At 36.5% G+C, this 115,343-nt stretch carries 104 protein-coding genes, 14 tRNA genes and 1 pseudogene (1 of these 119 running past the window's edge); 26 read left to right on the top strand and 93 right to left on the bottom strand.

What is annotated here, in order from left to right; translation table 11 throughout:
- The 3 genes from parC to AC4G3L_RS00585 form a co-directional block, all read right to left on the bottom strand.
- On the bottom strand, positions 1-1,941 hold the 5' portion of the coding sequence (parC, locus tag AC4G3L_RS00595; RefSeq protein WP_491075039.1) for a DNA topoisomerase IV subunit A. The gene continues 495 nt to the left of window position 1, outside the view; 1,941 of the gene's 2,436 nt are visible here — the first part of the coding sequence; the start codon lies at positions 1,939-1,941; its stop codon lies off the left edge, out of view.
- Positions 1,938-3,896, bottom strand: coding sequence for a DNA topoisomerase IV subunit B (gene parE / locus AC4G3L_RS00590; RefSeq protein ID WP_491076212.1), 1,959 nt, complete (start codon positions 3,894-3,896; stop codon positions 1,938-1,940). Before parE ends, parC begins: the two co-directional genes overlap by 4 nt.
- 347 nt (positions 3,897-4,243) lie before the next feature.
- On the bottom strand, positions 4,244-4,672 hold the full coding sequence (locus tag AC4G3L_RS00585; RefSeq protein ID WP_491075038.1) for a CoA-binding protein: 429 nt from the start codon (positions 4,670-4,672) through the stop codon (positions 4,244-4,246).
- Positions 4,673-4,833: 161 nt separating this feature from the next.
- Between AC4G3L_RS00585 and plsY the strand changes: the two genes are divergently transcribed.
- The 3 genes from plsY (at position 4,834) to AC4G3L_RS00570 (ending at position 7,660) form a co-directional block, all read left to right on the top strand.
- Positions 4,834-5,442, top strand: a complete 609-nt coding sequence (gene plsY / locus AC4G3L_RS00580; protein ID WP_491075037.1) for a glycerol-3-phosphate 1-O-acyltransferase PlsY — start codon at positions 4,834-4,836, stop codon at positions 5,440-5,442.
- 442 nt (positions 5,443-5,884) lie between these two features.
- Positions 5,885-7,024 (top strand): CapA family protein, encoded by a 1,140-nt coding sequence (locus AC4G3L_RS00575; protein ID WP_491075036.1) that lies wholly within the window; start codon positions 5,885-5,887, stop codon positions 7,022-7,024.
- A gap of 345 nt (positions 7,025-7,369) precedes the next feature.
- Positions 7,370-7,660, top strand: coding sequence for a HesB/YadR/YfhF family protein (locus AC4G3L_RS00570; RefSeq protein WP_491075035.1), 291 nt, complete (start codon positions 7,370-7,372; stop codon positions 7,658-7,660).
- 283 nt (positions 7,661-7,943) lie between these two features.
- On the opposite strand, the gene AC4G3L_RS00565 is transcribed toward AC4G3L_RS00570, so the two are convergent.
- The 7 genes from AC4G3L_RS00565 to AC4G3L_RS00535 form a co-directional block, all read right to left on the bottom strand.
- On the bottom strand, positions 7,944-8,363 hold the full coding sequence (locus AC4G3L_RS00565; protein WP_491075034.1) for an acyl-CoA thioesterase: 420 nt from the start codon (positions 8,361-8,363) through the stop codon (positions 7,944-7,946).
- A gap of 36 nt (positions 8,364-8,399) precedes the next feature.
- Complete coding sequence (locus AC4G3L_RS00560) at positions 8,400-10,697, bottom strand: AAA family ATPase (RefSeq protein WP_491075033.1); 2,298 nt, start codon at positions 10,695-10,697, stop codon at positions 8,400-8,402.
- 444 nt (positions 10,698-11,141) lie between these two features.
- Positions 11,142-11,285: an acid-soluble spore protein N gene (locus AC4G3L_RS00555; RefSeq protein WP_491075032.1), complete on the bottom strand. Its 144-nt coding sequence runs from the start codon at positions 11,283-11,285 to the stop codon at positions 11,142-11,144.
- A gap of 66 nt (positions 11,286-11,351) precedes the next feature.
- Positions 11,352-11,483: an FbpB family small basic protein gene (locus AC4G3L_RS00550; RefSeq protein ID WP_491075031.1), complete on the bottom strand. Its 132-nt coding sequence runs from the start codon at positions 11,481-11,483 to the stop codon at positions 11,352-11,354.
- Between the two features lie 137 nt (positions 11,484-11,620).
- Positions 11,621-12,115 (bottom strand): TlpA family protein disulfide reductase, encoded by a 495-nt coding sequence (locus AC4G3L_RS00545; protein WP_491075030.1) that lies wholly within the window; start codon positions 12,113-12,115, stop codon positions 11,621-11,623.
- Between the two features lie 192 nt (positions 12,116-12,307).
- Positions 12,308-15,037, bottom strand: coding sequence for an aconitate hydratase AcnA (gene acnA, locus AC4G3L_RS00540; RefSeq protein ID WP_491075029.1), 2,730 nt, complete (start codon positions 15,035-15,037; stop codon positions 12,308-12,310).
- A gap of 235 nt (positions 15,038-15,272) precedes the next feature.
- Positions 15,273-15,548: a hypothetical protein gene (locus AC4G3L_RS00535; protein WP_491075028.1), complete on the bottom strand. Its 276-nt coding sequence runs from the start codon at positions 15,546-15,548 to the stop codon at positions 15,273-15,275.
- Between the two features lie 148 nt (positions 15,549-15,696).
- Between AC4G3L_RS00535 and AC4G3L_RS00530 the strand changes: the two genes are divergently transcribed.
- On the top strand, positions 15,697-15,837 hold the full coding sequence (locus AC4G3L_RS00530; protein ID WP_491075027.1) for a small acid-soluble spore protein P: 141 nt from the start codon (positions 15,697-15,699) through the stop codon (positions 15,835-15,837).
- 290 nt (positions 15,838-16,127) lie between these two features.
- On the top strand, positions 16,128-16,739 hold the full coding sequence (locus tag AC4G3L_RS00525) for a hypothetical protein (protein WP_491075026.1): 612 nt from the start codon (positions 16,128-16,130) through the stop codon (positions 16,737-16,739).
- Between the two features lie 85 nt (positions 16,740-16,824).
- Here the strand turns inward: AC4G3L_RS00525 and AC4G3L_RS00520 are convergent, their stop codons facing one another.
- Together AC4G3L_RS00520 and AC4G3L_RS00515 are read right to left on the bottom strand one after the other, a co-directional pair.
- Positions 16,825-17,325 (bottom strand): NUDIX domain-containing protein, encoded by a 501-nt coding sequence (locus AC4G3L_RS00520; protein WP_491075025.1) that lies wholly within the window; start codon positions 17,323-17,325, stop codon positions 16,825-16,827.
- Between the two features lie 349 nt (positions 17,326-17,674).
- Positions 17,675-18,106 (bottom strand): DUF2621 domain-containing protein, encoded by a 432-nt coding sequence (locus AC4G3L_RS00515; protein WP_491075024.1) that lies wholly within the window; start codon positions 18,104-18,106, stop codon positions 17,675-17,677.
- An 801-nt stretch (positions 18,107-18,907) separates the two neighbouring features.
- On the opposite strand from AC4G3L_RS00515, the gene AC4G3L_RS00510 reads away from it, so the two are divergent.
- Together AC4G3L_RS00510 and AC4G3L_RS00505 are read left to right on the top strand one after the other, a co-directional pair.
- Positions 18,908-19,750, top strand: coding sequence for a manganese catalase (locus AC4G3L_RS00510; protein ID WP_491075023.1), 843 nt, complete (start codon positions 18,908-18,910; stop codon positions 19,748-19,750).
- 422 nt (positions 19,751-20,172) lie between these two features.
- The gene (locus AC4G3L_RS00505) at positions 20,173-22,785 is read left to right on the top strand and encodes a calcium-translocating P-type ATPase, PMCA-type (protein ID WP_491075022.1); all 2,613 of its coding nucleotides are present in this window, start codon (positions 20,173-20,175) and stop codon (positions 22,783-22,785) included.
- A 296-nt stretch (positions 22,786-23,081) separates the two neighbouring features.
- Here AC4G3L_RS00505 and AC4G3L_RS00500 read toward each other — a convergent pair whose 3' ends face one another.
- The 3 genes from AC4G3L_RS00500 to AC4G3L_RS00490 all read right to left on the bottom strand — a co-directional run bounded on the left by AC4G3L_RS00500 (position 23,082) and on the right by AC4G3L_RS00490 (position 24,779).
- Positions 23,082-23,579, bottom strand: a complete 498-nt coding sequence (locus tag AC4G3L_RS00500; protein WP_491075021.1) for a CcdC family protein — start codon at positions 23,577-23,579, stop codon at positions 23,082-23,084.
- A gap of 48 nt (positions 23,580-23,627) precedes the next feature.
- A complete protein-coding gene (locus tag AC4G3L_RS00495; protein WP_491075020.1) occupies positions 23,628-23,987 on the bottom strand; it encodes a response regulator in 360 nt (119 codons plus the stop codon).
- Between the two features lie 84 nt (positions 23,988-24,071).
- Positions 24,072-24,779 (bottom strand): cytochrome c biogenesis CcdA family protein, encoded by a 708-nt coding sequence (locus AC4G3L_RS00490; RefSeq protein WP_491075019.1) that lies wholly within the window; start codon positions 24,777-24,779, stop codon positions 24,072-24,074.
- Positions 24,780-25,010: 231 nt separating this feature from the next.
- Here AC4G3L_RS00490 and AC4G3L_RS00485 point away from each other — a divergent pair, with 231 nt between their 5' ends.
- A complete protein-coding gene (locus tag AC4G3L_RS00485; protein ID WP_491075018.1) occupies positions 25,011-25,187 on the top strand; it encodes a Spo0E family sporulation regulatory protein-aspartic acid phosphatase in 177 nt (58 codons plus the stop codon).
- Between the two features lie 172 nt (positions 25,188-25,359).
- On the opposite strand, the gene AC4G3L_RS00480 is transcribed toward AC4G3L_RS00485, so the two are convergent.
- Positions 25,360-27,153 carry an ABC transporter ATP-binding protein gene (locus AC4G3L_RS00480; protein ID WP_491075017.1) on the bottom strand — a complete coding sequence of 598 codons (1,794 nt, stop codon included), beginning with the start codon at positions 27,151-27,153 and terminating at the stop codon, positions 25,360-25,362.
- A gap of 3 nt (positions 27,154-27,156) precedes the next feature.
- Positions 27,157-28,902, bottom strand: a complete 1,746-nt coding sequence (locus tag AC4G3L_RS00475; protein ID WP_491075016.1) for an ABC transporter transmembrane domain-containing protein — start codon at positions 28,900-28,902, stop codon at positions 27,157-27,159.
- A 114-nt stretch (positions 28,903-29,016) separates the two neighbouring features.
- Here AC4G3L_RS00475 and AC4G3L_RS00470 point away from each other — a divergent pair, with 114 nt between their 5' ends.
- Together AC4G3L_RS00470 and AC4G3L_RS00465 are read left to right on the top strand one after the other, a co-directional pair.
- Positions 29,017-29,397, top strand: coding sequence for a hypothetical protein (locus tag AC4G3L_RS00470; RefSeq protein WP_491075015.1), 381 nt, complete (start codon positions 29,017-29,019; stop codon positions 29,395-29,397).
- A 2-nt stretch (positions 29,398-29,399) separates the two neighbouring features.
- A complete protein-coding gene (locus tag AC4G3L_RS00465) occupies positions 29,400-29,531 on the top strand; it encodes a hypothetical protein (protein ID WP_491075014.1) in 132 nt (43 codons plus the stop codon).
- 443 nt (positions 29,532-29,974) lie between these two features.
- On the opposite strand, the gene AC4G3L_RS00460 is transcribed toward AC4G3L_RS00465, so the two are convergent.
- The 6 genes from AC4G3L_RS00460 to yneA all read right to left on the bottom strand — a co-directional run bounded on the left by AC4G3L_RS00460 (position 29,975) and on the right by yneA (position 35,249).
- Positions 29,975-30,190 carry a YneF family protein gene (locus AC4G3L_RS00460; RefSeq protein WP_066103996.1) on the bottom strand — a complete coding sequence of 72 codons (216 nt, stop codon included), beginning with the start codon at positions 30,188-30,190 and terminating at the stop codon, positions 29,975-29,977.
- Between the two features lie 171 nt (positions 30,191-30,361).
- Positions 30,362-30,805 (bottom strand): sporulation inhibitor of replication protein SirA, encoded by a 444-nt coding sequence (sirA, locus tag AC4G3L_RS00455; RefSeq protein WP_491075013.1) that lies wholly within the window; start codon positions 30,803-30,805, stop codon positions 30,362-30,364.
- 950 nt (positions 30,806-31,755) lie between these two features.
- Entirely contained in the window at positions 31,756-33,762 is a 2,007-nt protein-coding gene (tkt, locus tag AC4G3L_RS00450; RefSeq protein WP_491075012.1) for a transketolase, read from the bottom strand.
- Positions 33,763-33,896: 134 nt separating this feature from the next.
- Positions 33,897-34,127: a DUF896 domain-containing protein gene (locus AC4G3L_RS00445; protein WP_491075011.1), complete on the bottom strand. Its 231-nt coding sequence runs from the start codon at positions 34,125-34,127 to the stop codon at positions 33,897-33,899.
- Between the two features lie 79 nt (positions 34,128-34,206).
- A complete protein-coding gene (locus tag AC4G3L_RS00440) occupies positions 34,207-34,854 on the bottom strand; it encodes a YneB family resolvase-like protein (protein WP_491075010.1) in 648 nt (215 codons plus the stop codon).
- A gap of 71 nt (positions 34,855-34,925) precedes the next feature.
- Positions 34,926-35,249 (bottom strand): cell division suppressor protein YneA, encoded by a 324-nt coding sequence (yneA, locus tag AC4G3L_RS00435; RefSeq protein WP_491075009.1) that lies wholly within the window; start codon positions 35,247-35,249, stop codon positions 34,926-34,928.
- 154 nt (positions 35,250-35,403) lie between these two features.
- Here yneA and lexA point away from each other — a divergent pair, with 154 nt between their 5' ends.
- Positions 35,404-36,030 (top strand): transcriptional repressor LexA, encoded by a 627-nt coding sequence (lexA, locus tag AC4G3L_RS00430; RefSeq protein ID WP_491075008.1) that lies wholly within the window; start codon positions 35,404-35,406, stop codon positions 36,028-36,030.
- Positions 36,031-36,212: 182 nt separating this feature from the next.
- Here the strand turns inward: lexA and AC4G3L_RS00425 are convergent, their stop codons facing one another.
- The 6 genes from AC4G3L_RS00425 to AC4G3L_RS00400 form a co-directional block, all read right to left on the bottom strand.
- On the bottom strand, positions 36,213-38,684 hold the full coding sequence (locus AC4G3L_RS00425) for a helicase-related protein (RefSeq protein ID WP_491075007.1): 2,472 nt from the start codon (positions 38,682-38,684) through the stop codon (positions 36,213-36,215).
- 415 nt (positions 38,685-39,099) lie between these two features.
- A complete protein-coding gene (locus AC4G3L_RS00420; RefSeq protein ID WP_491075006.1) occupies positions 39,100-39,783 on the bottom strand; it encodes an alpha/beta hydrolase fold domain-containing protein in 684 nt (227 codons plus the stop codon).
- On the bottom strand, positions 39,770-40,069 hold the full coding sequence (locus AC4G3L_RS00415) for a hypothetical protein (RefSeq protein ID WP_491075005.1): 300 nt from the start codon (positions 40,067-40,069) through the stop codon (positions 39,770-39,772). Before AC4G3L_RS00415 ends, AC4G3L_RS00420 begins: the two co-directional genes overlap by 14 nt.
- Positions 40,070-40,348: 279 nt before the next feature.
- On the bottom strand, positions 40,349-42,157 hold the full coding sequence (locus AC4G3L_RS00410) for an ABC transporter substrate-binding protein (RefSeq protein WP_491075004.1): 1,809 nt from the start codon (positions 42,155-42,157) through the stop codon (positions 40,349-40,351).
- A gap of 52 nt (positions 42,158-42,209) precedes the next feature.
- Entirely contained in the window at positions 42,210-43,685 is a 1,476-nt protein-coding gene (locus AC4G3L_RS00405) for an ABC transporter permease (protein WP_491075003.1), read from the bottom strand.
- A 14-nt stretch (positions 43,686-43,699) separates the two neighbouring features.
- Positions 43,700-45,079 carry an ABC transporter permease gene (locus tag AC4G3L_RS00400; protein WP_491076211.1) on the bottom strand — a complete coding sequence of 460 codons (1,380 nt, stop codon included), beginning with the start codon at positions 45,077-45,079 and terminating at the stop codon, positions 43,700-43,702.
- A gap of 269 nt (positions 45,080-45,348) precedes the next feature.
- Between AC4G3L_RS00400 and AC4G3L_RS00395 the strand changes: the two genes are divergently transcribed.
- Together AC4G3L_RS00395 and AC4G3L_RS00390 are read left to right on the top strand one after the other, a co-directional pair.
- A complete protein-coding gene (locus AC4G3L_RS00395) occupies positions 45,349-47,076 on the top strand; it encodes an ABC transporter ATP-binding protein (protein ID WP_491075002.1) in 1,728 nt (575 codons plus the stop codon).
- Between the two features lie 267 nt (positions 47,077-47,343).
- A complete protein-coding gene (locus AC4G3L_RS00390; RefSeq protein ID WP_491075001.1) occupies positions 47,344-47,796 on the top strand; it encodes a hypothetical protein in 453 nt (150 codons plus the stop codon).
- Between the two features lie 766 nt (positions 47,797-48,562).
- Here AC4G3L_RS00390 and AC4G3L_RS00385 read toward each other — a convergent pair.
- Entirely contained in the window at positions 48,563-48,913 is a 351-nt protein-coding gene (locus tag AC4G3L_RS00385) for a hypothetical protein (protein WP_491075000.1), read from the bottom strand.
- Positions 48,914-49,225: 312 nt separating this feature from the next.
- On the opposite strand from AC4G3L_RS00385, the gene AC4G3L_RS00380 reads away from it, so the two are divergent.
- Entirely contained in the window at positions 49,226-49,405 is a 180-nt protein-coding gene (locus AC4G3L_RS00380) for a hypothetical protein (RefSeq protein ID WP_491074999.1), read from the top strand.
- Positions 49,406-49,861: 456 nt separating this feature from the next.
- The gene (locus AC4G3L_RS00375; RefSeq protein WP_491074998.1) at positions 49,862-50,416 is read left to right on the top strand and encodes a CPBP family intramembrane glutamic endopeptidase; all 555 of its coding nucleotides are present in this window, start codon (positions 49,862-49,864) and stop codon (positions 50,414-50,416) included.
- Between the two features lie 390 nt (positions 50,417-50,806).
- Here the strand turns inward: AC4G3L_RS00375 and AC4G3L_RS00370 are convergent, their stop codons facing one another.
- The 7 genes from AC4G3L_RS00370 to AC4G3L_RS00340 all read right to left on the bottom strand — a co-directional run bounded on the left by AC4G3L_RS00370 (position 50,807) and on the right by AC4G3L_RS00340 (position 56,262).
- Positions 50,807-51,688 carry an NAD-dependent epimerase/dehydratase family protein gene (locus AC4G3L_RS00370; RefSeq protein ID WP_491074997.1) on the bottom strand — a complete coding sequence of 294 codons (882 nt, stop codon included), beginning with the start codon at positions 51,686-51,688 and terminating at the stop codon, positions 50,807-50,809.
- Between the two features lie 187 nt (positions 51,689-51,875).
- Entirely contained in the window at positions 51,876-52,730 is an 855-nt protein-coding gene (locus AC4G3L_RS00365) for a DUF2785 domain-containing protein (protein WP_491074996.1), read from the bottom strand.
- A gap of 182 nt (positions 52,731-52,912) precedes the next feature.
- Positions 52,913-53,464 (bottom strand): ribonuclease FAU-1 family protein, encoded by a 552-nt coding sequence (locus AC4G3L_RS00360; protein WP_491074995.1) that lies wholly within the window; start codon positions 53,462-53,464, stop codon positions 52,913-52,915.
- A gap of 175 nt (positions 53,465-53,639) precedes the next feature.
- The gene (locus AC4G3L_RS00355) at positions 53,640-54,035 is read right to left on the bottom strand and encodes a DUF3021 family protein (RefSeq protein WP_491074994.1); all 396 of its coding nucleotides are present in this window, start codon (positions 54,033-54,035) and stop codon (positions 53,640-53,642) included.
- 110 nt (positions 54,036-54,145) lie between these two features.
- Positions 54,146-54,568, bottom strand: coding sequence for a hypothetical protein (locus AC4G3L_RS00350; RefSeq protein ID WP_491074993.1), 423 nt, complete (start codon positions 54,566-54,568; stop codon positions 54,146-54,148).
- Between the two features lie 18 nt (positions 54,569-54,586).
- Positions 54,587-55,591: a serine hydrolase domain-containing protein gene (locus AC4G3L_RS00345; RefSeq protein ID WP_491074992.1), complete on the bottom strand. Its 1,005-nt coding sequence runs from the start codon at positions 55,589-55,591 to the stop codon at positions 54,587-54,589.
- 170 nt (positions 55,592-55,761) lie between these two features.
- On the bottom strand, positions 55,762-56,262 hold the full coding sequence (locus tag AC4G3L_RS00340; RefSeq protein ID WP_491074991.1) for a GNAT family N-acetyltransferase: 501 nt from the start codon (positions 56,260-56,262) through the stop codon (positions 55,762-55,764).
- A 629-nt stretch (positions 56,263-56,891) separates the two neighbouring features.
- Between AC4G3L_RS00340 and AC4G3L_RS00335 the strand changes: the two genes are divergently transcribed.
- Positions 56,892-57,056: a hypothetical protein gene (locus AC4G3L_RS00335; protein ID WP_491074990.1), complete on the top strand. Its 165-nt coding sequence runs from the start codon at positions 56,892-56,894 to the stop codon at positions 57,054-57,056.
- Between the two features lie 214 nt (positions 57,057-57,270).
- On the opposite strand, the gene AC4G3L_RS00330 is transcribed toward AC4G3L_RS00335, so the two are convergent.
- From AC4G3L_RS00330 to AC4G3L_RS00305, 6 genes and pseudogenes are all read right to left on the bottom strand, one after another.
- Positions 57,271-57,480 carry a hypothetical protein gene (locus tag AC4G3L_RS00330; RefSeq protein WP_491074989.1) on the bottom strand — a complete coding sequence of 70 codons (210 nt, stop codon included), beginning with the start codon at positions 57,478-57,480 and terminating at the stop codon, positions 57,271-57,273.
- 94 nt (positions 57,481-57,574) lie between these two features.
- Entirely contained in the window at positions 57,575-58,351 is a 777-nt protein-coding gene (locus tag AC4G3L_RS00325) for a tyrosine-type recombinase/integrase (RefSeq protein ID WP_491076210.1), read from the bottom strand.
- A gap of 83 nt (positions 58,352-58,434) precedes the next feature.
- Positions 58,435-58,605 carry a hypothetical protein gene (locus AC4G3L_RS00320; RefSeq protein WP_491074988.1) on the bottom strand — a complete coding sequence of 57 codons (171 nt, stop codon included), beginning with the start codon at positions 58,603-58,605 and terminating at the stop codon, positions 58,435-58,437.
- Positions 58,606-58,766: 161 nt separating this feature from the next.
- Complete coding sequence (locus AC4G3L_RS00315; protein ID WP_491074987.1) at positions 58,767-59,312, bottom strand: GNAT family N-acetyltransferase; 546 nt, start codon at positions 59,310-59,312, stop codon at positions 58,767-58,769.
- A gap of 728 nt (positions 59,313-60,040) precedes the next feature.
- Positions 60,041-61,242, bottom strand: a pseudogene (locus tag AC4G3L_RS00310) (IS110 family RNA-guided transposase).
- A 258-nt stretch (positions 61,243-61,500) separates the two neighbouring features.
- Entirely contained in the window at positions 61,501-61,842 is a 342-nt protein-coding gene (locus AC4G3L_RS00305) for a winged helix-turn-helix transcriptional regulator (protein ID WP_491074986.1), read from the bottom strand.
- Between the two features lie 187 nt (positions 61,843-62,029).
- Here AC4G3L_RS00305 and AC4G3L_RS00300 point away from each other — a divergent pair, with 187 nt between their 5' ends.
- On the top strand, positions 62,030-62,812 hold the full coding sequence (locus tag AC4G3L_RS00300) for an SDR family NAD(P)-dependent oxidoreductase (protein ID WP_491074985.1): 783 nt from the start codon (positions 62,030-62,032) through the stop codon (positions 62,810-62,812).
- Between the two features lie 210 nt (positions 62,813-63,022).
- Here AC4G3L_RS00300 and AC4G3L_RS00295 read toward each other — a convergent pair whose 3' ends face one another.
- Together AC4G3L_RS00295 and AC4G3L_RS00290 are read right to left on the bottom strand one after the other, a co-directional pair.
- On the bottom strand, positions 63,023-63,565 hold the full coding sequence (locus AC4G3L_RS00295) for a ribonuclease FAU-1 family protein (protein ID WP_491074984.1): 543 nt from the start codon (positions 63,563-63,565) through the stop codon (positions 63,023-63,025).
- 253 nt (positions 63,566-63,818) lie between these two features.
- Complete coding sequence (locus AC4G3L_RS00290) at positions 63,819-64,268, bottom strand: hypothetical protein (RefSeq protein WP_491074983.1); 450 nt, start codon at positions 64,266-64,268, stop codon at positions 63,819-63,821.
- Between the two features lie 248 nt (positions 64,269-64,516).
- On the opposite strand from AC4G3L_RS00290, the gene AC4G3L_RS00285 reads away from it, so the two are divergent.
- Positions 64,517-65,167: a 2OG-Fe(II) oxygenase gene (locus tag AC4G3L_RS00285; protein ID WP_491074982.1), complete on the top strand. Its 651-nt coding sequence runs from the start codon at positions 64,517-64,519 to the stop codon at positions 65,165-65,167.
- A 231-nt stretch (positions 65,168-65,398) separates the two neighbouring features.
- Here the strand turns inward: AC4G3L_RS00285 and AC4G3L_RS00280 are convergent, their stop codons facing one another.
- The 13 genes from AC4G3L_RS00280 to AC4G3L_RS00220 form a co-directional block, all read right to left on the bottom strand.
- A complete protein-coding gene (locus AC4G3L_RS00280) occupies positions 65,399-67,309 on the bottom strand; it encodes an AMP-binding protein (RefSeq protein WP_491074981.1) in 1,911 nt (636 codons plus the stop codon).
- 19 nt (positions 67,310-67,328) lie between these two features.
- Positions 67,329-68,861 (bottom strand): acyl-CoA carboxylase subunit beta, encoded by a 1,533-nt coding sequence (locus AC4G3L_RS00275; protein WP_491074980.1) that lies wholly within the window; start codon positions 68,859-68,861, stop codon positions 67,329-67,331.
- 24 nt (positions 68,862-68,885) lie between these two features.
- Entirely contained in the window at positions 68,886-69,659 is a 774-nt protein-coding gene (locus AC4G3L_RS00270) for an enoyl-CoA hydratase (protein WP_491074979.1), read from the bottom strand.
- Entirely contained in the window at positions 69,659-70,576 is a 918-nt protein-coding gene (locus tag AC4G3L_RS00265; RefSeq protein WP_491074978.1) for a hydroxymethylglutaryl-CoA lyase, read from the bottom strand. The genes AC4G3L_RS00270 and AC4G3L_RS00265 overlap by 1 nt, the downstream gene beginning before the upstream one ends.
- A 15-nt stretch (positions 70,577-70,591) precedes the next feature.
- Positions 70,592-70,807, bottom strand: coding sequence for an acetyl-CoA carboxylase biotin carboxyl carrier protein subunit (locus AC4G3L_RS00260; RefSeq protein ID WP_491074977.1), 216 nt, complete (start codon positions 70,805-70,807; stop codon positions 70,592-70,594).
- Between the two features lie 11 nt (positions 70,808-70,818).
- Positions 70,819-72,171 (bottom strand): acetyl-CoA carboxylase biotin carboxylase subunit, encoded by a 1,353-nt coding sequence (locus tag AC4G3L_RS00255; protein ID WP_491074976.1) that lies wholly within the window; start codon positions 72,169-72,171, stop codon positions 70,819-70,821.
- Positions 72,172-72,183: 12 nt separating this feature from the next.
- Entirely contained in the window at positions 72,184-73,821 is a 1,638-nt protein-coding gene (locus AC4G3L_RS00250; RefSeq protein ID WP_491074975.1) for an AMP-binding protein, read from the bottom strand.
- Positions 73,822-73,854: 33 nt separating this feature from the next.
- Positions 73,855-74,997 carry an acyl-CoA dehydrogenase family protein gene (locus AC4G3L_RS00245; RefSeq protein ID WP_491074974.1) on the bottom strand — a complete coding sequence of 381 codons (1,143 nt, stop codon included), beginning with the start codon at positions 74,995-74,997 and terminating at the stop codon, positions 73,855-73,857.
- Positions 74,998-75,067: 70 nt separating this feature from the next.
- A complete protein-coding gene (locus tag AC4G3L_RS00240) occupies positions 75,068-75,682 on the bottom strand; it encodes a TetR/AcrR family transcriptional regulator (RefSeq protein ID WP_491074973.1) in 615 nt (204 codons plus the stop codon).
- Positions 75,683-76,190: 508 nt separating this feature from the next.
- Positions 76,191-77,783: a long-chain-fatty-acid--CoA ligase gene (locus tag AC4G3L_RS00235; RefSeq protein WP_491074972.1), complete on the bottom strand. Its 1,593-nt coding sequence runs from the start codon at positions 77,781-77,783 to the stop codon at positions 76,191-76,193.
- A 581-nt stretch (positions 77,784-78,364) separates the two neighbouring features.
- Positions 78,365-78,634, bottom strand: a complete 270-nt coding sequence (locus AC4G3L_RS00230) for a tyrosine-type recombinase/integrase (RefSeq protein ID WP_491074971.1) — start codon at positions 78,632-78,634, stop codon at positions 78,365-78,367.
- A gap of 392 nt (positions 78,635-79,026) precedes the next feature.
- Positions 79,027-79,434, bottom strand: a complete 408-nt coding sequence (locus AC4G3L_RS00225) for a hypothetical protein (protein WP_491074970.1) — start codon at positions 79,432-79,434, stop codon at positions 79,027-79,029.
- Between the two features lie 2 nt (positions 79,435-79,436).
- Positions 79,437-80,609, bottom strand: coding sequence for a lipase family protein (locus AC4G3L_RS00220; RefSeq protein WP_491074969.1), 1,173 nt, complete (start codon positions 80,607-80,609; stop codon positions 79,437-79,439).
- A gap of 160 nt (positions 80,610-80,769) precedes the next feature.
- Between AC4G3L_RS00220 and AC4G3L_RS00215 the strand changes: the two genes are divergently transcribed.
- A complete protein-coding gene (locus AC4G3L_RS00215; protein ID WP_491074968.1) occupies positions 80,770-81,108 on the top strand; it encodes a DUF1433 domain-containing protein in 339 nt (112 codons plus the stop codon).
- Between the two features lie 1,243 nt (positions 81,109-82,351).
- On the opposite strand, the gene AC4G3L_RS00210 is transcribed toward AC4G3L_RS00215, so the two are convergent.
- The 20 genes from AC4G3L_RS00210 to AC4G3L_RS00115 form a co-directional block, all read right to left on the bottom strand.
- Positions 82,352-82,423: transfer RNA gene (locus tag AC4G3L_RS00210), tRNA-Glu, on the bottom strand.
- A 3-nt stretch (positions 82,424-82,426) separates the two neighbouring features.
- A tRNA-Asn gene (locus AC4G3L_RS00205) sits at positions 82,427-82,501 on the bottom strand.
- A 14-nt stretch (positions 82,502-82,515) separates the two neighbouring features.
- A tRNA-Gly gene (locus AC4G3L_RS00200) sits at positions 82,516-82,589 on the bottom strand.
- 83 nt (positions 82,590-82,672) lie between these two features.
- Positions 82,673-82,756: transfer RNA gene (locus AC4G3L_RS00195), tRNA-Tyr, on the bottom strand.
- Positions 82,757-82,767: 11 nt separating this feature from the next.
- Positions 82,768-82,840 (bottom strand) — tRNA-Thr (locus tag AC4G3L_RS00190).
- Between the two features lie 42 nt (positions 82,841-82,882).
- Positions 82,883-82,958 (bottom strand) — tRNA-Phe (locus AC4G3L_RS00185).
- Between the two features lie 16 nt (positions 82,959-82,974).
- A tRNA-Asp gene (locus tag AC4G3L_RS00180) sits at positions 82,975-83,051 on the bottom strand.
- Between the two features lie 102 nt (positions 83,052-83,153).
- Positions 83,154-83,246 (bottom strand) — tRNA-Ser (locus tag AC4G3L_RS00175).
- A gap of 117 nt (positions 83,247-83,363) precedes the next feature.
- A tRNA-Ala gene (locus tag AC4G3L_RS00170) sits at positions 83,364-83,439 on the bottom strand.
- 12 nt (positions 83,440-83,451) lie between these two features.
- Positions 83,452-83,528, bottom strand: a tRNA-Pro gene (locus tag AC4G3L_RS00165).
- Positions 83,529-83,536: 8 nt separating this feature from the next.
- Positions 83,537-83,613, bottom strand: a tRNA-Arg gene (locus AC4G3L_RS00160).
- 15 nt (positions 83,614-83,628) lie between these two features.
- Positions 83,629-83,717 (bottom strand) — tRNA-Leu (locus tag AC4G3L_RS00155).
- A gap of 14 nt (positions 83,718-83,731) precedes the next feature.
- Positions 83,732-83,806, bottom strand: a tRNA-Gly gene (locus AC4G3L_RS00150).
- A 7-nt stretch (positions 83,807-83,813) separates the two neighbouring features.
- Positions 83,814-83,895, bottom strand: a tRNA-Leu gene (locus AC4G3L_RS00145).
- A gap of 355 nt (positions 83,896-84,250) precedes the next feature.
- A complete protein-coding gene (locus AC4G3L_RS00140) occupies positions 84,251-84,739 on the bottom strand; it encodes a hypothetical protein (protein WP_491074967.1) in 489 nt (162 codons plus the stop codon).
- Positions 84,740-85,309: 570 nt separating this feature from the next.
- Positions 85,310-86,185 carry a pirin family protein gene (locus AC4G3L_RS00135; RefSeq protein WP_491074966.1) on the bottom strand — a complete coding sequence of 292 codons (876 nt, stop codon included), beginning with the start codon at positions 86,183-86,185 and terminating at the stop codon, positions 85,310-85,312.
- Between the two features lie 584 nt (positions 86,186-86,769).
- On the bottom strand, positions 86,770-86,970 hold the full coding sequence (locus AC4G3L_RS00130) for a cold-shock protein (RefSeq protein WP_491074947.1): 201 nt from the start codon (positions 86,968-86,970) through the stop codon (positions 86,770-86,772).
- A 536-nt stretch (positions 86,971-87,506) separates the two neighbouring features.
- Complete coding sequence (locus tag AC4G3L_RS00125; RefSeq protein WP_491074965.1) at positions 87,507-88,841, bottom strand: MFS transporter; 1,335 nt, start codon at positions 88,839-88,841, stop codon at positions 87,507-87,509.
- 150 nt (positions 88,842-88,991) lie between these two features.
- Positions 88,992-90,749: a sulfoacetaldehyde acetyltransferase gene (gene xsc, locus AC4G3L_RS00120; protein ID WP_491074964.1), complete on the bottom strand. Its 1,758-nt coding sequence runs from the start codon at positions 90,747-90,749 to the stop codon at positions 88,992-88,994.
- 21 nt (positions 90,750-90,770) lie between these two features.
- Positions 90,771-91,955 (bottom strand): iron-containing alcohol dehydrogenase, encoded by a 1,185-nt coding sequence (locus AC4G3L_RS00115; RefSeq protein ID WP_491074963.1) that lies wholly within the window; start codon positions 91,953-91,955, stop codon positions 90,771-90,773.
- A gap of 174 nt (positions 91,956-92,129) precedes the next feature.
- Between AC4G3L_RS00115 and AC4G3L_RS00110 the strand changes: the two genes are divergently transcribed.
- Positions 92,130-93,581, top strand: a complete 1,452-nt coding sequence (locus AC4G3L_RS00110) for a sigma-54 interaction domain-containing protein (protein WP_491074962.1) — start codon at positions 92,130-92,132, stop codon at positions 93,579-93,581.
- On the opposite strand, the gene AC4G3L_RS00105 is transcribed toward AC4G3L_RS00110, so the two are convergent.
- Complete coding sequence (locus AC4G3L_RS00105) at positions 93,578-94,495, bottom strand: selenium metabolism-associated LysR family transcriptional regulator (RefSeq protein WP_491074961.1); 918 nt, start codon at positions 94,493-94,495, stop codon at positions 93,578-93,580. The genes AC4G3L_RS00110 and AC4G3L_RS00105 overlap by 4 nt on opposite strands.
- Before the next feature lie 140 nt (positions 94,496-94,635).
- Here AC4G3L_RS00105 and AC4G3L_RS00100 point away from each other — a divergent pair, with 140 nt between their 5' ends.
- On the top strand, positions 94,636-95,664 hold the full coding sequence (locus AC4G3L_RS00100; RefSeq protein WP_491074960.1) for a YeiH family protein: 1,029 nt from the start codon (positions 94,636-94,638) through the stop codon (positions 95,662-95,664).
- Between the two features lie 261 nt (positions 95,665-95,925).
- On the opposite strand, the gene AC4G3L_RS00095 is transcribed toward AC4G3L_RS00100, so the two are convergent.
- The 4 genes from AC4G3L_RS00095 to AC4G3L_RS00080 form a co-directional block, all read right to left on the bottom strand.
- The gene (locus AC4G3L_RS00095) at positions 95,926-96,732 is read right to left on the bottom strand and encodes a MurR/RpiR family transcriptional regulator (protein WP_491074959.1); all 807 of its coding nucleotides are present in this window, start codon (positions 96,730-96,732) and stop codon (positions 95,926-95,928) included.
- Between the two features lie 28 nt (positions 96,733-96,760).
- Positions 96,761-97,447 carry an N-acetylmannosamine-6-phosphate 2-epimerase gene (locus tag AC4G3L_RS00090; protein ID WP_491074958.1) on the bottom strand — a complete coding sequence of 229 codons (687 nt, stop codon included), beginning with the start codon at positions 97,445-97,447 and terminating at the stop codon, positions 96,761-96,763.
- Between the two features lie 189 nt (positions 97,448-97,636).
- Positions 97,637-99,235 carry a PTS transporter subunit EIIC gene (locus AC4G3L_RS00085; RefSeq protein ID WP_491074957.1) on the bottom strand — a complete coding sequence of 533 codons (1,599 nt, stop codon included), beginning with the start codon at positions 99,233-99,235 and terminating at the stop codon, positions 97,637-97,639.
- Between the two features lie 946 nt (positions 99,236-100,181).
- Positions 100,182-101,729: a DEAD/DEAH box helicase family protein gene (locus tag AC4G3L_RS00080; RefSeq protein ID WP_491074956.1), complete on the bottom strand. Its 1,548-nt coding sequence runs from the start codon at positions 101,727-101,729 to the stop codon at positions 100,182-100,184.
- 1,100 nt (positions 101,730-102,829) lie between these two features.
- Here AC4G3L_RS00080 and AC4G3L_RS00075 point away from each other — a divergent pair.
- Together AC4G3L_RS00075 and AC4G3L_RS00070 are read left to right on the top strand one after the other, a co-directional pair.
- Positions 102,830-103,708 (top strand): hypothetical protein, encoded by an 879-nt coding sequence (locus tag AC4G3L_RS00075; RefSeq protein WP_491074955.1) that lies wholly within the window; start codon positions 102,830-102,832, stop codon positions 103,706-103,708.
- Positions 103,708-104,214: a Pycsar system effector family protein gene (locus AC4G3L_RS00070; protein ID WP_491074954.1), complete on the top strand. Its 507-nt coding sequence runs from the start codon at positions 103,708-103,710 to the stop codon at positions 104,212-104,214. Before AC4G3L_RS00075 ends, AC4G3L_RS00070 begins: the two co-directional genes overlap by 1 nt.
- Before the next feature lie 28 nt (positions 104,215-104,242).
- On the opposite strand, the gene AC4G3L_RS00065 is transcribed toward AC4G3L_RS00070, so the two are convergent.
- The 4 genes from AC4G3L_RS00065 to AC4G3L_RS00050 all read right to left on the bottom strand — a co-directional run bounded on the left by AC4G3L_RS00065 (position 104,243) and on the right by AC4G3L_RS00050 (position 108,012).
- The gene (locus AC4G3L_RS00065; protein WP_491074953.1) at positions 104,243-105,550 is read right to left on the bottom strand and encodes a nucleotide-binding domain-containing protein; all 1,308 of its coding nucleotides are present in this window, start codon (positions 105,548-105,550) and stop codon (positions 104,243-104,245) included.
- A gap of 572 nt (positions 105,551-106,122) precedes the next feature.
- A complete protein-coding gene (locus tag AC4G3L_RS00060; RefSeq protein WP_491074947.1) occupies positions 106,123-106,323 on the bottom strand; it encodes a cold-shock protein in 201 nt (66 codons plus the stop codon).
- Between the two features lie 358 nt (positions 106,324-106,681).
- Positions 106,682-107,302: a hypothetical protein gene (locus AC4G3L_RS00055; RefSeq protein WP_491074952.1), complete on the bottom strand. Its 621-nt coding sequence runs from the start codon at positions 107,300-107,302 to the stop codon at positions 106,682-106,684.
- Between the two features lie 509 nt (positions 107,303-107,811).
- Positions 107,812-108,012, bottom strand: a complete 201-nt coding sequence (locus tag AC4G3L_RS00050; protein ID WP_491074947.1) for a cold-shock protein — start codon at positions 108,010-108,012, stop codon at positions 107,812-107,814.
- Positions 108,013-108,275: 263 nt separating this feature from the next.
- Here AC4G3L_RS00050 and AC4G3L_RS00045 point away from each other — a divergent pair, with 263 nt between their 5' ends.
- On the top strand, positions 108,276-108,461 hold the full coding sequence (locus AC4G3L_RS00045; RefSeq protein ID WP_491074951.1) for a transposase: 186 nt from the start codon (positions 108,276-108,278) through the stop codon (positions 108,459-108,461).
- 781 nt (positions 108,462-109,242) lie between these two features.
- Here AC4G3L_RS00045 and AC4G3L_RS00040 read toward each other — a convergent pair.
- Positions 109,243-109,695, bottom strand: a complete 453-nt coding sequence (locus AC4G3L_RS00040; RefSeq protein WP_491074950.1) for a hypothetical protein — start codon at positions 109,693-109,695, stop codon at positions 109,243-109,245.
- A 795-nt stretch (positions 109,696-110,490) separates the two neighbouring features.
- On the opposite strand from AC4G3L_RS00040, the gene AC4G3L_RS00035 reads away from it, so the two are divergent.
- A complete protein-coding gene (locus AC4G3L_RS00035) occupies positions 110,491-111,198 on the top strand; it encodes a toxin regulator (RefSeq protein ID WP_491074949.1) in 708 nt (235 codons plus the stop codon).
- A 335-nt stretch (positions 111,199-111,533) separates the two neighbouring features.
- Here AC4G3L_RS00035 and AC4G3L_RS00030 read toward each other — a convergent pair whose 3' ends face one another.
- Both AC4G3L_RS00030 and AC4G3L_RS00025 read right to left on the bottom strand, forming a co-directional pair.
- Positions 111,534-111,707 carry a hypothetical protein gene (locus tag AC4G3L_RS00030; protein ID WP_491074948.1) on the bottom strand — a complete coding sequence of 58 codons (174 nt, stop codon included), beginning with the start codon at positions 111,705-111,707 and terminating at the stop codon, positions 111,534-111,536.
- Between the two features lie 103 nt (positions 111,708-111,810).
- Positions 111,811-112,011 carry a cold-shock protein gene (locus AC4G3L_RS00025; protein ID WP_491074947.1) on the bottom strand — a complete coding sequence of 67 codons (201 nt, stop codon included), beginning with the start codon at positions 112,009-112,011 and terminating at the stop codon, positions 111,811-111,813.
- A gap of 550 nt (positions 112,012-112,561) precedes the next feature.
- On the opposite strand from AC4G3L_RS00025, the gene AC4G3L_RS00020 reads away from it, so the two are divergent.
- Positions 112,562-112,975 (top strand): site-specific integrase, encoded by a 414-nt coding sequence (locus AC4G3L_RS00020; RefSeq protein ID WP_491074946.1) that lies wholly within the window; start codon positions 112,562-112,564, stop codon positions 112,973-112,975.
- A gap of 277 nt (positions 112,976-113,252) precedes the next feature.
- Here the strand turns inward: AC4G3L_RS00020 and AC4G3L_RS00015 are convergent, their stop codons facing one another.
- The 3 genes from AC4G3L_RS00015 to AC4G3L_RS00005 all read right to left on the bottom strand — a co-directional run bounded on the left by AC4G3L_RS00015 (position 113,253) and on the right by AC4G3L_RS00005 (position 115,333).
- On the bottom strand, positions 113,253-114,029 hold the full coding sequence (locus AC4G3L_RS00015; protein WP_491074945.1) for an SDR family NAD(P)-dependent oxidoreductase: 777 nt from the start codon (positions 114,027-114,029) through the stop codon (positions 113,253-113,255).
- 121 nt (positions 114,030-114,150) lie between these two features.
- A complete protein-coding gene (locus AC4G3L_RS00010) occupies positions 114,151-114,519 on the bottom strand; it encodes an ArsR/SmtB family transcription factor (RefSeq protein WP_491074944.1) in 369 nt (122 codons plus the stop codon).
- A gap of 613 nt (positions 114,520-115,132) precedes the next feature.
- Positions 115,133-115,333: a cold-shock protein gene (locus AC4G3L_RS00005; protein WP_491074947.1), complete on the bottom strand. Its 201-nt coding sequence runs from the start codon at positions 115,331-115,333 to the stop codon at positions 115,133-115,135.
- Positions 115,334-115,343 lie beyond the last annotated feature (10 nt).

Genomic DNA, 115,343 nt, shown 5'->3' with positions numbered 1-115,343 from the left:
GATATCCACAACCTGATCATCTCCCTTAAGATTAATAGCTGTTAAAGGTTTAGAGTATCTGGTTGCCTTGTATAATGACAGTTCGGACTTCTTAACCATTCCGTTTTTCGTAACAAATAATAAGTACGCTTCTTTTTCAAAATCAGAAATCGGAATAGCTTTCAATAAATTTTGATTCTTTTCAAGCGGTACGATATTACTGATATGTTGCCCCGTATCCTTCCATCTGACGTCAGGAAGTAAATGAACCGGACAGTAAATATAACTGCCTTTATCCGTAAATAATAATAAAGTATCCGTTGTATTTATATCCAGCTTATGAAGGAGTCTGTCTCCTTCCTTCATTCCATAATCCTGTCCACCTGATGCAGCATATGACCGTAAGCTTGTCCGTTTGATATAGCCTTCTTTCGTGACCGTAACAACGACATCTTCGCTTGGAATGAGAACATCAAGATTTATCTTAATCTCTTCAATTTTATCTTCTATGATAGAACGACGTGAATCTGCAAACTCCTTTTTAACTTCTTTCAGTTCTTTTTTAATAACTGACATTAATTTCTTTTCACTACCTAGGATGGCTGTCAGTTCTTCAATTTTTTTACGAAGTTCTTCAGCTTCATTTTCTAATGCCGTAATATCCGTATTCGTTAGTCGGTAGAGCTGAAGAGAAACAATTGCTTCAGCTTGTTCCTCTGTGAATGCGTATTCCTTCACCAGGTTTTCCTTAGCATCTTTTTTATCAAGAGATGCTCGGATCGTTGCGATTACCTGATCAAGAATGGAAATCATTTTGATAAGTCCTTCAACGATATGCTGACGATCACGGGCTTTTGCCAATTCAAATTCCGAACGCCTTGTAATCACTTCACGCCGGTGATCAATATAAGCATCCAGCATAGCTTTAATGCCCATGAGTTGCGGGCGTTTTTTATGAATGGCAACCATATTGAAATTATATGTAATTTGCAAGTCAGTATTTTTAAATAAATATTGAAGAATGACGTCGGAATCTACTTCTTTTTTTAGTTCAATAACAACTCGTAACCCTGTACGATCTGTTTCATCCCTTACCTCAGAAATACCCTCTAGTTTACGATCAAGCCGTAATTCATCAATTTTTTTTACAAGATTCGCTTTGTTTACATCAAATGGCAGCTCTGTAATCGTAATTTGCTGTCTGCCGCCTCGTAAGGTTTCAATAGTAGTTTTACTGCGGATTACAATTTTGCCTTTTCCTGTCTCGTAGGCTTTTTTAATTCCATCCGCCCCCTGGATAATGCCGCCAGTTGGAAAATCAGGTCCTTTTACTGCAGTCATTAAATCATCCACCGTACAATCAGGATTATCGATTCGCATGATGGTAGCATCAACAATCTCGCTAAGATTATGCGGCGGAATCTCAGTAGCGTAACCAGCTGAGATTCCAGTTGAACCATTCACAAGCAAATTCGGAAATTTAGCCGGAAGTACAATTGGCTCTTCAGCTGTATCATCAAAGTTTGGTACAAAATCGACTGTTTTCTTATCTATATCCCGTAAAAGCTGGCCGGCAATTGAGGATAATCGCGCCTCCGTATAACGCATCGCGGCTGGCGGATCTCCATCTATACTACCGTTATTCCCGTGCATTTGAATCAATTCACGACGGAGTTTCCAATCCTGGCTCATTCTGACCATCGCTTCATATACAGATGAGTCACCATGCGGATGGAAGTTACCGATTACCAGACCGACTGTCTTTGCTGACTTTCTGTAGGGTTTATCATTGGTATTACCATCCGAATGCATAGCATAAAGGATTCTTCGTTGGACCGGTTTTAATCCATCTCGCGCGTCCGGTAATGCCCTGTCTTGAATAATATATTTACTGTATCGGCCGAAGCGGTCGCCAATCACATCTTCAAGAGGTAGATCGCGAAATTTTTCTGCTGGTGTCATAATACTTCCTCCTCATCAGCAACCGTTAAGTTCTCATTCTCTAAGATATTACCATCTTCTTCTAATCCAAAAGCAACATTGGCCTCAATCCACTTACGTCTTGGTTCTACTTTATCTCCCATTAACGTCGTAATCCTGCGCTCTGCCCGTGCTGCATCATCAATGCGAACACGAATTAACGTACGTTGTTCCGGATCCATAGTCGTTTCCCACAGCTGGTCCGCGTTCATCTCTCCAAGACCTTTGTATCTTTGGAGCATGTATCCTTTTCCAACTTTTTTAATTGTACCTTCTAATTCATCGTCATCCCAGGCATACTCAATTACCTCACGTTTACCTGCTCCTCTACTAACTTTATATAAAGGAGGGAGGGCGATGAAAATTTTACCATGTTCAATTAATGGTTTCATATATCGATAAAAGAAGGTAAGCAATAACACTTGAATATGAGCGCCATCTGTATCAGCATCTGTCATAATAACAACTTTATCGTAATTGATATCCTCAACAGAAAAATCTGCTCCTACCCCACCGCCAATGGCATGGATAATCGTGTTTATTTCTTCATTCTTAAAGATATCCTCAAGTTTTGCTTTTTCTGTATTAATAACTTTACCGCGCAAAGGCAAAACAGCCTGAAACCTTCTGTCACGTCCCTGTTTAGCTGAGCCTCCGGCAGAATCCCCTTCGACTAGGTACAATTCATTCTTCATGGGATTTCTCGATTGCGCTGGTGTCAGCTTACCAGAAAGAAGTGCATCTGATTTTTTACGCTTTTTCCCACCGCGTGCATCTTCCCTTGCTTTCCGGGCCGCTTCTCTTGCCTGAGCTGCTTTAACTGATTTACGGACCAACAAAGTGGCTATATCAGCATTTTCCATCAAATAATAGGATAATTTATCTGATATTACGGAATCAACCGCAGAACGCGCCTCACTGCTGCCTAATTTACTCTTTGTCTGTCCCTCGAATTGTAATAATTCTTCAGGTATTCTTACAGAAATAATAGCAGCCAGTCCTTCACGAATATCTGAACCATCTAAGTTTTTATCCTTTTCTTTCAGCAATCCGGATTTTCGGGCATATTCATTAAAGGCACGGGTAACGGCTGTTTTCATTCCTACTTCATGGGTACCGCCATCTTTGGTTCTTACATTATTGACAAATGACAATATATTTTCGGAATATCCGTCATTGAATTGAAAAGCAAATTCGACTTCAATATCGGACTGAGTCCCTTCAAAGCTAACAACCGGATGCAAGGTATCCTTTTCTTCGTTTAAATAGGCAACAAATGCTTCGATACCATTCTCATAATGGAAAACTTCTTTTTCATCTGAACGTAAGTCAAGTAATTCAATTTTTAACCCTTTAAGTAAAAAAGCGGATTCACGTAAACGCTCACTTAAGGTTTCACGGTTATAAACAATTGTAGAGAAAATGCTTTGATCAGGTTTAAAATGAATCGTTGTACCTGTTTGATTGGTTTTACCAATCTTCTCTAATGTCGTTACAGGTTTTCCGCCATTTTCAAATCGCTGTTCATAAATAAAGCCATCACGCTTAATAGTGACAACAAGCCATTCAGAAAGGGCATTTACGACAGAGGCTCCAACACCATGCAAACCCCCGCTAGTCTTATATCCACCCTGACCAAATTTACCGCCTGCATGAAGGATTGTTAAAATGACCTCAGGAGTCGGCTTACCCATTTTGTGCATACCGGTAGGCATTCCTCTTCCTTTATCCATTACACTAATACTGTTATCTTTATGAATCTTTACAATAATTTCGTCACCGTGGCCAGCTAACACTTCATCCACGGAATTATCTACAATTTCAAAAACGAGATGATGCAAGCCTCGAGTATCTGTGCTGCCGATATACATACCCGGCCGTTTTCGGACAGCTTCCAATCCTTCAAGTACTTGGATGGCATCTTCGTTATAATCTATAGTTTTTACTTTCTTTGCCACTTATGTACCCCTCTCTATACGTTACAACTTCTATTATATACATATTTCAAAACAAGAACAAATGTTCTTTGTTATATAAACATTCACCTATACGCTCTATTGCTCTATTTTTACAGATTATTTTTCGTTTCGCAAATAAAGTTTTCATAAATAGTATGTATACGTTGCCGTCCCCGTGCTATTTAGTACAAATAATTATATAATTTCCGACCTATATCTTAATTATGGTCTCATGTACACTCTTTTTACAACTATTAGTTTTTGGTACTCGCTACATAATAAAACCACCAATTATGTATTTATGAGTAATTGGTGGTCATTTTATATCATTTAGTTAGGGCATGCTCGACTTTTATACAGCGATCCATAATCACCGTGTACCCTTTATCCTTTAGCATATGGAAAGCCTCTTCATCTACAACTCCCAATTGAGTCCAAAATATATCCGCATTAATTTCCATAAATTCTTTTGCAAGGTCCATAACGTATTCAGAACGTCGAAAAATATTAACGATATCTACATGACCCTCGATATCTTTCAATGTTTTTACCGCCTTAACCCCCAAAACACTGTCCACTGCAGGATTGACAGGGATAATTTCATATCCATTATCCTGCATAGCTTTTGACACCATATAGGATGTCCGCTCAGGATTATCAGAAAGGCCAACGACAGCTATTCGTTTCGCTTTTTTTAACAGTACACCAATTTCTTCTCTTACAGGATTTTCTATCATGAGCTCAAACCCCTTCATTTTGAATGTATTCTTATGTATACCCTTAGGCTATTATAGAATAAACGGTACTCACCTAATAGGAAAGTGTTTAAGTTTACCAATTAAAATAAATTTGTATGTCTTTTTATATGTACATGGTAAAATATATTGAATAATTGTGTTAGAAAGGAAATGTTTGTATGTTATATTTATTATTTGTTCTGTCCTATCTGCTTGGATCCATACCATCAGGCTTAATTATAGGGAAAGTCTTTTATAACATAGATATACGGGAACATGGCAGCGGAAATCTTGGTGGAACCAATACATTCCGCACACTTGGTAAAAAAGCCGGACTTATTGTGACATCAGTTGATATTTTAAAAGGTACTCTTGCAACCTTATTGCCATACATAATTCATATACAAGCAGATAATTGGCCTAGCTGGATTGCCATTCCGTTAGTTTGCGGTTTATTAGCGGTTATTGGTCATATGTATCCGATTTTTGCAGGATTCCGAGGCGGTAAAGCAGTAGCAACTTCAGGCGGTATTTTACTTGGGTATGATCCAAAGTTGTTTTTAATTCTAGTCGCATGCTTTTTTATATTCTTATTATTAACTAAAATTGTTTCCTTATCTTCCATGTTGATTGCGATTGTTGCTCTTGTATATATCATCTTTACAGATGATTTGTCCTTTCAAATTTTAATTTTCTTCCTGGTAGGTTTTATCTTTTATCGACACCGTGCCAATATTAAAAGGATTATTAATAAAACAGAGCCAAAAGTTAATTTGTTTAAGCGTTGATATAAGACTGTTTTTGTTACCCTCCTACGGGGTGCAAAAACAGTCTTTTCCTTTTACTCTTGTAGTTCTTTTCAACAGGTAAATTAATACATTACCCAATATAGGTACCCCTATTTCCTTTCAATAAAATAGAAATAATCTACAAATTTTAATTCACTGTTTTTATCATTCTCCCTCCTATTTATTGAATTTTACAGTACCTCATTTATCTTGATTAAACCAACTTCTAAACGCTTATAGCTAACCACCTTCGAATCCAAACAATTTTAGACATTTTTATAAAGAATTAGTTGTAAATAGTAAAACTTTGTCAAAATTCCAAGTCCAACTGCCCACAAAAATCCTTATTTTGCATTTTAATAGAAAAAGTGGCAATATACAAATAGGAATGGTTGTATGATAAATTCCTGATTCTACAAGAATTTTGCTGGGTAGGTGAACCATGAAGAATAAAATAATCCTCTTTTCATTCATTAGTATACTTACAGGATCTATAGCTATATTTATGTCTATAAATAAGGATGAGGTTTTTAAGCAATCTAATGAAAAAGCGGTAACATTGTCGTATAAAAAAGAGGTCGTATTATCAGAACGAATATACCAAACAACAGCTGAAATTGGAGCGATTGGTGATATATTACTGCATGATGAGGTCTATAAAGATGCTGATACTGGTTCCGGTTATGACTTTTCAGATATGTTCGCACCTGTAAAAGACATGTTAAGTAATCCTGATTTTACAATAGCTAATCAGGAATCTATTGCAGCTGGAAGCGATCTGGGATTATCCAGTTATCCATCATTTAACTCTCCATATGAAATCTCGGATACTTTACAGGACGTTGGAATAGATCTGGTAACCCTGGCAAATAACCACTCACTCGATAAGGGTGAAAAAGGAATTCTTCGCGCAATTGATTATTATAATAAAATTGGAATGCCATACGTCGGTATTAACAAAAATAATGAAGATGCCAGGCGTGATCGAATCATAGAAGTAAATGGAATACACATTGGTTTCCTTTCCTACACCTATGGAACGAATGGGATCCCTATTCCAGATGGGAAAGATTATTTAGTCAATTACTTAGACGATCGGAGAATCACACAAGATATTAAGGATTTACGGGGTAAAGTCGATCTCATCCTTATCAATGCCCATTGGGGATTAGAATATAAACGGACTCCATCAGATGAACAAAGAAGAGTGGCAAAATTAATGGCCGAAGCGGGTGCTGACATCATTATCGGACATCACCCTCATGTCCTGCAGCCGATTGAATGGGTTGAGACCGATAAACATAAAACATTAGTCGTTTATTCATTAGGTAATTTTATTTCCGGTCAACAAAATGACTATAGAGATATCGGCGGAATGGTTACAATCAATATTAACAAAAAGTCGTCTGCTACAGGTGCTATTACAACTGTATCTGATGTTACCTTTACCCCAACTTATGTAACCAATCAAAATGATCATGATTTTAGAATAAAACCTTTTGCTAATGAAGAAGTATTTGGCCAGAATAAGACCACTAAAGAAGAACTGACTGAATTCATGTCAGGTAATACAACAAAATAAGAATTTCATACAAGGCTCTCCCACATGATATACTCTGCAGATGGGTAGCCTTTTTTATTTCAAAGGATCGTCACTAAATAGATTAACCCTGATATTTAAAGGATATATAACTAACTAGAGTTCTATTTTGATAAATCAAACTCTTACCAGAAACGCTTCCATTGGATTGGTGATATGAAGAGGCTATATGTGTACAGTACTGGCTTCATCAAGGAAGAGTCTTAATTGGTTATTTATATTGATCCCATACCGATAAGTCGTTATTTTATATCCATTATGTCATAATGGTAGTATCCGAAAATCAGATATACTATAAAAATCAATAAATATCAGGAGGATACATCTATGAAAATTACAATAGACGACAAATCAGCAGCATGGTATAAAGAAGAATTAGAACTTGAAAAAGGCGATAGTCTACGATTCTTCCCTCGTTATGGAGGATATAGCCCTATCCAGTCAGGTTTCTCTCTTGGAATTAATAAAGAGGATCCTAACCAAACGGCAGTAACCCTTGAAATGAATGAAATCACCTATTTTGTTACGGATGATGATGTATGGTATTTTGACGGACATGATCTTCATGTAACGTTCGATGATCGAAAAGCAGAGCCTACGTTCAACTACAGTAAATAATGGTGACATGAGCTGATCGTATAAAGCCCCAGTCTAATAGCAGGCCGAGAAAACGCATTCGTTTCCCAGCCTGCTTTTGCTTTTTCTCGATTTATATAACCTCCCTTGATATCAGGAATATATAGATTTCTTATCTACTTTTTCAACTTCTTTTCATTACCTATAACATGATAATGATGAAATCTGGGGAAGACTGCGACCATCCATCTAGTAAGTACAAAAAAAGGTTGACGGCTAAGCCATAATAATGACTTAGCCGTCGACCTTTTAATTACACCTATATCTATTTACGTTTAATTTCTTCGTATTTTGCATTCCATTCCGGAAATGCTTTTTTGAACTGAATCGGTCTGAAATTGTCTTTTCTAACAACGATATGTGTGGTAGTCCCTGTTGCACATACCTGATCATGCTGATTCCGGATTTCATAGCCATATAGCGTTTTTAACCCGTTATTTTCTTCTATCCATGTATGTACATATGCTTTATCACCATATCGTAATGGTGTTTTATAGGTTACTTGAACATCATAAACAGGAGCATAATATCCAGCTTCTTCCATGTCGTTATATTTATAGCCTAACTCTTCAATAAGAGCAGTTCTTCCCAGTTCAAACCACTTTAGATAGTTGGCATGATACATAACGCCCATCATATCTGTATCTGCGTAAAACAACTGGATTTCTTTCTTTGAAACAAACATTCCTTACACTCCTATTCTACTATAATGGTTCCTTCTCTATTCTAACACATTTTGAAAATCTGCCTTCACCAAGGTAGAATTGTCAACATCCCTATGTGTTTCGTCAATCAAGCGAACAGCCTGCGCCTGAATAGCATTATCCACCAGATTGATGGCAAAGCGTCCATTCCCATCAATTTTAATGAGATTTAATTTTTCAACTAAATAATCTTTTGCTGGCTGATCTAATACATATTGATACTTTTGAGCATAGTTCTCAATAATCTGCATTAATTCTTCGATTGTGTAGTCCGGGAAATGCATGAACTTTTTAAATCTTGATGAAAAACCTGGATTACTGGACAGCAAAGTCTTCATTTCATCCGGATACCCTGCCAAGATAATGACGAGGTTTTCATTATGTTTCGTCATCTCATCAACCAATGTATTGACCACTTCTTTCCCATAGTCTGAATTAGAAGAGCTCAATAAGGAGTAAGCCTCATCAATAAATAGCACACCACCCAATGCATCTTGAACTTTCTTTTTCGTTTTAATGGCAGTCTGCCCAACGTAGCCTGCCACGAAATCAGCACGGCTTGCTACAACGAGATGTCCCCTCTTCAACAATCCACAATCTCGGAGAATTTCAGAATATAGCTTTGCAACTGTCGTTTTTCCAGTCCCTGGATTTCCGGTAAAGACTGCATGAAGCTGAATAGGTACTGTACTCTTACCTGCCTGCCTTCTCGATTGTTGAATCTTTACAAATGCGGATAGTTTATGTATCTCCTCTTTAATTGTATCCAGACCAACCAGATTCATTAATTCTAACTGTGGATCTCCTGTAGCTATAGGGAACTGTGAAGAAAAATCTACTTCCTGCAAAAGAAGAAAGTTTAAAAAGCTCCCATTATCCATCCTGTTACCAATCGAACCTTTATGGAATATAGCATCCATGACAATCGACTTTACTGTTCTGGCATTCCCAAATGTTTGATCGACCATCTCATATTCGATTCGTTTTTTTAAAGCAGGAATAGCTTCTGGGGCGATAAAATAATGATTCTTCTCAGCCGACTGAATAGCAATCTGAACCATTTCATCCAATGAATAGTCTGGTAATTCCATATAATTAAAATGAGGGAAACGACTCCGCAGTCCTGGATTACTATCCAAAAATTGTCTCATTTCTTCAGGATATCCTGCTAATATAACTGCGAATTTCCCTGCATATTCGGCACTATCCATAAGTGATATCAGGGTATCAATAACAGTTTGGCCATAATCAGCGCCTTGTTGCCCCTCTCTTTTCAGGCTATACGCCTCATCAATGAAGAGTACACCTCCAATTGCTTCTTCAACGGCCTTACGAACATTTTCCTCTGTTTGTCCAACATACGCTCCAACCAATTTAGACCGATCTACTTCAACGATCGATTCCTTCGGCAATATGCCTAATTCATAGTAGATTTTCGCCAATAATCTGGCCAAGGTCGTCTTTCCAGTACCTGGGTTCCCTGTGAGAACCATATTAAGACTAATATCCCCTGTATTACTAAACCCCATTTTTTCCCGCTGTTTCTGATATTTTAGAAATTGATAAAGCTGGTTCACCCGTTTTTTAATTTCACTTAGACCAATCATTTTGCTAAGTTCTACTAATGCACTTTGATGATCTTCATGGTTATTCTTATCTTGTTTTGATATATATTCATTAAATTGATCGATCCTATTATTCAATGTATTTAGTGAAGATTTAAACTCCTGATAAACAATGGCGGTATGAAAATTGCCGCTTAAAGTCTCTTCATATTCTTTAGCTGTAGAAAGGACCTTTTGCATATGGATAAGTATTTCATCTAAATACCTTTTTGCAGCCATACTGGCTTCTGATTCTGCTATATGACTAATTTGCTTTAACGCATCGGATGTTCGATTCAAATATAAATTTGTTTCAGTCATAATTTGAATGACGGTATTACGTTTGGCTGTTCGATTATCCGTTTCTCGTAAAGTTGGAATACGAAAGCCGGCAAATAAATCATTGAATTGATTTAATTGTTTACTCTCCAGTAGTAACTGTATATCAGCTCTGTCATTTAATAAGCGATTAGCTTCCTCAATTAATAGATAATATAAATCATCTTGTTCCTTTTCTTTACTCCTTTGAAGAGCCAATAAATAGAGCAGTTTTCCTTCAACTTCGTTTTGATCTTCTTGAATAGCTTGGTTGTGACAAAGCCATTGTACTGCTTCAAGCAATTCGGATTTAGCAGGCAGAGAACCTTGTTCATTCCATTTTCTCTCCCACTCATCGAGCTTATTTATATATTGGGTTATCATAAATTCCATCTTTTTGTTTCATCCTTTTTTAGTCGATGTATCCATCCTACCATACAACACGGTCCAGTTTAATCTATTTGGCTTATGTATAACAGATAAGTATTGGTTTTAAAACAGTCTGAGCTTAATGGAATTTTAATCACTTCTTGCAAGTATTTGTTCATGTAATATCCGCAAGTTTTAACGTTCACATTCCTTCATGGTTAAAGAGGAAGGAAATTTATTCCCCTATTTTTATTTTTGGTTTTCTTTGATTCGGTTCATTCTTCTTGATTGCTGGGTTTTGGGTTTTAAAATTAACTATGAAGATTTGGAACATAGTATTTTTATTTCATTATAGAAATAATTCTCGAATTTTTAACTAGATATTCAGTCGAAATTGAAAGCAAAAAAGAACCCGCTCGTTTACCAAATCGGTTTACAAGCAGGTTTTAAATATTCTGTCTTTACCAATTATTCACCTTTGGTTTGAATGACATCTGGATGTTTTCCAGAAGTATCTTGCATCTTTTTACCTTTATTTCCTCCAGCGGCTCTCGGCTGAGTCCCAATATGATTTGGTACAAATGGTTTAGAATTTCTTTTCGGATTACCCATTTTTTTCACCCCTTCATACTTAGCATGCTTATTTAGGTACGTCTTATGAAGGGTATATTATGGATACTATTCGGCTCTTTCCATCATTCTTTTATCAATTCGATCCTCAAGGATAGCCATAGCTTCTTTATCCATTAAGATTAGCTTTTTATTTTCCATAATTAAATCGGCTAAAGACATTCTTTTTCGCTTTTTCATCTATATACCACCATCCGTAATCGTATTTTTCTTTATCTTTATTATCTTTGCCTTTACTTTTTGTATTTATAACCTTTTTTGAAAATATAAATATCTGAATTGGCTATTTAATGTGAAAAAACAGCCTACTCGGCTGTTTACATGTTCCTGATATTTTCTTCCATTTGTTTATATTCCATTATTCCCACTACTTTTTTCTCAATGACTCCCTTTTCATTTATAAAAAATGAAGTTGGAATCGATACCACCTTATACTTTTTGTTGACTTCACTATCTACATCCAATACCGTTGGAAAAGTTAAATCTAGATTCTTCATAAATCCTTTAATATCTTTATCAGAATCCATATTCACGGCTAGAACCACTACGTTTGGATAGGTTTGATGGATTTTTTCCATTTCAGGCATCTCCTTTTTGCAAGGATTGCACCATGTAGCCCAAAAATTTAAAAATACTTTTTTCCCTTTATAATCTGATAAGGAAATTTCCTTCCCATCAGGATCTTTCAAAGTAAAGTTAATAGCTTCATTTCCCTCACCTGCTTCAACAGGTGTATCCTGACTTTTCAGTACTCCGTAAAATGCTAAACCAATCAGTACCAACAACAAGAATGACCCGATGATTTTTTTCATAGTAAACTCCCCCAGCCACATATATGTACATCCCCAAAGGAAATTGTATCAGTATTTCCATATTTGCGAAAGTCTGTAAAGTGAGTTAATTAGAACTGAGATTTTTACTTATATATACGAGATTATTATTTACCTTATGAAAATAAAGGAACATCAATATAAAAAAGCTGACCGAAGTCAGCTTTTAAATCCTTACATTGTAGATGAAGTTTCTTGTAATTTACCACGCAGTACCATTGGCAATATACCGCCATGGCGATAATAATCAATTTCGACATCAGAATCAAATCGAACTAAAACGTCAAATTTCTTCTCTGTTCCGTCCTCAGCGATTGCCGTTACTGTTATGATATCACGTGGTTTAACATTTTCATTGACAGGGATAAAGATTCTTTCTTTACCCGTTAACCCAAGAGTTTTAGCACTTTCGCCTTCTTTAAACTGAAGCGGAAGCACACCCATCAATACAAGATTAGAGCGGTGAATTCTTTCAAAGCTTTCCGCAATTACTGTTTTAATACCAAGCAAATTGGTTCCTTTAGCAGCCCAGTCACGAGAACTTCCCATCCCATAATCTTTTCCTGCTAACACAATTAAGCCAGTATCGTCTTTTTTATATTCCATACATGCATCATAGATAGACATAACTTCACCGGTAGGCCAATAAGTGGTATAACCACCTTCAGTACCTGGGGCAATTTGATTTCGAATACGGATATTGGCAAAAGTACCACGCATCATGACTTCATGGTTACCGCGACGGGAGCCATATGAGTTAAAATCACGAATAGCCACTCCTTTTTCACGCAAGTATTTACCTGCAGGAGTATCCTTGCCAATCGATCCTGCTGGAGATATATGGTCAGTTGTAACCGAATCACCAAATAATCCTACAATACGTAATCCATCAAGCGGTTTTACCTCTGAAGGATTAGGATCCATTTTTTCAAAATATGGTGGATTTTGAATATATGTTGAATCAAAGTCCCAGTTATATAATGGTTCATTGCTGGTTTGGATTTCATTCCATCTAGCGTTATCATCAAATACATGCTCATACTCTTTAAGGAAAAGATCTGATGTCACAGTATCCTGTACCAGTTTATTAATCTCTTCACTTGTTGGCCAGATATCTTTGAAATAAACGTCTTTTCCATCCAACCCTTTACCTATTGGATCATGTTCTAGATCAACATCTACTGTACCGGCCAAGGCATATGCGACAACCAATGGCGGTGATGCCAAATAGTTTGCTTTTACTAACGGATGAATACGACCTTCAAAGTTCCGGTTACCTGATAATACAGAAGTAACGAGTAGATCAGCTTCGGCGACAGCTACTTCAATTTCATCCATTAATGGACCTGAGTTACCAATACATGTGGCACAGCCATACCCTACAAGATTAAAACCAAGCTCATCCATGTATGTTTGCAGTCCAGCATCACGCAAATAACCTGTCACGACTTTTGATCCCGGAGCTAAAGATGTTTTTACATGATGCGGAACCCGTAAGCCTAATTCCACAGCCTTCTTGGCAACAAGACCGGCACCAAGCATTACATATGGGTTAGATGTATTTGTACAGCTAGTTATAGCTGCAATAGCGATGTCCCCCGTTTTCATTGGAGCTTGACGGCCATCTTTCAGCTGAACCGTAATTTTCTTGTTGATTTCTTCCTGGCTAAGTCCGAACCCTGCGTTTCCGACTGGAGCAGTTAACGCTTCAGTGAAAGCAGATTTCATATTCGATAATGGAATTAGATCCTGTGGACGTTTAGGACCGGATAAATTAGCCTCAATTTCTGAAAGATCAATCTCAATCACTTTTGTATATCTTGGTTCATCACTATTTTTATAGTAGAACAAGCCATTTTCTTTACAATATTTCTCAACGATTGCAATATGGTCTTCAGTTCGTCCTGTCAATCGCATATATTTGAGAGATTCCTCGTCAATTGGGAAAAATCCGCATGTAGCGCCATATTCAGGTGCCATATTGGCGATGGTTGCACGGTCTGATAGTGATAAAGCACTCATACCAGGACCAAAAAATTCAACAAATTTATTTACAACGCCACTTTTACGTAAAATTTCAGTAACTTTTAAAGCCAAATCTGTTGCCATGGCACCATTTGGCAAGGAATTAATAAAACGTACACCAATTACTTCAGGTACAGGAAAATAGGAAGGTTGGCCAAGCATACCTGCTTCCGCTTCAATTCCACCTACACCCCATCCCAATACACCAAGGCCATTGATCATCGTAGTATGAGAATCGGTTCCTACCAATGAATCTGGATATGCCATGTAATCACCATCGGGCATTTCAGTCGCATGAACAACATTTGCCAAATATTCAAGGTTAACTTGGTGAACAATACCGGTATCAGGTGGAACAGCACGATAATTATCAAATGCTTTTTGGGCCCAGCTTAAGAACTGGTAACGTTCGGCATTTCGTTCAAATTCAAAATCCATATTTATCTGCAGAGAATCTGCAGTCCCATATTTATCAACCTGAACAGAATGGTCAATAACTAAATCAACCGGTATTTCGGGATTTATCTTATCAGCATCTCCGCCGATATCAGCCATAGCTTTACGTAATGAAGCAAGATCTACAACTGCTGGAACACCTGTGAAGTCCTGCAAAATAACGCGGGAAGGTTTAAAAGGAACATCGACATCAATCGACATATCTTCCGTGCCCCATTTAGCCAGATTTTCTACATGTTCCTTTTTTATGATTCTCCCATCCATTTGACGCAAAACACTTTCCAATAAAACTTTAATGGAATATGGCAGCTTGGATACTTCACCGACACCTGCTTCTTCCAATACATTCAAATTGTAGTAATGATAGCGTTTACCATCAATCTCAAAAAATCTTCGTGAGTCGAACACATCATTTTTCCCCACTCAAATTACCCCCTCTAGGTAAAAAATAAATAAGTTACAGAATACAAATTGTAGAACAGTTAAATACTCTTCGTTCAATTCTAATATTCTAACAATTTAATATTAATATAACCTTTTCATAATGTAAAATATAAGTAATTTATTACCTCCTATAAGTTTTACTTAATGGTAATTATTTTCCTAATAAAACAAAAGGCCAATCAGCAATGTTAAGATAATTGCTGATTGGCTTTAATTATTGAAGGTTTTGATATTTATCTAAATCTGAAACCATCTTATCTAATGTGTCTCTGTAATTATCCAGCTGGCCTTTTTGATGTTCACTTGCAATTTCATACGCATTTTCAACTTGCTGATATGCTTCGTTAATCTCTTCCCATAGATGGCTCAATTCATGCCCAAATTGTGGGTCATGCTGCATCGATTCTAAATTTTCATGGACTTCCACTGCTTTTCTTACTCCATTTTGTGCTGATTGAAAAGCCTGAACTTTATTTTTGTGATAAGGCACATGCACCCCTCCTTAGCAATATATCTTCTATGATGTACGGAATGATTCTGCCTTATTCATGGTATAAATCATCATCTAAACTAATCGTTATTATATACCAGTATAATCATTTCATTGACACTCATACTAAAATACAGGAGGGATTAAGATGCCAAATAAAAATGCTAACCATCAAAAAGGCTCTAAAGACAATAATCACAATGGTCAGCCCGCTCCATTAAGCGGCTCTCATAAAGTAAAAAACAGGCAGCATACACGCCAAAAAAATCATTCTCATCATGATATGTAACATAAACCATTTACTGCGAGAGAAATATTTCAATTTCTCTCGCAGTATTTTTTTATAGGTGCACTTCCTCCAGCTCTTTAGCATCTTCTCCAAAGTATTTTTCTACTTTTTTATAACCTTATAATTTTCATCCTATATACCAAGTATATTCTTTTAACGTTCATGCTATTTCTTATACATCATTCGTATTTTGTTGAGCGTTTCTTAATTCATTAATATGTGTAAATAAAACCTTTTGTGGTACTTATACCTATATAATCATTTTTATTACAGGAGGTTATTTTAAAAGAATGGATTATGTATGGTACGCAAGTTATGGCTCGAATTTATTAAAAAGTCGCTTCCATTGTTATATAAGTGGGGGAAAGCCAGAGGGTTCAACAACAGCTGAATCTGGATGCTCTAATCCTGCTTTTCCTATAAAGTCGGCCCCTATATCCCTTCCATATGAAATGTATTTCTCGGAATACTCAAATCGTTGGAAGGGTGGTGTCGCTTTTATTGATATTGTAAAAGATAAAAGTACGAACACATTTGGAAAGAAATATTTAATTACAAGCGATCAATTTAAGCAAATTGTACAACAGGAAAATGGTGATTTTGAGATGGAAGTTAATCTTGAATTAGAGAAAAGAGTTCACACCTATTCTGTTAATGAATCATGGTATGGAAACATTCTCTACTTGGGCGAAGCTGAGGGTTATCCGATCTTTACATTTACAGACAATCGTAAATTGTCTGATAAGAAAATAACCCCTCCTTCTCTGCCCTATTTAAAAAACATCTATTACGGTCTATTAGATCTTTTTAAAGATGATAAGAATCTTATCGAATATTTATATACAAAAAAAGGTGTTTCAGAGACCTATTCAATGGCTGACTTAGAAAGAAGTTTAAAATGAAAACTCAAAAAAACAACTGCACTCAGGATCTTCTGTTTTATTTATTAACAATTTTTGAGTGCAGTTCGTTTATTTCTCTATTCAATTAAATCACTTCATCAGCTTTTAATAAGAATTCAAGATCTCTTTGCTGAATAAATTTTCCTTTATCATTGGCAGGCATATCTTGTTTTAATATCTCAATTGCTATCTTAATTGGTACCCATCTCAGTACAAAGCCATCATTTATCTCTTCATCTGTATACATAGGATCTTTTAAATCACCAGTAGCTTTAGCCGTGTATCCATATGACAATTGAAGAAGTTCTTCGTTGTTGCGGTATTCAATAGTGATGCCGAGTTCTTTAATATCCTCGATTAAGGTCCCTACTTCCTCTTCGACCTCTCTTTTTAGTGCCTCATAAATCGTTTCACCATCTTTAATACCTCCACCAGGTAATTTATGATAGTTTCCATTTGTAACAAATAAAAGTGCAATTTCATCGCGGTCATTAATGACTACGGCTCTGGATGCCTTTCTGATACGGTATGCAAGACCCGTATACTGTTCTGACGCATCATCATAAATTTCCTTGATTAGTTCCATTTTTTTGACCCCTTTATCTTACTTCTGATTCTTAGTTAGATTATATATCTTTTTACTCTATTTGTTATATATATTTAAGCATATCTTTAATAAAACGCATCATGCCTATCCGTTATATTAGGTATCATTTTAAATTTTCATATCAAAACTATTTGTTATGTGGACTTGAGCGAAGTAAAATACCAATAAATTTACTGCTACAATTAAGATTAAATAAGCATAACTAGTTTTCTCTTTATTTCAGATTACGGACCATTGATAAAGGTGGTCCTCGCCATTATTCGTAATTCCTGTCGCTACTCTGTTAACGTCTAGGCAATTGAAAAAACCTCTTCTACCGAAGAGGAGGTTAAGCAGAGAAATAATGTTCATAAGGACTGATATCTATTTTTTCAGTTTTCAATTTTTTGCGAAGAAATTTATGATCACGCTTTGGTGTTGCCAAAATATACCCTTTAATAATAAGGTCCAACGTAATTTGATTTGCCTTTTCCTTAAGGGCCAGTTCCCCAATTTTCCCAGCAATTTTATGCCTGGCTACATCCCGAAACAACTCTGGTACAGGGCTGACCAATTCTTCCAAAAAAGCTTTCCCATCCTGATTCCAAAGATCCCTTGTTTGATCAACATATTCGACTTCTCTGTCCATATCCGATTTTCCATCTTCTTTTGGAAGCTTCTTCAAGAATTTTCGAAACATAAAAAATCCACCAATTGCCATAAATCCAATCATAAAAATTATCCAAAGCAGGATGAACCATAGAAACCATCCTTCTAACATATTCTATTCACCCCATATAAGTAATACCAAACTACATAACTATCTAATAATTTCCATATTTATTATAACAAATGATTGTAAACCTTCAACTAAATTGACTAATAATTACTAAATTAGTAGTGATCACCTTTAACTTTCTAGGAACCATCTATGTTAATTGAGAAATTCAGAAATATACAGTAACAGTCCGTAATATGAAAAACTCTGCTATTACACTCTGACTGTATTAAAAAATTGGAATATACAGCCAGTTCGCTTCATATCAATGACAATCAAGATGCATTATTTCTTAAATAAAAGGTTGTTGTTAAATCGACTATATATTTTTTAAAAGAGTCAGATCGGTTTGTTTTCCACTATTTTTAGGGAGGTCTTTATTTAATGGGAAAAAAAGTACACAGACGCAGAGAAGTCAGACGATTACTTCGGGAAGAATTAAGGAAGATGGAAGCAATAGCTAAACAACAAACGAATAAACAATTAACACCAATTGGAAAATAATAAAAAGATTTTGCTACATTTATCTCTCGACTTAGGCATCCGGAATGCTAATATTCTGGATGTTTTTCCATTTTTATGTAAACTTTACAGGAAAATAAACCTATTAAACTTCTGCGAAAGTAGATAAACACCTCCTGAATATTTTTTTTATTCCCCAAATTCCTTATTTATCAAGACTTTTTCCTTCCCTCTATTACCAAAATTTATTAGTTACATGTTTCTTTTTGAAAAACACTGGGTACTTATTAGATTGTACGAGCAACCGCTCGAAAAATACTACTTTTTACGGAGGTATGAGATATGTTTTTTCATAAAAAAGAACTTCAATTTGAAGCAAAACCAACTAAAGCAGATCCATTAATGGCTAAAAAAATTCAAGAATTAATCGGCGGACAATATGGTGAAATGACTGTTATGATGCAGTATTTGTTCCAAGGATGGAGCGTACGCGGTAATGAAAAATACAAGGATCTTTTATTAGATATTGGTACAGAAGAAATCGGCCACGTTGAAATGTTAGCGACTATGGTTGCACGTCTACTTGATGGCGCACCACTTAAAGATCAGGAAAATGCAATGGCTGACCCAGCAATCGCTGCTGTACTAAGCGGTATGAATCCACAACATGCTATTGTTTCCGGATTAAATCCTCGTCCACAGGACAGTGTTGGTAACCCTTGGATGGGAAGCTATGTAACAGCAAGCGGCAACTTATTGGCTGACTTCCGCTCTAACCTGAATGCTGAATCACAAGGTCGTTTAGCAGCAGTCCGTGTTTATGAAATGACAGATGATCCAGGAATTAAAGATTTGCTATCTGTTCTTATCGCACGTGATTCCTTTCACCAAAACCTTTGGGCAAAAGCAATCGCTGAATTGGAAGAACAAGAAGGATTACTTGTTCCAAGCACATTCCCACGTGAAAAAGAACGTCTGGATATCGCATACTCTTTATATAATTTCTCTGAAGGCGAAGAAAGCAGCACTGGAAGTTGGGCAAGTGGCCCAGCACCAGATGGACAAGGTGAATTCCGTTATGAAGCAGTGGTTCCACCTGCAGAAGGCGCAAAACCAATGTTAAAACCTGCTCCGCTGGAAACTCATAATACATTACCAACAGATACAGACAAATCTATCCTTTAAGATAAAAAAGCGCCCTTTGGGGTGCTTTTTTTATCTTTTAATGTTCTCCAAACACGGTTACAAGTTTCTCTACTATTTTAGTCTCCCCCCTATTGTCACATGATTCTATATTCCATGTTACCGAAAACATCACAAAAAATTCCATGCACTTCAAAACATACATGATTTTTAGGTGAGGTTTTTGATTTTGTCTCGTGGGTTTTCCATCATCAATTAAGGAAACAGAAAATCATAGTTCTATTCTGGCAAAACGAATAACATATTCATTTAGTCATGTTTTAAGATTTGTCATTGTCATTCCCATTTCATCACCTTTTCCCATTATTAGGGATGAGCCTGAACAATTTTCTAACCAATGAATCCTCTGTTCTCTTTTGGATATGCTAAAGGCATATTTAGCGAAAAGGAATGGAGGTTTCTTTATGATTAATCCGCATGTAAAGAAAATGGAAGATCTTGAAAAAGAATACGGGTCTAATAGCAAGCTAGGGTTAACTGAAACGCAAGTAACGGAACAGCAAGCTAAATATGGACCTAACAAATTAAAAGGAAAAAAACAAAAATCGCTTGTGCAACGATTCTTTGAACAATTTAAAGATATCATGGTCCTAATCTTAATCTTCGCTGCGGCCGTTTCCTTTTTTGTCGCACTTAAAGGCCACGATACTAAAGAATACATTGAACCAATCGTCATTTTAAGCATTGTTATTCTTAATGCTGTACTCGGTGTGGTTCAGGAAAATAAAGCAGAAAAATCCCTGGAAGCATTGCAAAACCTTTCTTCCCCGCGGGCCAAGGTGATCCGCAATGGGAAATTAAATGAAGTTGAAGCGAGCGAAATTGTGCCTGGTGACCTGATTGAATTCGAAGCAGGCGATTTCATCCCTGCGGATGGACGATTAGTTGAGGCATCTTCCTTGAAAATAGAAGAATCAGCATTAACCGGAGAATCAGTCCCTGTTGAGAAAAACGAAAAAGCAATTGTTACAGAGGACGCACCTCTAGGAGATCGAGTGAATATGGTCTTTTCAGGAAGCAGTGTTTCCTACGGCCGTGGAAAAGCATTGGTTACTGGCACCGGTATGGATACACAAATGGGTAAAATAGCTGAATTACTTGAGTCTGCCCACCAAGCTCAGACACCTCTGCAGCAAAAACTGGGGAAGCTGGGGAAATATCTTGGCTTACTTGCGCTGACAATCAGCATCGTTATTTTTGCAATCGGATTTTATTCAGGTATGCCTATTCTAGAAATCTTTATGACTGCTGTTTCCCTGGCGGTTGCTGCTATTCCAGAAGGTTTGCCAGCTATTGTCACGGTTGTTTTAGCTCTCGGCGTGCAGCGTATGGTCAAGAGAAATGCCATTATCCGAAGGCTTCCGGCTGTTGAAACTTTGGGCAGTGCATCAGTTATTTGTTCTGATAAAACAGGAACACTCACACAAAATAAAATGACCGTTATGAAAGCATGGGTCAAAGGTGAACCGGAAGATGTGACAAACCATGTCTCCGCCCAAATAAAATCCTTACTTCGCCTTGGTTCCTTAGCCTCCAACGGAACAGTTGAAATTGTAAACGGAGAAGAAAAACATATCGGCGATCCAACTGAGACTGCTATTCTCTCAGCCGCGCTGAAAAATGATATGACAAAGGAAAGCCTCCATGAAGCAGCACCACGCGTAGGTGAGATTCCCTTTGATTCTGAAAGAAAGCTCATGACTACTGTCCATATAATTGAAGGAAAACCTTATGCTCTTACTAAAGGTGCCTTTGATGTGCTGATGAACCGCTGTAAAACTGGTGATTTTGAAGCTGCTAAGAGAATTAACAACCAAATGACCTATGATGCCATGCGTGTCCTCGCAGTCGCTTACAAGGAACTAAGCAATGTTCCGCATCATCTTGACAGCAATGAGATTGAACGCGATTTGCACTTTGTTGGGCTGTTAGGGATGATTGACCCTCCACGCGCTGAGGCTAAAGATGCTGTCCAGATTTGTAAAAAGGCTGGTATCAGACCGGTTATGATCACTGGTGACCACATCGGGACAGCAAATGCCATTGCAAAGGACCTTGGCATATTAAATGAGGGACAAAAATCTCTTACGGGTGCAGAACTTGAAAAAATGACAGACCAAGCACTAAATGATTCTATCGACGAATACTCCGTCTATGCCCGTGTATCTCCTGAGGATAAAATCCGGATTGTACGAGCCTGGCAGCAAAAAGGCGCAATCGTCTCTATGACTGGCGACGGTGTCAATGATGCTCCCGCCTTAAAGGCTGCTGATATTGGCTGTGCGATGGGCATAACAGGTACGGATGTCGCAAAAGGTGCCTCTGATATGATCTTAACAGATGATAATTTTGCCACAATCGTTGATGCAGTAAAGGAAGGACGCGGCACTTACGATAATATCCGCAAAGCCATTCAGTTTCTGCTTGGTACCAATATGGGGGAAATTTTCATTGTTTTCATTGCCATGATTATTTGGCAACAGACCCCTCTGTTGGCCATCCATCTATTGTGGCTCAATTTGGTGACGGATGGCCTCCCTGCTCTCGCTCTGGGGATGGAGCCAGTTGAAGAGGATATTATGAAGAGAAGACCGAAGCCAAAAGCAGAAGGTATCTTTGCTGGCGGCCTCCTTTATCGGATCGTCCTCCAGGGACTGATGTTTGCCGTGCTTTCCTTAATCGGATTTTACCTGGCAGGAACAAACCTGCATTCGTTAGGAGCAGCTCAAACCATGGCTTTTCTTGTATTATCGCTCTCTCAGCTTTTTCATGTTCTTAATGTCCGTACAGCTAAATCCATTTTCCAATCCGATTTACGTGAAAACAAGTACATGATACTTGCATTACTTGCATCACTTCTGCTGATTGTTGCGATTGTCTTTATCCCACCGCTAGCCTATATATTTGAGGTTACCCGCCTACCTTCTGTATATTACTTTATCGCACTCGGACTTGGAGTGGTCCCAATCATCGTCATTGAAATTGAAAAGCGATTACGAAGAGCGAAGTCAGTATGAAAAGGTAATTCTGTTTTAACGACATCTTTAGTCTTTATACAGTCTAATAGCACCCTGAGAATGGGTGCTTTTATTCGGTTAATTCTTTTTATAAATCACATACAGTAATAAGGCCATTCAGCTCTTCTGTTTTTTACCTTTAGAAGTACAAAGCCCGATGTTTAGGTCGTTTTTATTATAGATAGGCTCCTTCTTTAAGGCAGACAAGTACCCCTTCCATTTATTTTAACTAGCTTTGTCAGCCTTCCCATAAAAATAGTGGCAAAATAAAAAACCGACCTATAGTCGATTTTTAGTCAAATGGAAGTAACCGTATTCTTTTCCGCCTGTGAATCATGTAAAATCGTCTCAAACTTTTTATATTGGATATACATAGCGATTCTCCATGGGACAATCATCGCAAAAGCAACTAACCAAAACATCCCGCCTGTTTCACCGACATCAATGGTTGAGCTTAAGACTAACTTAAGGATCGTTCTAACCAAAATAAGTCCGATCAATACAAAGGCAAAAGCTTTAGATCGTTTTATATATATTTGGTCTTCTTTAATTTCAAATTCGGACGTCTTAATTAAGAATATTGAAAAAAACATGCCTAGTATAATAGCCTCCAGTATTTCCATACCTGTTAAACGAAAATAGGGGAATATATACATCAAAGCACCTGTACTCATAAAAAAAGGCGGCAATATTATTTTCTTTACAGATACAGGCTTTTGGGATGCTTTCATCCTTACTGCAAAAACCAGAAATCCCATAAAAACAGCAAATATTGTCGTTAATCCAAGTATCATATCATCATTCCTCTTTGCATGCATAAATTTGGTAACTTCTACTTTGGGTTAATCTAATACACGATTGATTGCATCAATGACTCTATTTTCTTCAAAAGGTTTGATAATAAAGTCTTTCGCACCTGCTTCTATTGATTCTCTGACAATCTTTTGTTGCCCCATGGCTGAACACATAATGATTTTAGCCTCCGGATATTTATTCTTAATTACTCTAGTTGCTTCTAAACCACTCATTAACGGCATGGTTACATCCATCGTAACCAAATCAGGCTTAAATTTTTCATATAAATCTACTGCCTCTTTACCTGACTCTGCTTCACCAACAATGAGATGATTTCCCTTTTTAAGGATTGCTGCCAACGTTAAACGCATAAACCTTGCATCATCCACTATTAGAATATTAGCCATTTTCAGTTCCCCCTATTACATGATAAAAGTATATCAGTCTTTCTATTGTTTCGAAAATAATCCATAAACCTATTAAGAATGGACTTAAAATCCAATCCATCCGCCAAATAATGCAATAAAGTAGGAACTGATTTTGGTCATCCAATCAAAAAATAAAACAATTCCCATTAGGATCATTAAAGCTCCGCCTACCTTCATAACTTTATCAGAGTTCCGTTTTATCCAACTTAATTTGCCAATAAAGAAAGACATCATAAAAAACGGAATAGCAAACCCCAATATATAGGCCATCATATAAAGCATTCCAGAACCGGGATTAACCGCTGTCATCCCAATCACTACCATTAAAATAGGACCAGTACATGGAGTCCATCCAGCTGCAAAGGCAATTCCTATTAATATAGAGCCAATATAACCACCCGGACGATTTTTAAATTCAAAACGCCTCTCCTTCATCAATACCTTCGGCTGAAAAAAGCCAATGATAATTAAGCCAAAAAAGACGATTAGAATAGCGCCTAACTGCCGGATAACATCTCCATAATCCATAAAGAACGTTCCAATATATGACGAACTAAATCCCAGCGCTATAAAAATAATAGAAAATCCAAATAAAAAAAAGAATGTGTGTAATAAGCTCCTTTTATGCATCATTGCGTTATCATTTTTTAATTCTCCAACCGACATTCCAGTAATATAAGAAAGAAAAGCCGGATAAAGTGGAAGACAACACGGAGATATAAAGCTGAGAAACCCAGCTCCAAATGCAAGAAAGATATTAATGTCGCCCAATTGAATTTACCCCCACTATTTCTAATTCATTCCATTTTATATTGTATCAAAATACTTCCTATAAAGTAATCATATGCTCGTTTGATAAAGAGTATAGTTCTTTTTTTATTCTATTTTACAATTTTTGTAGATATTATGTATAATTGTTTTATTCTATTTCTTTAATGTAAAAATATGTTATAATCTTGTAAAATTAAACAAAATTCAAGATGTGAGGAAGGATCTGCAACCATGGATAATCAGGAGTTGTTAGCTAAAATAGAAAGTAAACGTGTGGAACTTGTTGCTATCGTCTCTAAGAAAGGATTATCATCACAAGTAACAATCCAATATAGCCAAGAACTAGATAATCTGTTAAACAACTATCATCCCGTAAAACAATTTAAAAATCAAAAAATATCATGTTGAGTATAATGGTTTAAATAATAACAACTGGGAAATATAATGGTCGAAGCTAAGTTACCTCTTATACAGTACCATACTTTCCCACTAAGCGGCAGGAAAAACAGATATCATATATCGGGAAATACAATAAAACCCATCCGGATATCTGGATGGGTTTTATTTCATTAGTATGTTTTTAGACAATTTCTTTGGTGATATCTGAGCTAATGCCATTTTGAAGTAGATACATTTTATAATACAGTCCTTTTTGAGCTAAAAGCTCCTGATGTGTTCCTTGTTCGACCATTTGACCCTGGTGTAATACAAGAATAAGATTAGCATCCTGTATCGTGGAGAGGCGGTGGGCAATCGCGATTGTTGTTCTACCCTTCCGCATTTCTGCCAAGCTTTTCTGAATGGATTCTTCGGTTTCTGTATCAATATTGGCGGTTGCTTCATCAAGAATAAGGATTTTTGGATTTGTCACAATCGTACGTGCGAAGCCAATCAACTGTCGTTGCCCGCTTGAAAATGTTGCTCCACGTTCGACCACCAAATGATCATATTTATCCGCCAGCTTATTAATGAAGAATTCAGCTTGGACAAGTTTAGACGCCTCTTCTATTTCAATGTCTGTTATAGATTGATCATGTAATTTGATATTCTCTTTTACAGACCCATAGAATAAAAAGGCATCCTGCAAGACAAGACCCATCCTTGCTCGTAATTCTTCATTTGAATACTTTTTTATTGATCTTCCGTCAATCAGAATATCTCCTCTATTAAATTCATAAAAACGCATCATCAAATTAATAATAGTACTTTTGCCGCTGCCTGTATGTCCTACAAGTGCTATTGTTTCCCCCTCATTGACTTTAAAAGAGATATTTTTCAGCACATCTCTCTTATTATCATACGAAAAGCTGACATTTTTAAATTCAACCATCCCTTTCACAATTTTATACTCATGAATGCTTTCTGGGATCGGTTCCAATTCTTCCTCATCCAAAATGGAAAATACTCTTGATCCAGCCACAATCGCCTGTTGATATAAGGATAAACGCTGCATCACTTGATTAATTGGTTCAAAAAAACGATCAATATAGTTTACAAATGCATATAAAACACCAATCTCGACAATTGAATTCATTGAGTGAATTCCAAAATAACTGAGTACAAGGACAATGGCAAATACATAGACAAGATCAATAGCTGGTCTCAGCAAAAGTCCATCAATTCTAATATTCTGCATACCTGCTTCATAATGCTTTTTATTTATCTCTTCAAATTCATCCCTCAACCGTTTTTGTTGGCGAAAAATCTGAATAATGGACATTCCTTGCAGTGATTCATTTAACTTAGCATTCAGCTGACTTAACCTTTCTCTGAGATCCTGATAAAAAACACTGCTGAATTTACGATAAGATCTCATTAGCAAATATAAGATTGGCAGAATAAATAAACAAAATAAAGCCAGCTTAACGTTCAAAATAAACATAGCTATGATGGTCCCTATAATGAAAAATCCACTTGATATAAACGAGGCGATAACAGTCACAAACATATCCTTGATTGCTTCCGTATCATTGGTAACGCGAGATACTATTGCTCCTGCCGGTGTTTTGTCAAAGTACCTTATTCCAAGACTTTGTACTTTACTGAAAACGTCAACCCTCAGCTGCTGAATAATTTTTAAAGCGACGAGCTGGAACGCCAACTCTTGAAAATACGTGATAAACATTTTGGCAATCAAAAGAATCAGGTAAGCGATTGCTAATATGGCAAGTGGCTCAAGTGCCATATTCATTGGAGATAAATAATCATCGATGAATATCTTCACTAATATGGGACCTGTAATATCAGCTGCTGTTGCAAAAAAAAGCAAGATGAATGCACCTATTAATCTCTTTTTATGTGGCTTGGCATAAGATAAGAGACGGAAGAGAATAGCACGCTGTTCCTTTCCCTTTATCGATTTAATTTCATCCATCACTTATCCCCCTTGTTCCACTAAATCTTCCAATTGCTGCTGCTGATACATTTTTTTATACCAGCCGTCCATATCCATTAACTTCTTATGTCTTCCCCTTTGAACTATTCTGCCGTCCTGAAGGACTATAATAAGATCGGAATGCTGAATGGCACTTAGTCGATGAGATGTAATAATCGTTGTCTTGTTTTCTCGGTTTCCTTTTAAATTATGTAGAATCGTTTCCTCCGTTTTGGCATCTACTGCGGATAATGAATCATCCAGGATTAAAATTTCAGGGTCCATCATCATTGCCCTTGCTATACTGATTCTTTGCTTTTGTCCGCCTGACAGCGAAACTCCACGTTCACCTACAACTGTTTGATATCCATCCGTAAAATGAACGATGTCGGAATGAATATGAGAAAGGATTGCAGCCCCTTGTATTTCCTCTTTGGTTGCACCAGGTTTTGCAAAAGCAATATTCTCACCAACTGTAGCTGAAAATAAGAAATGTTCCTGTGGTACATACCCTATTGCTTCCCGCAAGGATTTTAACGTATACTGGTCGATAGATCTCCCTCCAATGCTTATCAACCCGGTTGTTATATCAAACTCCCTTATTAATAATTTTAATAGAGTCGTTTTTCCTGCACCTGTTTTCCCAACAACTCCGAGAGTCTCCCCCTTTCTTATCGAAAAATAAATGTCCTCGAGAACCGTGTGCTTTTCGCCAGGATATGTAAAAGACGAAATTTCAAATTCTATATCGCCGCTCGCTGGTTCATCAGATGCACCTGTTTCCTCTTTAATATCGGTTTTTTCACGTAAAAGCTCCGCAATTCGATCATAAGATGCACTCCCACGTTGAACAATATTAAACAAGAATCCAAACGCCAGCATCGGCCAAATTAATAACCCCAAATAGGTTGAAAAAGATACTAATTCCCCAATTGTCAAACTACCCTCTATCACATATTTGGCCCCAACAGCGATGGATATAAAGTAAGAAAGACCAGCCATTAAACTGATTGTAGGATCAAACAAAGCATCGACACGTGCTACTGCTATGTTTTTTTCTACAACATCTTTTGAAGAAGCTCGGAAGGATTCAACATTCTCTCTTTGCTGGCCAAAAGTCTTGATTACTTTGATTCCATTTATACTTTCCTGCGTCTTATCATTCAACTCAGAAAATGCAGCTTGAGCAGACCTGAATCTTTTATGTAAGAGCTTCCCATAATAACTGGTTGAAATCGCAATGAACGGCATAGGAAGCAACGAAAACACAGTTAAACGCCAATCAATGAAAGCCATTGCCAGAACGACAAATCCCCCTGTAGTAAGCGAATCCACCAACGATAACACGCCACTGCCTGCTGTTTGTTGAACCGCATTTAAGTCATTGGTTGCATGTGCCATCAGATCCCCTATTCGCTTCCGTTGATAAAACGAAGATGGCATATTGGTAAAATGATTGAATAAACGGAAACGAAGTTCTCTTGATAATTTGACAGCTGAACCGAAAATTTTGATTCGCCAAAAATACCTTAAGATGTACATCCCCACCCCTGCAGTAACTAGGATGGAAATCCATTTGGAAAGATCCTTGCCTGTCAGAGAATCATTATTGATCTGATCGACGATGATTCCGATAATTCTTGGTGGAATGAGCTGTAAAATGGCCACGAATAGCAACATAACAACCCCAATAATGTATGATTTTCTCTCTTGTATAAAAAACCATTTCAGTTTAACGAAAATCCTCACAAATGCCCTCCTTTACTCTCTTTATAAGGTTCCCTTATTTTAGCAAATAGATAATATGAAGGAAAGATTATTCTGAATTTTCATATTAAAGAGAAGGAAAAGAGCGCAGTAAAAATGAAGGCCTATTTAGGCAGGTTAATCAAAACCGGTATCAGTGTTTTTATGCTGATGAAAAGATCAACCGTAATACCGATCGTGTTAATTGTAGCTGTTGCCCTATTATTATCCGGAATAACCATTGTCCAACCAAACGAAGCATCCACCATATTGCAAGCCTATGATCATTTTGAGAAAGAGACCGATATGTCTTTACGGAAAAATAGTGATGAAACCGCTGTTTTCTTAGCTGAAGATTTACAAAAGCGTTTGGATGTAGCTGGTGTGGATATACTTGAAGCGCGTATTATGCATCTTGAAATTGCCTCTGTCATGTTACAAAGGCAACAGGCTCAAGCGGTGTTATCTGCCCGTAAAGTAATTGTAGAGGGGCAATAGGAATGGTTAAAAGTGCAATTAACCAATTAGCGGACGAAAATATTGTTGAACTGGATGAAGACAAGAAAGCACAAATGGTCAATAACTTAATGGTTTCGATTGTTACGGAAAAAGGCTCACAACCAATATATTAATTCGGGAAGCATTCACTAGGCTTATAAGATGACAAAAAGAAAAGCATATCAACTTTATATTTACAAAATATTGGGATATCAGTTTCTAAATATTTTTATAATAAAAAGCCCTGTCATCAATTTGACAGAACTTAAACAAATTATTTAGATGGCATCAACGAAACTGGGGGTTTATACGTTTACTGATTATAAGTCGCTGATATATCAATTTAAATGTAAGTGTTCCACTTCCTGTTACGAATCGTTTTGGTCAGTATGTATGGGATTTTTGCTAGATTTTATATCCTGCAGTTATACTATTCAGTGGCATAATAAAAACCACTCCTCTGTATGTTTTAGCGTACCTTTCTACAGAAGGAGTGGTTTTAAATTTTGCCAAGAAATCTTAAAATAATTAACCCTGTATAATCAGATGAGTGCTAAATCCCTTGACGTGTAAGGTTTTATTTCCCTTGCTGTTTGTTCATCGCATTCATCATTTGATTTACTTTCTTTTGGGAAGGCTTCATGCCCATTTGTGTCATCATCATTTTAATCATTTGTTCATTGATTGGTGGATTTTTCTTCAGATAATCCATCATGTATTTACGGGCGATAAAGAATCCTAAAGCCACACCAGCAATCAAAGCAATTACTGCCGTAAGAATATAATATCCCATAACCTAAACTACCTCCTCCGTGCTGTCTAAAAGACATTGTACTAAACCAAAGTAATAATACCATAACTATTGTGATATTTCTATCAGATTTTGATACAAACCGACACAATAGATTAATTTTCATAACATATAAGAAGGTTTTTTAGGTGAAATATCAGTATTTTCCCTGCTTTATACATATAATCTTTGTTTAATCGGTCTCAACCATGCACACCGATCCTTAGTTGTATCTAGCGCTAAAAAATAGGGGTTCCACTGTCTCAACCATTCAAAAAAGATAGTCTCACATTCATACGTGCCTTCAGCATGCAGAATAAGGGAATGATTTCGATAACCCAAGCTCGCTTCACTATGACCGACATTTTTCTTCCTGATATAATATACCCCATTCTCCATGTAGCAATCTTTATGATCATTAAGTTGTTTTTCCATAAAGGAGGTAAAGAGTGGAGCCTGAATCTTTTTCGTAACAAAGTTGATTTGCCTGCGAAGGATTTTTTTCTCATCACCTTCAGATTTTTCATAGTCCTGGAATAAATTAAAAAACATATATTCTCGTCCATAATAATGACGGGCAAATTCATTCTCTATTAAATAAATGATATAAGTTCGCATACTCATACCTCCAATTCTCTTTACCTATAGTATAAAAAATTATTTTTGCATATTATGTAAAATGAACGTGCAGAGTTTTTTCTTTTTTTGTCGACAAGAGTGAATATTTTGATTATTCAAATTAAATTCTGTATACCCATTAAACACACCATTCACTCCTGCTCACCATCGTTTATCAATGAATGTCTCCAATTCACGGAAGTTTGTATGACGTCTTGGTAATATCAAATAATCTTATAGAGAACCTTCAATAAAACTAGTATTATAAGAACGCTTGGATACGTTGAAACATGCGTCTTTCATTATTTATCCTTCAAAAAACAATATGGAGATTAGAAACTACCCTTCTTCTTCGTATTTTTTAGACATCTCTTGCTGTTGGCAGTGATCCTTTTTATACCTGGATTTTGATTAATACCAGATTATCTGATGCAGTTCAGTATTCATGTTGAATAAGGATGAGATTTTTTTCATCTCTCATTTGTCTCATCCCTGAAAGGTTATAGAACTGCCGTGAATGGACAGTATTTCTCATTTTCACACATTGCTCTTCCAATCCTATTAGCTCGCTATCTTATATGTAAATTAAATAATCTCGATAATTCCCGCACTGTATATCTATCGGCTTCTTCATACATATATAGAGATGCATGAAAGCCAAGTCAATTATAAGACTGCTGAACATATCAAAAGACTGAGAAGTACCGTACAAGCCTTTTGATGCATTCATTTTAGAAGATAACATATTTAATATTACCGATCCATTATTAAGCGTGGCAACCATTAATAGAGCAAATATCTGTCTTACAATTGAAGCAAAGAAATGTACTACCATTTACACGTACACGATAACACATTATTTCACCCTAGAATGATTAGGTACATATCTACTAGTAAATACGGTTATAAAAAAAATCACCAGAGAATACTCTGGTGATTTTACTAAATTATTATTTTTGAATTAAAGCTTTTACCATTGATACCACGTTAGATGGAGTGAATCCGAATTTTTCCATTAACAATTCACCAGGGCCGGAAGCACCAAAGCGATCAATTGCCAATATCTCTCCTTCATCACCTGTATAGCGATCCCATCCAAATGATGTACCCATTTCGATAGCTACACGTTTCTTAACAGAAGATGGTAAAACAGATTCTTTATACTCAGCAGACTGAGCTTCGAAACGATCAAATGACGGCATGCTGACAACAGATACATTAATACCTTCGTTTGCTAAGATAGCCTGTGCCTGAACAGCTAAACCAACTTCTGAACCAGATGCTAATAATAATGCATCAGCTTCTTCTTTACCGGAAGGAGAAACAACATATCCGCCTTTAGCAACGCCTTCTTCAGCCAATTCAGCTGATAATGGTAATGTTGTTAAGTTTTGACGTGATAAAACCAATGCAGTTGGCATATTTTTGCTTGTTAATGCTGTTTTCCAAGCTGCTGCTACTTCATTGCTATCAGCTGGGCGGATAAGTGATACATTTGGCATTGCGCGCAATGCTGCCATGTGCTCTACAGGTTCATGAGTAGGACCATCTTCTCCAACTGCGATACTATCATGTGTAAATACGTACGTTACAGGTAGATTCATCAATGCTGCCAAACGAATAGCCGGACGCAGGTAATCAGAGAATACAAAGAACGTTCCTCCATATACATGCAAACCACCATGAAGCGCCATTCCGTTTAAAGCCGCACCCATTCCAAATTCACGTACGCCGAACCAAATGTTACGACCTTCATACGTACCAGGCAAGAAATCTTTTTCGCCTTTCAGCATTGTTTTATTCGAACCAGCCAAGTCAGCAGATCCACCAAATAATGATGGAAGGTTTTTGGCGATTGAATTTAACACTTCTCCACCGGAATTACGCGTAGCAACAGCTGTTCCTGCTTCATATACAGGAATATCTTTATCCCAGCCTTCCGGTAATTCCCCTTTAATCGCTGTCTCTAGTTGAGCAGCAAGTTCCGGATATTCATTTTTATAGCTTTCAAATAATTGATTCCATTCTTCTTCTTTTTTAGCACCAGCATTTACAACAGTTTCTTCAAATGTGTCATAAACTTCTTGTGGTACATAAAAATCTTCTTCGAATGTCCATTTGTAGTATTCTTTAGCTAATTTCATTTCATCTTCGCCTAGCGGAGCACCATGTACAGCGGATTTACCGGATTTGTTTGGCGCACCGTAACCAATAACTGTTTTTACTTCAATCATAGTCGGGCGGTCAAGATCTGTTTTAGCCTCTTTAAGCGCTTGTGCAATTTCATTCAAATCATTACCGTCTTCTACACGAATGTACTGCCATCCGTATGCTTTAAAACGGTCAGCAACGCTTTCAGAGAAGCTCATGTTTAATTCACCATCAAGAGAGATATCATTGGAATCATAAAGGACAACCAAACGACCCAATTTTAGGTGAGCAGCAAGAGAAGCAGCTTCTGCTGATACACCTTCCATTAAATCTCCATCTCCACAAATGCTGTATGTAAAGTGATCTACAACATCAAAGTTATCTTTATTGTAAACTGCCGCTAAATGACGTTCTGCCATCGCCATACCGACTGCCATTGCAATCCCTTGACCAAGTGGTCCAGTTGTAGCTTCAACGCCTTTTGTATGACCATATTCAGGATGCCCAGGAGTTTTGCTGCCCCATTGTCTGAAATTTTTAATTTCTTCCATTTCAAGGCCGTAACCTGATAAATGTAATAAACTGTATAAAAGCATAGAACCATGTCCTGCAGATAAAACAAATCGGTCACGGTTAAACCACTCTGGATTTTTCGGATTATGATTCATAAATCTAGTCCAAAGTGTATATGCCATAGGAGCAGCTCCCATCGGCATACCCGGGTGACCTGAATTAGCTTTTTCAATTGCATCGATTGAAAGTGTACGAATAGCTGTAATAGATAAATTATCTTTTTCTGTGAACATTGCCTACATCCTTTCAGATTAACCTTCTAATATATATTAATGAAGTATAAACAGATTGACAATAGCTAATTGGTAAATGCTACAAAATCGTCACTCCTAAAAACAAAAAGAGCCCAATCTATTATTATATACCCTTAATGTAACTTTTTATTACGTAATTTTTTTATTTTTTCGGGTGTAACGTCATTACCTTTTGGATCAATAATGGTTAAACCTTCGACTGTATTTCTCATGGAAGTACGAAAAGTTTCCAAATACTCTTTCCTAAGAAGAGATTGTTCAGTGGCTTCTTCTTTTGTAAGACCTACTGACTTTGATTTTTTGGACAATTCATTAATTCTTTTAATTTTATGCATTGGCAGCATAGTATTGCTCCTTCTATATGAAATATAAGTAGATATTGTCATCGTATAGAAAAACAGAATTATTTTCAAGAAGTAACTATTAATTCGTATTCTTTTTCATATATTCTGAATATCTTCGGTGAATCGTTGCTTTTGAAAGTTCATACCCTTTTCTATTTAGATTCTCCGTTATTTCAGCAAAAGTCAATCCTTTAATACGCAGTTCAATGACTTCCTGTAACGGTACTTCAGATCTTTCTCTGCCACCCCCTATATGTTGATTGGAGAGGTTTTTTTGTGGTTTGTATCCTTTTTCAATTGCTCGTTTCATTCCTCTTCTGATTTTACTGTTTTGCAATTTACGCTGGTACTCTTCTACAATACTGATGATTTGCAAAAGCATGGCATCGGTTTCTGAGATTTCAAGTTCTCCATTATGAGTGACAGTATATAATTTAATCCCTTCTTTAAAGATGCAATGCAATAGGGCTATCTTAGCATTTCCTCTGCCCAGTCTCGTTTCATCCTGAATCAACAGGCCCTCAATTTCTTTATTTTTCATTTTTTCCAGCAAGATTAGAATACCTTCCCGCTCTAAATCATATCCACTGGCTTGTTCCTTCTGGGTAATAACAATCTCAAATCCCTTAACAGCAGCGAGTCTTGTTAACTCCTGTTCCTGCCTTTCCAAGGATGTTTCCTGTGAACTTTTATCTGTACTTACTCTGCAATAGATTCCAACCTTCATCTTCTCTCACCATTCTTTTTTTACATATAGATAAGGCCGGGATCCTATATCCCGACCTACTGATTATATAGTTATTTATCAGAATCTGCTAAATGCAGCATTTCTGTATTGTCAGTATTTTTCTTAACAGGAATCACAATCGTTTGCCCTTCTTTTAATTGATTAATCTGCAAATCATTATGTTCCTGAACCCAGGAAACAAATTCAGTCTGCGTCATCTCACTGCCATCAAATCTGTCAGCCATATCCCAAACTGTATCTCCTTTTTTAACAGTAATCTGTTGAAAATCGTCCTTTGGTGTTTCAATATTTGTCACCAGTAAACTAGATATTAATAAGAAAACTCCGATAATAAATATAATTGTATAAGAATAAGAAGTCCATAATTTTTTCATGAATAAACCCCTCCATAGAATATATGTTCGCTTGTCATAATGTAAGTATAAACCGAACACATGTTTTGTGTCAACACAAAAAACGAACTTATGTTTGTACTGTTAAACAAGAAATGATATACTAAAAACAACAAAGCATAAAGAGGTGCGGGAGATGACTACTAAATTATCCAAACGACAGCAGGATATTTTGCTATATATAAAAGAAGAAGTTAAAAAGAAGGGCTATCCACCTTCCGTTCGAGAGATTGGCGAAGCAGTTGGACTGGCTTCCAGTTCCACGGTTCATGGTCATTTAGCACGCTTGGAAAGCAAAGGTCTCATCAGACGAGATCCTACTAAGCCGCGTGCTATTGAAATACTGGATATGGATCCGCATGACCATATTCCAAAAACAAATTCCGTTAATGTTCCATTAATCGGGAAAGTAACTGCCGGGCAGCCTATTACAGCCATTGAAAATATTGAGGAATACTTCCCTCTTCCTGAACATATGGCTCCTGCAGATGAAAATGTATTTATGCTTGAAATTATGGGAGACAGTATGATTGAAGCTGGTATCCTTGACGGGGACTATGTAATTGTTCGCCAGCAGCATACTGCAAACAACGGTGAAATTGTTGTTGCTATGACGGAAGATGATGAAGCAACAGTGAAACGTTTCTTTAAAGAAGATAGCCATTTCCGTCTTCAACCGGAAAACTCTATGCTCGAACCTATCATTCTACAAAATGTCAGTATTTTAGGTAAAGTTATCGGGTTGTACAGAAACATTCAGTAAGAACCATAGAACCGGCAAATGCCGGTTCTACTTTTAATCTATTCTCTCTATCAATCTATGTTTAATAAGTTTCATCTATTCCTGTTTATTGCTATAAATCTTTTTTTACAACCTCTAGTTTACATAATATAATTATGGTATACAAAAAAAACTTGCAACGGTTAATTGCAAGTTCAACTCTCCTATATATCCCGCCCTTTATAATAGTACCTGGATTGTTTACTTTCTTCATAACAGGATTGGCAAATAGCAAATCGATAATTCCAGCTTAACGGCTTATGGCATAATCGACACTTTGTTTGATATTTTTTAACCCCTTTTCTTAACTTATTATGTGCATCTGAACTGATTTCTTCTCTTACTCGCTCCCAATAGACCGTTTCACTTCTTCTATCTAATTTATACAAAAACAATAAATGCAATCCTACTGATTTATAAGACAATTCAAGTTCATCCAAGGAATCTTTCTTTATTAAAGGCTCTCTCAATTCTCTTCGATCCACAATGGCTTTCATATTATACAGCCATTGATTAACCAGGCTCTCCTCATTCGCTGAAAAAGGTAAATGAAGAAAACCGTATAAATCAGTTATGGACATTCGTCCTTCTATTTGTTCATGGCGAATTAAATGATATAATGCTTTTTCCTGAGTAAGCGGTGCTTTTGTTGTGCCAGCAGGATTTTTAAACTCATCCCATAATTCAAAGAATTGTTCAAAGTTGGAATGATATCGTTTAAACCGCTCAAATACCCCTTGTGTAGGTGCTATTGTAAATGTACTGATGGGTCGATCCTCACCATTTAACAACCTCTTCATTAAACCAATTTGATCAGTAAACGCCACTCTTCCTTCATTATATATACCTTTACGGCCGGCACGGCCGGCTAACTGCTTTACTTCCTGAGAGGTCAATAAACGTCTTCTCGTGCCATCAAATTTATCATTTTCCAAAAAAACGACCCGCCTAATCGGTAGATTAAGCCCCATCCCGATTGCATCTGTTGATACAATCACTCGCGTTTCCCTGTTAATAAACCTCTGAATTTGTTTAGCTCTTGTCTCAGGAGGCATACTTCCATAGATTACACTTACTTTATGGCCGTTTCTCTCCAGCTTTGAAGCAGTTTGAAGCACTTTATTTCGAGAAAATACAATCAAAGCATCCCCTGCCTTGGCATGTTCGATCCTAAAAGGTTTTTTCTCCACAATCAGCGGTATATCTCGTTTATATTCATGAATTTCAATATCATTTCCCTGAAGAAGATTCAAAATCATCCTTTTCGAGTTGTGACTACCTATGATGTGAACCTCCCGAGCTCGTGCTTTATTAATAGCTCTAAACCATGAAAATCCTCGATCTTTATCTGCTATCATTTGTGCTTCGTCAATTACCATGACGTCGAATTCATCTTTTTCTGTAAACATTTCAATTGTACAGGAATAATGTGTGGCATTTGCAATATCCTTTTCTTCCTCACCTGTCTTTAATGCACAAGCTATTCCATCGTTTCTGAGTGTTTCATACACTTCAAGTGCCAATAACCTTAAAGGTGCCAGGTATATACCAGACGCAGCTTGCCTTAATCTATTTAGTGCCTGAAAGGTCTTACCGGTATTTGTTTCTCCAATATGCAGAATATATTTTGTGTTACTATAAACAGTTGTCTTGTATTCAACACCAAAGATATCATCCAATTTCTTTTGTTTTATTTCTTCCTGTTTCCTAATCTCTTCTAATTTCTGTTCTCTTTTTTCAATTCTCTCTTTGTGCTGAGTATGGTATAACGGCATTTGTATATCAAATTCATCCGGGTGGGCTCGAACATCTATAAGGTCCTCAATCAATTCCTGCTCTATTTCACTTTCATATTCCCATTGAAATTCACTAATATTTCCCCCAATCAATTGCCTGATCAACTTATGATTAATCGACCCTTTAAACATATTCTCATATTGGTTTATGATCTGATCCGGCAATTCTGAAACTATAAATGGGTAAATGTTTTCGTAAACAAAGGTATCGATTAGATTTTGATAAATATATTCGTCAAAAACAGAATCATCTTGGTATACATCATATCCCCAATATAAAAGATCGTTGAGCGTTTCAAATTTAGCTTGATTGAAACCCTTCACATTTGCTATATCCTTTTGTAATTGGTTTGCTACTTTGTATCTGAGCTTTAAATAAAAATAAAGCTTGTTACTGCTCAAAATACTTAATGCCGCTTCTTTTATAACTGTATTCTCATAATTTCCTTTTAATCTTTTCAGCTTGACTGTTTCGAACAATTCATCCCATAGTTCATCTGTTTCTTTAAAGTAATCACGAATCCAGCTCTTCATATCAAAAGACCGTAAACCGTCCAGTTCTTGTTCTACCATTTTGTTAATTGTCTTTTTGGAGGCTCCTTCAGTTGATATGCCTCGCTGCTTTAAAAAATCATTTTTTTCATTTCTGTTCATACGCTGAAGTGTTCTGCTCTTCCACGCTAAATTCCAGATCTGATTCAAATAAGATTCTCTGCTATCTATATAATCCCTTAAGGAAGGTTTCTCTACACTCTCTTCCATGAATAAATAAATATCATGCATAATATCATTTTTAGCTTTTTCCACTGCTTCTTTATACCCTCTATTTAATATCTCCATTGTCTGGTTCTCCTTCAGCTGCCTAAAATTAACCTATATTGCTAATATATACGATAATCCACTATATTATAAACAACACGCTCTGTTTACATAATTATTTTATTGGCTACTATCAAAAACCTCTCATACTTACCAAAAAAAAATACTTCTAAGCACCGCTCTCTTCTAATGTTTCCTTTAAGTTGCGCTATAACGGTAAAAGCAAATGGCATCGGTTATCTATCAGAATCTAGTTACGCTAATGACAAAGCCGTCAAATTTATCAGTTCAGCTAGAATCAATGATATCCAATGATCACATTCTAGGGCGAAAATATCCAAACCTCATATGCAAAAAAAGACCATCTGTCCCAATGAAATCTGGATAAATGGTCTTTGGTCGTGTGTATTGAAAAGGTGTTTTTATTTCAGGTTTACTATTTTACTTTTAAAGCACGGAGTAGTGCATTAAGATTGTTCTCACTTTCACGCTTGCTATGATAGGCTTCTGGTACACCAACTGCTAAGTGGTGATAGCCAGGATAGACATGTAATTCTGTTGGTACACCTTCACGAATTAAGCGCTTTGAAAAATCTAATGTTTCTTCTGTAAATAATTCTATTGCTCCTACACATAAATATGTGCTTGGTAATCCGACTAACGATTCGGCACGAGCAGGCGAATAGTATGGAGAAATGCCTTCAGAGCCTGGTTCTTGATTTAATACAGATTTCCAACCGAAATAGTTACTTTCATTTGTCCAAGCAAATTCACCATTATATGGAGTAGTCTCCTTCGATGCAGTCCTGTCGTCTAACATAGGAATTAACAGTCTTAGGTGATGGATATCAAATTCCTTTTGATCTCTAATATAAAGCGCTAAGCCACCAGCAAGTCCAGCTCCGGCACTAACACCTGACAATGCGATTTTATCTGTATCGATATTTAACTCTACTGCATTGTCGATACACCATTTCATACCAGAGTAACAGTCGTGCAGCTGTACAGGTTGAGTATGTTCAGGAGCTAATCGATAGTCGACGGATACACCGATAAAATTATAATTATGCGCTAAAAACGCGTGGAATTCATTGTCCATTTCGGCATTACCTATGACCATACCAACCTCCATGAATAGAGTAAAGTAACGGATGCTTTTCGGCAGTTGTATTTTTAGGTTTGATGACAATTAGTCTTACTTTTGATTCATCAAATAGATTATCCACATATATTTCCTCTAGCTCAACGTCATACTTTTCCGTAATATCACTATTGCTTGTCGTAGCCATTTGCTCACGAATCATCAAATACGATTCCTGTGACATGCTCATGCTGCCCATTTCGTCCAAAATGCCTCTTACCTCTGGATCAATTAAATGTTCACTACGCTTTTTTTCTGCTTGCATAATTTCCTCCTTGTTTGATATTTCCCATTTTCTTAAATCTTCATGATTTTCAGTGTAAAATTGACTGTGTGAATTCGATTTTGGCGTGTGATAAAAAGTACGTTCCTTTTAGTAAATAGTCTAAGTTTACTCCTCTCCTTTCTCCTCTTGCTTGAGTTATATATTTCTATATAATCTAGTAAAGCTCCTGCTTCGCTAAATTGCACCTTCCTATCATAGGAAGTTCAACATAAAGGATCAAAAAAAAAGAATCCACCTGGGATTCTTTTTGGTTTCCATTTACTTCTCAGAGAAATATGCTTCCAAAGCTTCTTGCACTTTTTCAGTATCAGCGGTCAATTCATTGCCAGTATCAACAAGCGGGCTGACAGTTGAAACAGCCTTTGCCTTATCGCCTTTATAGAATTGAATGAACTCATCCTGGTTAACGGAATACAGAACCGCTTTCCTTAAGTTCTCACTTTTTGCAACATCTCGATTCTTCGTGTTGAATAACAAGTAAGAAACAGCATTGCTCTGAGTGCTTTGTAATTTCATCTTGCTGTCTTCTTTAAGAATATCAAACTTTGTTTCCGGTACACCGGATAGCATATCGATTTCACCGCTGCGTAGTGCACTAAATGCGCTATCAGGTTCTTTGATGAATCGGACGGACACCTTGTTGATATATGGTTCTTGATTTGTCCCTTTCATATATGCAGGGTTCTTTTGGAATACTGCTTCATAGTCATTTTTGTATAGCATGATATACGGTCCGCTCGTATATAAATGGTTATCATATTGACTACCTTCGGTTACCGTATTTTGATCTCCATAAGGAATATCTTTCTTGACGTCGAAAGAAGCTACATCATAAGTGTTGATGCTTTCAACTTGTTTCTTTGATACGATACCTGCTGATTGGTGAGCCAGGTAGTTCAGCACTTGTGGGAATGGCTCTGTTGTTGTCACTTTAACGACTTGATACTTGCCGCTTTTTTGATCGGCATCCTCTTTAGCTTTGACTAGTTCTGCTATTTCACTTTCCAGATTTACATTAAGCGCATCCTTTACAGTGCCTTCCCCATTGGAAAGTTTAACTGAATCAAGGCTTGCCACGTCTTCAACGATTTCAACTTTTTTGATATGCTCATGCAAGCTGTATGTTCTGTGATCCGGCACAGAATCTTTATCTTTAGCACGGTTCAAGGTGAAGATAACATCCTCTGCCCCAACTCTTTCACCTGAATCAACTGCCTTTTTATTTTCTACTTTAGCAAATCGAATGTCGTTTCTGAGGACAAAATAATAGTCCGTATTTCCTTCCGCAATGGCATGATTTAACGATAAGGATGCATCGGAGGTGATTTTATCATCGTCAGTCAAATTCACCAAACGTATATACATATTCGTATTCAATTGGTTGATGGAACCGTCATTTCCTTTGATTGGATCAAGAGAAGTTAACGTAGACATCGACTGTGTCAATTTCAAAGGCTCCTTATCACGCTTGGAAGTATCGGCAAAATCAATCGACTCCCATGCCAAGGCCCGCGACTTCGACAAACGTACGGATTTTTCCTTTAATACTCCTGTATTGACTGCCTGATTTTTGTTGGATATATATAAAGGTGCGATATAGGCCTTTTCAAACACAAGATGTTCTTCCAACTTTTTATAGGTTTCTTTATATTCTTCTGGCGTTTGGGTAGATGCTTGATTGATCAATTTGTCCAACTTCGAATCTGATAGGATACTATAATCCCCTCCTGTTATGAACAGCGATCGCACCGCATAATCCGGATTTCCCGTGACCGTGGTCCAACTGGACATCGATACATCGAAATTGCCTGCATCTTCCTGTGCTTTAAAGCTGCCAAAATCCGGTTGAAGATTCAATTTGACCTTAAATCCATTTTTCGTAAGTTGATCGCGAAGGATATTCACATCTGACTCATTGGCGCTCGTACTCAATATTTCGATTTCGACTGCTTCCTTCTTTTCACCATCATTTACTTTATTACTTACATCATCTTTAGTTTTGACGGTGCAAGCACTGAGAACCAATACGAACAAAAGCAATAACGTCATAAATCCATTTTTCCTCAAAATAATCCCCCCAAAATAATTCTTTTTTGATAAATCTTCTTTCTCCCCACAATCATGATGATCGATCAAGCTTAGGGTCAAGCGCATCCCTCAAGCCGTCCCCAAGGAAATTGAAAGATAACACTAGCAAAACGATTGCCACTCCCGGATAGATAGCAAGGTAAGGATTTGATTCCAAGTAGGCACTTCCAATCCGTAAAATATTTCCCCACTCTGGTATATGCGGTTCAACCCCAAGTCCGAGATAACTCAAGCTGCTGGTTGAAATGACAGCCGCCCCGATGGTCAAAGTGGACTTAACAATCATAGGCGCCATGGAGTTAGGGATAATATGCTTGAAGATAATAGCACGATCCTTTACCCCAAGAGCCCTAGAAGCTTCCACGAATTCATAATTTGACACCTGCAGCACATTGGCTCTCATCGTTCTTGCATATGTGGGTATGGCTCCAACGCTCAAGGCAATAATCAGATTGACGGTATTCGCCCCGAAGGCTGCGATAATGGTGATGGCAAGCAAAATTCCTGGAATGGCGTATAGAATATCGAGAAGCCTCATGATGATATTATCCGTATGTCTGCCATAGTAGCCTGAGACTGCTCCAAGGAATCCTCCAATCAGTACAGGAATAAGGGTCGCTAAGAAACCTACAATGAGTGATATTCTTGCACCGAATACAAGCCTAGAGAAAACATCTCTACCGAAATTATCCGTACCAAACGGATAAACGAGACTCGGAGACTGTAAGATTGCCCCATAGTCATTTTCAATCGCAAGACTCTTTTCGAATGTAAAAATACTGCACACCGAAATCATAAACAGAAAGGTAATGAACAACAAACTTAGCATCGCTGCGAAATGCTTCGTCAATCTTTCCCATATCGATTCCCACTGTGTCTTGACACCGTATCGCTGATTCTTGACCTTCAGCAATATTGTAATCCCAAGCACCAATGAAAATAGATTCCCGGTAAGAGCGCTCAAGAGAAAAAAAATAGCGATAGCGGTAGATGTCTTCTTGTTCAAGCTCCCTCTCATGAGAAACAAAACAGCCACGAATTGGAATAGCGTAATTGCAATCAGGACGCCCATTCCTGCTATAAAGCTATTCGACACATATGGTTTGAACAAATTCAAGGCAGAAACACCGATCACAAAACAATCCGTTAACAACATATAAATTCCAAGAGAGTAATAGAGATTTTTCTTATTTTTAATCAAAACCAATGCGGATGCTGCCAAGAAGACATTCCCGCTGAATAAACTCGCCAGTTGTATAAACCCCAACCTTCTGGTAAAGGTCGAAATATTCCCTTTTTCCAGTAAGTCCTTTTTCATTCGCCATAGTAAAATGCCCTGTAAGCCAGTGAAGAAAGCATAAAGCCCGAACATCCATAAAAAGAACTCCCTACTATCCATGCTTTTGAAATCATATACATTAAGCAGAAAAATGGCTGTTAGAATTAATGATGCATTTAAGGCGAACTTTGCCTGTCTATATTCCTGTGAAGCTTTTAAACTATTCATTTCATACACCTGCTTTAGTATTGTTTCATCTTATGCCGAATTCGAGGGTCAAAGAATGCATACAGAATATCAATAATCATATTAACGACTGAAATGATGATGGCCGTATAGATAACAGCTCCCATCACAGCCGGCACATCCGGTATAAATTGTTTATCGACAATATAGCTACCAAGTCCGCTAATATTGAACACTTTTTCCGTGACAGCGGCCCCACCGAGCATTCCACCGAATTGCAGCCCTATCACTGTGATGATTGGGATGAGTGCATTTGGCACAGCATGCCTCATAACCACCCTTCTTCCGCTAAGCCCTTTGGCTCTGGCTGTCAACATATAATCTTCATGGATGACTTCTAGTGTCGATGACCTTGTCATCCTGGCGACTGCAGCTGTCAGCCCTGTCCCAAGTACTACGACTGGCATGATCAACGACAGCATGTTATTTGCATGATACGTTGCTGGCAGCCACTCCAAATGGACCGAGAAGCCCAAAATGAAGATCAGTCCTTGCCAGAAACTCGGAATCGATAAGCCCAGTAATGCGATTAACATGAAAGAATGATCAAAGATCGAGTTCCTTCTGATAGCCGAAATAATTCCTGTTGGTAATGCAACCACCACCGCAAGTAATAAAGAAAAGACGGCAATCGTCAAGGTAATCGGAAACTTACGCATAATAGTAGATATGACATTCTCATTTCCGGCGAACGAACTGCCAAGATCAAATGTGAAAATACCGATGATTGTGTTCCATAATTGAGTGAAATAGGGCTGATCCAGTCCATGTAAGGTATTGAACGCGGCAATCTGCTCTTTCGTTGCTGTTTCCCCCAAGATGTTAGCGGCAGGATTGAACGGTGAAATATACAGGATTGTGAATACAAGCACACTTACACCAACAACGACAAAAATTGTCATGATTAAACGCTCCATCACGTATTTCACATATGGATTACTGTACAGAAACAACAATATGTACATTAAAAAACCGGCAATGAACGAAAAGAGCAAGAACCATTTTTTTTCGAGCAATATAGAAAATGCATCCTCTAATTGCATTTTACCTTTCCCTGTTTCACTGCTGGCCGATTCCATCATTAACTCAGTAATATAAGCATCTAATTGATGTTCGGCAAGCTGTGTTGCTTCCCTCTCAATTTCCTCATCGCCTACTTGCTTGCCAAAGAAATCTCGCTTTCTTGTTAACTGGTCCTCATATTCCTTCTTAAAGGCATCAAGATGTCCAGACTCGATGAGTGAATCCTTTAGCTTTGCTTCCGCTTTTGCATATCCATCCCTGTTCCTTTTGAACAGATAATACAGCATGACAATCAAAAAGAGCGGAGCCCCCAATATCAAAAGGAAGATTTTATATGAAGGGTTCTTCAACATTTTTCTGAATAGATAATCAACTCTCTGTACAAAAGAGCGATTCCCCTTCCACTTCCGCTCATTAACCAATGATATCCCCCCTATCATCCTCTCAGCGTTGCGCTGAATACATATAACCATTTGTATAAACATAAGACTCAAGAATAATTGCACTTTTCCGAGTGGTATAGTATATTTTATTTTAACAATTGGTAAAAGTCAACAATATAAGTAAATATATACAATAGGTCATTTTTGGACCAATATGATGATTTGGCAGGTGTCATTTGATGAATTCATTATTGCAAGTGCAGCATTTATCAGTGTCTTTTGAACAGGAAGAACAGGAAATTCAAGCTGTGCAGAATATCAGCTTTTCGCTTAATAAAGGAGAAACATTAGGGATTGTCGGAGAATCTGGAAGCGGCAAAAGCGTCACCGCACGTTCGATCATGCAATTGTTGCCTGTGAGTGCCAGACGTAAGAATGGAACCATTCTTTTTGAAGGAAAAGACATCGGATATTACTCCGAGAAAGAAATGGAGGCCATCCGGGGACGCGAGATCGGAATGATTTTTCAGGATCCGATGACCTCTTTGAATCCGACCATGAAAATCGGAAATCAGATTGCAGAAGGGTTAAAAAAGCATGAAAAACTATCGGATAAGCAAGCGAGGGAGCAGGCGCTCGATATGTTAGAATTGGTCGGCATCAGGGAAAGCGAAATTCGCTACGAACAATATCCGCATGAATTTTCCGGCGGGATGAGGCAGCGTGTGATGATTGCCATCGCATTGGCATGCCGACCGTCTTTGCTGATTGCAGATGAACCGACGACAGCACTGGATGTCACAATTCAAGCGCAAATACTTCATCTTATGAAGAAGATGCAAGAGAAATTCGGAACAGCAATCATCTTAATCACACATGACTTGGGGGTAGTGGCCGGAATGTGCGACCGAGTTGCCGTCATGCGAAAAGGAGTGATTGTCGAGACCGGTACGACAGAGGAAATCTTCTCCTCCCCCTCTCACCCGTATACTAAGAAGTTACTTCATGCACTTCCGAAACTAAATGAAAAAAAGAAACCGAAACCAGTATCACAGCTGATTATAAATACCGACGATACCCCGTTGTTGGAAGTACGCCACCTTAAGCAATATTTCGATATTGGTAAAGGAACGACGATAAAAGCAGTTGATGATATCTCCTTCAGCATCAAAGCCGGGGAAACATTAGGAGTAGTTGGCGAATCAGGAAGCGGTAAATCTACAGCTGGACGCTCAATCCTTCAATTACATACCCCAACCGGAGGAGATATCCTTTTCAAAGGAATGTCGCTCAACAGCTTTTCCCCTAAAGAAATGCTCATTATGCGCCGGCATATGCAAATGATCTTCCAAGATCCTTATGCTTCTCTCAATCCAAGGATGCGGATATTGGATATTATTGGAGAGGCATTGGATGTCCATCGAATCGCCAATAGTAGACCAGACCGCAAAAAACGGGTTGAAGCATTGCTTGATATGGTTGGGCTCGAGCCTTCATTCGCAATGAGGTATCCGCATGAATTCTCCGGGGGCCAAAGACAACGAATCGGTATCGCCAGGGCAATCGCCGTCGACCCTGCCTTCATCGTGTGCGACGAACCATTATCCGCCCTTGATGTGTCTATTCAGGCACAAATCGTCAAACTGATGGAAGATTTGCAACAGCGACTCGGACTCACCTACCTGTTCATTGCCCATGATCTATCTATGGTCAAACATATTAGCGACCGGGTCGCCGTTATGTATAAAGGTAGAATAGTAGAGTTGGCCGAAAGCGAAGCGTTGTATTCTAATCCTCAGCATGAATACACGAAATCGTTACTGGCCTCAATCCCTATCCCAGACCCTAAGATTGAGGCACAAAAAAGTAAAGATGGATCCATCCAACCAGAGAGAAAAGAGTATGATGTAGAGAACACAAAATTGGTGGAAGTGTCAGCCGGTCATTGGGCAGCCATTCATCCTTGATCACATTAGCTTGAAACTTAAAGAAGCATTCAGAATCCTGAATGCTTCTTTCCATTGAATCTTTTTTAATTTTTCCTTCTCACAAAATGCTCAATTTATATACTAGGTCTTATTAAAAAAAGAAGAACGAAAGCAAATCTTTGCTTTTACTAGTCAATAGAACCAAAAATTGTATATTTCCATTTCAGCAACAAATGCCCACACCCTTAATCACACCAAATAATATACTGCCATTAGCCTATAAAACATAACTAGGAGTGTATATTAATGGAATATAATTATCGACAAATTCCCGGAATTAACAATCTACCGTTTCCTACTTTAGGAGGTCCTATGGGTGGTGGTTTTCAAGGTAATCCTATGTCAGGATGGCCGGGAACCTCAATAGGATGGCCGAATAGCAATACAGGAATGCCAGGAACAGGCGGACCAACCACTGGGGGCACACCCCCACCTTCACAGGCTACGATCAATATGTATCAATATCTTCTACAAAACCCGTCAGAAGGCCAGCAGCTTCTAACATCAGGTACTTGGGCTGGTACAACTTTTGGAGTGGGCTGTGATAGACGCTGGACCATTATGCTTTTAAACAATGGTCGATATGTATTGATGTGGGTTTTAACAGCAAGTGCGTTTGGTAATACGACAGGAATCATTTTCCCGTCTTTTACTTTTGCCTCTTTCCCTACATCTAATATAGTAGCTTATAGTTGCTAATTATTAATTTATGCAGAAAGTTAATCAATAAAGGCATCCAGGATTGCTATTGGTCATACTTCTAATTGCCAACATTTATTCTTTTCTTTTTGCTTTTATCGAAAGATTGTTGCTAATGCCGAAAAAAAGAGACAGCTTTTGGGGGGCGGCACCTTTTTGCTGTCTCCGTTGTTTAACTAAAGTCCCCAATAATTTAAGTACAACTCTTCACAAAATTCTATTTCTGTTAAAAAGACAAAGCTTTTAAATTAATCTAAGTTAATGGAGTAGTAATGATTTAGATTACAAGTCCTACTATTAAAGATAGAATAAGATTATTGATATTCTTAATTCTCTAACCTCAATCCCATTCCAATAAATTACTATTTCTATGAACGATTTATAAATAAAGAGAGTAGACTTGCTTCCAATTGAGGAGCCAATCGTAAATTTAGTGATTATAAAAAAGAAGGCTCTCGAGACTATCTCGACAGCCTTTTAGCGATGACCATGATTTCATTGGTTGCTTGTTTGTTTTTCTTTACTCACACCAATGCTTCTTTTCACTTAACCCAACGTCCTATAGTTTAGCGATGATACTCATGTCCTCCTTGCAAATGACTCTATATTTTTTATTGAGTTAAGTTAGTAGTTTGCCAACTTCAATCTTCAACTTTCAGAAAACAGATATTTGATTTTAAAGAACTCCTTATATGTCATTGGTTTATAATAACTAATTCTGTAATGTAATCATTTATAGCCCAGTGAATCCCATAAAGATTCATAATTATTTATTCAATGAATGATATTCTAGCCATTTGTCTATTTCGCTTTTCAAAAAACGTTTTTCATCCGAAATAGTCAGGTATGGAATATATTCATAGGTATCAAAAGCTCCCCCTTCAATAGATGCTTTCTCTAAATCATCTTCATCAATGATTTCTTCTATATCTTTTGTGCTTACAGATAAATATTCCGCTAGATCATCAATAGTAAATACACTTTTCACCATTGGTACATATTCTTCATTACTTGAAGTAGCAACAGATGAAGAATCAGAGATTAAAAAAGCCCCGACTACTATACTTGCCGCTACCAAAATTCCACCTATAATACCAGTTATATTTTTGTGTACCATTTTTTTCACTCCCCCTTAAAGTCCTAAGACTCTCTATTCCTTTTCTCTACTAATTATAGAAAATCCTTCATCCACTAACCTGCCCATTAAGCTGCATAACAAAAAAGAGCTGATCAGAGCCCTTGATACTGGAGGAATGCTCCCGTTTGTTTAAGTGCATTTGTTCACAAACGTATGATATTATACAGGTAAATAGATAGAGTAATCTAAATTTTCACTTGTAAACTGGGTGCGAGTTCAAGCTATTAATCAGGATGGGCTGCACTTGCAAGTTTGCCCTACTATGGCTATTTTACAAAGGAGGAAGAAAAAATGGCATTCCACGAATTAGAACCAGGTGATGAGGAATTCCTCGAAAAATGTCCAGTATGTGATGAAGGCTATATGGTGCCGACCATAGGACACTGGTACCAATGCAGCAATTGCGGTGTCGAAGCAGAAGAAAGCGATTATGGGGTTCTTATGTTTGACGAAAGTGTAGATTTCAACTAAAAAGTTGGTAGAAATAACTAATATATCCGATTCGAAAAACATTTTTTCCCTTACACCTTTAGTTCAGAGCACATCGTCTTTTATATAAACTTTAGAAAATTCCAGTTTATCGGTGAGCTTGATTTGAAAGTACAAAAGACACTTCGGTGTCTTTTTATAGTCATGTTGACTCCTCTTTATTTCCCTTTTTTTAACATTATTTTATAATATCTTATTCAACTAAACTGCCCCTTTACTCCCATAAGAAAATACAACACAAAAAGGCATTAATACTCCTTGGATCAATGCCTTTGTATGTATCAGAAAAATTTTATATATAGCTCGCGTCGTAGTGTACCACTTAAAATACGTGAATTTTAGTCACTCCGCTCTTCTCATGTCCCTTGATAGAGGATTTACAATCATCTGTATAGAATTATTAATTCATATCAATATCTTAAACAGGAGGATTTCATATTGGAGATTCAAGAAATTAGTTTAACGTGGAGAACTATTGTATTTATCTTAGCGGTGATTTTATTATTTATCTACCCAAAAACTCGAGCTTTTTATATTAAATTGTTGGATTTTGACGTATTAAAAAGATTAAATACATACTTAGTTATTGTATTGGCTTTATTATTCATTTTTATTTCAAATTTATTTATTTTCAATAGAAGCTTATCCGCAACATATAATCTTCTCACTAGTTCATATTCAAGAACAATAATGTTAGATACTTATGAGCTGGTTCTATTTTTAATCAGTATGACTATTTTGATGCCCATCTTTGAAGAGTTGTTATTTAGAGCTCCCCTCTCACTTTGGGTAAATAAACTTCCTGGTTACCTCATTACCTTATTAATTTCTTCTGTTTTATTTGGTTTTGCCCATCCCGAATACCCTCTGTTTGGTTTTATATTAGGTATAGCATTCGGCTTAGTATTCAGACTTACAAATTCTTTAATTCCTGCTATCCTAACGCATATCTTATGGAATTTATTTTCTATATTCTATTTCAATTATATTTAAATTACTATGAATGTAATGACATACAGATGTTTTAATTAATAAAATCTCATTTGGAACCACTAGGGTTCCTTCTTTTATGCTTGGCTTTAAGAACATTTATTGATTTATTTAAATGCAATATACAATTAATCCTTATTGAACTAACCTGCCCATTACTTCCAAAAGGAGGTCAACAGAAAGGAGCACTAATCCTTCCTGGATCAATGCCCCCCGTTTGTTTAATTACAATAGTTCTCAAATATGTACCCATTAAAGTTTTTGTATATGTGTATTATTAATAGACTCTTTATATTTCAATCCAAGGCCCAATACATAAATATATGAGCCATCCAGATAATAGAAAGGACATAAATCCTTATTCAATAACGCTCCCTAGCATAAGCACAATGTTTATAATTTACTAATTGCTAAATTACTGAGATTGATGATTGTTTCTTCAAAAGTTCTGATTGGCTTGTAACCTAATGACCTGATTTTTTCATTCGAGTAGATGGCACATTCCGCTTGACGATTGGGAATTTGATATTCTTTTCCTAACACTCTTATCAACTTTAACCTAAAATTTTGTTCTGGAAAATTCCCATCAATTGCATTATATACGTCTCCAGATTTTCCATTAGAACAAACCAAATGTATCATTTCTGCTAAGTTATCTCCGTGAATCCAAGGTACAATGTCGTTAGGGTGCACCCAATTGACTTTTTCAGCATCTAACATCCTTATGATTTGTCTGTCTCCCCAATAAGAGTTTTCTTCTGCACAAATCGCACCTGGTCTAAGGATTATTACATTGAGCCCCTTGTCCTTGTATTTATTTAGTATCCTTTCAGATTGAACCTTCGTTTTGATGTAGATCTCATCGTGATTATCTACGATTGTGCTGGCCTCATTATAAAATCCCTCTTTAGGTTCACCATAAACGGACAAGGTTGAAATGTGAATAAACTTCTTTATCCCTAACTCTAATGAAATGCTTGCAATGTTTTCAACTCCAATAACATTTGAGTTTACAGCTTCCTCATTGTCATCTCCCAAATAGGCTGCACAATGTATCACTATATCAACATCTATTAATGCTTTATAAAGGGAGCTTCTATTTATCAAATCACCTTGAACGATTTGTACCTCTAATCCTGGAATTGAATTTACGTTGCTTTCGTTTCTTGTCAACCCTTTTATTGCCGTACCTTCAAATAAAAACTTTCTCGCTACCCGACCTCCTAATGTCCCAGTTACCCCTGTAATTAAAATTTTAGCATCTAAATTCCCCAAACAAGTCACTCCCTTATCTCTTACAGACACAAAACTGTATTCCATTTCATTTCTTTGTATTCATTATTCGTCTACGATATGTTCTAATCCTTCTTCCGCTAACCTGCCCCGTTTCTACAATAAGAAATCAACACAAACAGGCATTAATCCTTCTTTGATTAATGCGCCTGATGGCTTCTTAAATGGCTCAACAGATTCTCGCTAGGCTCTGCTCAACCTTTTTCTGAAGTGATAGTAGTTTAGGATTACCGTTAATTTTAATGTAAAAACTTTTTAAAAATGTTTTAATATTGAATACTAAGAACCAATACTTTTCATTCTCAATCTGTTCTTTTTGGGTATTCAATTCACTAGGTAAGTGTTTGAGTAATTGTTCTATTTCTTTTCCATTCAATCCTCTTTCTAGCATTGCAAGAATGGGAATTAATAATCTTTCATCCTCATCGTGAACATAGACACTACTGGATATAAGAACTTTTCTCCACAATACTCTTAATATTTCTGGATAATATTCTCTATCTAGCTTTGGATTCTTCACCAGCTCTTCAAAAGTATCAGCTACGTGTGCGATGCTATGTGCCCACCCCTTACCTTTCACATATCCTCTTAAATCCTCTTCAAGGTCAATGTACTTAATTAGCTTTTCTTTAATGTTATCAATAGAATCTTTGGACAAAAAATTTGCTTGATTATCCCTGTGCAGTATCAATGCTATTAAAAGGGTAGTAAACGCTCTTGTGAATACAGTATCGGATTCCTTTTCACCGATTCCTTTAAACATTAATTCATTTATACAAGTATCTAAAAGTTTAATTAAAAGTGCAGTTTCAATTTGATTGTTCTCAACAATTAATCTATAAAAGAAGGTATAGATCAACTGATCTCGGAGTTCACTATCTGTTGAACCAATATGCTGTAACATTGATTGTAATATCAAAGTCATATCTAACTCTTCCCAGTGACATCTTTCATATTTAATCTCAGTTAAAATAGACTTTAGTTCACTTTCACCATAAGAAACTTTCCCAAAGGATAAATTCATACATTTAAATCCCCTTTCCCCACGTACTGTGTGTACCTGAAGCTAAAGTGACTTTATATTTCATACTAAAAGCCCCTCTACAAGTGGTATCAAGACACGCTTCTTTATACACAACATTATCTTTTAGAAACATCCCATTTTGAACATCTATAATCAGCAGTGCTTTTTCATTATTCTCCTCATTATCGTTTCTTTTTTAATTCATTGACTAAGAATTCTTTATGAAGATGAGATAAATCAAGCAATTCAAGGCTTCTAGTATTAATTAACTCAGTTAGAGTATGTACTTCATCCCACGCCGACTCGTAAAGAGACCTGTCAATAATTCCATTTAAAAGAGCCTCTTCAAGTTCGTCAGCATCTTTTTGAATTACTTCTCCAGAAGGCAACAAAATGATATCTAAATATAAATCATTCCAATAGGGGATATCATTTTCTACACCATTTTCAAGGCAAACATCAATATACCATTGCACTATATTTCCGTTATTATCGAACATTGTTGTTACTGAATGCATTTTTTCTAAGGGGAATTGTTGAAGCCACATATAGCCATCATCAACAATACATATATTCTGTTCCTCATATCGAAAGGATAATGGTTCAGCAACTTTCATTAGTTGCAATAAAGTTATATAGCCCTTAAATTCTTTGGTATTAAGAAACGCTTGTGCATATTTTTTATCCAAGACACGTTTCCATCTTGAACGATTTGCATATTTTCTCTTTATCATTTCCATCCTCAATCCAACAGAAAATCACCTGTTTATTACTTTTAGTCTAAAGTAAATTACTATAATAAGGCGGTTCTAATTCCGCAAACCCTGCCCCATTACTTCCATAAGAGGTTCAACACAAAAGGGATTAATCCTTATTAGATCAATGCCCACTGTCAGTCGTATACCTCCATCATATTGATGTGCTATTGTTAGCTTTTTTACGTGAATAAAAATATGAAATAAAATATGAAGTCAAAAATAAGATAATACCCACTTTATTAAATAGGAGATACACATCAAGTACATCTTTAAATGAATCTAACGGATAAAAACCACTTAATAGCAACGTTGGAAAAACAGTAATCAGCATCGCCATATAATGAGCAAAAATTTGCTTTAAAAAACTCCATTGTTCAATTTGATATATGACGCTTGTCAACCCAAGGAAAAAGGCTATAAGGCCATAAAAAAAATAAACACTCGAATCATCTGATTGCCCTTGCAACTTATACGACAGTGAAATCATTAGTAAGATACTAAATGAGATAAACCCCCTATATAATCCCTTTAAAAGTAATTGCAACATAAAATCCCCCTTTCTTGGTATTTCCTGTTATTAATTATATACGATAGATACTTGTTTGAAGTTTCAGAAAATTTATTATTCTGCTAACCTGCTCCTTTAGTGAAATAAGGCTATTTTTCTAAAATAAGATAGTCTTTAGTTTTGGAATATGAAATGCCATTTTTATTAGCAAAATCAATTAAGTCTTTAAATACGCCACTGGGAGAAAAATTTACAATTCGAATGTTGAATCCTTTTTTAACGTGTATAATAGCACCTTTGGTATACCAATTTACTCGTTTGAATTTAATCTGTTTTGTTTGATTAGGGTATATACTTGTTTTATATAAAGGCAAGTTAAAAAACAATATTTGATACTCCAAATAGTCTTCATTTATCTCAAGTATAAATTTTATAAATAATGAACCAAGAATGACTAAAGAAAATATTATTTGAAAGTATAATAACCAATTGGAATAGTCATTTATTGAAACTGCAATTAATAGCAGGAAATACCCTAATGTTTTTCTTTGAGTCCTAGCGATATAAATCAACTAACTCCCTCCTTTTCCTTACTTTCGAAAAGTATCAGCAACTATATTACTAAATTCTCTGAGGTAGTAAAGGTAGTCATCTCCGCCATAGTTATATCGTTTGTTATACATCTTTGCAACGACCACTCTGTATTCGGGAATGATAAGGACAGTTGGACCTGTTACCCCTAATATTTGAAAGGATCCTTCTGGAACCCTATCACCAAGCTCACTATGGGCAGCTGGAATTCCTTGTACATACCAAAACAAACCATTTTGAGGAAGTTTATGATCTTTGTAAAAAGGGCTTTGTACTTGTGTGGCAATTTCAATCACTTCGCTTGGAACAATTTGTTTCCCCTGTGCAAACCCTTTGTTTAAATGAAGATTCCCCCATTGTGCAAACTCCCGAGCAGAAGTATGTAAGTTTGACTCCATTCCATCAGTATAATTCCCCAGATTGAATGAACCTTCCGAATCTGGATCATCAATTTGTTTAACTAATGATTCATTTTCTTTCGTTTGCCAGGCTGTTTCCTTAAAACCCAAAGGTAAAAATACCCTTTCTTCTAAGAGGTCTGAAAAGCTCATATTAAATAGACGATTTACCAGCCTCGTCATCATTAACACATTTATTCCTCTATAAGCCCAACCTTGACCTGGTTCAAACTCTCGAAAAATAGTACCATCCTCTTTTTCGTGTAACCCGTGTGAGTGAGTGACTAAATGCCGTATTGTTGTTTTTCCTAGCAATTGTTTATCCATTTCCCTGAAATAATTTATTGCGTAGTCATCAAGGCTTTTGATTTTCCCTTCATAAAGGGCATATGCAACTACTAAACCAAGGTAGCTCTTTCTTGCAGAAGCTACGTTGAATTGGGATGCTGGGGTGACTGGAGCTGATTCAGGAGAATTAGAATGATAACCATCATAGTGTTCCAATATTACTTCGTTATCTTTTAGAATATATAATGAGGATGCACTGCTTCCGTTTTTTTTCTTTATTTCATCTACCCAAGTAATTAAGTTTTCAAGTTTCTCCAAATAAATCATCTCCTTGATCTTCCGCATTTGTATGAAAACCTTATTTACTATTCTCTACTGATTGTTAGTAATCCTTCTTCCGCTAAACTGCCCTTTTCGCAGCACAACAAAAAAGAGCTAATCACAGCCCTTGATAACGAAGTAAAGCCCCCGTCATTTCAGTACTAAAATTAAAATATTTTAGACATAAAATACTCGTTATAAAATTCATCATCGATTAGCAATGATTTCCTTTTTATACCTTCTATCACAAATCCACTTTTCTTGTATAAAGAAATACCTGCCTCATTTTGAGTAATAACTGTTAATTCTAATCTTGATATATTAGAGTTTCTTGCCCACTCTTCTAATCTTTGAAATAAACTTGTTCCTATACCGCGTGCTCTATATTTTTCTAAAATACCAACCACAAGATATGCAGAGTGCTTTGTTCTCTTAACGCTACCGCCTAAGGCTATCAAATAGCCAACAAGTTCTCCCTCTTCTTGTTCTGCAACAAATATTGTTGAATTACTTTGCTGCTTGATGCGTTCTAATTGTTTACGTTGTTGTTTAGGAGTGGTTTTTCTTTCTCCTCCTTCCATAAGCATAAACTTAGCTTCAGATTCAACTTGTTTAATTAGACATATAAATTTTTCGGCATCCACGGGTTGTATCCCTCTAATTAACATTATGAAATCCCCCCAATAAACAATATCCAAAATTATAAATATGTTTGCTACACTAACTTGAACCTTTAGCAGAATAATAGAAAAGAGCTGATTACAGCTCATGATATAGGAGTAATTCCCCTGTTTGTTTAATTAGAATTTTTCACAAATGGTTCCCTAAGATATATTTACGAGCTAAATTAAGCATCTTCTCTTGTATCTCCTCGTTATTCTTTTCTTCATCCGGTTAAATATTAATCCTAATTCTTTAGTACACCATCATTATTTATTTTCGATTCCTTTAACCAATCTAATGAACCAATACAAGATTATCCAAGGGAGAATAAATTTCGTAGCCCATTCTACATAATAACTCAAGGACCATATGTTGATACCGAAAAATGAGACTAATACAAAAAGAGCAAATAATATAATACCAATAATTAAATATTTCATTATAACTCTCCCTCTTTTTTATGGTTATGGGAATATATTCGGGATAATTAATATAAATACCTTCTTCAACTAACCTGCCCCTTTACTTCCATAAGAAATTAACACAAAAAGGCTAATCCTTATTAGGTAATAACTGTTATAAAAGTAAAAATATGTTAATATATATTTAGGAATGTAATTTGGAGGGGTAATTTATGGGAGCTTTGACTATTGTGGGAATTATACCTATTCTGATAAATTTAGGATTACTCGTTTTTGCTATTTATGTTGCAATTAATATCTTAAAGTTAATGAAACAGAAAAATGTTTATCTAATGGAAATTCGTGATGTAATCAGGAAAAATAATAGTGCCGATTAATTTACCTATTTTCCCACTACCAATTTTGATATTAGAAGATTAAATACCGTCAATGGCGGTATTTTTTTCTTTGCGATGTATCTCAAAGTGTTTATAGATGTTTTATTCGATACTGACAAGTTGAAATAAGTAATCTGTTCCATATGTTTAATATACTAATTTTTTCTGAGTGCAAGCTAACTGAAACTAATTGTTGCGTTATCTAATAAACACTTCATCTCCCGAAGAATGGAAATAGTTGTATACCCATATCGAATAATACACTAGCAACGATATAGATAAACAAACCCCAGAATAAAATCTTCATAAACAGAGCCCATATTTTATCATCTTTATCTTCAACTCTATTATTTTTCTTCTGTTTTCTATATAAGCCTTGCACTTTTCTAAGCGTCTGATTTTTATCTTGTTTGTTAAGATCCATCGTATCTCTCCATCTCCTGAATAATTATCTATTCTTTATTAATGCTCTAATATCCTTCTACCGCTAACCTGCCCCTTAACTTCCTTGGTTCGTATCAGAAAAATTTTTTATATAACTCACGCCGCAGTGTCCCGCTTAAATAAGCGTAAATTTTAGTCGTTTCGCTCTTTTCGTGTCCCATCAAATTTTGAATAACTTCTAGTGGTGCACCATTATTCAATAAAGTGGTGGCATAACTATGTCTCAATTGATGGGGTTGAATGCTTTTAATAATGCCGAATCTTTTCGAAATCTGTTTTATGGTATATCTCATTTGAGATATACTCATCCGATGAGGAGACCGAATGGTTACAAATAACGCTTCTTGATCATCTGTTCTCTCCTCCAGATACCTCTTCAACCAGATATCACAACTAGTATTAAAGTATACTTCTCTTTCTTTATTTCCCTTACCTAAGACTATTAAGGACTGATTAGAAAAATCAATTGATTGCCGATTCAAAGTAACTGCTTCGCCAATACGACAACCGGTTGAATACATAAATGCATATTCTAAAGTTGTATGATAGGCTTCTCTTAAATGCTCGATTTCTACTTCAGATAAAAACTTCGGTATTCGAATATCTGATTTTGGTTCCTTAATTTTCGACGCTGAATTACCGTTCAATAAATTTTCGTCTTGGGCCCACCTAAACAGCGACTTTATAAAACATATCCTGTGACTCCAGCTAACAGCTTTTAATTGATCAGCAACATTCCCAAGGTAAAGCTTAAATGAATCGGTGGTTATTTCATCAAGAGATAAATCACCGAGATTCCGAATTAACAAGTTTAATTGAACACTACATGCTTTAAAGTCTGAGTTTAATATCCTTGGATCTGTTTTATCAGCTTTATATAAATTCCACGCTTCAGATAGTTGCCCCCGATAGTTTAAGTGCAATTCTTCACGATTTATTTTCGGAAAAACTTACTTCCTAACCAACCGCTTAACAAAGCGGATAACCCAGCAATTATAGCTTTGGTAATGAGGCTTGTATTAGGAATTAAATACTCTACTAAAAAAACCACAACTCCAACAAATAGACCTGCAAATAAAGCTATTCCTGGGCTTCCTTTATTCAATATAGCCACCTCCATTATTAGATTCTAAATACTAATAAATTTCATATATTATCAATATTACCTTCTTCTGCTAACATGCCCCTTTAGTCGCATAAGAAAAGACCGTTGAATAGAGCCTAGATCTTCTCCTATTGCCCCCCGTTAATGATTCATTATAGAGTTTATTTCCAGTCTGCAGCCAAAAGCCCATAAATTATTTGGTCTTCATAATGATCATATAACCATTCTGCCTGCCTGGTTCTTCCTTCTTTTTCAAATCCATATTTCTCTGGCAATGCTCTACTTCGTACATTTCCAGCTGCAATATAAACCTCAATCTTATTAAGTTTTAATATATGAAATCCATAATTTATAACTTCTTTAAATGCTTTTGACATAATACCTTTCGCTTGAAAGTCCTTTCCCAACCAATAGCCTATTTCCCCTATCCTACTAATTTTATCAATCTCATTAAACCCAATAGTACCCGCCATTTGTCCTCTATACATAATTGCAAACCACATAGGATATCCACTGTTTTCTACTAATCCTTCTATCCTTAATTTTAGACTTTTGTTTGTATCTTCTTGGCTATTAACAGAGTCTATCCAAGTAACCCAAGGTTTTAAGTGTGACTTTGAATTAGATACTAAATTATAGTATTCCTCTTGATCATCTTCAGTAAATAGTTTTAAAGATACTTCTTTATCAATCTTATGTATAAACATATTCCACTCCCTTTAAATACTGTTCAAAGTATTCTTTTACTCGCATAAAAATATTTCTCTTTCTATGGCAGCTCGAAGTTACACATTTTTTATTAATTCTATATATTATTCAAATTATCCTTCTTTGATTAACCTGCCCCGATAATCCAATAATAAGGAAGAGCCATCACAGTGTTCCTTGATCAATTTTTATTCCAGGAAAAATATTCTTCTTTTTAAAATCAACAACAACTCATATGTTATAATATTTGAAAAATGATGGAGGTTTTACGTTGTCAACCTCAACCTGGGTTCTGCCAATTATATCTTTGTTATATTTCATAATTCCAATCGTATTTGTAATTTGGTTTGTAACTAGATTTTTAAAACTACAACAGAAAAAAAATCAAATCCTTCAAAAGATATCGGACAATCTAGAGAAACTAAATAATAATGATGCTTAATTTACATTTGAAAGAGTATCTACTCTTTCATTTTTTTACTATAAAACTAAATAATACTATTGTTTAGTCAATGAAATTATAGCTTATTAAGCTAACCTGCCCCTTTACTTTCATAAGGAATTCAACAGAAGAAGGCATTAATCTTCTAAGATCAAACCAGCTAATAGGATGTCAATATCTCTCTGTAAAATTTATTTTTTTATATGCTATACTGTTTTTAGGCATACCAAATAACCCTCCAGATAACTTGTGGAAGGTTTTTCTTTATGTGGTTAAAATGTCTTTCTAAGCTATATCTAGGAAATGTTCTTTCCTTTTTAATAAAGCATAAATCCAGTGAAGAAGTTTATTGATACAAGCGATCATTGCCACTTTCGACGGCTTTCCTTCTAAGCGTTTCTTGTCATAGAACTCCTTGAGCTTTTTATTTCTGGAACTTCTTATTCCACATAAAACTGCTAGATACAAGCTGTGCCTTAGCCTGCTGGAACCTCGTTTGGTAATCCGATTCGTCATCGCTATAAACTTGCCAGATGAATGGACACTTGGATCGATGCCAGCGAAGGCAACCAATTTCTTAGGGTGATTAAACCGATCAATCTCACCAATTTCGGAAATAATCGTGGCAGCGATTTTTTCTCCGATTCCAGGGATAGATTGGATAATCTTATATTCTTCTATTTCATTGGCCAGGGATACCATTTGGCTCTCCAATTCCGAAAGGTGTCCTTGGTAATGAAATAGGATGTCTATATACATATTAAGATTGATGAGATGGCTTTGATACATCACCTTTTGAAAGGATTTTGAGAAGCTGAATGGATTAATTTCCTTGCTTTTTCTCTTGCCCACTGAAGAGAACGAGTTGGACAATACCCTTTTATTCGTTCTGTTAATTCCTCTTCATCCGTCTTTAGAATCTTCTCCGACGTTGGATATTCTCTTAATATCGATAAAGATACTTTCGAAAATAGATCTCCAAATACCTTTCGGTAATCAGGAAAAACCTGATCCAAAATCGTATGAAACTGCAATTTTGCCTCTACATACATATTCGTCACGATTTCCTGTTGTCTAGATAGATTACGAAGGTTCAACAGCTGACTTCCCCTCATTTTATAAGGTTCAAAGTCCTCTTTGTAATAAAGGGTACATAACTGATACGCATCAAAAGCATCTGTTTTTACTTTTCTTAAACTTGATTTCTTTGCTTGATGAGAAATGAGTGGATTTAACAGAATATAAGGCAACGCGTTTTCTTCTAAGCATTGAATAATAGGAGTATGATAATGTCCCGTTGATTCTAATATGACTACTGGCATCTTACCTGTCATTGTTTTAATTTCGCTCAAGAAACTTACAAGCCGATCCAATTCATCACGATTATGCTTAATTGAATAGTTCTTTCCATATGGCTTTCCTTTATCTAAAAAAGCCTGAATTTCACTCTCTCCTTTAGCTACATCTATACCCACAACTGGGTGCATTCTTTTTCCTCCTCTTACGTATTCACCAGTAACCCCTATTTCCTCCAAGTAGTATTATAGCTTCGCTTGTTATACGAGATCTCAGTCCCAACCAGCCGCAAACATATTTCTACTAGTAGGGGGTGAACAGTTTAGCCGACGGGATCAATGTCCCACGCCCCCGTACGTTCTACCCTGGCTACTGATAGAATAAATCCATATAAAAAAAGTTCAACCAGAAAGTTCTGGCTGAACTCTATAATACGAATACCCCGTTAATTATCTTATAACTCCATTGCAATTCTGTATATACTCGCTTCCCCATTCCGTCAGCATATTAAGCGTAGGATTGAGCTTTATTCCTAAATCGGTTAAAGAATATTCCACTTTTGGCGGAACTTGATTATATACCTCACGGTGAATAAGTTGAAAGTTTTCCAGTTGCCTTAATTGTTTAGTCAGCGATGAGTGTGTTAAGCCATCAAATCTCCGTAACAGTTCATTGAATCGTACTGGTCCATCCTTTAGATGAAAAATAATCATCAAAGACCATTTACCCGACAATACTTTCTGAGCTGTAGTGAACGGGCAAGTTAAATCGGCACTATTTAATTCAATCATGAAATCCACCTCTTCCTTTATTCTAAGTTCATATAAGCCCTATCAATTAACCTGTGTCTGAAATGTCGCACTTCCTTATTAGTACACCATTTAATCGTAACGACACAAAAATATCGTACTATTCAGAATAATCATAATCTAATATTATTGATTATGCATTAAAAATATAATTAAAGGGGTAGATGAGATGTCGACGAATAAAGGAAGATTCAATGGGAAAGTTGCCTTGGTTACAGGAGCAAGTCGCGGGATAGGGGCGGAAATAGCCAGAAAATTAGCTGCTGGCGGAGCAGAATTTATAGGCGTTCATTATGCCAGCAATAAAGACGCTGCTTCAAAGGTTGTTGATGATATTAAAAAGCTGGGCTCAAAGGCTGTGGCGCTGGAAGCAGATTTAACCACCGGCATTTCCGGTGTAAATAAGCTTTGGAGCGCTTTTGAAGAGGCTGTTCGATCGGAAATCGGAACTGTGCAGCTAGATGTCTTAATCAATAACGCGGGGATTGCACCCGCAGATTCTTTTGAAGAAACATCCATTGAAATGTATGAGGATGTCATGAACGTTAACCTTAAAGCTCCATTCTTCCTTTCTCAAGCAGCCAGTCCTTATATACCGGACGGCGGACGGATTATTAACATCTCTACTGGCTTTGCTCGTATTGCCGCTCCAATGCAAGCCATTTATGCGGCTTCCAAGGGTGCCCTTGAGACACTGACTTTGGCCTTAGCCCCACATTTTGCATCAAAAGGCGTTACAATTAATGCTGTAAGGCCTGGAATTACGGCTACTGATATGAACAAGGAGATGCGATCCACCCCAGAAGGCCTTGCACAAGCAGCTGCATTATCTGCGTTCAATAGAGTGGGTGCAACTGAAGATGTTGCTGATATAGTTATGTTTTTAGCATCCGAGGAAGCACGATGGGTCACGGGGCATTTTATTGATGCCACCGGAGGAAGCAGGCTTTAAAACAAGAAGTTAGAGATTCTAGGCGAGTTAATAATAAGCAGAAGAACAAAACGAAAGATATAGATTTATTCGCTATTGATTAATTTAATTGAGAAGAAGAGAAACATTCAACTAATGGGGTTTCTCTTTATTCTTCATTTAAAGTTGATACAAAATGGACACCTATCCCTTTTTATTCAAGAGCAAGAGTTTATGCGAAAATAGCCATATTTATTGCAGGAAATCTATTAATAGATCTTTATGCTGAGCAGATAGTTTTAGCAAATCCAATTTTCCACTGCTTATTAAATGTTTAAGGGTCTTTGTTTCTTTCCAAGCTAAATCATAAAGTTGTTTATCAATGATTCCCTTGAATAAAGCATCCTCCAATTCATCGGCATCTTTTTCAAACATTTCTCCAGAAGGTAAAAGAATGATATCCAGAAATAAATCGTCCATCCAAGGTCTGCCGTTATCGATTCCATTACATAGACAAATATCTATATACCATTGGACGATATCTCCTCTTTGATTAAACATTGTAGTTACTGAATGATTTTTGTCTAAAGGAAACTGTTGAAGCCACATATATCCATCATCAATAATGCAAAGATTTCTCTCATCATAATTTGCAAATAAAGGCTTAACTACCTGTACTGCATGCAGCAACGTTATATATCCTTTGAACTCTCTTGTTTCAAGATATGTTTTGGAATATTCTCTTTTTAAAATGCGGTTCCAGTCAAAACGACCACCATATTTTCTTTTTAGCATACCCATCTCTCCAATACCATGGACTTTCTGAGACTAATAAAGTTCTCCGCATACTCCATTATTTCATCCAATTAATACTCATAAAATAAAACTCATTTGCATTACTTAACTTTTAATATTCTTATCTTCTGCTATCTCAATAAGATTTTAATAATAACTCTGTTAAATATTAAAAACCAAAGCCCTTTTACACCTGTTTACTTATGTTACTGGCAGAAGTCCGTTTGTGGAAACTCCTTAATGTAGAGAGTTATCAATATTTTACAATTGTCGTTACACCACGTTCAGTTAATAATGTTCGATGGCTAAGCTCTTCTACCCATTTTTTATGGTTTAGCTGAAATAACCCATATTGATTTTGGTAGGTATAACGACCAACGTTGATCATAATTGGCTCTGGAACTTCAAGGACACGCTGTATATATTCTTCATACCAATGTTGAACAGGTATTTCATAAAGTTCGATAACATCGCCTACATCCATATATTTTTCCAAATAAACAAAAAAATGATGACCAAGAGCTCCGACTTCATATATATATGGCATTGATAGAACTGGTTTAACAATATCACACCACCATTTATCTGCTTCATACACTGAGAAACACATAGCTAATTCATCTATGTAATTAATAGGGCAATCCTCTATTTCTTCAGGCATTATAAATGGCTTAGACGATGCTAAAAATTGAATACGCGACATATACAAGCCCTCCGTTCACTTCCATAAACTTGTTTCTTAATTTTATTCAATAAATTTATTTTGAAATCATTTCAATTCCACTCTATAACTTTTTCTACTAAACTGCGAATCATTTCAAAATCTCATATATTATTATTTTGAAATCTATTCTTCCAATAAAATAAATTCAAAAATTCTCATCGGTTTTCTTAAGCATACATGATAAAATAATGGATAGAACAGAGAAAAGATGGGAGAGGAAGAACTATATGACAACTACCATTCATCCACAAAAAGAAACACCTGTTTTCCCCCACTCAGGTCATATCATCGAGACAGAGAAAAGACGAATTCCTATCTTAGCTCGTCACGGTGAACCACTTGTCGTTGTATTGGGAAACGTCTTAAGCGACGAGGAATGCGATACATTGATAGAGTTAGCAAAGCAAGATATGAAACGCTCTACCGTTGGAGCAACCCGGGAAGTAAACGGAATGCGTACGAGTACAGGTGCTTTCATTGAAGATACTCAAAATGAAACCGTTTTACGCATTGAAAAACGCCTAGCTGAGATCACTAACATTCCATCTGAACATAGCGAAAATCTCCATATCCTTCGCTATACTCCTGGTCAGGAATACAAAGCACACTTTGATTATTTTGCTTCGACAAGTCAAGCAGCTCAAAATAACCGAATTAGTACGATTGTCTTATACCTAAACGATGTAGAAGAAGGCGGAGAAACATACTTCCCTCACCTAGACTTATCAGTCGCTCCACAAAAAGGAATGGCCGTTTACTTTGAATATTTCTACCAAGACGAATCTCTGAACGAAAAGACCTTACATGGCGGTTCCCCTGTCACGAAAGGTGAAAAATGGATTGCAACTCAATGGATTCGGAAACAACGTATTCGTTAATAGGATAGTAGAGCGAGGCAATGATGTATGCCTTGCTTTTTCTCTTGTTCCGATAATGAAAATACTTTTCTAAAGAAACATAGCATGGTCAAGAATACAACAATCCAATTATATTAAACTAATTAAAAGAGCATGGAGATTATCCATGCCAACGGTTAACTTTTAGATAGCTGTTTACCAGCAATTGATTCGCTCACTTGCTGATCTTTTATTCTTTCACCTAACAGGTTATCATTTTATTTTAATCTGATTGATTTCATGTACAATTCCAGGATTAACCAACGATGATAAATCACCTGCATCATTGTGGAGCAAAGCAGACTTGATGACGCGGCGCATAATTTTTTGGTTCCGGGTTTTCGGTAAATCGCTCACAAAGTAAATAGCTGAAGGCTTTAGGGCTTTGCCAAGCTGGCTGCTGAGCAGATTCATTAGTTCTGTTTCAAGCTCAGGGCTGCCCTTTACATTTGTTTGCAATACAGCAAAGCATATACAGGTTTCCCCTTTTATCTCATCAGGAATCCCGATAGTGGCTGCTTCAATTACATCATTATGCTTAATAAGAATAGATTCATACTCAGTCGGACCTACTCTTTTTCCCGCTATATTCAATGTATCATCAGATCGCCCTTTAATCTCCCAAAAAACACCGTCTGTACTCACCCAGTCCCCATGGACCCAGGTATTTTCATAGGTTCTCCAATATGTATCCAGATATCGTTCCGGCTCATTCCAAAAACCTTTTGTCATGCCTACCCATGGAGCATGAATACAAAGCTCGCCAACTTCATTCTTAACAATTTCTCCAGCTTTATTTAAAACGCTAACATCCATACCTGGCAATGGGGTATTAAACATAATGGGAGCAATTGGCTTTAATAAAACATTTCCTAAAATGCCGCCGGATATTTCTGTACCTCCTGAATAATTAATAATTGGGATTTTCCTTTTCCCTACCTTTTCAAACAGCCAATTCCATGGATCCGGATTCCAAGGTTCACCCGTTGATCCAAACACTTTAAGAGATGAAAGATTGTGTGAACTAATCGAGTCATCAATCCTTGCCATTAACGAACGAATTAATGTAGGTGAGATTCCTAATTGCGTAACTTTCCACTTTTCAACTAACTTCCATATCTGATTAGCCTTTGGATAGTCTGGCACCCCATCGTAAAGCATGATAGTGGCACCATTCATTAAACTGGCAAACAATTGAAACGGCCCCATCATCCAGCCCATATCCGTTATCCAAAGGAGCTTATCTCCTTTGACCATATCCATTGAAATTCTTGCATCAATCGCGGACTTTATCGGAAAGCCAGTATGGGTGTGGACAGTTCCTTTAGGCTTGCCAGTCGTACCTGATGTATAAATCAACATCAATGGATCATCACTTTTCATTTCGAAAGAAACATGGAGTGGTTCGGCAGCTTCAAGCTGACTCCAGGATACAAATGACTCGTGAATTCTATTCTCACTAACGACAATTACCTTCTCTAATGAATCCAATTCACCCAAAACATTTGTAACTGTCTTAAGCATATCGACCTTTTTACCACGGCGAGTGTAGAATTCTGCCGTTATAATCATTTTGGACCCAGCTGCATTTACTCGCGTTTTCAGTGCATCCTCTGCAAACCCGGAAAATATAGGAGATACAATCGCTCCAATCTTTGCAGCAGCGAGGATAGCAACAATAGTCTCAGGGATCATTGGCATATAAATAGTTATTCTGTCTCCACGAACAATCCCCTGGTCCAATAAACCTCCAGCTACACGGCTCACCCTCTCATATAGTTGCGGAAAAGAAATTTTCCTTATTTGCCCTGTTTCATTTTCATATTCAATCGCATTATGCTTCGAATATATCCATTTTTCTATACAAGAATCCACAACATTACAAGTTCCGCCAACATACCAATCCGGGAATTCAATCCCATTTGATAAATCCATTACTTTTTTATATGGTGTTTTCCAAGCAAAGCCCAGTTCTTTTTCTACGGAACCCCAATACCATTCTGGATCTTGAATGGATTTAGCGTAAAATTGATCATAGTCTTCAAACCCCAGTTCCCGTATCCACTTATAAAGACGAATGTTAGAAATCGTTTCATTATCAGGTATCCAGGCTACTTGGCTCATGAAAGAACCCTCCGTTTTCTCATACCGGGTAAACCGGATGTTTTCGGCATGAAAAGACCTGATATTTACTTTCATATAAACCAAACCTGGTGATTAATTCACTTCTCAAATTATTCGGCTCAACAATATCATCAATAATCATTTCAGAGGCAAGACGATAAATATTAATATCTTCTTTATACTCTTCTCTTTTTTGCATAATGAAGCCTTGACGTTCTTCTTCCGGCAAGGCGGCAATTTTATTGGCATAAACCGCATTCACTGCCGCTTCAGGACCCATGACTGCAATCGAGGCAGTCGGCAAGGCAATACAGCAATCTGGTTCAAAGGCTGGACCGGCCATCGCATATAAACCTGCACCATACGCTTTCCGAACAATAACAGAGATTTTTGGAACGGTTGCTTCACTCATGGCAGCAATCATTTTTGCACCATGCCTGATAATTCCTGCCTGCTCTACTTTAGTGCCAATCATAAAGCCTGGGATATCGGCCAAAAAGAGCAAGGGAATATTGAAGGCATCACAAAGATTAATGAATTTGGCTGCTTTATCAGCTGAATCATGAAAGAGAACCCCGCCTTTCACGCGCGGTTGATTAGCGATTATCCCAACTGGTTTTCCTCCCATTCGGGCAAGGCCAGTTATTAATTCAGGAGCAAATAATTTCTTGATTTCACAAAAAGAATCCTCGTCTATTAATTGATTAATGAGGTCATACATATTAAAGGGTGCATTTTGATTCTGAGGGATCAAATCTGCGATTGTTTTGTCTGATACTTGAGGTAGTTTTACTTCGCTGCTTTTGGTTTTCTCGGCAAAATTGGCCGGGAAGTAGGATAGATATTTCCGGGCATATTCGATTGCCTCTTGTTCACTGCTTACAAGGACATCTCCGCACCCCGATACGGAACAATGCATTTTTGCTCCGCCCATTTGTTCCAATGTGACTTTCTCCCCAATCACCATCTCTGCCATCCTAGGAGAACCAAGATACATGGATGCATTCCCTTCCACCATTACAACGATATCGCAAAATGCAGGAATATAAGCACCGCCTGCTGCGGAAGGACCGAATAATAAGCAAATTTGCGGGATTTTCCCTGACAATTTCACCTGATTATAAAAAATTCTTCCGGCACCCCGGCGCCCTGGGAACATTTCTACTTGATCCGTTATTCTAGCTCCGGCCGAATCCACTAAATAAAGCAGAGGAATTTGAAGCTTTTCCGCTGTTTCCTGAATACGGATAATTTTTTCAACCGTTCTAGCTCCCCAAGAACCTGCTTTAATGGTAGAATCATTTGCCATAACAGCAACCGTTTGACCATTTATTTTCCCTAATCCAGTTACCACCCCGTCAGCCGGTAAACCTTCAGCAGAATGATTAGCAAACAAGCCATCCTCAGCCAATACGCCATCATCAAACAATAGCTCAAGACGCTCCCTGGCGAATAATTTACCTGCTTCTTTATTTTTTTGGTGATATTTCTCGGCTCCGCCTTTTTTTATGTTCTCTGCTTTTTCCAGAAGTTCATTTTGATAGGTATTCATCCTTATCCACCTTTCTACTATCGTTTATTCCCCGGTATATACAGGTTTTCGTTTTTCACTGAATGCTTTCAATCCCTCCATACGATCCTTCGTTGGAATGGTAACTTGATAACTCCATTCTTCTATTTGCAAGCCATGCACTAAATCTGTTTCTATACCGCGGTCTATCGCTTTTTTGGCTTCCATCACAGCAATCGGGGCATTGTCGGCAATTTGCCGTGCTATTGAAAAGGATACAGTCTCCAAATCTTCCAACTCGGCGATTTGATTAATCAACCCGATTTGCAAAGCTTCACCAGCATCTATTCTGCGAGCTGTATAAATCAATTCCTTCGCTTTACTGATTCCAATTAACCGTGGCAGTCTTTGTGTTCCGCCAGCACCCGGAATGATTCCCAGTGAGGTTTCTGTAAGCCCCATCCTTACATGATAACTGGCTACTCTGATATCACAAGCCAAGGCAAGCTCAAGTCCTCCGCCAAATGCCGCTCCATTAATAGAAGCAATTGTTGGCTGAGGCATTTTCTCAATTATAGTGATGGTTTCTTTGATTAATCGAACTGCTTCCCCTACCTGTTTTTGATTCATATGCAATCGTTCTTTCAAATCAGCTCCCGCACAAAAAGCTTTCTCACCGCTTCCGGTAATTATGATGCAACGAATAGAGGGGTTTACTTTAAATAACTGAAGTGTTTGCTGTAATTCTTTTAGCAATTCGACAGACAAGGCATTGGATTTATGAGGTTGATTTAATACAATAATTCCAATCCCATCATCTCGTACTGTTTGTTCAATCATCAATTGACCCTTCTCCCTTCCCTTTTTTCCTGGATAGCCATTTGTTTACTGGATAAAGGAATCCCCATCTGTTTCTGTATATAGTCTGCTGCTCTCCCTAACATTTTTTCATCAATGCCGGTACGGATTCCCATTCTTTCTAGCATATAGACTAAATCATCTGTGGCTACGTTTCCTGATGCTCCAGAAGCATATGGACAACCGCCCAAGCCACCAAGTGAAGAATCAAAAATAGTGAAGCCTTTCTTTAAAGCTACTAATATATTGGCCAGCGCCATTCCACGTGTGTCGTGAAAGTGCAGAGCAATGCGCTCTTTATTAAACCGTTCTGATACTTCATTTAACATAAATTCCACCTGCTTCGGATGCGCAATGCCAATCGTATCCCCAAGAGATACCTCATCTACCCCCATTTCAAAAAGCCTATCGCATATATGTAAGACCGTATCGATCTTAACATTGCCTTCGTACGGGCAGCCGAACACAGTTGATACGTACGCACGTGTTGACTTGCCTTCCTTTGAAGCATCCTCTGCTACTTCCCGGAGGATTGGGTATGTTTCTGTTATCGATTTATTAATATTTTTTTGATTATGTGTTTCACTTGCTGACATAAAAATGGAGACTTCGTCGATGTTGGCTAACAGTGCATTTTCCAATCCCTTGCGATTAGGGACAAGTGCAGCATAGGTGATCTTGTTCTTGCGATTAATTTTCCTCGATACCTCCAGAGCATCAGCCAGTTGTGGGATCCATTTAGGAGGAACAAAAGAAGTAATTTCAATATAAGAAAGACCCGTTTCACTCAACAGGTCAATCCATTCTATTTTTTGTTCAGTCGGGACTATACTCTTTTCATTCTGCAAACCGTCCCTTGGGCCAACTTCTTTAATCTGTACATATTCGGGAATCTCCAAACCATTCACCCCTTGTTATTCAATTCGGGCCAAAATATCTCCTTCATTGACAAAATCACCTTCACTTACAACAACTTCAGTTACGAGGCCATTACCTTCAGCTGCTATTGGAATTTCCATTTTCATAGATTCCAGTATGACAATATCCTGGCCGCCTTCAACGGTATCCCCCTCTTGCACTTGTACCTTCCAAACGCTCCCCGCCATACTCGCTTTAATTTCTTCTGCCATTAGTATCTCTCCTATCTGTTTTTCGTTTTTTTGAGATTTGTCTCAATAAACCCAGTTGTGGTGTCACCAGCTTTAAAGGCATCATGCTTAATCACCGTTAAAAGCATGGGTAGATTGGTTTTAATTCCTTCTATTTCATAGGTTTGAAGTGCCATTGTCATACCGCTTATAGCTGCTTCCCTGCTCGGTGCCGAGACAATCAGTTTTGCAATCATCGGATCATAAAATGGCGTAACCAATGAATTGCCTCTGATGGCGATTTCATTGCGTACCCCTGGACCATCCGGCAATTTTAAATGGGTTATTTGACCGGGAGATGGCAAAAAAGTATTGGGGTCTTCGGCATAAACTCTCACTTCAATAGCATGACCCTCTAAACGAATATCTTCTTGGGTAAATCGCAAACGTTCCCCATAGGCAATCCTAATTTGTTCCTCAACCATATCAATTCCCGTAATTTCCTCTGTTACCGGATGTTCAACCTGAAGGCGCGTGTTCATTTCAAGAAAATAAAAATTCTTTTCTTCATCTATTAAAAATTCAAATGTACCAGCATTATAGTATCCTAAATCGCCTACAGCCTTTAACGCTGTTTCTCCCATTCGTTTCCGTAAACTCTCATCTACAAATGGAGATGGTGCTTCTTCTATTACTTTTTGATTGCGGCGTTGAATGGAACATTCACGTTCCCAAAGATATACAGCATTTCCTTGTTTGTCTGCCAGAACTTGAATTTCAATATGTCTCGGATTCACAATGACTTTTTCAAGGAACATATCCCCATTGCCAAAAAAGCTTTTGGCCCGGGTTTGATTTCCTTCATAAGCTTTCCGGAGCTCTTGTTCATTGGAAACTGGCTGCATGCCAATCCCGCCGCCGCCAGCAGAAGCTTTCAGCATCACCGGATACCCGAGTTTCTCAGCTACCCTCACTGCGTCTTCCACATCAGCAAGCGGGTAAGATATCCCCGGCACAACAGGTACACCTGAATTTTCCATGGCGCTTCTTGCTTTTGTCTTTTGACCCATTAATTCAATGACATCCGGCGAGGGGCCAATAAAAACAATATTTTCTCTTATACATTCCCTCGCAAACTCACTGTTTTCACTCAAAAAACCATAGCCGGGATGGATCGCTTCCACATTATGCTCCCTGGCAATCTCTAAGATTTTTGCAGTGTTCAAGTAGCTTTCATTTACTCTTGGTCCACCCAATAAATATGCAAATTCCGCTTCTTCAACGAATAGCGCATCTTTGTCTGCCTCTGAATAGACCGCTACTGTTTCGATATGGAGGCGTTTACATGTACGGATGATTCTTGAGGCAATTTCCCCTCGATTGGCAATTAATATTCTCTTAAACAATACTGTTCCCCCTTACGTTCCCAAAATCTGCATGGACTGTTCACGAAGCTTATATTTTTGAATCTTTCCAGAAGCCGTCATCGGATATTCATCGATAAATTCGATATAAAGCGGGATTTTATGCTTGGAGATTTTCCCTTGGCAATAATTTCGGATATCATCAGCCGTGATGGTTGAGCCTTCTTTTGGAATGATCCAAGCCATGACTTCTTCGCCATACTTGGCATCCGGTACACCAATGACCTGCACATCAAGCACAGCAGGATGCTGGTACAAAAATTCTTCTATTTCTCTTGGATAAATATTTTCACCACCGCGGATAATCATGTCTTTGAGCCTGCCAGTAATGGCACAATACCCCTCTTCATCCATGACAGCCAAATCACCAGTATGAAGCCAGCCATCTTCGGAAATTGCAGCTGCAGTCGAATCTGGATTTTTATAATATCCCTTCATCACATGGTAACCTCGCGTGATTAACTCTCCATGCTGACCGCGCGGTACCTCCCGCTCTGTTCCAGGTTCAACAATTTTTACCTCAATATTAGCCATCGCTCTGCCGATGGAGCTGACTCTTAATTCAAGCGAATCGTCCGTCCTCGTTTGAGTGATACCTGGTGAAGATTCGGTCTGTCCAAATACAATTGTAATTTCAGCAGCACCCATTTTTTCCACTACACCTTTCATGACCTCTATGGGACATGTAGAACCAGCCATTATGCCGGTACGGAGCGTGGATAAATCATAGTCTGCAAAATCATCAAGGTTCATTTCAGCAATAAACATCGTCGGAACGCCGTGAAGAGCTGTACATTTTTCTTTTTCGATAACCTGTAAAACGCTCTTCGGATTAAACTCCTGTAATGGAATCATAGTTGCACCAACAGAAACAGCTGTTAATGTGCCTAATACACATCCAAAACAATGAAAAAAAGGGACTGGAATACACATTCGATCTTCATTTGTCAGCTTCATTCCTTCCGCAATATTAATCGCATTGTTGACAATATTGCGATGAGTCAACATGACTCCCTTTGGAAATCCAGTCGTCCCAGACGTATACTGCATATTGATGACATCCTCGTCATGTAAGGAATTCATCCTGTCCGTCAATTCCTGCTCTGATGTGTGGGAGGTCATTTTCATTACATCATCCCAACTGTACGTACCAGGATATCGATTCTCACCCAACACGATGACATTTTTTAAATAAGGCAGCTTCTCTGATACGAGCTCTCCAGGAGGTGCATCTCTTAATTCCGGTATGACTTCATAGAGTGTTTCAATATAGGAATGATCCTTTACATTTTCCATTAAAATCAGTGTTTTTGAATCAGATTGCTGCAGAAGGTATTCTAATTCCATGGCTCTGTAACTCGTATTTACCGTAACGAGCACCGCTCCCATTTTCCCTGTCGCATATTGGGTAATCAGCCATTCAGGAGTATTAGTCGCCCATATGGCAAGATGATCTCCCTTTTCCATTCCAAGCGACATAAACGCTCGGGCTGCCTCCTTGCACATATCATTAAACTGTTTATATGTGTAACGAAGACCTCGATCTGAATAGACAACCGCTTCCCGCTCCGCATTTGCTTGGGCTATTTCATCCAAAAGCGCACCAACTGTTTTTTGAACTAAATCCGCCATCTCAATCCTCCTTATCACTTTAAAAATATAAGGCTAGCAACCTAATTGGCGGGATATAACAAGTCGCTGGATTTCAGAGGTACCCTCGCCAATCTCCAATAACTTCATATCACGTAAGTATCTTTCCACTTCATATTCACGCATATATCCATATCCACCATGAATTTGAATGGCCTGATTGCAAGTACGGAATCCCATTTCGGAGGCAAATAGCTTGGCATAGGCGGATTCCCTTGTGAAATTTTTCTTTTGATCTTTAAGCCAGGCAGCCTTCAGTACCATATTTCTGGCCAGTTCAATTTCCATTGCCATGTCTGCCAGTTTAAATTGAATCGCCTGAAACTTAGAGATGGACTTTCCAAATTGAATGCGTTCCTTGCTATAGGCTAATGCTTTATCAAAGGCTGCCTGTGCAATCCCGACCGCCAAAGCCGCAATTGAAATCCGGCCGCCGTCTAGTGTATATAAAAATTGTTTAAATCCTCCCTCGAGATCTCCAAGGACATTCTCCTTAGGTACCCGAACATGATCGAGGATTATTTCTGATGTATTCGAAGCTCGAACACCCATTTTGTCGTAATTGCTTGTGATCGTTAATCCAGGTGTATTGGTTGGTACAAGAAAGGCGGATATGATATTCTTCCCAGAATTGGTCTTACCAGATACCGCAGTGACTGTAATCGTTTCTGCAAATCCGGCATTTGTAATCCAACATTTTTCTCCTGTAATAACGTACTCATCACCCTCAAGTACTGCTTTCGTTCTCGTCCCTCCGGCATCTGATCCGGCATTAGGCTCCGTTAATCCAAATGACGCAAGGGCCTGACCACTTGCTAATGGCGTTAAGAACTGTTGCTTTTGCTCCTCAGTTCCAAAATAATAGATTGGGCTAGAACCAAGTGAAACTGCCGCCGCATAGCTTAAACCAGTTCCCCCGCATGCTCTTCCGATTTCCTCTACCGCTAGTGCGTAAGATATCGTATCTCCGCCGGACCCTCCGTATTCCTCCGGGAAAGGAATACCAAGCAAACCCAGTTCACCCATTTTCTTAAACACTTCTTCAGGGAATCTTGAATCCCGGTCTAATTCAATTGCAATTGGCTTAATTTCCTTTTCTGCAAACTCCCTCGCCAAATTGCGAACCATCTTTTGCTCCGTGCTTAGCTCAAAGTTCATTTTCATCCTCCTAGCATTTTGATAAAAGAGACCGACTGGTTGGTCTCTTTTGGATATGTAAGCGTTTTAATTAATCTGTAAAAAAATGTACGTATTTCCTTTTTGCATCCTCCGTTAATAAGGCATGCATAACAAAATCCGTAAAATACACAGAAATTTGATCCATCGGCATCGGTCCATTTCGCTGATACCATTTAGAGGTCCAATTCACAATGCCCAATATGGCCAGACCACTAATTTCATAAGGGATTTCTTTTCGAAAATCACCGGATTCCTGACCTTCTTTGATGACTTCGTAGATTAATAATCTGAATTCATCCCGTTTTCGTTTAATAGTTGAATCCAATTCCGGTTTTAAATATTTACTTTCCTGATAAAAGACGGATATGTGAGATTGGTAGAGATCAAATACTTTCGTAAACGAGTAAATAATCTGTTGGAGTTTCTCTGGTGGAGTGTGATAATGGTGAATTGCCTCTTTAGCTTTGCTTAAGACATAGGAGATAAATGTGTCGTGTATAGAAAAAAGAAGTTCATCCTTTGATTGGAAATGGTGATAAAATCCACCCTTAGAAGTATCACTGGCCTCAACAATGTCATTTACTGAAACACCATGAAAGCCATGCTTTTCAAACAACCTAACCGATGTATCGAGAATACGATCTTTTAATTCCGTTTTCTTCACCCCTTTCACTGTAAAATTATTTATGTTTTTGATTCTAACTCAGACTTCACAAAATTGTCAAATTATTTTATTTATTCAAATATTTAAGTTTAGATGGATAGTTAAAAATGAAAACGAAACATATAGTACTATTAAATAGATTCAAGGTAAAACCAGAAAGTCCGTTCCATTGCGCGCTTACTCCACTCGCTTTCCGCGGGGAGGAAGGCTTTAGCCTCCTCGGCTGCGCCTTGCTCAGGTCTCAGCCTTTCCTCTACTTCCCGCAGGAGTCGGTGGCTTCCGCTCCATTCCACTAGATGTGAATAATGGTATGTAGCATGAACCTATCTTTTGAAAACAAATAAAACCCAAACTAGATGTCGAATATCCAATTTAAAATGTCACCTAATAGTTCGGATTTATCGTTAACTGAAATACTTATGTCCCAACCTTTAATATATTGATTATACTTTTTTGCTAATCTAAACCATTAGTTAACCTAGCATAATAATTTTCAGTAGCTATCCTATTAATTAACGAATTTCCCGCCTTTTCCGGCTGCCTCCCAGTAATCATTTCGAAGGACTACCTTTTGAATTTTTCCAGAGGCTGTTTTTGGAAGTTCGCTTACAAAGGTTGCTCCTGTTATCGCTTTAAAATGAGCTAACCTCTCTCTTGTAAATGCAATTAATTCTTCTTCAGTCACATTTCTTCCCTCTCTTTGAACAATAAAGGCATGAGGAGTTTCTCCCCATTTTTCATGAGGAACAGCGATCACTGCTGCTTCTAATACATCAGGGTGGTCATATAGCACGCCCTCAACCTCGATGGAAGAGATATTTTCACCACCGCTTATGATAACGTCTTTCTTCCTATCGATAATATCAATATGTCCATATTCATCCACAGTAGCCATATCTCCCGTATGAAGCCATCCGTTTTTGATTGCCTCCATCGTAGCCTCATCATTCTTCCAGTACCCTAACATGACCCCATTACTTCTTGTAATGATTTCCCCAATCTCTTTACCGTTATGCTCCACTTCTTCACCGTACTCAGTCACAACTTTGACTTCACAGCCAACCATCGAAATTCCAGCTTTTGATTTAATTCGGTATTGCTCTTCAGTAGGTAACTCCTTTAATTCAGAACGAACAACTGAAATCAAGCTTAAAGGTGAAGATTCAGTCATTCCATATACTTGTATGAAATCCCAGCCCAGCCCTTTTTCCACTCGTCTAACAAAGGCTGGTGGAGGTGCCGAACCAGCAATGACAACTCGAACTGCTTGTTCATTATTTAAACTATTCTGATCGTAATATTGCAGGAGTGCATTTAACACGGTTGGGGCCATATGCATAACGTTTACTTTATGTTTTTCGAGGGCAGAAAAAATCATCTCAGGTGTCGTTTTTCGAGAGCAGACCTGAGTAGCACCGTTAGCCGTATAATAAAAAGGAGAACCCCATCCATTTACATGAAACATCGGTAAAACATGAAGTAAAACATCTTCATCCGTTATGCGAAGGTGATGCATAGTACTTAACGCATGAATATAGTTATTTCGATGAGTCAGCATGACTCCCTTTGGATTCCCGGTTGTTCCACTTGTATAAAGAAGGCTGGATACATCATCTTCTTCTAACGGAAATCTCTCAAATACCTCGTTACTTTGCTCCTCCAACCAAACATCATATCCTACCTCTTCTGTCTTGGTATCTTTATAATGAACTATAATTTTTTCAATCGTCTTGAGCTTATCTTTAATTGGCAAAATTAAATGGTAAAGGTCTTGATCAACGAATAAAATTTTCGATTCACTATGGTTTAAAATAAATTGATAATCATCTGGCTTTAATCGACTATTTAGTGGTACCATCACACCACCCAATTGGAAAATCCCATAAAAGCCCTCTAACATTTCTACAGAGTTTGGAGCTAAGTAAGCAACACGATCCCCTTTTTGAACCCCTAAATTCTTTAAACCGTGAGATAACCGATTAACTCTTTCATTTAGTTCATGATATGTAAATACCCTATCTTCACATATGATAGCCTGCTTTTCCCCATACAAGCTTACGGCCCTGTCTAAGAATTGCGTAAGTATTAATGGTACGTTCATCACTGTATCCCCCATTTCTAAAGTCAAAATGTTCTGAATTAATCAGATTTAACATATTCTCTTTCTTTGTAGAGTTTATTTCTCCCAAGTAATAGAGCAGTCGATCTAACTTCTGACATTTTAAACGAAACACCAATTTCTTAAGCACCATTCCTACTCTCCCAAATAATTAATTCGACAAACACAATCTATATTTCCTGCAATAAAAATGGAAAAGTAATATAAAAAGCACTTCGAAGAATGCTTGAGTTAATAATCACTTATTTGTTACATGGTATTTAATAGACTATAAGAAAAAATAAAAAATGAGGAAAACTTTATTACGTCCTATTTATTTATATAGGAACAGATATATAATCAAAAAATGTGGGAAGATGTAAAATGGAGATAAGAAATTTGGAATAGTAAATTGACAGGATGGGGGTCGCTGGTCCGAACCCAGTGGGGATGATACTTTTCGAGAAGGCTTAAGCTCATGTGTATCAAGGGTTTGAGCCTTCTTTCAATTATTCAGTAAGAACCCACAAATGTTGCAAAGAAGCAGCACACGACACTGCACTAGCCCAGTCTTTCCAAGGGATTCAGCTGTCTCCATTATTTCCGTTAAATCCAAAATGTTCACTAAACCGATCCGCTGTTCGTCTCTGCATTTCCTCATTAGTATGGGAATAGATATCGTTTGTCATCCACACTCTAGCATATCCAAGCCGCTCACTAACCACTTTTGGATTCTCTCCCATTCTCATAAGAACCTTTGCATGAGTATGCCGTAGATTGTGGAATGGCATATAAGGAATCTTTGCCAGTTTGATTAGGCGCTGATATTTTCTCAGAAGATTGCGTGGTTCCATACTACTTCGTTGGTGGTTTCATCTGGTTCTTCTTTTACGGTTTCCTCCATAGAATACTCGATTTATCACTTTTACTCTTTTCCTGGCTACACCCACCTAAAACAACCATTAGTCCCATCATGAATATTACCGTTCTGCTCATTAAATCCCCTCTCCTCCTCGACCTTCATAAATGGCAATTAATACCCAACTATATTCACTACCTTTATGAAAATAACTAAATGAAAAGTTTAGATGAATTAAAGTAGACTGTTCTTCCGTCAATCGTATTTCTGACGGCGCTCCAATGAAATGCGCTCCTTGCAATACCGCTTAAATATTCCTTTCTAGCGCAATGAAGATTCGAAGCGAAAGGGAAATCCGCAATATATGTGCCATCTTATACCTAAGAATTAGAAAAAACTTCTCTTTGAACAGGTCAAAACGACTCTGGAAAAGTCCTGCTCTATAATCCGCATTTTATTATTGGTATCTTCAAAGTTTTCTTCCACTCTCTTTGATGAAGCCGCTTCATACTCCTCTTCTATCTTTTCTTTTAATCTGTTATTTTCCTTAGAAAACAAATGCCAGAATTTATCTCCATCGTTTCTCAAACTCCGGCTGATTGTATCAATATGGTGTTCGAATTTTCGTTCCAGTTCTTTTTCCATGTCGTGTTTCTGGATTTTTCTTTCAACATTTTCTTTCATAGCATACAATGAATCCATGAACCCTTCTGCTACGTCTTCTATTCCTTCTGCAATCTTAGACTCCCACTTATCAATCTGCTTGTTTATTGCATCTAATTCATTGTCAAACACTGCTACATCCCCTTAAACCAGAAAGATATATCCCTATCAATAGTCCCTGTTGTTTCTGCAGCTTTGATTAAATCATCAAGAAACATTCCCATCTGTTGTTCAAATTTCTTCAACTTATGGCAGAAATCCATCGCTAAGTCTACGTCAATAAAGTAATAGTCTGAACCTTTAATCGTAACAGCTTTTTCTCTGAAATATTCTCGTACATCATTTTCAGTAAGAAGCGGATACTTGCCTGATCCATTAACATTGGATAGCATATTTTGATAGATTGACCTAAGAGCAGCTGCATCATCTTCGATATACTGCTCTACCCGTTTTCTCCAGTCCCTTATTAAATTCAATTGCGGCCTAAATGCTCGCACGCTGGCTATCACTTCATCAGGTTTCATTCTAAATTCAATGTTTCCATCCTTGTTGAATTTTCCAGTGTATGTATCTGTAAAATGACCAGCTATTGGATTATCACGTATGGATATATGTTCTACATTTGAAGCAACAAAGTATTCCTTTCCGATCAGCGGATCTCCTCCCCTATACATTCCGATAATGTCATTCCCGTGAATGTAATCTCTTATATACTCCCTCGTCTTACCTGAATCGACTTTTGCTTTGGCTTCATCACTTAGTAATCCGTAAACGTTTGGAGCGGCATATGTAACAGCTTTTTCGCCTCTTTCAGCACCCACATATTGTGCTTGTCCGCCTCCCAAGCTATGTCCAGTATGAGTAATGGTTGCTGATTTATGTTTACTGGAAACCCTATTCGCAAAATCAATGGCTGATTTAAACTGTGTTTGTTCTGTAGTGATTCTGGTAAATGTAGTCAATGTAGTTGGGACATACCTAACATTATGCCCCATTTTACGAACGACTTGATTAATGTCTGCTTCTAAGTCGCCTGGGTCTATTTTGGGCTTTGCTTCTGTACCTCTATAGGCAATTACAATATTAGAGGTATCTACTTTCCCTTCCATATCCACTGGAGCAAGGGCGATTGCTTCTGCACCATTGCCATCTTGATCGTCCTGCTTATCTATAATCATCCATTTTGATTTTTTCTCTTGATCTCCAAAAACTTCTCCTTCTATTTTAAGATCATTGTTATAACTGATAACAGAGAAGTTGAAATACTCCAAATCACTAACGTCTTTTGAAAGTCCAATCCCCTTCACCTTTTACAGCTCCTTCTCTGACTTGAATAATTTTCCACTTTATAATAGTATTAAACCATAAAATATATAAAAAAAGGGAAAATTTAGCATGAATAAAAGTTGGATTGTTACCATATTGATTTCAGTTATTTTATTGGCAGGTATCGGGGGCGGGATATATATGGCAAAACAAAAAGAGGAAAAAGCACAAGCAGCGGAAATGGCTGAAAAGGAATTTTGGGAAAAGCAAAAACCTAGAATTGAACTTTATTTTCGCTATAATTTTGAAGGTATAAAGAGTTTTGATTATACCGGAACAGATGAATCACCTATGGGCATATCTATTAATGGATATGTAAATGGCAATCCAGAACATGATTTTTCCGCTTATGTCCCTGGCTACCAAAGTGAATTCAATTATCTTGTTACTGTTTCTCCAGATTTTGCAAAGGCTTATAAAGATTCGGAAGAACAAAAAAATGTAGATGATATATTAGAGGAGCAAAAAGAAAGCCAGTAGCAGAATGGGCTAACTTAAATAATTGAGACAATATAAAACACCTTCGAAATAAAAGTGTTGTTTCGGAGGTGTTTTTGCATGGGCAAAACGTATATTCAAATAAAGTCAAATGGGCTGTCGTAAAGGATAAGATGAGTCGTCAATTCACGAATAGAGAAATTATGGAGAAGTACGGGATCAAAATGTCTCTCAAATTAAAACGTGGATGAAATAGTATCGAGATATTAAGATTCACAGATTTGACCAACCGATTGGTAAAATATACACATATGGCCATGACCCTGACTCTCACAGTACTGAAGAAAGAAAAGAACGACAAATGATGCACCTGAAACACGAGAATGAAATCTTAAAAAAGTATTTGGGAATCGAAAAGGAGTTGAAAAAGATCTTGTATATTTCTCCCCTTGAAAACTTATAGCGATTTAACCAAAAATCACCTCAAATCAAGAGATGATCTTTATAACTAAATATTTACTTAAGGTGTGAAAACTGCTACAGGTAACCCTACCTCGCACCCATATTCATTAATATACAGATTGCACAAAAATTGCACAGAATTTCTAGAAATAATGGAATTAAAAGATTCAGCTTGTATAATTAACCACTGGCACTCTGAATTAATGGACTACCTGGACTCTATTTCTGCATAGATTGTGTATAAGATTCCGAATAGTAAATTGACAGGGTGGGTTCGCTGGTTCGAACCCAGTCGGTATCATACTTTTCGAGAAGGCTTAACCACAAGTGTCTCAAGGGGGTTGAGCCTTTCCCCTATTTTTTAGTAGGAACTCATTTCACCTGTATTTTTATACATCGGATAAACACTGTACAAGTACAAGCACTGTGTTTCCTATGAATTCAGCTGTCTCCATTAATTCCGTTAAATCCAAAATATTCATCAATCCGAGTCCTCATCGAATCTGACTTCTACGTGTGAATCTCCTTCTATAATCACCTTTGACAGGGATTGTTGGGAATATTTCTCGTTATCATATAGGTAGGTAATCCAATCCCTGATGGATTCATCGGGATAGGGAGGTGTACTATCGGCATCGCCCACGGTTTTTCCTGTGTATTTCTATCTATTACGTTTTACTCAAAAGGAATTTCCTCTCAACTTTTACCATTAAAATCTGATAATAATCCGTAGGTCCCACCAAAGATAAAAGTTTGAAGGTCAACAGATATGAGAAGATTGTGGCGAATAGAAAAAAACCATGTACATTTGTACATGGTTTTATGACCCCTACGGGATTCGAACCCGTGTTACCGCCGTGAAAGGGCGGTGTCTTAACCGCTTGACCAAGAGGCCAAATGGCTCCGCAGGTAGGATTCGAACCTACGACCGCTCGGTTAACAGCCGAGTGCTCTACCACTGAGCTACTGCGGAATAATAATATTTTTTGGAGCGGGTGAAGGGAATCGAACCCTCATCATCAGCTTGGAAGGCTGAGGTTTTACCACTAAACTACACCCGCATGTATGGTATGGCTGATAAAAATCAAATCCACGAATGTCGGAACTAAAATCCGATGCATAACCACTATGCCCCTATAATGAATGGTGGAGGGGGGCAGATTCGAACTGCCGAACCCGAAGGAGCGGATTTACAGTCCGCCGCGTTTAGCCACTTCGCTACCCCTCCGATTATTAGAGTGCCGGCAAGAGGACTTGAACCCCCAACCTACTGATTACAAGTCAGTTGCTCTACCAATTGAGCTACACCGGCATAACACTTAAATAATTTTATCATTAAAATTTTAATTTATAATGGTGGCTCAGGACGGAATCGAACCGCCGACACAAGGATTTTCAGTCCTTTGCTCTACCGACTGAGCTACTGAGCCAACTTCATTATGTAAATGGCGGTCCGGACGGGACTCGAACCCGCGACCTCCTGCGTGACAGGCAGGCATTCTAACCAACTGAACTACCGGACCATTTTTATTGTGCGAATAATATTTGAAGCTGCGACTTATGAACCCTACAAGTTACCAGACTGCTACACCCCGCAACGATATATATATTGCTTAGATAATATATGGCGGAGGAAGAGGGATTCGAACCCCCGCGCGGTTTAACCCGCCTCCCGGTTTTCAAGACCGGTCCCTTCAGCCAGACTTGGGTATTCCTCCATATAGGTTGTGGATCATGTAAGACTCGAATCTGCAACTGGACGGTTATGAACCATCTCCTCTAACCAGCTGAGCTACATCGTCAAAATCAAAATCCTATTGGGTTTAAGTAAGTGATGGTGGAGCCTAGCGGGATCGAACCGCTGACCTCCTGCGTGCAAAGCAGGCGCTCTCCCAGCTGAGCTAAGTCCCCATAATTTTAAAATGGTCGGGAAGACAGGATTCGAACCTGCGACCCCTTGGTCCCAAACCAAGTGCTCTACCAAGCTGAGCTACTTCCCGCAAAGAAATGGCGCGCCCGAGAGGAGTCGAACCCCTAACCTTTTGATCCGTAGTCAAACGCTCTATCCAATTGAGCTACGGGCGCATTTTTGCAAGTAACTGGTGCCGAGGGCCGGTCTCGAACCGGCACGGTAGTCACCTACCGCAGGATTTTAAGTCCTGTGCGTCTGCCAATTCCGCCACCCCGGCATATCAATTGGCATTGGAGCGGAAGACGGGATTCGAACCCGCGACCCCCACCTTGGCAAGGTGGTGTTCTACCACTGAACTACTTCCGCATATAAGTGCGGGTGAAGGGAGTCGAACCCCCACGCCGTAAGGCGCCAGATCCTAAGTCTGGTGCGTCTGCCAATTCCGCCACACCCGCATGTTTATAAATGGTAAGCCATGATGGACTCATACCTTCAATCCTCAAGCTTCTAATTGATTAATATCAAACCCTCTCGTTGACTGCTTTATTATTCTATTATGTATTTATCTATATTTCAACAAGTAATATATGGTAATATTGATTTATTTTTCTTCCTATATCAAAAGATTGAACTTCCATGAATACATCTATCATCATAGGGTGTTAGAACCCTTGCTTAATCCTTAATATGCCTTTTATTTTTAAATTATCTTAGAAAGACATAACTATCATTTTACTGTTTGAAACGGTAAGAGTGCTATTCCTAGCACCATTAGAAATATAGATACCAATTCTAGTATAAAAGGTATATTTAATTCATCTGGTCATAGAGAATAGCTTTAAATATCTGGTTGAGTTCTTTTGTTTTTTTCCCACGAAGCCATTCGACCTGGTCAATTGGCAGTGTGAGCTTAAGGGTGATTTTTTCATCAGGCATCTCGACTTTCCTGATGTCGGCAAGGGAAATCCCCTTCTCAATATCAGGAAAATTGGTCTCGTTCTCATTGATATGAACAAGGCCCTGGTACTCATAGGGACCATCGACCCCACAATTCAAGTTCAACTGCGGGAGACGGCCAGGAATTGATTTTATGTACATGAATGAGCTGATTACTCGGTTATCGGTCAGCTCGATTTCAGCGATGATGCTCTCGCGGTTGCTATATTTCTTTAAGGCTACCTCGCTCACGATGAGGTCGAGCTCCAATGAAACTGTGGATGGAGTTTCCAATATATAAATCGCACTATTAAAAATATAGATTGCTTCGCCGTCAAGATTCACCGTTTTTATACCAACCATGTCATTCCCCTCCAAAAGAGACCGTCGGGAACATTCCCCACCCGGCTTATTTTCTTCTATTCTACTAAATCATGGAAGTTCCTCCAAGCGTAGCTTCTCGGCGATGGCAATGACATTCGGATACTCCTTCAAAACCGAAGCGGGGAATGCCTCAGATATTTTTGACTTCAAATATCTGTTTTACTGTGGTAGCCGCCTTCTTTTCCACAAAAACAAGCAGATGCATCTCCCCGCTTTCTATGATGGTATTGAACACCCTAGTGATTACTTGCTCCGGCACATCTTCATAAGAATCATGGGAAATAGAAGCATGGATTTTTTTAAATTATATGGACCAATAATAAAAGATGGTTTTACTTTTGAAGGTAGATATACCTTTTAATTAATACTGGTCACGGCGATTTTTGCTCATTTCATTCATTACAGGAATGCTGCCCCTATACTTCCACAACACAAAAAGACATTAATCCATCTTCGATCAACGCCACGATACTATACGTATATACGTTTACAAACCATACAAAACACCAGATGTTTATTATCCATCTGGTGTTTGTTTAAAAATATATTTTATTTCTTTTTTACAGCAGGTGGTCCAAATAATCCGCGTTGATAATCACGGAACGCCTCCCTGATTTCTTCCTGAGTATTCATTACAAATGGTCCACCAAATGCTATTTCTTCCCGGATAGGGACGCCTGAATAAATCAATACTTTGGAACGGGATAGTGCTTTTATTTTTAATTCACTTGAGTTAGAATCTGAGCCTTCCTCATTAAAGGATAGGGTAGCCGCCCCTGTTTTAGCTATCTTTGTCTTACTTTCTCCGAACTCCATCTCCCCCGCCAACATATACAAGAATGAATTATGATTCTTAGGCAAAACATGTGTGTATTCAGCCCCTTCACGGAGGCTAATTTCTGTCATCGTAATAGGAACCAAACTATTCATAGGTCCTGTTACCTCTGCAATATCACCTGAGTAAACTCGAATGTAACCCCCTTCAAAGTTCACAACAGGAGCATCCTCGACATAGATATTTTGATAACTTGTTTCTGTATGCTTCAGACTTTTCGGCAGATTCAGCCATAGCTGTAAGGTATGAATAAGATCATCGTCAAAAGCCTCTTCCGCATGCCTAGCTGCCCAACCGGCATTCATGTATTGGGCATCACCAGCATCTAAAATACTATACCCCCCTGCATTATCTATATGTTCAAGCCTTCCATCAATAACATACGTTATAGTTTGAAAGCCTCTGTGGGGATGGTCGGAGAAGGTTCCACGCTTAAACCAGTCTTCAGCCATTAGAATAAACGGGGAAAATTCCTCATTCCTCTCAGGATTTAAAATCATTCCTTGTTGAACATGAGGATATCCATTTTTGTTGTATTCTGGATACCAAAAATCTTTTACTTCTCTCTGAAATGTTGACTCATTAGACATTTCAATACCTCCTTTTGGAATTAATCCACAGTCCTATTAAACATATGAATAAATTAATTTTCGTGCAGCTTCAACTACTTTACTTAATTCAATTGGTCTCTTAAACAACCTTATTCTCTTCAAAACAGAAAAGATCATTGAACAGTATCCGTGTTTAATTACCCTAAATTTGTTATTTGATATCTTTCTTTTAGCTCTAATTAGCAAATTTGCAATTAATTAGGCTGTTTCCCCCATAGATTAAATCGGAATTCCTCAAGAGTTCATCAACGATCATTTCAATATTCTATAAGGTAGTTTCTGTTGAAAGACATTTGGTTCTTGCAATTTAAAACCCTTTGAACGAGCTCGCGTATTTTGCGATGGTTTCTTCACCAAATGCTTTTCCTTCAAACTTCTTTTATTTCAGAATCTATTACTATTCCTCTTATTTAAATCCTTCTATCTTACTACAAATATATTACCATAATATTCCGATTCATCATCGAAAAGTTACAATATAATCCTGGGTTTTATTTTTATTGACCAAATTGCTTACATACAAAAATAGACCCTACAAATGTAGGGTCTATCATTAGCTATTATTAAGCTTTTTGAACGTTTGTAGCTTGTGGGCCACGTTGTCCTTGTTCTACTTCAAACGTTACACTTTGACCTTCGTCTAAAGATTTGAAACCATCGCTTTGGATCGCTGAGAAATGTACGAATACGTCTTCTCCGTCTTCACGTTCAATAAATCCAAAACCTTTATCTGCATTAAACCATTTCACTTTACCTTGTTCCATAATTGTTGCCTCCTAGTGTGTTTCCACACAATGTGTTACTATCCCTGCTCAAATACTTTAGACGAAAATCAAAATCGTTTATCAATCTGAAACCGCCGAACAAAAATAATTCTTCTTTAGAATAACAGACATATATAAAAATAGCAAATTATAAGACTCTTCCCTTTCATCTTTACAATTTATTCATTGGTATTCTATTTTTAATCAAAGAAGATTTAATTAAATATACCTTCAACAAACTTGTTCTTTCCCTCTGCATATCCAAATCAGTTATGATATACCCAATGTAATCCCTATATTAGAATGGCTCAACAATTCACTCACTATCTTTGGATTTATTCCTTCTCGAATTAGGATGGTTGCAGTTACATAACGTCATCCATATAAAGAAATCAATTTGAGCCATTACAATAAACTAAATAAAAACAGAAGAAGGTTAATCCCCCATCTGTTTTCAGAGTATAGATATTTGAATATTCAATTGATTTATAGTGAGTTACTATCTTTATCTTCTATTTAATCCATTTCCTATAAATTTATATTAAATTTTTACTTTCTTGTTCATTATCATTAATCTGTGGAAAAGTAGGTACCCTTTTGTTATTTTTATGAATCCAATAAACAGATATAGCACTTACAACGCCTGCGAAAGCTACATATAGAGTCATTAGTAGGGGCGATCCATTATTAAATTCCATTAAAGAAGCTGCAATCATTGGGGTAATTCCACTTGCAAAGATTCCTGAAAATTGATAAACAAATGACATACCTGAGTATCTAACCTTCACATCAAAAAGTTCTGCAAATAACGCTGCCTCAGGTCCATAAACACTCGCATACAGAATACCAAATGGTATTAAGATAGATGGCCATATTATTAATAAATTCCCGTCACTATTGCTCATTAACCAAAAGGCCGGCATTGCGGAAAAACCAGTAATCATGCTTCCATAAAAAAATGTCTTTGTTCTTCCAACTTTATCTGAAATATGCCCAAATAAAGGAATGAAGAAGCACATTACAAATGCTGCTATAGATACACCTATTAATGCAGCTGTTCGAGTAATTTCTATATAAGTAGTCAGGTAAGTAAGAGAAAAGACTGCCATTATATTAAAGAATACTCCATCGATATAACGCGCACCCATACCCGCAAAAATTTTACCAACATTTCCTTTCCACATTTCTTTAAATGGCACGCTAGTTTCCGCATTTTCATTCTTTACGACTTTAAATTCAGGTGATTCTGAAACATTTAATCGAATCCAAAATCCTAAAATAATTAGTATGGTGCTTAATCCAAATGCAACTCTCCATCCCCAGCTCATGAATGCTCCATCTGACATTACTGAAGAGAGAATAGCAACCACACCTGAAGAAAGCAACAACCCTAGTGACAATCCAATTTGAGGTATACTGGCATATAATCCTCTCTTCTTTTTAGGAGCATGCTCAAAAGCCATTAATACAGCCCCTCCCCATTCTCCGCCCAAACCTATACCTTGAATAATACGAAGAACAACTAATGAGATAGGTGCTAGAATACCAATCTGATCATATGTTGGTATCACTGCTATGAGAGCCGTGCTCACACCCATTATTGTTAGCGTTAATATTAGCATACTTTTACGGCCAACTTTGTCTCCAAAATGCCCAAAAATAATCCCGCCTAATGGTCTGGCTATAAAACCAACTGCAAATGTTGCATATGCTAGTATAGTAGATACAAAAGGATCATCTGATGGAAAGTATAGTTTATTAAATACAAGACCAGCTACGACACCATATAGAAAGAAATCATACCACTCAATTGTAGAACCAATTAAACTAGAGACAACAACACGTTTAAGTGAACTTTTCACATTATTCATTTATTTCCCTCCAATACAAAATTTATATTTGACTGAAAATAGATAATAGATTTATTGAATTAAATTAAGAAAGCGCTTTCTTAACGTGTTAAAAAAAAGACTGGAACTGGGGTTTGAGAAACTTCCCCTACCCCAGCGATGAATATAAAATTACCAGTTTTTATGATCTAGATGAGAATATTTCTCTAATAATCTAGTAGGCATCTTTAATGCATCTTTTCTAAATGGTGGAGCAAGTTGTGTTCCATCAACCTGAATATCCAGAACAGTAGGTTTATTGGATTTAATTGCTTCCAATAATTTCGGACCTATATCTTCAGCTCTATCTACTCTTACTCCTGCAGCTCCCATTGATTTAGCAACTTCAGCAAAATCAGGGTTTTGAATATCAGCCCCAACAAATCGATTGTTGTAAAAATCAACTTGATTCTTCTTTTCTGCACACCATGCACCATTATTAAATACACAGGCAACAACAGGGATATCTTCTTCCACTGCTGTACTCACTTCATGTAGACTCATTCCCCATGCACCATCACCAACAATAGCTACTACCGGACAGTCAGGACGAGCTAGTTTGGCACCCAAAGCTGTCGGATAAGCAAACCCTGTATTTCCGAATGTTAAAGCTGCTATATGCTTTCTTGGTTGATTAAATTTTAAATAGGCATTAGCTGTTGAAGAAACATTGCCAATATCAGTTGTTACTATTGTATCTTCAGGAAGTACATTTATTAACTCTAATAGTGCCCTACGTGGATTTATTGGATTCCCTTCAACCATGGCTAGGTCCACCAATTCTTTATCCCACTTTTCTTTAACAGCTTTCAAATCAGCTAATTTACTTTGGTCTATTATTGGAGAAGTTACTTCTTTAATCTGTTGAAAAAGTGCTTTACTCGCTTCTCTTGCATCCCCTATAATACCAACCTCGACAGGATGTGTCCTTCCAATATTTCTTGGATTAATATCAACCTGTATAATCTTTGCTTCCTTAGGAAAATAATCTATATCGTAGCAAGGTAACGTCCCAAACACTGATAGACGTGTTCCTATTGCCAATACAACATCAGCCTTTTTCAAAGTATTCATTGCAGCTTTAGATCCCATATATCCAATTGGTCCAACAAATTGGGGATGATTATTCGGAAACGCATCATTATGCATGTATGATACAGCAACAGGAGCTGATAAATATTCCGCTATCATCTTAACCTGCTCAATTCCATTTGAATCCACTGTTCCTCGTCCTGATATGATAACCGGATACTCTGCTTCCGCTAAAATCTTAGCAGCCTGCTCAATACTTTCGATAGATCCTGCACCCCGAGAATCTACACGGTATTGATGGGGTTCTAATATAAAATCTTCAACCTCACCGTAGAAGTAATCCCTAGGAATATCAAATAAAACAGGTCCCCTCTCTGCATAAGCAATTCGAAATGCTGTTCTTAAACAATCTGCTACTCTACTCGGATGTGTGACTCGAACTGTTTCTTTTGTAATAGCCTTGAATATTGAGACTTGGTCACATTCTTGAAATCCATCCCATCCAACAGTAGGAGTGCCTGCAGAAGGCGAAATAACGACCATCGGAGTATGCGCTTGATTTGCTGCAGCAACAGATGTAACCATATTAGTAATTCCTGGACCATTTTGCCCAATAACTACTCCTACTTTCCCCGATACTCGTGCATATCCATCCTCCATATGTGCAGCGCTTTGTTCATGTCTTACTCCGATAAAACGAATACCTGCAGTTGGCAAAAGATCCAGCATATCCATAAATGCAGAACCTAATATCCCAGAAATATGGGTAATTCCTTCTTTTAACAATGTTTCTACAATTGCTTCACTAGGCGTCATTTTTAATTTAGTAGCTTTAACTTCCCTATTTTTTACTTTCATACAAACTCCTCCTAAATTGATTTATAAACTTGATAGTTTATCAGCTAATTTATAAAATAAATCATGAACATCTTCTTGCTTTGGCACTTTAATATTTGTTAGAATTCCATTCCCAGATATCGCATCTTTCCCCAACAATGTAATATTCCTTCTTAAGTCATCAACATCTATATACTTTTTGCCATCTTCCCATATATTGAATATGTCATTATAGTTATGAAGGATGTCTAATGTTTTTACAGCTAAGTCTTCCTTACTCAAACTCGGATCAGCTCCTAACGCTATTGCAATATCTGCATACTTATCACTAGCTGAATCAAGTCCATATTCAACTACAAATGGCATCAGGAGAGCGACACTTAATCCATGAGGTATATGAAAACGCGCACCTAATGGCCGACCAGCTGCATGCGCTAGATTTGTTGAAGCATTAGAAAAAGCAATTCCTGCATAACAACTACCAAGAAGCATATTTTGCCTAGCTTCAATGTTATTGCCATTTTCATAAATAACAGGCAATGAATTACCAATTCTTTCAATTGCCTCTAGAGCAAATGGTTCTGTCATAATGGTTGAATTAGTAGATACAAATGCTTCCATTGCATGACTTAAGGCATCAAGACCTGTATAAGCTGTAAAGTTCTTAGGAAGACTTAAAGTAAGTTCCGGATCAAGAATTGCTATATCCGGTATGAGGTGAGGATGACCTGGATTCATTTTAATATTCAAATCAGTATCGGTTATAACCATTATTTTTGTAGCTTCAGAACCTGTTCCTGCGGTAGTAGGAATTGCTAATAAAGGTAATCTCTTAAGGTAAGGTTTCTTTACAATATCAATCCAATCAAGATTTTCGTTACAGCTAAATAAAGCAGCAGCTTTTCCAATATCAATTGCACTTCCTCCACCGATGGATACAATACAATCTCCATTGAATTCCCTTAGTACAAGAAGCGCATTACTTACATGTTCAGTTGTAGGTTCACCGGAATACGAACTAAAGATAGCGCTTTCAATTTTATCCGAGATTAATATCTCCTTTACTTTTGTGTCTAAGCTAATTTCAGGTCTTGTCAGAAATGTATCCATAATAACTAATACTCTTGTTCCACCAGCCTGTAACACCATACTTCCTAGAGAATTTATACTGTTTGCTCCTAAATGGATTTGACCAGGTAGATCTAATCTTAAAACATTCTTCACCATCCTAATCCTCCTTTCAAAAATATTTGGTTACAACTATATATAATGCAATTATCATGCCAACTTTAATCTTCTTGTTTAACAAGAGTTTTCTATTTATAATTAAGGATACTGGTGTTGAAACGCCACCATAACGGTGTTTTATTTCACCACCGAAAAATATAGAGGAGGTAAGCTTTGATAGATGAATATAATGTAGGTGATAGTAGAAAATCTGATGAGTTAATTAAATTACAATCTTTAAACGAAATTCTCCATTCCATCGTTCAGTATTCTTCAGATGGTTTGTTTGTGGTCAACGATGAAGGTATAGTAATTGAAGTGAACAAAGCATACGAAGAAATGACAGGGATATCAAAAAAAGAGGTAATAAATAGAAATATCACCGACCTTGTATTAAATCAATACTTTGACAAATCTGCCGCCACAATAGCATTAGATACAAAAAAAAAGACAACTATAATACAACAAATAAAACAACAGAAATATTTTGTTGTGACAGCAAACCCTATTCTTGATAAAAATCAAAAAGTTTCAATGGTCGTTACTAGCGTCCGCGATATCAGCTATCTTTATCATTTACAAAAACAGCTTCTAGATTCTCATCATATTAATAACAACACCTCAAATACACTCTATAACCAAACAGACTTTTATATAATATACAATAGCCCACAGATGAAAATGTTATATCAAAAAATCGAACAAATATCTCAATTTCCAACGAATATTTTGATTACAGGCGATTCCGGAACAGGTAAAGAAGTATTAGCTAACTTAATACATCAATTAAGCTCCAAATCCAACCAACCCTTTATAAAGGTGAATTGTTCTGCTATTCCAAACGAACTCTTTGAATCTGAGATGTTTGGATTTACAGGTGGATCCTTTACTGGCGCTAAAAAGGAAGGGAAACCCGGATTTTTTGAACAAGCAAACAATGGAACAATATTACTAGACGAAATTGGAGAAATGCCCATTCAATTTCAAGTAAAGTTACTTCGTGTATTACAAGAAAAAAGCATCACTCGTATCGGATCTACTAAACCTATCAATCTATCGTTTAGATTAATTTGCTCAACAAATCAAAATCTAGAAAGATTAATCCGTGAAAAGAAGTTCAGGTTAGACCTATGGTACAGAATTAATGTGGTTCAATTGAAGATACCACCGCTAAGGTCCAGAAAAGATGATATCCCTCCACTGGTGGAACAATTCAAAGATGAGTTTTGTAACAAATACAAACTGACAAAACAAATTTTACCTGAAACTATGAACAAGCTAATTGAATACGATTGGCCAGGTAACGTTAGAGAATTAAGAAATGTAATTGAATATGTAATTATCTCAACGCTTACTTCACAGGTTGGACCTGCTGATCTTCCCGATAATATAAGAGAAAATTGGAATTTAGAAATGCCGTTAATTAGCGATGATGTGTTTTCAGATCAGCTTCCCCATTTACTATCAAAAGAAATTAGTCTTAAATCAGCCCTTGAACAATATGAGAAAGAAATTATAATTAGTACATTGAAAAGTACAAGCAGCATTCGTTCAGCTGCTCAACAACTAAAAATTGATCATTCCAGTTTAATAAGAAAAATGCGACGATTGAATATAACCTATTAAATAGATATCTGTGGGTTAGGTAAACTACAAATATTTTCTTTCAGAAACTTCACAAATATATCAGCAGTAAGACTTAAATAATGTTCATCATATAACATATAAAAATTTCGCCTCATCGTTATATCTTTAATATGCAATTGTTTCAAAGTATTTAAAGCTAATTCTTTTCTTACAGCTGAATGGGAAATAATCGAAATGCCTGTAATTGATTCAACGGCAGATTTAATAGACTCAGTGCTTTCCAGTTCCAATACAATGTTTAACTTTGAGGGATCCAGATTATTTTCCTTTAGTTTTTCTTCAATCACTTGTCTTGTCCCGGATCCCTGCTCTCTCATAATAAAAGGAAGAGAAAAAAGTTGGTCAGTTGTTATATAGTCAGTCTCTATTAATGAATTATGGGGAGATGTGATGATAATTAACTCGTCTTCTAGAAAAGCTTCTTGCTTAAAATCAGGATATTTCAGCATAGATTCAATAAAACCAAGATGTATCTCTGAATCTTTAAGTTTTGTAATAATCTGTGCAGAATTATTAAGTTTTAATTTCAAGCTAATATTAGGATGAATTTTCACAAATTCTCCAAATAAGTAAGGTAAAATATATTCTCCTACTGTTAAACTTGCACCAATGATCAATGTCCCTTGAATTGTGTTAGATAATATTTCAATCTCTTTTTTTGTTGAATGAATCTGTCTTAATATTAATTCAGATGAACTGAATAACACTTTTCCTATAGGTGTTAAATATACCTTTTTGGTTGTTCTTTCAAATAATTTTACACCTAAATGTTCTTCTAATCTTCTAATATGTAAACTAACATTCGGCTGAGTCATATGTAATGATTTAGCTGTTTCTGAGAAATTCCTCTTTTTAGCTAATGTATGAAATATTTTTAAATCCTCAAAGTTCATATATACTCCCCCTTTAAAAGATGATCTATAATAAAAATGTATAAAACATATGAAAATTCTAAATAAATGACGTATATATTTCTATGCTATCTTTAATTAAGCTACATTTTATCTGTAGCTACTTAAAGGAGGAATGCTTAATGTCACAATCCCCATTAGAAAAACGTCAGCAGCATAGCACTTATCCCATGTTTCAAATGGTCGGTGGTATTGGATTTACTTTTTTTATAGCTTTATTAGGATTAGGTTTATCTAAAATTAGTGGATTTAATCTAATGGGTCCACTGGCCTGTTCAATAATTATAGCCATTGTGTATAGACAAATTTGGAATTATCCAGAAAAGATCAGAAAAGGAATCGAATTTTCATCAAAAAAACTATTAAGGTTTGCAATCATTCTGTATGGTTTAAAATTAAATATAAATATAATCTTCAATCAAGGTATGCCACTGATCTTGCGTGGTATTATTACCATCGCCTTTGCTCTGATAATTACTATACTCCTTGCTAAGTGGTTGAAAGCAGACATGTCATTATCCTTGTTATTAGCTGTAGGAACAGGTATATGTGGCGCAGCAGCAATTGCCGCTGTATCCCCAATTTTGAAAAGCAAAGAAGAAGATACAGCTATGGGGATTGGTATTATTGCGTTAGTTGGAACTTTTTTTGCTGTCTTATACACATTCCTTCGGCCTATAATTCCCCTACCCGACTTAGACTATGGAATATGGAGTGGTGCCAGCTTGCATGAAATAGCTCATGTTGCTTTAGCTACAGCTCCGGCTAGTCAAGATGCAATGGCTATTGCTCTTTTGGCCAAATTAAGCCGAGTCTTATTATTAATACCATTTTGCTATCTCTTGATTTTTTGGATAAACAGTCGAAAAAAATCTAACAATATTAACTCCAAAATAGAATTTCCTTGGTTCTTACTTGGATTTATTGCTATGAGTTTAATCAATAGTTTCATTTTGGGAGAATATATAATTATTCCTGATTCTTTTTATAACATTATTAACAATTTCACAACTTATATCCTGACAATGGCAATGGTTGGTCTCGGTTTAAACGTGAGTTTCCAAGCTATGCGTTCTAAGGCATTAAAACCACTTATAGCGATTTTTATTACCTCTGTATTGCTTTCCATTGTTTCATTTTTCTCCATTTAATAATCTTTTGCATTCGCTTTACTACAATAAAGAGTTCAACAAATGAGGACATTAATCCTTCTTTAAAACTAAATGTGATTAGTAGACACTTAACTTTGAACATTGTTCTTAAAAAAGGGCAAAAATAACACCCTTGATAATAAAAGTACTGGGACAGTTTATTAATATAAGTATCTTTTTACAAATAAAATACTCCTCCTAAGTAGGCTGATTTTTAACAAATCGCCTCTCTAAGGTGGAGTATTTTAAACTTCTCTATAATCAATTATTAATATGGGTTTCAGACGATACTGCAGAAATGGTCTCTTGGTAGATTTTTTTCCTATTTGGATCCTCCAGGAAATGCATACTAATTAAATCGATGAGGTAAAGTGCACTTAAATCAAGACCGGTTGACAAGTAGGCGTTGCGAACGGGATGGACGGTCCATAGCACTTCATCCGATAATTTTGTTAGATATGTATGGTCATAAGCCGTTAGAGAGATTAATTTAACATCTTTTTTCTTCGCTTCATTAACAGATGAGATTAACTCTCGGGTTTGTCCAGAACGTGAAATAGCTAATAGCAAATCCCCTTTTTTTAATAAAGTACTTCTAATAATCATTAAATGTGGATCGGTTACAGCTTCACTGGCAAAACCCATCCTACTCAATCGGTAGTTTAATTCCTGTGCGGCAAGTCCCGAACTTCCTAAACCATAGATAAAAATTCGCTTAGCATTTGTAACTAATTTGAGTGCTTTCATTATTGATTTCCGACTGTTAAGACCTTGTATATCGCGGATTACATCCATATACTGACCTCTTATTTTGGAATCCATATCTTCTGTATCTTCATGGCGCGTTTCTCTTGCTAGATTCATTTTTAATTCCACGAAATTTTTACAGGATACTTTTCTACAGAAACGTGTGATCGTTGCAACGGATACATTCGTCTTTTCTGCTATTTCTTTGATCGTGCACTTGGAAGCTTCTGATGACGAAGAAAGCAAAAAATCAGCTAAACCTTTTTCTTTATCGGAGAATGAAGAATATTTCGATTGAATTTCCTTCAAGAGCGTAACCATCGATGACTCCTTCCACCCTAAATATTGGTCAACAACCCCTATTTATTTCTTCAACAAAGCGACTTGTTATTTGCTGCGGCCGAGTGATTGCTCCCCCGACTACAACGGAGTAAGCCCCCAGGTCAAGTACCCTTGCCGCCATTTCAGGAGTGATAACATTTCCTTCAGCAATGACAGGGATCGAGACATTTTTTAAGACTGTTTTGACAAATTCAAAATCATTCTCATATAATTTACAATCTTTTGTTTCATTTGTATAGCCATAAAGGGTTGTGGAAAGGCAATCAAAGCCCAATCGTTCCGCATTCATCGCATCTTCCAACGAGGAGATATCTGCCATCAACTGAACCCCTGGATAATGCTCTTTTACATATGAAACTAAATCAGCTAATATTTCTCCATTTGGACGTTCTCTTAGTGTTGCGTCCATCGCAATCATTTCACAGCCTGTCTCAATTAGTTCATCGACTTCTTGTTTTGATGCTGTGATAAAGACTTCACTATTTGGATAATTTCGCTTCACAATTCCTACGACAGGTAAATCTACTTCTTTTTTAATTGCGATAATATCTAGTTTCGATTCTGCTCGAATACCTGCCGCTCCACCTTGCTTGGCAGCCAGAGCAAGCTTTGACATGATAAATGAGCTATGAAGAGGCTCACTCTCTTGAGCCTGACATGAAACAACAAGACCCTTTTTAATTTGTTCTAACATTTTTATTCACCTACTATTTCTGTTTTTTTACCTTGATGATTTAAAATTGAAACACAATTCTCCTGCTGCAAATCCAATTAACGAAACTTTGATAGTGGAGGTAGCTTAGCATTAGTATATAGATAAGATAGGAAAAAATATAATACCGCTACGCTCCACCTATTAAGCTTTCTAAATAAATAACGAAAATTATTTAACTTTGTTTATCTCATTCTTCAAGATCTCTGCGAGAGCTCCATAAACAACTTGAACACCCTTACCTCTCTTAAAGAGTCCTTTTGCCTTCAGTTCATCTTTCCAAACGGAATCACCTGCAACTTTGTCTATATCCTTGACGGTTACTCTTAATCTAGTTATACATGCATCGACGTCCACTAGGTTTTCTCTTCCACCTAAGGCTGTAATCACATCCTCTACATCAATGTCTTTTAATAATGCATCTTTCTTCGTATATAACTTATTCTCAGATTCATCACCACGACCTGGAGTTTTTAGATTCAATTTTAGAATAAGTGTTTTAAATACAAAGTAGTAGATAAGTGCTGTTGGAATTCCGAGAATGAGAATCCAAATGTAATTCGTTTTATCATTACCCTGCAATATACCGAATAATGTAAAATCAATGATACCCCTTGAGAAAGTAACCCCTACCGATACATCTAGAGCATATAAAGCAGCATATGATATTCCCTCTAGGATGGCATGGATCCCGTAAAGTAATGGTGCTACAAAAAGGAATGTAAATTCGATTGGTTCAGTAATCCCTGTTAAGAAGGATGTTAAGGCCGCTGAAAATAGTATACCACCCACAATTTTCTTGTTTTTACTGTTAGCAGTATGATACATAGCAAGGGCAGCTGCTGGGAGGCCAAACATCATTGGTAAATAACCACCTGTGAAATACTTCGTTGCTTCAGCCGAGAATTTTGTAACAGTAGGATCAGCCAATTGTGCGAAGAAAATGCTTTGTCCACCTTGTACGATTTTCCCTGCAACCTCTAATTCTCCACCAAGTGAGGTGTACCAGAATAGCGGATAAATCGCATGATGAAGTCCAAAAATATTGAGAAGTCTCATTAGTGATCCATAGAAGAACATTCCGATTGGGCCTGTTCGTCCAAAGAATTCTGAGAAAGTTGAAATTCCAATGTGAACATATGGCCAAACAAATGGAATAATTATCCCTATTACACTAATTGCGAATACAGAAATAATCGGAATAAATCTTACTCCAGAGAAAAACGAAAGTGCTTCTGGAAGCTGCTTGTCGTAATATCTATTGGCTAAAAAGGCTACTAGTAAACCAACAATAATTCCTCCAAGCACTCCGATTCTAACTGTAAAAATACCAAGCTCGTATCCATATACGTTTGCCTGCTTTGCTGCTTCCACTGGATCTAGACCTTGAGATAGGAAATAGTCTACAGTTGTCGACTCTGGTGTATGGCCCAGAAAACCTAGAATGGTACCTACGATAACATGCATGACAAGAAAAGCGATCGCCGCTGATAAACCTGCTGCACCTTTTTCCTGTAACGCTAACCCTGAAGCAATCCCGACAGCAAATATCAAGGGTAAGTTAGCAAAAACAATATTACCAATCGCTGACATGGTGCTTAAAATATAAAACAAAAATGTCCCATCTCCGAGTAATCCTTCCAACCCATAGGTTTCTACCATAAGGGGATTGGTAAAAGCTGCACCAATACCAAGCATGATCCCGGCTATTGGCAGAACAGCAATAGGAATCATAAAAGCTTTTCCCAAACGTTGCAGTTTTTCAAACATTCTTATCCCTCCATTTTCATTCAAATATAGAACCCTTCGCCCAAAATTTTTTGCTTTTGAAAATTATTATCATAAATTACATTTTATGTAATTTATTATCTTCTATTATATGAGATCACCACATTAATATGCAAATAATTTTTAGAATCATTTCACTATATTTAAAATTTTGTATATTTTTTAAATTCCCCACGTACTGCCCGTTCCTTTGGTAGATTATTTGTAGGGCAATAAATATGGGATGTAGGATTGGAAAGGGGCTGAGCTCAATAAAATATATATGTATCTGGAGCTTGGATATTTTTTAATTCTCCATTTTGGATAGAATATCGATTAGATAATCAATAACACACCCTCCATGACACTATTTGCCGATGTTTAGTGGTGTGAGGGAAAACAAAAAAATCCCCCACAATTTGTGAGGAATGATTTTAACGTTTATTAGTTGTTTATGATACCGGTGGTCGGGATATAAAATACGCTAGAAACTCTTATACGAGAAGGGTTTATAAGTTGCTTGTGTAAAATTTGTGTAAAACGATTTTAACATAAAAAAATGATTTAAATATCATATTATTTTGGGAGAATTAAATCACTGTATATACCATTATGCTAACTCATGAAAAAGATTTGAGCATCGTTTTTTTATCCCGATGAATTTTAATTAACTTATTTCGCTTAAAATAATAATTACTAAAGATGCAGTCAATCAGGAGACTTCTTCTTTCACTTATTGTGCTAAAATATTTCAGCCATATGCCTAGCAATTACAGCCATATATGTATAAGCTTAAAAATCCATAATATCGTCATCGTGTTTTTATTGAATTTCTCATTAAGGAGAAGTAACCAAGCGACATTAACCACAGTAAACTAAGCAAGAGCAGACATTGAATAGCTATAGAACTATATTTAATTGGTGGAGAAATAAATCTAGATAATAAGCATTAAAATTTCAAGTACTTTGAGAGTTCAACCAGGAGTCCAGTTACTTTTATTAAGTAATTGTAGCAACTTAATGCTTGTTCTAATCCAATCTTATCTTTATGTGCTGCTTGGTTTCGATAATTGACTGTGACAAATCGTACTCCTTTGTCAAGTTTCTCTAAGTACCCTTTTAATTCATTTTCATCGCCAATTGTAAATCTTTCACGAAAGTATGGCATAATCACTGCCCAGGTGGATTTAGCTCGCTTCGGGCGTTTATGATCAAGACTAGTTCCAAGAATATACGAAATACTTCCCAGTGTAAATTTATGACTCGATATCTCATAATAATTATTTGTCTGATGATTATATATTGATAAACCATGTGGCCAATCTTGAATAGGTATTTTCCTCTTACGTAAGTCGGCAATTAAATTAGAGAAAAAATGCACATACAATTCACGTTCCAAAGCTTTTGTAAGAGGAATACAAGCTGGGGAATAATCCACTTGATGTTCATAATCCGCCATATTATTAAAAATAATATTTGAGGTGATGATATATTGCTTAGATTCTTCCGTTAACTTTTCCCAATTACTAGATCCAAATATTGACAAAATTTTATCTTTTTCTTGCTTGAATCCTATTTGAGTAGATACCTGGAAATTTTTTAATAAAACTTCCATAAAATCTTCCGAAAACTGATGTATTAGATTTTCCCGTTCTTCCTCTTTAATGGTATGTAGTAATGGCACCTCATATTTTTGTTGAAGTGTAGAGAGCGTATTCGTTATACTTTCTATCAATGATTTCAATTCATCTAAACGTTCATTAACACCAGCAAATCCACTTTCAACTTTTGATGATACCTGCTCAAGTAGTGCAAGCATCTTTTGAGTGGAGGATTCTCTTTCTAATTGGAGAGCTTCGTTCTTTTCATGTAATAATTGATTCTCTTTCCCAATCCTTGTAAGCTCTTTTTTGTAAAAGTCTAATTCTTCCCTAAGTCTGAAGGCTTCATCCTCACTATAAGATTCAGCGTTAATGGACTCAATCGAAAAGATAGGAATTACACTATCATAATCGTTTATAGGTGCCTCACCAAAAGTTATGATCGTACTATGTTTAAAATAGCGGAATATTTTAGAAATTCCATCAGAAAAATCTTGAAATTCGTCTGCAATGATATAGTCAAAATCCTTATTAAGTTCATCAATCCTATCTCGGATTCTGTGCCAGGTGGTCAAATAAAAACCCGGCTTACCCAAACTATCTTCTTTTAAATCTCTAACTTCCTCAATTGAGTGATTCTGAAGTAAATGCTGAGAAACCTGGTAATTTAGTATCAAATTATAATGTACAAATAATATCCTTTTGTTTCTATACTTACCAAACAACAATTCTGATAAAAAAATTGACATGGAAGTCTTACCAGAGCCTGGTGGGCCAAATACATAAATTTTTTTTTCGCCTATTTTTATCATTCTAAGTATCCTAGATAAAGCTTGAACCTGGTGTGAATGTAGGAACTTAGAGTTACTAATGTTAGATAAATCAAATTCTCCCATTACTCTTCCCCCCAAAAAAGAATAAATTAGCATTTCAACAAGTTTTCCCTTAATCGTTTTTTTTCTTCTCGATGACCTATAAAGGTCCAACTGAACCAGCAACTTTTCCTCCAAACACCTTATTAAAGTAATCGTTTCTAGTCATCTTTATATACTATTTAAAATACCACAGATGTTTTTCCCATAGTAAGCCCAAGCTCATTCCTTGTAGTTTCTTTACCTAATTAATTATAGAGATTAAAATACTTTTCTTGAACTTAGTAATTTCTAAAGTAAATACCTTTTATTTCTAGAGTGAACCCTTTTATCCAATATAACCATATATTAACACTATGTTTTTTACAATATATATAATCTATTAATTACAAAACTAAAAAGCACCTCTAATTCAGAAGGTGCTTTCTATCAGCCAAGCGGTGCTCGAACACGTATATCCAGACATATTATTAGCAAACTAGTTTTTCTGTAAATTCCGCCATAAGAACCTATTTATATCCTCAACATTAGTGATTCAGAAAATATTACAAATAATAAGCTTCATTCATTTCTTTATTCATTTTAAAATCTTGATATACAATTTTAATATTTGCTACCATTTTATCCTCTATACTTCTACGTAATTCAGTAATTTTATTACAATCTTCATTTAACAAATAAAAGTCAAGATTTTGGATTTTTGACATAATTTGATTGAACAATTTCACATTTACTTCTTTAGATTCATTAATTACAAATAAATCTTTAACTAAGTAATCAATCCATTCCGAGTTTCTTCTATGTTGAACCAATGCATGTAGACAATGTATCTATTAACCTTACTAAGCTCATTAGGGTTCAGGTTGTGCTTCTTTATGAGTGAAATAATCTTTTGAAAAGATGTTCCATAGATTTCCGCTATGTTCTGGTTTGTCATTTTATTTAATAAATCCTGTTCAAGTTTTTCTTTAGTTGGCAGCCTGATAATCACCTCATAATACTTCTATCTTGAGGATTTATTTTGTAAATAAAGAATGATACAATCTTTACAATGGATAAATCAGGAATATTTCTCCAACAAAGTTATACACACACATATTAGTAAGTATGGAAGGATGAAGTTTGTGGCAAGATTCAGAAATACAACACGACATATACCATCAAGATTAAATAGAGAGCTAATACTAAAAAGTTTAAACGCAGTAGATTTACAAAGACAATTTTCAAATATGAATCTTTTTCAAGGTACAATTGGTTCGTACAATAATTTACCAGGAGCAACAGTTGTTTTTGATTTATCTGGTTCATCTATGGACATCAGAAAGCATGGAGCAGTAAATTTTGTTGCTAAAACTCAATACATATTTACAAAATTAACAGATATTATCTATTCTAATTATGGTATTGTTGAAAAATTCCCCGGCGATGGAATATCTATGCATTTCCCTAGTATTTCTACATCTGAATGGAATCCTACCGAGACTTCCAATAATAAAGACTTTGATGGAAATAATTTTCACGAAATCGAAATAGATAAAGATGGCTTTTACGAATTAGATATTGATGAAAAGGAATTTAATGAAGAGTATTTCGATGATAAGGATTCAGATATCAAATATCCTAATATAGATTGTAACTCCAAAGTATTTTCAATATATTATGCTTGCGAGGCAATTAAACAAATGGATTATTTTTTACGAAAAGAAATGAATATGTCTAGAAATAAATATAGATTTACATTGACCTATGGCGAGGACACAATTGTTACTTCTTTCGGTAATTCAAGTCATAAAGAGTTTATAACAATTGGACATGCGGTAAATGTAGCTCATAAACTTGAAAAATTTGTTAAGGAAAAAGAGTTTTTTTTAGGAATGGATTCCTCTAGCAAAATACTTGTTAAACAATTGAATATCTTTTCTAATTTATCTACTTGTCTATTACCTAAGGATCTAAGCAGAAACAATAAATCAAATGAATACTGGTATGGGGTGAAATATTAATGGATTTAACAAATCCTAAAGAAGCAGATCGTTTATATGATTATCATAAACATAATCTAGTCTACATAGGAGACTATATCAAGTTTGCCGATGGTAAAGCAGGAATTGCCTTAGGAGCAACCTTAGTTATGTTGGGTTTCTTTGGAAATGAAGCAAAAGACATAGGATTTTGTAATTTATCAATTGCTAACTACTCTTTATTAACTGGACTTCTCCCTTTAATTGCAGCTTGTTATTTCTTTATTTGGAAAGTTCTTTGGCCTCGCTATACAACTAATACTTCTCTTTATATGTCATGGGGAGGAATCGGTTCTTTCTCTAACAGCCAAGCTTATGCAGACTATATTGAAGAAAAAGACGATATAGAATTCCTTCATGACATGAGAAATCAAAATTTCGTTCTATCTCAAGTCTGTATAAAAAAGTATCAAAATTTAAAATACGGGTTTATATGGTTAACTATTGGGGCTATAACTGAATGCGTAAGCTGGTTTTTTATTAAGTAAAAAGGACAAACCTATAGGTTTATCCTTTTTATTTGCTAGTTGTTTCTGGATGTTCAATAATCCCCAATTCTTTCATTATATTATTTTCATCATTAACAAATATACCAAACCTATCTTGTCCAATTAACTTCCCTTGAGAATTATAAAAAGAACACTCCATATAATGATGTCCATTATATGCTGTTTTTTGTTGGCACGTATATTTATTTTTGTAGTCTTCCATACCAAAAGTTAATCTGCTTTCAGATTCACTAGCTTCCTTACCTCTGTTTATTACTTTCCATTCAATTTTGCTAGGTTTTAATTGTTTTAGAGTTCCCTTTAAAACTAGTTTAAACCCTAATGCTGCCCCTTTTTGTATAGCTCTAGAATTACTATTTAATGGTAAGATATTTTCTAAATCCTCTGATACTTGAGCTTTTATTTCAAAATCTTCAGGTGATTTATACCTAGTCAACTGTTCTTTAGGTAGAAAGGAGAATGAGCTTAGATATTTTTCCCAATCAAAAATTCTCATTTGATAGTACGCTTTCAAATAAGTATCATTTAAAACATACTTATCCTCCTGTTTTTCCCCATCTTTAATAAACGTTTTAATTTTTATAAATTCATCCGGCAAATCCATATAAATAAGAACATTTTCTCCAATTAATATATTATTTCTCGGGGCTTTACTTTGGAGTTTGGCTGCTAAGTCAGTATGGATGCTTGTACTAGTGATTTCTGTTATATTACCTAATCCATAGGAGGACCATAATACTTGATGATCGTCACCTATATCAATGCCTATCCTAATACGTAAGGGCTCTAATCCATTTTCCTCAAAAAATTCACTTAAAGTATTTTTATTAAAGAACTGCATTAAAGAAGCAGCATTTAATGCATTGATAATAGCATCTGATTTTTTCATATCTTTATGACCGAAATAAGCAAAGACTGCATCGCCTTGCAACCGATGTATATGTCCATCAAATACCTGAGAAATTTCAATAGCAGACCTTAAAATCGCGTTCTTATAGAACCGTACAGTTGATAAAGGGAATTTCATGCCCAGTTTCGTGGAACCAGAAATATCCAAAAATACCGAGCATACATACTGACTTCTAGTATCTGTTTCTGATAAATCCTCAAAGTCTGGGTGAACTCCTATCGAATTCGAAAAAGGCACCTCATTCTTCCCAAATAGAATTCTTAATTGCTCTTTAGGAGGTAGAATAACATCTAAATCCATAGAATTCCCTATCTTTTCGAATACTTCATAATGAGACTTTTTCAATATTTCCTTTGGTACTTTCTGCGCAAACAATTGGTCAAATATAGGTTTTAATTTATCCATCTATACCCCCACTAAAGAAATGCGTATATAGTCATATTATACCACCAATAATTACCAAATTAGTATTAATAGATCAAATATTTTAGACACAGGTATATTGACGGGAATTTTAGAATTAATACTTGAAAGTTCAGATGCTATAGAATCCTTAATAGATTGAGGGACAAATCAATAAAGTTAATTGGATAGTTTAAATATATTATTCTAACACTCCAATTCTCTATCAATTTCATAAGCTCCTCTAGCTAATTCATGTAGTCTGTAATTATGCTTCTTCCTTGCTTCTCTCATGATAATCATCTAATAGTCTTTTAACGTAATATTAATGTTTGTATTAGCAACAAATAAAGAAAACGGGACTGGAACCAGAAAGATAGTTGGTTCCTTAAAATATTTATAGCTTGGATTTTATTGTATCTTCCTATGTTAGCGTTCATTATATTACTAGTTTCATATGTTTGTTGCAGAAACTCTATTCATTTCATGAATAGAGTTTTATTTTTATTGACCAAATTGATTACATACAAAAAAAAAACAGACCCTGCATATGCAGGGTCTATTCTAAGCTATTATTAAGCTTTTTGAACGTTTGTAGCTTGTGGGCCACGTTGTCCTTGTTCTACTTCAAACGTTACACTTTGACCTTCGTCTAAAGATTTGAAACCATCGCTTTGGATCGCTGAGAAATGTACGAATACGTCTTCTCCGTCTTCACGTTCAATAAATCCAAAACCTTTATCTGCATTAAACCATTTCACTTTACCTTGTTCCATAATTGTTGCCTCCTAGTGTGTTTCCACACAATGTGTTACTATCCCTGCTCAAATACCTTAGACGAAAATCAAAAATTGTTTATCAATCTGAAACCGCCGAACAAAAATAATTCTTCTTTAGAATAACAGACATATTTTAAAATAGCAAATTATAAGACTCTTACCCTTTCATCTCCAGCTATCCTAAACATTGTGAGCTAAGCGGTACTGATAAAAAAGTGATATAAATATTCAACGTTATTCTCTTGTTAAGGAGTCTTAAGAATAAACAGAGAAAAGACGTGGGCTTCTTGCTCAACGTCTTCTTTGTTTAAAAATGAATATATAATGGCATTATTACTTTATATGTACTGTATTCTCAACCTCTTACGGGATTCGAACGGAAATACCCACCGCCCTCTTCGACTGTTAAGTTAGTACCAGGGTTATGATCTCCATCTCTGTAATATCCATTCACGTACGTACCGTCCTCGCGGTAATATCCTTCAACATAGTGTGGATCTACATGATTAACACCCGTGCTTTCACCGCTCGTTTCGGATACTTCATTAGCACTGGCAACATTCGTTCCATCTGTTCCATCGACTCCGTCAACTACATCAATAACTCCAATAGCTAATGCTCCAACTGCCACAGTAGTGAGTAAACCTTTTGCTCCATTTTTCACGGAGTCCTTATCCCCATCAAGGGCTCCCCCAATGATTTCACCTCCATTAACCACAGCAGTCTTAGCTGTATGAATAACACCCATTGCTGTTCTGCCAACTGCTTCACCCATACCATTTAATCCTTCATCTCTCTTTACTACATCATCTTGAACAATACCGGATATAGTATTAACGGTTCCTTCTGTAAATGTACCAAAAGTATCTCCAGCAAATGTAGAAGCTTTTCTTACACCACTTCCGATGTCTTCTAATACTTCTATACCTGATAATTCTCCAACCATTTGTATAGGTCCGCCTATTACTCCACCCAACACAGTTCCTGCATCTTTTCCTAAGTTACGTATAAATCCAACTTTAGAACCCCTCCTATTTTCCTATATTTTCTACAACCTATATATCGGAAGGGTTCATAAATTTTTAATCTAATATTTAAAATAGAGAAAAGTAATAAAGACTGACTAACTCTCTCATCTCTATAAACACAAAATGATCGTCATTTATTCTGAAAATTGTACTTGTATAAATACTGATGTTTTATACAAATAGAAACTTCCTGCCAAATTCACTACATCCAAATCTGTGATTAAAAACGCATGGACCATATACAGACAGAGTTCCAAAGAAAGTTATAATATATGTCTGTTTTAAATTAGGTATTATTCAAGTACTGTGCTATGCTTAGCCTACCATTTGATATTACTAGTTTCATATGTTTGTTGCACCGGCTCTATTCATTCCTTGAATAGGGCTTTTTTATTGATTAAATTAATTAAATGCAAAAAAATAGACCCTGCAGATGCAGGGTCTATCATAGCTTTTATTAAGCTTTTTGAACGTTTGTAGCTTGTGGGCCACGTTGTCCTTGTTCTACTTCAAACGTTACACTTTGACCTTCGTCTAAAGATTTGAAACCATCGCTTTGGATCGCTGAGAAATGTACGAATACGTCTTCTCCGTCTTCACGTTCAATAAATCCAAAACCTTTATCTGCATTAAACCATTTCACTTTACCTTGTTCCATAATTGTTGCCTCCTAGTGTGTTTCCACACAATGTGTTACTATCCCTGCTCAAATACTTTAGACGAAAATCAAAATCGTTTATCAATCTGAAACCGCCGAACAAAAATAATTCTTCTTTAGAATAACAGACATGTCTTATAATAGCAAATTATAAGACTCTTACCCTCTATAAACACACTAGACCTTGTGAGTTAATCTTCTTTAGAAGAAAATGTTTAATTGTAAACTCAGGCATACCATCATATAAAACAATCATATCTTCTTTGGTTTTTATTATTACTTTACGTTTAAAAGAACCTTTAATATTGTCGAATGGGTTTGTGGAAGGCTTGAACAACCTGACAGAGTTCTTCAAACGGAATGGATTTAGATACCGGTATTTCACACGATTTCGTGCTAGAATCCTACCCTACCATCAATATAAAAACTTCAGCAATTCATTAGGATAAGGGGCAGAGGAAAAACTCTACCCCAACACATGAAAAAGAACCATTATTTTTTGCTCTTTATTGGAACAATTAAACCAACGATTCCTAAAATAGCAAACAAAGTAAAACCAAACGGATACGATGTGATTTCTATTGTTTTTCCTGCATTTAATATATATCTAAACTCCTGACTTATCTTTAAACCCCCACTACGAATTATCTTTCTTATCATGGTCACGTTTGGTAAGGTATAAAAAAATATTGAACAGGAGTATCAACTGATGACAGCAAAAACACGGAAAATCTCGAAGAAAAATCATTGCGGACGAAGTTGTCATTAATACCTTGAAAGAGCATAAAAAAGTTCAAGAGGAGATGATAGATCGGTTAGGTGATGAATTCATGACCCGATACTCAGTGAAATGGCAGCTGGAAATTTGGCATTTCTGAATCAGAAGCAAATTAGATTTATATTGATTATGTAATCAGAAGATGGAATAAATGAACAGTGGAATCAATAATATTAATTATAGTATTTATGATGAGATTAACGATTGATTTCTTAAAATATTTCAGTACAGATGGTATTTATAATGAGAAAATACTCAATTATGGTAAGACTTATCAGTCTCGGAAATAAATATCGTGAAATTGTGCAAACCGTTTTGGAAATTCGTTATGATTTGGGTTGAATGTTAGGGATTGAATCGTATGTGCATTAAATTTATCTTATAATTATAAAAAATCAAATAATTTTCAAGAATTTTCTAACGTATTTTGAAAAACGAGAGCCAACAATGACTTATTTTTTACTCATATCATATTTTTTATTGTCCATATGTAACTTTCGGGTTACAGCTACAATTCTTTCTTTAGGAACATTCGGATACTTATCCTTAATTATCTTGACACATTCCACCCAATTAATTTCTGATTTTAACAAAAAAGCTATTTCATCTTTAACCATTGAGTCTATTTTATAAATATCATTGTCAGTTTCATGCGTTTCATTTATGTCATCCTTACTTTGGTCAATTTTATCAAACAGCAGCGATGCAACAAGATGAATAGCTATGATAATGATTTTTACAGCTATTGAAAGATTGATGATTGTAAAAAAGTAATCTAGTGCGCTAATAACTATATAACTACCAGCAAAAGTTAAGATACTCGCAATCAACTTAGTGACAAAGATATCCTTATAAATGTCCGTTACAGCGTGAAGAAAGCTATCGATAATAGTTCCCACTCCCATATCTATAAAACACAACAGAAAAAGAAACATAATTAAATAGATTAAATTCTCATAATACTGGCCTGTAAAATGGATAATCAAAACATAAATAATCATGAGTGGTAGAAACATTACTAATACTACTGTCATAAGTAATGAAGTAGAAAGAAAAAAATTCTTCACAAGAATATTCTCGATTCTCCATAGCTATTCTCTGTCTATGGTAGTTTATTGTTAAATTATAACAAGTTTTTCACGGTAAAGTCAGCGATTTCATTAGCATATCCCCAGCTGCCTATTCCATTTTAGTTTCTACTTCTAGGTTAAGAAAAATTTAAAGTGGAATTCAACTCTTTTCTCTCATAGAGGTTGTAATAGATGCATTTAACTACAGTGCGCTGGCTATCTCTTATACAACTTACTACAATCACATGAAAGTAAAAACCTGTTTAAAAATCACTGTATCGCCAATTATTTCATATTTTTCCACTTTTTAGTGCAATATTACTTCATTAATGATAATATATACCTATTAGTTTATTAATTTTGGAAAATAATATGTTTGTATATATGAAACTATCTGCAAAGAATACAAAATATTGATAGACAACCGCGATAGTACCATTATTAGTTCAGGCTACAATTGTTCAAAGTATACAAACTATTATTACTGCGATAATTGTGCTAATTATGTGACGACAGTGCGGAGTGCAGAGGAATATTTTATAACATAAACTCAACTAAACATGAGTGACTACACCTACCCATTTTGGAGAGGCGAGACATGATTTACTAATTTTGAAGGGAAGATTCTAATTGAAAGCAGTTATGTCATTTATTAAAGCACATTGGAAATATATTATTGTAGCTATTGTAGCATTATTTATTGGGAGTACATTTGGCCCATCTTCTGAGGAATATGAATCCCAAGCTAATAAGGGTGTTGCTCTTACGGAGAAAGTAGAGAAAGCCGAAGCAAAGAATAAGGAACTTTCTTCTGAAAACGAGGCACTTCAGGCTAAAGTAGATGAAGCCGCTCCATATTTTAAAATGGCTGAAGAAGAACGTAAAGTAAAAGAAGCGGAAGCTAAGGCTAAAGCTGAAGAGTTAAAGAAAAAAGAAGAAGCTGCTAAAGCTAAAAAAGAAGCGGAAGAAAAAGCTAAAGCCGAAGAAGAACGTAAGCGTGCAGAAGCGAAAGAACGAAAAGGTTATGATACTGGTATCACCTATGATCAACTAGCAAGAACACCAGATGACTATACGGGTGACAAAGTTAAATTCGGTGGCACAGTTATTCAAGTTATGGAAGGCGATGACGACACTACTCAGATCCGTTTAGCTGTTAATGATGATTATGATAAGATTCTCTACATTGAATATGATTCTTCTATTACAGATTCCAGAGTATTAGAAGAGGATACTATTACAATCATGGGAGTTTCTGTAGGTTTAATTACTTATGAATCTACTATGGGTGGAGAAATATCTATCCCGGGTATCTCTGTTGATAAGATTGAATTGTAACCTGCTGCTAAAGTATAATGTTAAAACTTATTGTTTTCGAGATATTCTATGATACAGTGGTCTCCCCTCCTGCCTGGGGGAGATTTTTTTATTTGGAGACAGGAAATTACTTACTGGCTCATGCTTCATATAAACAGGATTTGATATAATCAAACAATTCAACCTCTTTGATTGATTACTCTTTTGATAAAATACTCCTCCTAAGGTAGACTGATTTTTAAAAGTCGACTCACTTAGACGGAGAATATTAAACTTCGCTTTTCAACTATTAATATGGGTTTCAGACGATACTGCCGATATTGTCTCTTGATAGGTTTTTTTCCTCTTTGGATCTTCTAGGATATACGCATACTAATTAAATCGATGAGGTACAGCGCACTTAAATCAAGACCCGTGATAAAAGCCGTTAGAGATATTAATTTAACAAATTTAACATCTTTTTTCTTCGCTTCATTAACTGATGAAATTAACTCCCGGGTTTGTCCAGAACGTGAAATAACTAATAGCAAATCCCCTTTTTTAATAAGTTACTTCTGATAATCATTTAAAGGGCCCTTTTTAATGACCAAAAAAATAGACCCTGCATATGCAGAGTCTATCAATTAGCTATTATTAAGCTTTTTGAACGTTTGTAGCTTGTGGGCCACGTTGTCCTTGTTCTACTTCAAACGTTACACTTTGACCTTCGTCTAAAGATTTGAAACCATCGCTTTGGATCGCTGAGAAATGTACGAATACGTCTTCTCCGTCTTCACGTTCAATAAACCCAAAACCTTTATCTGCATTAAACCATTTCACTTTACCTTGTTCCATAATTGTTGCCTCCTAGTGTGGAATTCCACACGATGTGTTACTATCCCTGCTCAAATACTTTAGACGAAAATCAAAATCGTTTCTCAATCTGAAACCGCCGAACAAAAATAATTCTTCTTTAGAATAACAGACTAATATTAAAATGGCAAATTATTAGACTCTTACTGCCAATAACACACTAAACATTATTAGTTAATCATCTCCAACATAGAATGTTTGGTTAATTTTCATTTGATCAAATTAATACAATTAGGTGAAAAGTGATTTCTTACTGTAGTGGTACAAATGAACAATGGCGAGTTAAATCCTGATGATTTTCTTCATCTGACCACTTCACCTAGAGAGCTTTTTTATGCACAACGGTCATTTTGTTAAAGAAGGATTATCTGGGGACTCAACCGAATTTAACTTTATATACACCAAAAGCAGAAACAGCTAATTGATCTGACCCAAGAAAGTTAGACATATGTATTTAGGCTACTTCAAGGACCTGAGTTCGGTATTCCACCGGGCTTAGGTCTTCGTCATAACCCGTCATAATAAGACAATTTTGGATGAACTCGCTCAAGCTTTGAAAGAACATAAAAAACGACAAGATGACTGGAAAAAAACGTGCGGCCCCCTTTATAATGACAAAAATCTCGTCATTGCCAAGGAGAATAGAGATTTTTATGCTGCTGCAACTCTGACGAGGGATATGAAGCTTATATGTAAAAAAGCCAGTGTCTCTTCAATTCGGTTCCACGATATTCGACATACACACGCTTCAATCCTGATTGCTGAAGGGGTCGATATCGTTAAGGTCTCAAAACGCTTAGGACATAGTTCACCTAAGATTACATTAGAAATATATGCTCACTCATTCTCTGATTCAGATTACGAAGTAGCAGATATCTTCCAAACCGCTCTGTTACAACCAATTGTGGCAGGTGAGCGAAATGTGAGCAATATAGTCGGAGCTTAAAAATTGGTGAGCATCAAAAATCCCCCAAACCTTTGATATATAAGGGTTTGGGTTGTATCTTAATTAGTGCGAAATGAATTATTGTCGCTAACCTGCCCCTTTTGTTACATATGAAAAAGCCGCCTGAATTGGCAGCTAATTTTGAGGATTCCTATAGTTTAAGCTTATTTTTTCAAACAAAGCTGTATTAGCCTAATAATTTTGCAACTCCATCCTTCACTTGAAGTGGTAATACTATTCTCCAATTTAAAATATACATAAGTTAGTACAAAAATGATTACTTCTTAAACATGTTAGCAGCTATATTTAAAACAGCTTTTCGTGGAAGTATTCGAGATAATATGGACAAAATGTAGTTTGATTTACCAACAATTTGATAACTGTTCCCTTTTTCTAATCCTTTAAAAGCAGCGCTCACTACTTCGATTGGCTCCATTCTACTTCCTTTTAAATGGTCAGATCCTGATGAAGCATGAAAAGAGCTTTTTGTTTCACCAGGGCAAAGAGCTAAGAACTTGATACCATTCCCTTTATTTTCAGCCCAGAGTGCTTGTGTAAAAGATAATACATAGGATTTAGTAGCAGCATATACAGCCATAAATGGAGCTGGTTGAAATGCTGTCATAGAAGCAACATTTATAATAATGCCATTCTTCTTTTGGATCATGGGAACAAGAAATACTCTTGTCAATTCTGTTAATGAAGTAATATTTAGCTGGATTTCATGAAGTATCCTTGATGGATTGATTTCATGAAAGAAATCTAATGTGCCAGCCCCCGCATTATTCACTAGTATATCGATATGAATGCCTCTCGTTTTGGCCTCGCTCCAAATTGAATTGGCAGCATTATGAATAGTCAAATCAATAGGTAAACTTATAGCCTTTATTCTATATTCGGACTCTAGTTTACTGGCTAAACTATCTAGTTTTTCTTTTGAACGAGCAACTAAAAAGACATTGCAACCCTTTTTTGCAAATTCATGGGCAAATACTTCTCCTATTCCTGACGATGCTCCAGTTATTAATGCTGTCTTATTTTGAAAAGTAATCATTTCAATTTCCTCCTAAATTTTTTATTTAAATTATTTAAACGTTTAAACACTTAAACATTTAAATTAAAATAATACTTCTTCAGCTATTGGATAAGGTGAAGAAGTATTATTTTATTTCTTTTTATATGCTTTCATTTTCCTTATCTGGATGATTGATAATTTCTTCAATGGTTGAAATAATTCTTTTTAGTTGCTTCACAATAGAATCATTTGCTGTTAACCAGTAATATACTTCCGTAGCTTCTTTTCTCGAATCAAGAATGCCAGCCATTTTCATTATCTTAAGGTGATGAGAAATAGTTGGTCTCGACATGGGTGACTGTTCAGCAATTTGAGAAACATTAAGACGCTTCGACACCATAAACATTAGTAAAATATCTTGCCTAACTGGATCAGCCAGTGCCTTAAAAACATCAGTACAATCTTTAAGTACATTATAAAAGGCTTCTTTTTTCTCTAGAAGTGAGTTGTTCTCAATATTATCAGGCATTTCCATCCTCCATAACAAAAAACTAAACGTTTAAACTTTTCAACATTATATGTTGATTATAGAATATTTGTTATTCAAGGTCAAATTCTTTCTTCAACAAAACTGCCCCGTTTGTTGAACAAGCCATCTTAGTTCGGTTTTACCATAAATCGGATACTTAAATCCTTTTATTCAAGAGCAACAATCTATCGAAAACAGCCTTATTATATTATTAAGCAGCCATAGTCGAATGCTCTCTGTCTGTTCGTGTAATGCCAAGTTTGCATATTCAAGTAAAGAGAAGGTTCCTAAACTCCTTGAAAACTGTAAAACAAGTTCCAAAACAATCTTTTTGCTTTTCTTAAAGGAGAATCCAGAAATCATTCGAGAGATTGTAGGAATGTCCATTGAACAAATAGTCCAAAGGAAAGTCACAGCAGCATAATCCATTTAAATTAGGGATTATTCAATCACTGTACTATGCTTAGCCTACCATTTGATATTACTAGTTTCATATGTTTGTTGCATCGTCCCTATTCATTTCTTGAATAGGGCCCTTTTTATTGATTAAATTAATTAAATGCAAAAAAAAAAAAATAGACCCTGCATATGCAGGGTCTATCATTAGCTATTATTAAGCTTTTTGAACGTTTGTAGCTTGTGGGCCACGTTGTCCTTGTTCTACTTCAAACGTTACACTTTGACCTTCGTCTAAAGATTTGAAACCATCGCTTTGGATCGCTGAGAAATGTACGAATACGTCTTCTCCGTCTTCACGTTCAATAAATCCAAAACCTTTATCTGCATTAAACCATTTCACTTTACCTTGTTCCATAATTGTTGCC

The organism is Bacillus sp. z33, assembly GCF_058313615.1.
This window is presented reverse-complemented; position numbering and strand designations above follow the sequence as displayed.

Coding starts and splice junctions, on each gene's coding strand:
- AC4G3L_RS00575 (WP_491075036.1), top strand. CDS start 5,885: ATGAAGAATAAAATAATCCTCTTTTCATTCATTAGTATACTTACAGGA.
- sirA (WP_491075013.1), bottom strand. CDS start 30,805: ATGCGAACTTATATCATTTATTTAATAGAGAATGAATTTGCCCGTCAT.
- yneA (WP_491075009.1), bottom strand. CDS start 35,249: ATGAAAAAATTATGGACTTCTTATTCTTATACAATTATATTTATTATC.
- AC4G3L_RS00005 (WP_491074947.1), bottom strand. CDS start 115,333: ATGGAACAAGGTAAAGTGAAATGGTTTAATGCAGATAAAGGTTTTGGA.
- AC4G3L_RS00295 (WP_491074984.1), bottom strand. CDS start 63,565: ATGCTAAAAAGAAAATATGGTGGTCGTTTTGACTGGAACCGCATTTTA.
- AC4G3L_RS00440 (WP_491075010.1), bottom strand. CDS start 34,854: ATGAAGGTTGGAATCTATTGCAGAGTAAGTACAGATAAAAGTTCACAG.
- AC4G3L_RS00105 (WP_491074961.1), bottom strand. CDS start 94,495: ATGAACTTTGAGGATTTAAAAATATTTCATACATTAGCTAAAAAGAGG.
- AC4G3L_RS00125 (WP_491074965.1), bottom strand. CDS start 88,841: ATGAATAATGTGAAAAGTTCACTTAAACGTGTTGTTGTCTCTAGTTTA.
- AC4G3L_RS00340 (WP_491074991.1), bottom strand. CDS start 56,262: ATGTTAATTAGAGGGATACAACCCGTGGATGCCGAAAAATTTATATGT.
- AC4G3L_RS00275 (WP_491074980.1), bottom strand. CDS start 68,861: ATGAATACCTATCAAAATGAACTTCTGGAAAAAGCAGAGAACATAAAA.
- AC4G3L_RS00060 (WP_491074947.1), bottom strand. CDS start 106,323: ATGGAACAAGGTAAAGTGAAATGGTTTAATGCAGATAAAGGTTTTGGA.
- AC4G3L_RS00140 (WP_491074967.1), bottom strand. CDS start 84,739: ATGGTTGGTATAAAAACGGTGAATCTTGACGGCGAAGCAATCTATATT.
- AC4G3L_RS00260 (WP_491074977.1), bottom strand. CDS start 70,807: ATGGCAGAAGAAATTAAAGCGAGTATGGCGGGGAGCGTTTGGAAGGTA.
- AC4G3L_RS00135 (WP_491074966.1), bottom strand. CDS start 86,185: ATGTCTAATGAGTCAACATTTCAGAGAGAAGTAAAAGATTTTTGGTAT.
- AC4G3L_RS00565 (WP_491075034.1), bottom strand. CDS start 8,363: ATGTTTGTTTCAAAGAAAGAAATCCAGTTGTTTTACGCAGATACAGAT.
- AC4G3L_RS00570 (WP_491075035.1), top strand. CDS start 7,370: ATGAAAATTACAATAGACGACAAATCAGCAGCATGGTATAAAGAAGAA.
- AC4G3L_RS00085 (WP_491074957.1), bottom strand. CDS start 99,235: ATGTTTGAAAAACTGCAACGTTTGGGAAAAGCTTTTATGATTCCTATT.
- AC4G3L_RS00465 (WP_491075014.1), top strand. CDS start 29,400: ATGGTTAAAAGTGCAATTAACCAATTAGCGGACGAAAATATTGTTGAA.
- AC4G3L_RS00545 (WP_491075030.1), bottom strand. CDS start 12,115: ATGAAAAAAATCATCGGGTCATTCTTGTTGTTGGTACTGATTGGTTTA.
- AC4G3L_RS00010 (WP_491074944.1), bottom strand. CDS start 114,519: ATGCCTGATAATATTGAGAACAACTCACTTCTAGAGAAAAAAGAAGCC.
- AC4G3L_RS00280 (WP_491074981.1), bottom strand. CDS start 67,309: ATGAGCCAAGTAGCCTGGATACCTGATAATGAAACGATTTCTAACATT.
- AC4G3L_RS00245 (WP_491074974.1), bottom strand. CDS start 74,997: ATGAACTTTGAGCTAAGCACGGAGCAAAAGATGGTTCGCAATTTGGCG.
- AC4G3L_RS00330 (WP_491074989.1), bottom strand. CDS start 57,480: ATGGATCTTAACAAACAAGATAAAAATCAGACGCTTAGAAAAGTGCAA.
- AC4G3L_RS00270 (WP_491074979.1), bottom strand. CDS start 69,659: ATGATTGAACAAACAGTACGAGATGATGGGATTGGAATTATTGTATTA.
- AC4G3L_RS00400 (WP_491076211.1), bottom strand. CDS start 45,079: ATGTTGAAGAACCCTTCATATAAAATCTTCCTTTTGATATTGGGGGCT.
- AC4G3L_RS00360 (WP_491074995.1), bottom strand. CDS start 53,464: ATGATAAAGAGAAAATATGCAAATCGTTCAAGATGGAAACGTGTCTTG.
- AC4G3L_RS00515 (WP_491075024.1), bottom strand. CDS start 18,106: ATGTTAGAAGGATGGTTTCTATGGTTCATCCTGCTTTGGATAATTTTT.
- AC4G3L_RS00040 (WP_491074950.1), bottom strand. CDS start 109,695: ATGGGAGTGGGAACTATTATCGATAGCTTTCTTCACGCTGTAACGGAC.
- AC4G3L_RS00380 (WP_491074999.1), top strand. CDS start 49,226: ATGGCATTCCACGAATTAGAACCAGGTGATGAGGAATTCCTCGAAAAA.
- AC4G3L_RS00230 (WP_491074971.1), bottom strand. CDS start 78,634: ATGGAACCACGCAATCTTCTGAGAAAATATCAGCGCCTAATCAAACTG.
- AC4G3L_RS00355 (WP_491074994.1), bottom strand. CDS start 54,035: ATGTTGCAATTACTTTTAAAGGGATTATATAGGGGGTTTATCTCATTT.
- AC4G3L_RS00100 (WP_491074960.1), top strand. CDS start 94,636: ATGTCACAATCCCCATTAGAAAAACGTCAGCAGCATAGCACTTATCCC.
- AC4G3L_RS00485 (WP_491075018.1), top strand. CDS start 25,011: ATGGATAATCAGGAGTTGTTAGCTAAAATAGAAAGTAAACGTGTGGAA.
- AC4G3L_RS00510 (WP_491075023.1), top strand. CDS start 18,908: ATGTTTTTTCATAAAAAAGAACTTCAATTTGAAGCAAAACCAACTAAA.
- AC4G3L_RS00335 (WP_491074990.1), top strand. CDS start 56,892: ATGGGAGCTTTGACTATTGTGGGAATTATACCTATTCTGATAAATTTA.
- AC4G3L_RS00390 (WP_491075001.1), top strand. CDS start 47,344: ATGGAATATAATTATCGACAAATTCCCGGAATTAACAATCTACCGTTT.
- AC4G3L_RS00215 (WP_491074968.1), top strand. CDS start 80,770: ATGGCAAAACAAAAAGAGGAAAAAGCACAAGCAGCGGAAATGGCTGAA.
- AC4G3L_RS00520 (WP_491075025.1), bottom strand. CDS start 17,325: ATGGAACTAATCAAGGAAATTTATGATGATGCGTCAGAACAGTATACG.
- AC4G3L_RS00065 (WP_491074953.1), bottom strand. CDS start 105,550: ATGGATAAATTAAAACCTATATTTGACCAATTGTTTGCGCAGAAAGTA.
- AC4G3L_RS00130 (WP_491074947.1), bottom strand. CDS start 86,970: ATGGAACAAGGTAAAGTGAAATGGTTTAATGCAGATAAAGGTTTTGGA.
- AC4G3L_RS00365 (WP_491074996.1), bottom strand. CDS start 52,730: ATGAATTTATCCTTTGGGAAAGTTTCTTATGGTGAAAGTGAACTAAAG.
- tkt (WP_491075012.1), bottom strand. CDS start 33,762: ATGTTCACAGAAAAAGATAATTTATCTATTACAGCTATTCGTACACTT.
- AC4G3L_RS00115 (WP_491074963.1), bottom strand. CDS start 91,955: ATGGTGAAGAATGTTTTAAGATTAGATCTACCTGGTCAAATCCATTTA.
- AC4G3L_RS00290 (WP_491074983.1), bottom strand. CDS start 64,268: ATGTCGCGTATTCAATTTTTAGCATCGTCTAAGCCATTTATAATGCCT.
- AC4G3L_RS00420 (WP_491075006.1), bottom strand. CDS start 39,783: ATGGTCATAGGTAATGCCGAAATGGACAATGAATTCCACGCGTTTTTA.
- lexA (WP_491075008.1), top strand. CDS start 35,404: ATGACTACTAAATTATCCAAACGACAGCAGGATATTTTGCTATATATA.
- AC4G3L_RS00505 (WP_491075022.1), top strand. CDS start 20,173: ATGATTAATCCGCATGTAAAGAAAATGGAAGATCTTGAAAAAGAATAC.
- AC4G3L_RS00015 (WP_491074945.1), bottom strand. CDS start 114,029: ATGATTACTTTTCAAAATAAGACAGCATTAATAACTGGAGCATCGTCA.
- AC4G3L_RS00250 (WP_491074975.1), bottom strand. CDS start 73,821: ATGGCGGATTTAGTTCAAAAAACAGTTGGTGCGCTTTTGGATGAAATA.
- AC4G3L_RS00560 (WP_491075033.1), bottom strand. CDS start 10,697: ATGGAATTTATGATAACCCAATATATAAATAAGCTCGATGAGTGGGAG.
- AC4G3L_RS00285 (WP_491074982.1), top strand. CDS start 64,517: ATGACAACTACCATTCATCCACAAAAAGAAACACCTGTTTTCCCCCAC.
- AC4G3L_RS00050 (WP_491074947.1), bottom strand. CDS start 108,012: ATGGAACAAGGTAAAGTGAAATGGTTTAATGCAGATAAAGGTTTTGGA.
- AC4G3L_RS00530 (WP_491075027.1), top strand. CDS start 15,697: ATGCCAAATAAAAATGCTAACCATCAAAAAGGCTCTAAAGACAATAAT.
- AC4G3L_RS00235 (WP_491074972.1), bottom strand. CDS start 77,783: ATGAACGTACCATTAATACTTACGCAATTCTTAGACAGGGCCGTAAGC.
- plsY (WP_491075037.1), top strand. CDS start 4,834: ATGTTATATTTATTATTTGTTCTGTCCTATCTGCTTGGATCCATACCA.
- AC4G3L_RS00500 (WP_491075021.1), bottom strand. CDS start 23,579: ATGATACTTGGATTAACGACAATATTTGCTGTTTTTATGGGATTTCTG.
- AC4G3L_RS00025 (WP_491074947.1), bottom strand. CDS start 112,011: ATGGAACAAGGTAAAGTGAAATGGTTTAATGCAGATAAAGGTTTTGGG.
- AC4G3L_RS00070 (WP_491074954.1), top strand. CDS start 103,708: ATGGATTTAACAAATCCTAAAGAAGCAGATCGTTTATATGATTATCAT.
- AC4G3L_RS00090 (WP_491074958.1), bottom strand. CDS start 97,447: ATGTTAGAACAAATTAAAAAGGGTCTTGTTGTTTCATGTCAGGCTCAA.
- AC4G3L_RS00470 (WP_491075015.1), top strand. CDS start 29,017: ATGAAGGCCTATTTAGGCAGGTTAATCAAAACCGGTATCAGTGTTTTT.
- AC4G3L_RS00405 (WP_491075003.1), bottom strand. CDS start 43,685: ATGAATAGTTTAAAAGCTTCACAGGAATATAGACAGGCAAAGTTCGCC.
- AC4G3L_RS00305 (WP_491074986.1), bottom strand. CDS start 61,842: ATGATTGAATTAAATAGTGCCGATTTAACTTGCCCGTTCACTACAGCT.
- AC4G3L_RS00445 (WP_491075011.1), bottom strand. CDS start 34,127: ATGCTGCCAATGCATAAAATTAAAAGAATTAATGAATTGTCCAAAAAA.
- AC4G3L_RS00525 (WP_491075026.1), top strand. CDS start 16,128: ATGGATTATGTATGGTACGCAAGTTATGGCTCGAATTTATTAAAAAGT.
- AC4G3L_RS00395 (WP_491075002.1), top strand. CDS start 45,349: ATGAATTCATTATTGCAAGTGCAGCATTTATCAGTGTCTTTTGAACAG.
- AC4G3L_RS00550 (WP_491075031.1), bottom strand. CDS start 11,483: ATGAAAAAGCGAAAAAGAATGTCTTTAGCCGATTTAATTATGGAAAAT.
- AC4G3L_RS00460 (WP_066103996.1), bottom strand. CDS start 30,190: ATGGGATATTATATTCTTACGGCAGTAATTGCTTTGATTGCTGGTGTG.
- AC4G3L_RS00315 (WP_491074987.1), bottom strand. CDS start 59,312: ATGTTTATACATAAGATTGATAAAGAAGTATCTTTAAAACTATTTACT.
- AC4G3L_RS00080 (WP_491074956.1), bottom strand. CDS start 101,729: ATGGGAGAATTTGATTTATCTAACATTAGTAACTCTAAGTTCCTACAT.
- AC4G3L_RS00495 (WP_491075020.1), bottom strand. CDS start 23,987: ATGGCTAATATTCTAATAGTGGATGATGCAAGGTTTATGCGTTTAACG.
- xsc (WP_491074964.1), bottom strand. CDS start 90,749: ATGAAAGTAAAAAATAGGGAAGTTAAAGCTACTAAATTAAAAATGACG.
- AC4G3L_RS00585 (WP_491075038.1), bottom strand. CDS start 4,672: ATGAAGGGGTTTGAGCTCATGATAGAAAATCCTGTAAGAGAAGAAATT.
- AC4G3L_RS00300 (WP_491074985.1), top strand. CDS start 62,030: ATGTCGACGAATAAAGGAAGATTCAATGGGAAAGTTGCCTTGGTTACA.
- AC4G3L_RS00095 (WP_491074959.1), bottom strand. CDS start 96,732: ATGGTTACGCTCTTGAAGGAAATTCAATCGAAATATTCTTCATTCTCC.
- AC4G3L_RS00385 (WP_491075000.1), bottom strand. CDS start 48,913: ATGGTACACAAAAATATAACTGGTATTATAGGTGGAATTTTGGTAGCG.
- AC4G3L_RS00415 (WP_491075005.1), bottom strand. CDS start 40,069: ATGCAAGCAGAAAAAAAGCGTAGTGAACATTTAATTGATCCAGAGGTA.
- AC4G3L_RS00480 (WP_491075017.1), bottom strand. CDS start 27,153: ATGGATGAAATTAAATCGATAAAGGGAAAGGAACAGCGTGCTATTCTC.
- AC4G3L_RS00555 (WP_491075032.1), bottom strand. CDS start 11,285: ATGGGTAATCCGAAAAGAAATTCTAAACCATTTGTACCAAATCATATT.
- AC4G3L_RS00425 (WP_491075007.1), bottom strand. CDS start 38,684: ATGGAGATATTAAATAGAGGGTATAAAGAAGCAGTGGAAAAAGCTAAA.